This is a genomic window from Pseudomonas sp. ICMP 561, assembly GCF_002699985.1.
Taxonomy (GTDB): Bacteria; Pseudomonadota; Gammaproteobacteria; order Pseudomonadales; family Pseudomonadaceae; genus Aquipseudomonas; species Aquipseudomonas quasicaspiana.
In genome coordinates this window covers 57,672-173,014 of sequence record NZ_LKBT01000004.1, presented here as the reverse complement: position 1 = coordinate 173,014, position 115,343 = coordinate 57,672, and the positions used below count along the sequence as shown (strand labels likewise).

103 protein-coding genes, 1 tRNA gene and 1 pseudogene (2 of these 105 cut by a window edge) are annotated in these 115,343 nt (G+C 57.6%); 56 read left to right on the top strand and 49 right to left on the bottom strand.

Translation table 11 applies throughout. From position 1 onward, the window contains the following. Positions 1-262, top strand: partial view of an alanine transaminase gene (alaC, locus tag AO242_RS05350; RefSeq protein WP_099267956.1) — the end only. 959 nt of this gene lie to the left of the window's left edge; the window shows 262 of its 1,221 coding nt (coding positions 960-1,221); the start codon falls outside the window, past its left edge; the stop codon is at positions 260-262. Positions 263-316: 54 nt separating this feature from the next. Here alaC and AO242_RS05345 read toward each other — a convergent pair whose 3' ends face one another. Beyond that, the gene (locus tag AO242_RS05345; RefSeq protein WP_141562185.1) at positions 317-532 is read right to left on the bottom strand and encodes a hypothetical protein; all 216 of its coding nucleotides are present in this window, start codon (positions 530-532) and stop codon (positions 317-319) included. Positions 533-1,094: 562 nt separating this feature from the next. Here AO242_RS05345 and glyA point away from each other — a divergent pair. The 8 genes from glyA (at position 1,095) to AO242_RS05305 (ending at position 10,925) form a co-directional block, all read left to right on the top strand. Further along, complete coding sequence (gene glyA, locus AO242_RS05340) at positions 1,095-2,348, top strand: serine hydroxymethyltransferase (RefSeq protein ID WP_099267954.1); 1,254 nt, start codon at positions 1,095-1,097, stop codon at positions 2,346-2,348. Between the two features lie 17 nt (positions 2,349-2,365). After that, positions 2,366-3,616: a sarcosine oxidase subunit beta gene (locus tag AO242_RS05335; protein ID WP_027898961.1), complete on the top strand. Its 1,251-nt coding sequence runs from the start codon at positions 2,366-2,368 to the stop codon at positions 3,614-3,616. A 16-nt stretch (positions 3,617-3,632) separates the two neighbouring features. Further along, positions 3,633-3,956: a sarcosine oxidase subunit delta gene (locus AO242_RS05330; RefSeq protein ID WP_027898962.1), complete on the top strand. Its 324-nt coding sequence runs from the start codon at positions 3,633-3,635 to the stop codon at positions 3,954-3,956. After that, positions 3,953-6,970: a sarcosine oxidase subunit alpha gene (locus AO242_RS05325; protein ID WP_099267953.1), complete on the top strand. Its 3,018-nt coding sequence runs from the start codon at positions 3,953-3,955 to the stop codon at positions 6,968-6,970. The genes AO242_RS05330 and AO242_RS05325 overlap by 4 nt, the downstream gene beginning before the upstream one ends. A gap of 125 nt (positions 6,971-7,095) precedes the next feature. After that, positions 7,096-7,728: a sarcosine oxidase subunit gamma gene (locus AO242_RS05320; RefSeq protein WP_027898964.1), complete on the top strand. Its 633-nt coding sequence runs from the start codon at positions 7,096-7,098 to the stop codon at positions 7,726-7,728. A 150-nt stretch (positions 7,729-7,878) separates the two neighbouring features. Then, positions 7,879-8,736 (top strand): formyltetrahydrofolate deformylase, encoded by an 858-nt coding sequence (gene purU, locus AO242_RS05315; RefSeq protein ID WP_027898965.1) that lies wholly within the window; start codon positions 7,879-7,881, stop codon positions 8,734-8,736. Positions 8,737-8,931: 195 nt separating this feature from the next. Next, on the top strand, positions 8,932-10,131 hold the full coding sequence (gene fdhA / locus AO242_RS05310; protein WP_095092539.1) for a formaldehyde dehydrogenase, glutathione-independent: 1,200 nt from the start codon (positions 8,932-8,934) through the stop codon (positions 10,129-10,131). 224 nt (positions 10,132-10,355) lie between these two features. Then, positions 10,356-10,925 (top strand): DUF2780 domain-containing protein, encoded by a 570-nt coding sequence (locus AO242_RS05305; RefSeq protein WP_099267952.1) that lies wholly within the window; start codon positions 10,356-10,358, stop codon positions 10,923-10,925. 15 nt (positions 10,926-10,940) lie between these two features. Here the strand turns inward: AO242_RS05305 and AO242_RS05300 are convergent, their stop codons facing one another. Continuing rightward, entirely contained in the window at positions 10,941-11,834 is an 894-nt protein-coding gene (locus AO242_RS05300; protein WP_099267951.1) for an acyltransferase, read from the bottom strand. 260 nt (positions 11,835-12,094) lie between these two features. On the opposite strand from AO242_RS05300, the gene rloA2 reads away from it, so the two are divergent. Beyond that, the gene (rloA2, locus tag AO242_RS05295) at positions 12,095-12,595 is read left to right on the top strand and encodes a retropepsin-like aspartic peptidase RloA2 (protein ID WP_095092544.1); all 501 of its coding nucleotides are present in this window, start codon (positions 12,095-12,097) and stop codon (positions 12,593-12,595) included. A 276-nt stretch (positions 12,596-12,871) separates the two neighbouring features. Here rloA2 and mdoH read toward each other — a convergent pair whose 3' ends face one another. From mdoH to pip, 4 genes are all read right to left on the bottom strand, one after another. After that, positions 12,872-15,451, bottom strand: a complete 2,580-nt coding sequence (mdoH, locus tag AO242_RS05290; protein WP_099267950.1) for a glucans biosynthesis glucosyltransferase MdoH — start codon at positions 15,449-15,451, stop codon at positions 12,872-12,874. Then, positions 15,444-17,363: a glucan biosynthesis protein G gene (locus tag AO242_RS05285; RefSeq protein ID WP_176560572.1), complete on the bottom strand. Its 1,920-nt coding sequence runs from the start codon at positions 17,361-17,363 to the stop codon at positions 15,444-15,446. Before AO242_RS05285 ends, mdoH begins: the two co-directional genes overlap by 8 nt. A gap of 258 nt (positions 17,364-17,621) precedes the next feature. Next, positions 17,622-18,059 (bottom strand): D-aminoacyl-tRNA deacylase, encoded by a 438-nt coding sequence (gene dtd, locus AO242_RS05280; protein ID WP_099267991.1) that lies wholly within the window; start codon positions 18,057-18,059, stop codon positions 17,622-17,624. Positions 18,060-18,232: 173 nt separating this feature from the next. Further along, positions 18,233-19,204: a prolyl aminopeptidase gene (pip, locus tag AO242_RS05275; protein ID WP_099267949.1), complete on the bottom strand. Its 972-nt coding sequence runs from the start codon at positions 19,202-19,204 to the stop codon at positions 18,233-18,235. Between the two features lie 287 nt (positions 19,205-19,491). On the opposite strand from pip, the gene AO242_RS05270 reads away from it, so the two are divergent. The 5 genes from AO242_RS05270 (at position 19,492) to AO242_RS05250 (ending at position 24,573) form a co-directional block, all read left to right on the top strand. Next, positions 19,492-21,942 (top strand): glycogen/starch/alpha-glucan phosphorylase, encoded by a 2,451-nt coding sequence (locus AO242_RS05270; RefSeq protein WP_099267948.1) that lies wholly within the window; start codon positions 19,492-19,494, stop codon positions 21,940-21,942. Between the two features lie 362 nt (positions 21,943-22,304). Beyond that, positions 22,305-23,315, top strand: coding sequence for a class 1 fructose-bisphosphatase (locus AO242_RS05265; protein WP_027902274.1), 1,011 nt, complete (start codon positions 22,305-22,307; stop codon positions 23,313-23,315). Positions 23,316-23,383: 68 nt separating this feature from the next. Further along, positions 23,384-23,482 carry a DUF924 family protein gene (locus tag AO242_RS05260; RefSeq protein WP_099267947.1) on the top strand — a complete coding sequence of 33 codons (99 nt, stop codon included), beginning with the start codon at positions 23,384-23,386 and terminating at the stop codon, positions 23,480-23,482. Between the two features lie 263 nt (positions 23,483-23,745). Continuing rightward, entirely contained in the window at positions 23,746-24,000 is a 255-nt protein-coding gene (gene bamE, locus AO242_RS05255; RefSeq protein WP_099267946.1) for an outer membrane protein assembly factor BamE domain-containing protein, read from the top strand. Between the two features lie 3 nt (positions 24,001-24,003). After that, positions 24,004-24,573 (top strand): lipocalin family protein, encoded by a 570-nt coding sequence (locus AO242_RS05250; protein WP_099267945.1) that lies wholly within the window; start codon positions 24,004-24,006, stop codon positions 24,571-24,573. 216 nt (positions 24,574-24,789) lie between these two features. Here AO242_RS05250 and AO242_RS05245 read toward each other — a convergent pair whose 3' ends face one another. Further along, positions 24,790-26,154 carry a formimidoylglutamate deiminase gene (locus AO242_RS05245; protein ID WP_099267944.1) on the bottom strand — a complete coding sequence of 455 codons (1,365 nt, stop codon included), beginning with the start codon at positions 26,152-26,154 and terminating at the stop codon, positions 24,790-24,792. Between the two features lie 223 nt (positions 26,155-26,377). Between AO242_RS05245 and hutC the strand changes: the two genes are divergently transcribed. The 14 genes from hutC to hutG all read left to right on the top strand — a co-directional run bounded on the left by hutC (position 26,378) and on the right by hutG (position 41,805). Beyond that, positions 26,378-27,088 (top strand): histidine utilization repressor, encoded by a 711-nt coding sequence (gene hutC, locus AO242_RS05240; protein ID WP_176560573.1) that lies wholly within the window; start codon positions 26,378-26,380, stop codon positions 27,086-27,088. Continuing rightward, positions 27,085-27,678: a HutD/Ves family protein gene (locus AO242_RS05235; protein WP_099267943.1), complete on the top strand. Its 594-nt coding sequence runs from the start codon at positions 27,085-27,087 to the stop codon at positions 27,676-27,678. The genes hutC and AO242_RS05235 overlap by 4 nt, the downstream gene beginning before the upstream one ends. 144 nt (positions 27,679-27,822) lie before the next feature. Then, complete coding sequence (nhaA, locus tag AO242_RS05230) at positions 27,823-29,001, top strand: Na+/H+ antiporter NhaA (RefSeq protein ID WP_099267942.1); 1,179 nt, start codon at positions 27,823-27,825, stop codon at positions 28,999-29,001. Between the two features lie 104 nt (positions 29,002-29,105). Beyond that, a complete protein-coding gene (locus AO242_RS05225) occupies positions 29,106-29,639 on the top strand; it encodes a DUF3455 domain-containing protein (RefSeq protein WP_027898144.1) in 534 nt (177 codons plus the stop codon). A 93-nt stretch (positions 29,640-29,732) separates the two neighbouring features. Then, the gene (locus tag AO242_RS05220; protein WP_099267941.1) at positions 29,733-30,296 is read left to right on the top strand and encodes a sigma-70 family RNA polymerase sigma factor; all 564 of its coding nucleotides are present in this window, start codon (positions 29,733-29,735) and stop codon (positions 30,294-30,296) included. Next, positions 30,293-31,018, top strand: a complete 726-nt coding sequence (locus AO242_RS05215; RefSeq protein ID WP_099267940.1) for an anti-sigma factor — start codon at positions 30,293-30,295, stop codon at positions 31,016-31,018. Before AO242_RS05220 ends, AO242_RS05215 begins: the two co-directional genes overlap by 4 nt. Before the next feature lie 411 nt (positions 31,019-31,429). Continuing rightward, positions 31,430-33,115, top strand: coding sequence for a urocanate hydratase (gene hutU, locus AO242_RS05210; protein ID WP_099267939.1), 1,686 nt, complete (start codon positions 31,430-31,432; stop codon positions 33,113-33,115). Between the two features lie 222 nt (positions 33,116-33,337). Continuing rightward, positions 33,338-34,306 (top strand): ABC transporter substrate-binding protein, encoded by a 969-nt coding sequence (locus AO242_RS05205; protein WP_099267938.1) that lies wholly within the window; start codon positions 33,338-33,340, stop codon positions 34,304-34,306. A gap of 136 nt (positions 34,307-34,442) precedes the next feature. Beyond that, entirely contained in the window at positions 34,443-35,294 is an 852-nt protein-coding gene (locus AO242_RS05200) for an ABC transporter permease (protein ID WP_027898503.1), read from the top strand. Further along, positions 35,291-36,121 carry a quaternary amine ABC transporter ATP-binding protein gene (locus tag AO242_RS05195; protein WP_099267937.1) on the top strand — a complete coding sequence of 277 codons (831 nt, stop codon included), beginning with the start codon at positions 35,291-35,293 and terminating at the stop codon, positions 36,119-36,121. Before AO242_RS05200 ends, AO242_RS05195 begins: the two co-directional genes overlap by 4 nt. Before the next feature lie 12 nt (positions 36,122-36,133). Beyond that, the gene (gene hutH, locus AO242_RS05190; RefSeq protein WP_099267936.1) at positions 36,134-37,762 is read left to right on the top strand and encodes a histidine ammonia-lyase; all 1,629 of its coding nucleotides are present in this window, start codon (positions 36,134-36,136) and stop codon (positions 37,760-37,762) included. Between the two features lie 441 nt (positions 37,763-38,203). Next, the gene (locus AO242_RS05185; RefSeq protein ID WP_099267935.1) at positions 38,204-39,589 is read left to right on the top strand and encodes an amino acid permease; all 1,386 of its coding nucleotides are present in this window, start codon (positions 38,204-38,206) and stop codon (positions 39,587-39,589) included. A gap of 15 nt (positions 39,590-39,604) precedes the next feature. Beyond that, on the top strand, positions 39,605-40,813 hold the full coding sequence (gene hutI / locus AO242_RS05180; protein WP_099267934.1) for an imidazolonepropionase: 1,209 nt from the start codon (positions 39,605-39,607) through the stop codon (positions 40,811-40,813). 188 nt (positions 40,814-41,001) lie between these two features. After that, positions 41,002-41,805, top strand: coding sequence for an N-formylglutamate deformylase (hutG, locus tag AO242_RS05175; RefSeq protein ID WP_099267933.1), 804 nt, complete (start codon positions 41,002-41,004; stop codon positions 41,803-41,805). A gap of 427 nt (positions 41,806-42,232) precedes the next feature. Here the strand turns inward: hutG and AO242_RS05170 are convergent, their stop codons facing one another. Next, entirely contained in the window at positions 42,233-44,518 is a 2,286-nt protein-coding gene (locus tag AO242_RS05170) for a heavy metal translocating P-type ATPase (RefSeq protein ID WP_099267932.1), read from the bottom strand. Positions 44,519-44,601: 83 nt separating this feature from the next. On the opposite strand from AO242_RS05170, the gene cadR reads away from it, so the two are divergent. Further along, on the top strand, positions 44,602-45,048 hold the full coding sequence (gene cadR, locus AO242_RS05165) for a Cd(II)/Pb(II)-responsive transcriptional regulator (protein ID WP_027898508.1): 447 nt from the start codon (positions 44,602-44,604) through the stop codon (positions 45,046-45,048). 137 nt (positions 45,049-45,185) lie between these two features. Here cadR and AO242_RS05160 read toward each other — a convergent pair whose 3' ends face one another. Next, entirely contained in the window at positions 45,186-46,157 is a 972-nt protein-coding gene (locus tag AO242_RS05160) for a thymidylate synthase (RefSeq protein ID WP_027898509.1), read from the bottom strand. Between the two features lie 52 nt (positions 46,158-46,209). Next, complete coding sequence (gene lgt, locus AO242_RS05155; RefSeq protein ID WP_027898510.1) at positions 46,210-47,022, bottom strand: prolipoprotein diacylglyceryl transferase; 813 nt, start codon at positions 47,020-47,022, stop codon at positions 46,210-46,212. A gap of 203 nt (positions 47,023-47,225) precedes the next feature. On the opposite strand from lgt, the gene AO242_RS05150 reads away from it, so the two are divergent. Continuing rightward, positions 47,226-47,972 carry an NRDE family protein gene (locus tag AO242_RS05150; RefSeq protein ID WP_099267931.1) on the top strand — a complete coding sequence of 249 codons (747 nt, stop codon included), beginning with the start codon at positions 47,226-47,228 and terminating at the stop codon, positions 47,970-47,972. A 316-nt stretch (positions 47,973-48,288) separates the two neighbouring features. Beyond that, positions 48,289-48,381 (top strand): annotated as a pseudogene (locus AO242_RS30370) (NRDE family protein); the annotation flags it as partial. 106 nt (positions 48,382-48,487) lie between these two features. On the opposite strand, the gene ptsP reads toward AO242_RS30370, so the two are convergent. Beyond that, on the bottom strand, positions 48,488-50,767 hold the full coding sequence (gene ptsP / locus AO242_RS05135; protein ID WP_027898511.1) for a phosphoenolpyruvate--protein phosphotransferase: 2,280 nt from the start codon (positions 50,765-50,767) through the stop codon (positions 48,488-48,490). Positions 50,768-50,788: 21 nt separating this feature from the next. Further along, entirely contained in the window at positions 50,789-51,268 is a 480-nt protein-coding gene (locus AO242_RS05130; RefSeq protein WP_027898512.1) for an RNA pyrophosphohydrolase, read from the bottom strand. Positions 51,269-51,410: 142 nt separating this feature from the next. Here AO242_RS05130 and AO242_RS05125 point away from each other — a divergent pair, with 142 nt between their 5' ends. Further along, positions 51,411-52,067 (top strand): HAD family hydrolase, encoded by a 657-nt coding sequence (locus AO242_RS05125; RefSeq protein WP_099267930.1) that lies wholly within the window; start codon positions 51,411-51,413, stop codon positions 52,065-52,067. Positions 52,068-52,192: 125 nt separating this feature from the next. Here AO242_RS05125 and AO242_RS05120 read toward each other — a convergent pair whose 3' ends face one another. Together AO242_RS05120 and ilvA are read right to left on the bottom strand one after the other, a co-directional pair. Next, positions 52,193-52,621 carry a DUF2269 family protein gene (locus AO242_RS05120; protein ID WP_099267929.1) on the bottom strand — a complete coding sequence of 143 codons (429 nt, stop codon included), beginning with the start codon at positions 52,619-52,621 and terminating at the stop codon, positions 52,193-52,195. A gap of 115 nt (positions 52,622-52,736) precedes the next feature. Further along, positions 52,737-54,251: a threonine ammonia-lyase, biosynthetic gene (ilvA, locus tag AO242_RS05115; RefSeq protein WP_099267928.1), complete on the bottom strand. Its 1,515-nt coding sequence runs from the start codon at positions 54,249-54,251 to the stop codon at positions 52,737-52,739. 232 nt (positions 54,252-54,483) lie between these two features. On the opposite strand from ilvA, the gene rpiA reads away from it, so the two are divergent. Continuing rightward, entirely contained in the window at positions 54,484-55,155 is a 672-nt protein-coding gene (gene rpiA, locus AO242_RS05110) for a ribose-5-phosphate isomerase RpiA (RefSeq protein ID WP_099267927.1), read from the top strand. Between the two features lie 126 nt (positions 55,156-55,281). Here the strand turns inward: rpiA and AO242_RS05105 are convergent, their stop codons facing one another. From AO242_RS05105 to AO242_RS05090, 4 genes are all read right to left on the bottom strand, one after another. Beyond that, the gene (locus AO242_RS05105; protein ID WP_099267926.1) at positions 55,282-56,184 is read right to left on the bottom strand and encodes an SdiA-regulated domain-containing protein; all 903 of its coding nucleotides are present in this window, start codon (positions 56,182-56,184) and stop codon (positions 55,282-55,284) included. 300 nt (positions 56,185-56,484) lie between these two features. Further along, positions 56,485-57,405 (bottom strand): SdiA-regulated domain-containing protein, encoded by a 921-nt coding sequence (locus tag AO242_RS05100; protein WP_099267925.1) that lies wholly within the window; start codon positions 57,403-57,405, stop codon positions 56,485-56,487. Positions 57,406-57,579: 174 nt separating this feature from the next. Continuing rightward, entirely contained in the window at positions 57,580-58,245 is a 666-nt protein-coding gene (locus AO242_RS05095) for a fumarylacetoacetate hydrolase family protein (protein WP_099267924.1), read from the bottom strand. A gap of 52 nt (positions 58,246-58,297) precedes the next feature. Further along, on the bottom strand, positions 58,298-59,692 hold the full coding sequence (locus AO242_RS05090) for an FAD-binding oxidoreductase (protein ID WP_099267923.1): 1,395 nt from the start codon (positions 59,690-59,692) through the stop codon (positions 58,298-58,300). Positions 59,693-59,861: 169 nt separating this feature from the next. On the opposite strand from AO242_RS05090, the gene serA reads away from it, so the two are divergent. Then, on the top strand, positions 59,862-61,091 hold the full coding sequence (gene serA, locus AO242_RS05085; protein WP_099267922.1) for a phosphoglycerate dehydrogenase: 1,230 nt from the start codon (positions 59,862-59,864) through the stop codon (positions 61,089-61,091). A 199-nt stretch (positions 61,092-61,290) separates the two neighbouring features. On the opposite strand, the gene AO242_RS05080 is transcribed toward serA, so the two are convergent. Both AO242_RS05080 and AO242_RS05070 read right to left on the bottom strand, forming a co-directional pair. Beyond that, positions 61,291-61,728, bottom strand: coding sequence for a DUF4399 domain-containing protein (locus tag AO242_RS05080; RefSeq protein WP_099267921.1), 438 nt, complete (start codon positions 61,726-61,728; stop codon positions 61,291-61,293). Between the two features lie 421 nt (positions 61,729-62,149). Continuing rightward, positions 62,150-62,773, bottom strand: a complete 624-nt coding sequence (locus AO242_RS05070) for a 2OG-Fe(II) oxygenase (RefSeq protein ID WP_099267920.1) — start codon at positions 62,771-62,773, stop codon at positions 62,150-62,152. 149 nt (positions 62,774-62,922) lie between these two features. On the opposite strand from AO242_RS05070, the gene AO242_RS05065 reads away from it, so the two are divergent. After that, positions 62,923-63,675 (top strand): DUF2059 domain-containing protein, encoded by a 753-nt coding sequence (locus AO242_RS05065; RefSeq protein WP_099267919.1) that lies wholly within the window; start codon positions 62,923-62,925, stop codon positions 63,673-63,675. A 59-nt stretch (positions 63,676-63,734) separates the two neighbouring features. Here AO242_RS05065 and AO242_RS05060 read toward each other — a convergent pair whose 3' ends face one another. Beyond that, positions 63,735-64,676 carry an alpha/beta hydrolase gene (locus tag AO242_RS05060; protein ID WP_099267918.1) on the bottom strand — a complete coding sequence of 314 codons (942 nt, stop codon included), beginning with the start codon at positions 64,674-64,676 and terminating at the stop codon, positions 63,735-63,737. A 194-nt stretch (positions 64,677-64,870) separates the two neighbouring features. Here AO242_RS05060 and AO242_RS05055 point away from each other — a divergent pair, with 194 nt between their 5' ends. Next, a complete protein-coding gene (locus AO242_RS05055) occupies positions 64,871-67,258 on the top strand; it encodes a penicillin acylase family protein (RefSeq protein WP_099267917.1) in 2,388 nt (795 codons plus the stop codon). A gap of 278 nt (positions 67,259-67,536) precedes the next feature. Here the strand turns inward: AO242_RS05055 and AO242_RS05050 are convergent, their stop codons facing one another. From AO242_RS05050 to AO242_RS05015, 8 genes are all read right to left on the bottom strand, one after another. Continuing rightward, positions 67,537-68,421, bottom strand: a complete 885-nt coding sequence (locus AO242_RS05050) for an ABC transporter permease subunit (protein WP_099267916.1) — start codon at positions 68,419-68,421, stop codon at positions 67,537-67,539. Continuing rightward, entirely contained in the window at positions 68,418-69,338 is a 921-nt protein-coding gene (locus tag AO242_RS05045; RefSeq protein ID WP_099267915.1) for an ABC transporter permease subunit, read from the bottom strand. Before AO242_RS05045 ends, AO242_RS05050 begins: the two co-directional genes overlap by 4 nt. Then, complete coding sequence (gene potA / locus AO242_RS05040; protein ID WP_099267914.1) at positions 69,335-70,477, bottom strand: polyamine ABC transporter ATP-binding protein; 1,143 nt, start codon at positions 70,475-70,477, stop codon at positions 69,335-69,337. The genes AO242_RS05045 and potA overlap by 4 nt, the downstream gene beginning before the upstream one ends. Positions 70,478-70,532: 55 nt before the next feature. After that, positions 70,533-71,627 carry a polyamine ABC transporter substrate-binding protein gene (locus tag AO242_RS05035; RefSeq protein ID WP_099267913.1) on the bottom strand — a complete coding sequence of 365 codons (1,095 nt, stop codon included), beginning with the start codon at positions 71,625-71,627 and terminating at the stop codon, positions 70,533-70,535. Between the two features lie 309 nt (positions 71,628-71,936). Further along, positions 71,937-73,034 (bottom strand): polyamine ABC transporter substrate-binding protein, encoded by a 1,098-nt coding sequence (locus AO242_RS05030; RefSeq protein ID WP_099267912.1) that lies wholly within the window; start codon positions 73,032-73,034, stop codon positions 71,937-71,939. 179 nt (positions 73,035-73,213) lie between these two features. Beyond that, a complete protein-coding gene (locus tag AO242_RS05025) occupies positions 73,214-74,578 on the bottom strand; it encodes an aspartate aminotransferase family protein (protein WP_099267911.1) in 1,365 nt (454 codons plus the stop codon). 146 nt (positions 74,579-74,724) lie between these two features. Next, positions 74,725-76,083 (bottom strand): glutamine synthetase family protein, encoded by a 1,359-nt coding sequence (locus AO242_RS05020; protein ID WP_095092632.1) that lies wholly within the window; start codon positions 76,081-76,083, stop codon positions 74,725-74,727. Positions 76,084-76,117: 34 nt separating this feature from the next. Further along, positions 76,118-76,894: a gamma-glutamyl-gamma-aminobutyrate hydrolase family protein gene (locus tag AO242_RS05015; RefSeq protein ID WP_099267910.1), complete on the bottom strand. Its 777-nt coding sequence runs from the start codon at positions 76,892-76,894 to the stop codon at positions 76,118-76,120. Positions 76,895-77,169: 275 nt separating this feature from the next. On the opposite strand from AO242_RS05015, the gene AO242_RS05010 reads away from it, so the two are divergent. Together AO242_RS05010 and AO242_RS05005 are read left to right on the top strand one after the other, a co-directional pair. Then, positions 77,170-78,546, top strand: a complete 1,377-nt coding sequence (locus AO242_RS05010) for a glutamine synthetase family protein (RefSeq protein ID WP_099267909.1) — start codon at positions 77,170-77,172, stop codon at positions 78,544-78,546. Positions 78,547-78,810: 264 nt separating this feature from the next. Further along, on the top strand, positions 78,811-79,455 hold the full coding sequence (locus AO242_RS05005) for a TetR/AcrR family transcriptional regulator (protein WP_099267908.1): 645 nt from the start codon (positions 78,811-78,813) through the stop codon (positions 79,453-79,455). Positions 79,456-79,458: 3 nt separating this feature from the next. On the opposite strand, the gene AO242_RS05000 is transcribed toward AO242_RS05005, so the two are convergent. Further along, the gene (locus tag AO242_RS05000; RefSeq protein WP_099267907.1) at positions 79,459-80,346 is read right to left on the bottom strand and encodes a LysR family transcriptional regulator; all 888 of its coding nucleotides are present in this window, start codon (positions 80,344-80,346) and stop codon (positions 79,459-79,461) included. A gap of 392 nt (positions 80,347-80,738) precedes the next feature. On the opposite strand from AO242_RS05000, the gene AO242_RS04995 reads away from it, so the two are divergent. Beyond that, positions 80,739-81,584: an alpha/beta fold hydrolase gene (locus tag AO242_RS04995; RefSeq protein WP_099267906.1), complete on the top strand. Its 846-nt coding sequence runs from the start codon at positions 80,739-80,741 to the stop codon at positions 81,582-81,584. Positions 81,585-81,840: 256 nt separating this feature from the next. Here the strand turns inward: AO242_RS04995 and AO242_RS04990 are convergent, their stop codons facing one another. The 7 genes from AO242_RS04990 to AO242_RS04960 form a co-directional block, all read right to left on the bottom strand. Beyond that, complete coding sequence (locus tag AO242_RS04990; RefSeq protein ID WP_020291765.1) at positions 81,841-82,056, bottom strand: TOBE domain-containing protein; 216 nt, start codon at positions 82,054-82,056, stop codon at positions 81,841-81,843. A gap of 38 nt (positions 82,057-82,094) precedes the next feature. Next, the gene (gene ssuB / locus AO242_RS04985; RefSeq protein WP_027902266.1) at positions 82,095-82,910 is read right to left on the bottom strand and encodes an aliphatic sulfonates ABC transporter ATP-binding protein; all 816 of its coding nucleotides are present in this window, start codon (positions 82,908-82,910) and stop codon (positions 82,095-82,097) included. After that, positions 82,907-83,704 (bottom strand): aliphatic sulfonate ABC transporter permease SsuC, encoded by a 798-nt coding sequence (gene ssuC / locus AO242_RS04980; protein WP_027902267.1) that lies wholly within the window; start codon positions 83,702-83,704, stop codon positions 82,907-82,909. Before ssuC ends, ssuB begins: the two co-directional genes overlap by 4 nt. A 27-nt stretch (positions 83,705-83,731) precedes the next feature. Next, positions 83,732-84,697, bottom strand: a complete 966-nt coding sequence (locus AO242_RS04975) for a sulfonate ABC transporter substrate-binding protein (protein WP_027902268.1) — start codon at positions 84,695-84,697, stop codon at positions 83,732-83,734. 357 nt (positions 84,698-85,054) lie between these two features. Next, positions 85,055-85,693 (bottom strand): peroxiredoxin, encoded by a 639-nt coding sequence (locus AO242_RS04970; RefSeq protein WP_027898934.1) that lies wholly within the window; start codon positions 85,691-85,693, stop codon positions 85,055-85,057. 167 nt (positions 85,694-85,860) lie between these two features. Beyond that, positions 85,861-87,234, bottom strand: a complete 1,374-nt coding sequence (locus AO242_RS04965; RefSeq protein WP_099267905.1) for an OprD family outer membrane porin — start codon at positions 87,232-87,234, stop codon at positions 85,861-85,863. 896 nt (positions 87,235-88,130) lie between these two features. Further along, positions 88,131-88,571, bottom strand: coding sequence for a hypothetical protein (locus tag AO242_RS04960; RefSeq protein ID WP_099267904.1), 441 nt, complete (start codon positions 88,569-88,571; stop codon positions 88,131-88,133). On the opposite strand from AO242_RS04960, the gene trmL reads away from it, so the two are divergent. Next, a complete protein-coding gene (gene trmL / locus AO242_RS04955) occupies positions 88,570-89,025 on the top strand; it encodes a tRNA (uridine(34)/cytosine(34)/5-carboxymethylaminomethyluridine(34)-2'-O)-methyltransferase TrmL (protein WP_027898931.1) in 456 nt (151 codons plus the stop codon). The genes AO242_RS04960 and trmL overlap by 2 nt on opposite strands. 179 nt (positions 89,026-89,204) lie before the next feature. Here the strand turns inward: trmL and secB are convergent, their stop codons facing one another. The 3 genes from secB to AO242_RS04940 are packed head-to-tail and all read right to left on the bottom strand — an operon-like array spanning position 89,205 to position 90,406. Continuing rightward, the gene (gene secB, locus AO242_RS04950; protein WP_027898930.1) at positions 89,205-89,693 is read right to left on the bottom strand and encodes a protein-export chaperone SecB; all 489 of its coding nucleotides are present in this window, start codon (positions 89,691-89,693) and stop codon (positions 89,205-89,207) included. Between the two features lie 49 nt (positions 89,694-89,742). Continuing rightward, entirely contained in the window at positions 89,743-89,991 is a 249-nt protein-coding gene (gene grxC, locus AO242_RS04945; protein WP_027898929.1) for a glutaredoxin 3, read from the bottom strand. Position 89,992: 1 nt separating this feature from the next. Further along, complete coding sequence (locus tag AO242_RS04940) at positions 89,993-90,406, bottom strand: rhodanese-like domain-containing protein (protein ID WP_027898928.1); 414 nt, start codon at positions 90,404-90,406, stop codon at positions 89,993-89,995. A gap of 206 nt (positions 90,407-90,612) precedes the next feature. Between AO242_RS04940 and gpmI the strand changes: the two genes are divergently transcribed. From gpmI to AO242_RS04920, 4 genes are all read left to right on the top strand, one after another. Further along, entirely contained in the window at positions 90,613-92,145 is a 1,533-nt protein-coding gene (gene gpmI / locus AO242_RS04935; RefSeq protein ID WP_027898927.1) for a 2,3-bisphosphoglycerate-independent phosphoglycerate mutase, read from the top strand. A 143-nt stretch (positions 92,146-92,288) separates the two neighbouring features. Next, complete coding sequence (locus AO242_RS04930) at positions 92,289-93,611, top strand: murein hydrolase activator EnvC family protein (RefSeq protein ID WP_099267903.1); 1,323 nt, start codon at positions 92,289-92,291, stop codon at positions 93,609-93,611. A 30-nt stretch (positions 93,612-93,641) separates the two neighbouring features. Next, entirely contained in the window at positions 93,642-94,964 is a 1,323-nt protein-coding gene (locus tag AO242_RS04925) for a S41 family peptidase (protein WP_099267902.1), read from the top strand. A gap of 3 nt (positions 94,965-94,967) precedes the next feature. After that, positions 94,968-95,759 (top strand): divergent polysaccharide deacetylase family protein, encoded by a 792-nt coding sequence (locus tag AO242_RS04920; RefSeq protein WP_099267901.1) that lies wholly within the window; start codon positions 94,968-94,970, stop codon positions 95,757-95,759. A 165-nt stretch (positions 95,760-95,924) separates the two neighbouring features. On the opposite strand, the gene AO242_RS04915 is transcribed toward AO242_RS04920, so the two are convergent. Further along, a complete protein-coding gene (locus tag AO242_RS04915; RefSeq protein WP_099267900.1) occupies positions 95,925-96,701 on the bottom strand; it encodes a substrate-binding periplasmic protein in 777 nt (258 codons plus the stop codon). Between the two features lie 209 nt (positions 96,702-96,910). Between AO242_RS04915 and AO242_RS04910 the strand changes: the two genes are divergently transcribed. After that, positions 96,911-98,419: a trypsin-like serine peptidase gene (locus AO242_RS04910; protein ID WP_176560571.1), complete on the top strand. Its 1,509-nt coding sequence runs from the start codon at positions 96,911-96,913 to the stop codon at positions 98,417-98,419. Between the two features lie 285 nt (positions 98,420-98,704). Here the strand turns inward: AO242_RS04910 and hisF are convergent, their stop codons facing one another. The 6 genes from hisF to AO242_RS04875 all read right to left on the bottom strand — a co-directional run bounded on the left by hisF (position 98,705) and on the right by AO242_RS04875 (position 103,874). Beyond that, positions 98,705-99,475, bottom strand: coding sequence for an imidazole glycerol phosphate synthase subunit HisF (gene hisF, locus AO242_RS04905; RefSeq protein ID WP_099267898.1), 771 nt, complete (start codon positions 99,473-99,475; stop codon positions 98,705-98,707). Positions 99,476-99,606: 131 nt separating this feature from the next. Beyond that, positions 99,607-100,344 (bottom strand): 1-(5-phosphoribosyl)-5-[(5-phosphoribosylamino)methylideneamino]imidazole-4-carboxamide isomerase, encoded by a 738-nt coding sequence (gene hisA, locus AO242_RS04900; protein WP_027898921.1) that lies wholly within the window; start codon positions 100,342-100,344, stop codon positions 99,607-99,609. A 106-nt stretch (positions 100,345-100,450) separates the two neighbouring features. Continuing rightward, on the bottom strand, positions 100,451-100,711 hold the full coding sequence (locus tag AO242_RS04895; protein ID WP_099267897.1) for a DUF2164 domain-containing protein: 261 nt from the start codon (positions 100,709-100,711) through the stop codon (positions 100,451-100,453). A gap of 5 nt (positions 100,712-100,716) precedes the next feature. Continuing rightward, positions 100,717-101,355, bottom strand: a complete 639-nt coding sequence (hisH, locus tag AO242_RS04890) for an imidazole glycerol phosphate synthase subunit HisH (RefSeq protein WP_027898919.1) — start codon at positions 101,353-101,355, stop codon at positions 100,717-100,719. Next, positions 101,355-101,948, bottom strand: coding sequence for an imidazoleglycerol-phosphate dehydratase HisB (gene hisB, locus AO242_RS04885; RefSeq protein ID WP_027898918.1), 594 nt, complete (start codon positions 101,946-101,948; stop codon positions 101,355-101,357). Before hisB ends, hisH begins: the two co-directional genes overlap by 1 nt. 264 nt (positions 101,949-102,212) lie before the next feature. Next, entirely contained in the window at positions 102,213-103,874 is a 1,662-nt protein-coding gene (locus AO242_RS04875) for an OFA family MFS transporter (protein ID WP_027901316.1), read from the bottom strand. A 255-nt stretch (positions 103,875-104,129) separates the two neighbouring features. On the opposite strand from AO242_RS04875, the gene AO242_RS04870 reads away from it, so the two are divergent. From AO242_RS04870 to AO242_RS29265, 10 genes are all read left to right on the top strand, one after another. Further along, on the top strand, positions 104,130-104,528 hold the full coding sequence (locus AO242_RS04870; protein WP_099267896.1) for an acetyl-CoA sensor PanZ family protein: 399 nt from the start codon (positions 104,130-104,132) through the stop codon (positions 104,526-104,528). A gap of 108 nt (positions 104,529-104,636) precedes the next feature. Next, positions 104,637-106,856: an AsmA family protein gene (locus AO242_RS04865; protein ID WP_099267895.1), complete on the top strand. Its 2,220-nt coding sequence runs from the start codon at positions 104,637-104,639 to the stop codon at positions 106,854-106,856. A gap of 217 nt (positions 106,857-107,073) precedes the next feature. After that, positions 107,074-108,141 carry an A/G-specific adenine glycosylase gene (mutY, locus tag AO242_RS04860; RefSeq protein WP_099267894.1) on the top strand — a complete coding sequence of 356 codons (1,068 nt, stop codon included), beginning with the start codon at positions 107,074-107,076 and terminating at the stop codon, positions 108,139-108,141. Further along, positions 108,138-108,410, top strand: coding sequence for an oxidative damage protection protein (locus AO242_RS04855; protein WP_027901312.1), 273 nt, complete (start codon positions 108,138-108,140; stop codon positions 108,408-108,410). The genes mutY and AO242_RS04855 overlap by 4 nt, the downstream gene beginning before the upstream one ends. Before the next feature lie 101 nt (positions 108,411-108,511). Beyond that, a tRNA-Phe gene (locus AO242_RS04850) sits at positions 108,512-108,587 on the top strand. A 203-nt stretch (positions 108,588-108,790) separates the two neighbouring features. Then, entirely contained in the window at positions 108,791-109,285 is a 495-nt protein-coding gene (locus tag AO242_RS04845) for a hypothetical protein (RefSeq protein WP_099267893.1), read from the top strand. A 63-nt stretch (positions 109,286-109,348) separates the two neighbouring features. Then, positions 109,349-110,089, top strand: coding sequence for a DUF1828 domain-containing protein (locus AO242_RS04840; RefSeq protein WP_176560570.1), 741 nt, complete (start codon positions 109,349-109,351; stop codon positions 110,087-110,089). 255 nt (positions 110,090-110,344) lie between these two features. Then, positions 110,345-110,827, top strand: coding sequence for a hypothetical protein (locus tag AO242_RS04835; protein ID WP_099267891.1), 483 nt, complete (start codon positions 110,345-110,347; stop codon positions 110,825-110,827). Positions 110,828-111,051: 224 nt separating this feature from the next. Next, positions 111,052-112,584: an amidase gene (locus AO242_RS04830; RefSeq protein ID WP_099267890.1), complete on the top strand. Its 1,533-nt coding sequence runs from the start codon at positions 111,052-111,054 to the stop codon at positions 112,582-112,584. A gap of 596 nt (positions 112,585-113,180) precedes the next feature. Next, the gene (locus AO242_RS29265; protein ID WP_141562184.1) at positions 113,181-113,558 is read left to right on the top strand and encodes a hypothetical protein; all 378 of its coding nucleotides are present in this window, start codon (positions 113,181-113,183) and stop codon (positions 113,556-113,558) included. A gap of 49 nt (positions 113,559-113,607) precedes the next feature. On the opposite strand, the gene AO242_RS04825 is transcribed toward AO242_RS29265, so the two are convergent. Together AO242_RS04825 and fba are read right to left on the bottom strand one after the other, a co-directional pair. Then, positions 113,608-114,135, bottom strand: coding sequence for a hypothetical protein (locus AO242_RS04825; RefSeq protein WP_099267889.1), 528 nt, complete (start codon positions 114,133-114,135; stop codon positions 113,608-113,610). A gap of 227 nt (positions 114,136-114,362) precedes the next feature. Then, positions 114,363-115,343, bottom strand: partial view of a class II fructose-bisphosphate aldolase gene (fba, locus tag AO242_RS04820; protein ID WP_027901305.1) — the 3' portion only. The gene runs 84 nt beyond the window's last position; 981 of the gene's 1,065 nt are visible here — the last part of the coding sequence; its start codon lies off the right edge, out of view — the gene reads right to left on this strand; the stop codon is at positions 114,363-114,365.

The window sequence follows — 115,343 nt, the reverse complement described above, 5'->3', positions numbered from 1 at the left end:
GGTCGAGAATCCAAAAGCGTCTATGTACGTCTGGGCCAAAATTCCACCCGCCTACGCCCACCTTGGTTCACTGGAATTCGCCAAGAAGCTGCTCGCCGAAGCCAAGGTCTGTGTTTCGCCGGGTGTCGGTTTTGGTGAGTACGGCGATGATCACGTGCGCTTCGCGCTGATCGAGAATCAGGACCGGATTCGCCAGGCCGTGCGTGGCATTCGCGGGATGTTCCGGGCGGATGGGCAGTTGCCGGGCAAAGTTGTGGTCTGATTGCGACATGAAGCAAAACATCCCCCTGCAAGAGGGGGATGTTGACGCGTGACCTCAATCAGCGTGCGCAAGACCAATTGTGATTCTCATAAAGCCATCACTTTGCTCGAACTCTCGATAGCTAATCACATATCGAGTAGTGCTTCCGACAGTGGCAAGATAATCGCCCTTGTTGATGTATTTGAGCGCTTCCTGGCTCGGGATATTTTCCAGTACCAGAAACGACTTCCCGTCTTTTTTCTGGATTTCAACGTTCTTACCCATTGTCATGACCTCATATTCCTTCACGATGGCGGGCACATAACTTCTGCCCAAAATCAAGAGACCTCATGACCGAAACCAACTCCTTGACGAAGCGATCTTACCGCTGAGACTAGCCTCGGCGTAACTGTCAGAAATGACAGTGGCGACTGGCCGCATCTGTTGGATATGTATGGGCAAAGCTCTGGTCTGATTGCGACATTAGCGGCACAAAATCCCCCGGCATCCCCGGGGGATTTTTTTGAAACACTGATCCTGTAGGAGTGAGCTTGCTCGCGATCGGCTGCGCAGCAGTCGTAAATCAGTGTTCATATTTGCACTGACACACAGCAACCAGCCGTCCTATGACCGCTCCGCGGTCAATCGCGAGCAAGCTCACTCCTACAGTTGGGCGACCTCATCCTGCTATTTCTGACTCCTTGCTATCGCATGTCGTAAACGCACCTTTGCGTGGCGCGCGCAGGCATTTGGCGTCTTTGGTCCGGCCCTAGTATCGCTGTCAAAGGGCCCTGCTTAGATGCTGTGGCTCTACCGATAAGTCAGGCGCTACGCCGCCGCTGGGAGAACCGCGATGTTCAGCAAGAATGACCAAATCCAAGGCTATGACGATGCACTGCTGGCCGCGATGAATGCCGAAGAGCAGCGTCAGGAAGATCACATCGAGCTGATCGCCTCGGAGAACTACACCAGCCAGCGCGTGATGGAAGCCCAGGGCAGCGGCCTGACCAACAAATACGCCGAAGGGTATCCGGGCAAGCGCTACTACGGCGGCTGCGAGCATGTGGATAAAGTTGAAGTGCTCGCCATCGAGCGCGCCAAGCAACTGTTCGGCGCTGATTACGCAAACGTGCAGCCGCACTCCGGCAGCTCGGCCAACGCCGCGGTTTATCTGGCACTACTGCAAGCAGGCGACACCGTGCTGGGCATGAGCCTGGCCCACGGAGGTCACTTGACCCACGGCGCCAAAGTCAGCTTCTCCGGGAAGCTCTACAACGCGGTGCAGTACGGCATCGACACCAACACCGGCCTGATCGATTACGACGAAGTCGAACGCATCGCCGTCGAGTCCAAGCCAAAAATGATCATCGCCGGTTTCTCGGCTTATTCGAAAACCCTCGACTTTCCGCGCTTCCGGGCCATCGCTGACAAGGTCGGCGCTTACCTGTTTGTCGACATGGCTCACGTTGCCGGGCTGGTCGCGGCCGGTCTGTACCCGAACCCGCTGCCGTACGCCGACGTTGTAACCACCACCACTCACAAAACCCTGCGCGGTCCACGTGGCGGTTTGATCCTGGCCAAGGCCAACGAAGAGATCGAGAAAAAGCTCAACTCGGCGGTATTCCCAGGCGGCCAGGGCGGCCCGTTGATGCACGTGATCGCCGCCAAGGCCGTGTGCTTCAAAGAAGCGGCGGAGCCAGGCTTCGTCGCGTATCAACAACAAGTCATCGATAACGCTCAGGCCATGGCGCAGGTGTTCATCGACCGTGGCTACGACGTGGTCTCCGGTGGCACCGATAACCATTTGTTCCTGGTCAGCCTGATCCGTCAGGGCCTGACCGGCAAAGACGCCGATGCTGCTTTGGGTCGTGCGCACATCACCGTCAACAAGAACTCGGTGCCTAACGACCCGCAATCACCGTTCGTGACCTCGGGTCTGCGTATCGGCACCCCGGCGGTCACCACTCGCGGCTTCAAAGTTACCCAATGCATCACGCTGGCCGGCTGGATCTGCGACATCCTCGACAACCTCGGTGATGCCGACGTCGAGGCCAATGTCGCCAGCCAGGTTGCAGCCCTGTGTTCCGATTTCCCGGTTTATAGCTGAGTCAGGAGTAGTTATTCATGCAGCATTACTCAGGCTTCGGCCTTCTCAAACACTCCCTCAGCCACCACGAAAACTGGCAGCGCATGTGGCGCACGCCAACCCCGAAAAAAGTCTATGACGTGGTAATTGTTGGTGGCGGCGGACACGGTCTGGCGACGGCTTACTATCTGGCCAAGGAGCACGGCATCACTAATGTGGCCGTGGTCGAGAAAGGCTGGTTGGGCGGCGGCAACACCGCACGTAACACGACTATCGTACGCTCCAACTATCTGTGGGATGAGTCAGCGCATCTCTACGAACACGCCATGAAACTGTGGGAAGGCCTGTCTCAGGACCTGAACTACAACGTGATGTTCTCCCAGCGCGGCGTATACAACCTGTGCCACACCCTGCAGGACATTCGCGACTCAGAGCGTCGGGTCAGCGCCAACCGTCTCAATGGCGTGGACGGTGAACTGCTCAATGGCAAACAGGTAGCGGAAGAAATCCCGTACCTGGACTGCTCGAAAAACACACGCTACCCAATCATCGGCGCCACCGTGCAACGTCGCGGCGGCGTGGCACGTCACGATGCCGTCGCCTGGGGTTATGCCCGTGCCGCCGATGCGTTAGGCGTGGATTTGATTCAGCAAACCGAGGTCATCGGTTTCCGCAAGGAAAACGGCGTATGCATCGGCGTGGAAACCAACAAAGGTTTCATCGGTGCCAAGCGCGTCGGTGTAGTAACAGCCGGTAACTCGGGACACATGGCGAAACTGGCAGGCTTCCGTCTGCCCGTTGAATCCCACCCACTGCAAGCGCTGGTGTCGGAGCCAATCAAGCCGATTATCGACAGCGTGATCATGTCCAACGCCGTACACGGCTATATCAGCCAGTCCGACAAGGGTGACCTGGTGATCGGTGCCGGTATTGACGGCTATAACGGCTACGGCCAGCGCGGTTCATACCCGGTGATCGAACACACGATTCAGGCCATCGTCGAGATGTTCCCGGTGTTATCCCGCGTGCGCATGAACCGTCAGTGGGGCGGCATCGTCGACACCACGCCGGACGCTTGCCCGATCATCTCCAAAACGCCCGTCCCGAACATGTTCTTCAACTGCGGTTGGGGCACGGGTGGTTTCAAGGCCACCCCTGGCTCGGGCAACGTATTCGCAGCAAGTCTGGCTAAAGGTGAAATGCATCCATTGGCCAAACCTTTCTCCATCGACCGTTTCCACAACGGTGCGTTGATCGACGAACACGGCGCAGCGGCTGTCGCCCACTAACAGGAGAGTCTTCCTTATGTTGCATATCTTCTGTCCTCACTGTGGCGAACTGCGCTCCGAAGAGGAATTTCATGCGTCAGGTCAGGCACACATACCGCGTCCACTGGACCCGGCAGCCTGCACCGACGAGCAATGGGGCGACTACATGTTCTTCCGCGATAACCCGCGCGGGCTGCATCACGAACTGTGGATCCACGCCGCCGGTTGCCGTCAGTACTTCAACGCCACCCGCGACACCGTGACTTACGAAATTCTCGAAACCTACCCGATTGGCGCTAAACCGCAGTTCAGCAACCCTGCGTTTGAGAAGACAGCCAGCGGCGAGGGAGACCAGGTATGAGCCAGACCAACCGACTGCCCAACGGCGGCCGCATCGACCGCAGCAAAGTCCTGAACTTCAACTTCAACGGTCAGACCTATCAGGGCTTTGAGGGCGACACGCTCGCCGCAGCCCTGCTGGCCAACGGCGTTGATGTGATAGGCCGCAGCTTCAAGTATTCCCGCCCTCGCGGCATCTTCGCGGCAGGTTCTGAAGAGCCGAACGCGGTACTGCAGATTGGCGCTACCGAAGCGACGCAGATCCCGAACGTGCGCGCCACGCAACAGGCACTTTATTCGGGCCTGGTCGCGACCAGCACCAACGGCTGGCCGAACGTGAACAATGACGTGATGGGGATTCTCGGCAAAGTCGGCGGCAAGCTGATGCCGCCGGGTTTCTACTACAAAACCTTCATGTACCCGCAATCGTTCTGGATGACTTACGAGAAGTACATTCGTAAGGCCGCCGGCCTCGGTCGTTCACCGACTGAAAACGACCCGGACACTTACGACGCCATGAACCAGCACTGCGATGTGTTGATCGTCGGTGGTGGCCCAGCAGGCCTCGCCGCTGCTCTGGCGGCCGCTCGCAGCGGTGCCCGGGTGATTCTGGCCGATGAGCAGGAAGAGTTCGGCGGCAGTCTGCTGGACAGCCGCGAAAGCCTGGATGGCAAACCGGCTGCTGAATGGGTCGCCACCGTTATTGCCGAGCTGAAAAGCCTGAAAACCGTAGTGCTGCTGCCTCGCGCCACCGTCAACGGCTACCACGACCATAACTTCCTGACCATTCACGAGCGTCTCACCGACCATCTCGGCGACCGCGCACCTATCGGCCAGGTCCGTCAGCGCATGCATCGGGTTCGTGCCAAGCGTGTCGTGCTGGCCACCGGTACTCACGAACGCCCACTGGTTTACGGCAACAACGATGTGCCGGGCAACATGCTGGCCGGTGCGGTTTCCACGTATGTACGTCGTTATGGCGTAGCGCCGGGCAAAAAACTGGTGCTGTCCACCAACAACGATCACGCCTACCGCGTTGCTTTGGATTGGCTCGACGCCAGCCTGCAAGTGGTGGCGATTGCCGATGCGCGTCATAACCCACGCGGCGCACTGGTTGAAGAAGCGCGCGCCAAAGGCATTCGGATTCTGACCGGCAGTGCCGTGATCGAAGCCCGTGGCAGCAAGCACGTCACCGCCGCTCGTGTGGCGGCCATTGATGTAAGGGCACATCGCGTAACAAGCCCCGGCGAATGGCTCGAATGCGATCTGGTCGCCAGCTCCGGCGGCTACAGCCCTATCGTCCACCTCGCCTCGCACCTGGGCGGCAAGCCGGTCTGGCGTGAAGACATTCTTGGTTTCGTACCGGGCGAAGCACCGCAAAAGCGTGTGTGCGTCGGTGGCGTGAATGGCGTTTATGCATTGGGCGACACTTTGGCCGACGGCTTCGAGGGCGGCGTGCGCGCAGCGAGCGAAGCCGGTTTCAAAGTGGTCGAAGGCGTTCTGCCGAAAGCCCTGAGCCGCGCTGAAGAGCCGACGCTGGCGCTGTTCCAGGTGCCGCATGACAAACCGACTGCCCGTGCGCCGAAGCAATTCGTCGACCTGCAGAACGACGTCACTGCGGCGGCTATCGAGCTGGCGACCCGTGAAGGCTTCGAGTCGGTGGAACACGTCAAACGCTACACCGCACTGGGTTTCGGCACCGATCAAGGCAAACTGGGTAACGTCAACGGCCTGGCCATCGCAGCACGTTCGCTGAACGTGACCATCCCGGAAATGGGCACCACCATGTTCCGCCCGAACTACACGCCCGTGACCTTCGGCGCAGTAGCCGGTCGTCACTGTGGGCATATCTTCGAGCCGGTACGTTTCACCGCCCTGCACGCCTGGCACGTGAAGAACGGTGCCGAATTCGAAGACGTCGGTCAGTGGAAACGTCCGTGGTACTTCCCGAAAGCCGGCGAAGACATTCATGCAGCCGTGGCTCGCGAATGCAAAGCCGTACGTGAAAGCGTTGGCCTGCTGGACGCTTCGACACTCGGCAAGATCGACATTCAGGGTCCGGATGCGCGCGAGTTCCTCAACCGCATCTACACCAACGCCTGGACCAAGCTCGATGTGGGCAAGGCGCGTTACGGCCTGATGTGCAAGGAAGACGGCATGGTCTTCGACGACGGGGTTACCGCCTGTGTCGCCGACAACCACTTCATCATGACCACCACCACAGGCGGCGCGGCGCGCGTGCTGCAATGGCTGGAGATCTACCAGCAGACTGAATGGCCTGATCTGAAGGTGTACTTCACTTCCGTGACCGACCACTACGCGACCCTGACCTTGTCCGGCCCGAACAGCCGCAAGCTGCTCAGCGAAGTGACTGACATCGATCTGGACCGTGAGGCGTTCCCGTTCATGACCTGGAAAGAAGGTCTGGTCGGCGGCGTTCCGGCACGGGTGTTCCGTATCTCGTTCACCGGTGAACTGTCTTACGAGGTCAACATCCAGGCTGACTACGCCATGGGCGTGCTGGAAAAAATCATCGAAGCCGGCAAGCAGTACAACCTCACGCCATACGGCACCGAGACCATGCACGTACTGCGCGCCGAGAAGGGTTTCATCATCGTCGGTCAGGATACCGATGGCTCGATGACTCCGGACGACCTGAACATGGGCTGGTGTGTCGGCCGCACCAAACCGTTCTCGTGGATCGGCCAGCGCGGTATGAATCGCGAAGACTGTGTGCGTGAGCAACGTAAACAACTGGTCGGCCTCAAGCCGGTTGATCCGAACAAATGGCTGCCCGAAGGTGCGCAACTGGTGTTCGACCCGAAACAGTCGATTCCGATGACCATGGTCGGTCACGTGACCTCCAGCTATGCGGCTAACTCGTTGGGTTATTCGTTTGCCATGGGCGTGGTCAAAGGCGGCCTGAAACGCATGGGTGAACGGGTGTTCTCGCCGCAGGCGGATGGCAGCGTGATCGAAGCCGAAATTGTGTCCTCGGTGTTCTTCGATCCGAAGGGTGAGCAGCAGAACGTTTGATGGCATTCAACCGGCTCGCGGCTAAAGCCGCTCCTACGGGGGATTACCTACCGTCGTAGGAGCGGCTTTAGCCGCGAGGCGGCTGGCAGCGCCACCGAAAAACAGAATTCAGAAACAGGTGCTCTATGACCACAGCCAACGTTTACCAGCAGCGGCCAACGACCGGCGAGAAAGCCGAGTCACCGCTGTTTCACGCCGACCTGAATAGCCTGGTCGGTAAAGGTCGCGCCAACCCTGGCGTGACTTTGCGCGAGAAGAAATTACTCGGTCACTTGACCATTCGCGGCGATGCTCACGATCCTGCTTTTGCCGCAGGCGTGCACAAAGCCCTGGGCATGGAGTTGCCGGGCGCACTGGCCTTGGTGATCAGTGGCGACAGCTCGATCCAGTGGCTCGGCCCTGATGAATGGCTGCTGATCGTACCGACCGGTGAAGAGTTTGCGGTGGAGCAAAAACTACGCGCTGAACTGACCGGCCTGCACATCGCGATCGTTAACGTCAGCGGCGGTCAGTCCATCCTCGAATTGAGCGGCCCGAAAGTCCGTGAAGTGCTGATGAAATCCACCAGCTACGACGTGCATCCGGACAACTTCCCGGTGGGTAAAGCCGTCGGTACCGTGTTCGCCAAGTCCCAACTGGTAATCCGCCGCACCGGCGAGGAAACCTGGGAACTGCTGATCCGTCGTAGCTTCGCCGATTACTGGTGGATGTGGTTGCAGGATGCGAGTGCCGAGTACGGCCTGACCATTCAGGCCTGAACCCACTGCCACTCCCTGTAGGAGCGCGCTTGTCCGCGATAAAGTCGGAACGACTTTCAGACAATGGTCATTCACCATTTTCACGACTGCTTCGCAGCCGATCGCGGGCAAGCGCGCTCCTACAGATCAAAAAACACCAGGAGTTGATTAATGAGCCGCGCCCCCGACACATGGATTCTGACTGCCGACTGCCCCAGCGTGCTGGGCACGGTGGACGCGGTGACCCGCTATTTGTTCGAGCAGGGCTGCTACGTCACCGAGCACCATTCCTTTGACGATCGCCTGTCCGGCCGCTTCTTCATTCGGGTGGAGTTCCGTCAGCCAGACGGTTTTGACGAACAAGGTTTCCGCGCAGGTCTGACTGAACGCGGCGAAGCCTTTGGCATGATCTTCGAGCTGACCGCGCCGAACTATCGGCCAAAAGTAGTGATCATGGTCTCAAAAGCCGATCACTGCCTGAACGACCTGCTCTACCGTCAGCGCATCAACCAGTTGTCCATGGACGTGGTCGCGGTGGTGTCCAACCATCCGGATCTGGAGCCGCTGGCGCGCTGGCATGAAATTCCGTACTACCATTTCCCCCTGGACCCGAACGACAAGCCCGCTCAGGAAAGCAAAGTCTGGCAGGTGATCGAAGAGTCAGGTGCCGAGCTGGTGATTCTTGCCCGCTACATGCAGGTGCTGTCCCCGGACTTGTGCCGCAAGCTGGACGGCAAGGCGATCAACATTCATCACTCGCTGCTGCCCGGTTTCAAAGGTGCCAAGCCGTACCATCAGGCTTACAACAAGGGCGTGAAACTGGTGGGTGCCACCGCGCATTACATCAACAACGATCTGGACGAAGGCCCGATCATTGCCCAAGGGGTAGAAGTGGTCGATCACAGTCATTACCCCGAAGACCTGATTGCCAAAGGTCGCGATATCGAAGGCCTGACGCTGGCCCGGGCTGTGGGTTATCACATTGAGCGCCGTGTGTTTCTTAACGCTAACAGGACGGTGGTCCTGTAAACACGAGCATGGTAGGAGCGAACTTGTTCGCGAGGCGATGCAACTAGAACACCGCGTCGCCTACATCGCCAACAAGTTGCCTCCTACCGGGCATCAGTATCCCGGCAGGCACCCAGAGCAATCAGTGCGTTGCTGAAGTACCCAACAAAAGCAGCGCATTTCCCCGCGACATAACAACAAAATCGAGGTGAAAGAATGGCTGACAATCGTGGTGTGGTGTATCTCGGCGCTGGCAAGGTCGAAGTACAGAAAATCGACTATCCCAAAATGCAGGACCCGCGTGGGCGCAAGATCGAACACGGCGTCATCCTGCGGGTGGTTTCCACCAATATCTGTGGCTCGGACCAACACATGGTTCGCGGCCGTACCACCGCACAAACCGGTCTGGTACTCGGCCACGAAATCACCGGCGAAGTGATCGAAAAAGGTACTGGTGTCGAAAATCTGAAAATCGGTGATCTGGTGTCGGTGCCCTTCAACGTGGCCTGCGGGTTGTGCCGATCCTGCAAGGAGCAACACACCGGCGTGTGCCTGACCGTCAATCCGGCTCGCCCGGGTGGTGCATACGGTTACGTCGACATGGGCGACTGGACCGGCGGCCAGGCGGAATACGTGCTGGTGCCGTATGCCGACTTCAACCTGCTCAAGCTGCCGGATCGCGATCGCGCCATGGAAAAAATCCGTGACCTGACCTGCCTCTCCGACATCCTGCCCACCGGTTATCACGGCGCAGTCACAGCTGGGGTAGGCCCGGGGAGTACCGTGTACATCGCTGGTGCAGGCCCCGTCGGTCTGGCAGCGGCGGCATCGGCTCGCCTGTTGGGCGCGGCAGTGGTGATTATCGGCGACGTGAACCCTGCTCGTCTGGTTCACGCCAAGGCTCAGGGTTTTGAAATTGCCGACCTGTCCCTCGATACCCCTCTGCACGAGCAGATCGCCGCGCTGTTGGGCGAGCCTGAAGTGGACTGCGCCGTTGACGCGGTAGGCTTTGAAGCCCGCGGGCATGGCCATGCGGGTGTGCAGCATGAGGCACCGGCAACCGTACTCAACTCGTTGATGGGCGTAGTGCGCGTAGCGGGCAAGATCGGTATTCCCGGTCTCTACGTCACTGAAGATCCGGGTGCCGTCGATGCCGCCGCGAAAATGGGCAGCCTGAGCATTCGTTTCGGTTTGGGCTGGGCCAAATCCCACAGCTTCCACACGGGCCAGACGCCAGTCATGAAGTACAACCGCCAGTTGATGCAGGCCATCATGTGGGATCGCATCAAAATCGCTGACATTGTTGGAGTGGAGGTCATCAGCCTCGACGACGCGCCACGCGGTTATGGCGAGTTCGATGCCGGTGTGCCGAAGAAGTTTGTGATTGATCCGCATAAGTTGTTCAGCGCGGCATAAGTCGCACTTTATCACTCTGAAACTGCGTCGCCCCCATCGCGGGCAAGCCTCGCTCCCACAGGAAAATGCGATCCACTGTGGGAGCGAGGCTTGCCCGCGATGGGGGCGACGCAGGCTCGCTTTAACTCACGAGACGAACGCAAGGAACATTGCCAACCCGCCCAAGGTCAAACACGTGTTTCTACCGGCAGCTGCCGGACTTTTCGTTTGAGGGGTTTGTTGCAATGAAGATTTCACGCGGTATAGCACTGGCAACCTTGATGGCCGTTGCGACTGGCCCAGTGTTCGCTTTCAATCTGAATGACGCGGCCAACGCCGTTTCCAACGCCACCAACGGCAATCAGAAAGCCACCGCAGCACCTGAAGCAGCAGGCCTGCTCAATCTGTTGGGCTCCAACCTTAATGTCACCCCCGAGCAAGCCGTCGGCGGCACGGGCGCATTATTAGGTCTGGCAAAGAACAAACTCGCCGGTAACGACTACAGCCAATTGAGCAAATCGGTTCCGGGCCTCGATCAACTTGCTGGCAACAGTGCATTGAGCAGCCTTGGCAGCCTGAATGGCTTGGGAGGTCTGTTGGGTAATTCGGGCAACAGCGCTGAAAGCTCGGTGCTGAACAGCGCGTTGGGCAACGTTCAAAGCATGGGCGATGTGAACAAGGCGTTCAGTGCCCTGGGCATGGACAGTTCAATGGTCAGCCAGTTTGTACCGCTGATTCTGCAATACCTGGGTCAACAAGGTGCTGGCGGTTCTGCGCTGAAAAGCCTGGGCAGCGTGTGGGGCGCAGGCAGCTGATTCAGCGCTGATCCGTCAATCCCGGGACGCATCGCCACGCAAGGTGGCGATGCGTGCATTCTTTTCCTGCCACAGCTGATTCACCCAGCCCTGCACTTTCTCGCGAAACAGCGGATCGTTCTCGTAATCGCCCTGCCATAACGCAGGGTCCAGTTCGCGAGTCTGGATGTCGATGATCACCCTTGGAACATCACCGCAGAGCAGATTCCAGAACCCCGGAATGCGCTCGCCCGGATACACCACCGTCACGTCCAGAATCGCATCCAGCTTTTCACCCATGGCCGCCAACACGAACGCCACGCCGCCCGCCTTGGGTTTGAGCAGGTGTGAATAGGGCGAGTTCTGTTCTGCATGTTTGGCTGCTGTGAAGCGGGTCCCTTCCAGGTAGTTGACCACGGTCACTGGCTGATTTTTGTACAGCTCGCAGGCCTGACGAGTGATTTCCAGATCATGCCCCTTGAGCTCGGGATGCTTGGCCAGAAAGGCCTTGCTGTAGCGCTTCATGAACGGGTAATCCAGCGCCCACCAGGCCAGCCCCAGCAGCGGCACCCAGATCAGTTCTTTCTTCAGGAAGAATTTGAAAAAGGGCGTGCGGCGGTTCAACGCCTGAATCAGGGCGGGGATATCGACCCATGACTGGTGATTGCTGATCACCAGATAAGAAGTGTCGCTGCGCAAACCTTCGTCGCCACGGATTTCCCACCGGGTTGGAATGCACAGCGAGAAGATCAGCTTGTCGACTTCAGCCCAGGTTTCGGCAATCCATACCACCGCTTGCGAGCAACTCTCGCGTAACTGACCGCTGAACGTCAGCTTGAGCAGGCCGAAGATCAGTAACGGACCGATCATGACCAGCGTGTTAAGCAACAACAGCAATGTGACAAAACAGCCAGTGAGCAGGCGACGCATACGGATCTCTGGAGGACTACAAGGGCCGCCATGATAAAGAGCAACAGCGCCTGCGCCAAATCCGCTTGTCGCGGACAAATGTTTCACAAGGTTACGGGTAAGCTCTGGCCTGCGAACGATGTGTGATCGCGATGTCTAAAATCGCGAATGAATGACCTGTAGGAGCTGCCGAAGGCTGCGAAAATATTTACCTCATGGACCAATTCGCAGCCTTCGGCAGCTCCTACAGAACCGCGTAACCCAAAAAAGGTATCTACCCAGTGAAATCAACTCTGGCGCTATTGTCCCTGTTGGCATTGCCTGTCATGGCTGCCGAGCCGACGCTGTATGGTCGCTACGAAAACATCAAGGTCGCGGAAATCGGTGAAACCTTCAAAGCCAAGATGGACACCGGCGCGTTGACCGCGTCGCTGTCGGCCAAGGATATCGAGTTGTTCAAGCGCGATGGCGATGACTGGGTGCGCTTCCGCCTGGCGACCAAAGACGCCAGCAACAAGGTGTATGAACACAAGGTTTCCCGAATCAGCAAAATCAAGAGCCGCGCAGAAGGCGACGACGAGGACGAAGACCTCGACCCAACCAAACGCCCGGTTGTGGACCTTGAGCTGTGCCTGGGCAACGTGAAACGCACCGTCGAGGTGAACCTGGTAGACCGCAGCCACTTCAACTATCCGCTGTTGATCGGTGCCAAGGCCTTGCGCGAGTTCGGCGCGGCGGTGAACCCGGCGCGACGTTATACGGCGGACAAGCCGGATTGTTGATCAACAAGGTATGACGCGACCTCCTGCAGGAGTCGCCCGGTGTTCCTGACACCATGTTGCCGCGCAGCCAACGTGGGACCTGTAGGAGTGAGCTTGCTCGCGATTTCGGTCTATCAGTCGGTGAATATATTGCCTGTGCTGACGTAATCGCGAGCAAGCTCACTCCTACAGAGTCACGCGGTTGCTGCGAAGATGCAGCAGCTCCCACAGGGATATTTCCAGCCCAACAAAAAACGGCGCCCTTGCGGGGCGCCGTTTTTGTTTAACTGCCTTGAATCAGGCGTGAACCAGCGTCGGCTCAGATGCGCGCACTACCGGCTGCAAAGGCAGCAACGGTGCATGCGGGTCGGCAGCAACAGACTCACGCCATGCATCCAGCCATTCAGGGTGGTTTTCAGTCCAGACCTGCTCATGCAGGCGGCCCAAGGCCACAGGGTCGCTGAGCAGCATCAAGCGGTCTTGATTGCTGAGTTTCTCCGGCCCGACTGCCAACGCGTGACGTACACGCTCCATCCGTACGAACTCGATAGGCTCGGCGATCCGGTGACGTGAGGTCGCCAGGGCGCAGGCCAGCGCGTTCTGTTGCGGATCGACCACGGCGCGGATGAAGCCTTGCTTCAGTGCGTGCCAGCGGTTCTCGTGGGTGTACAGATCGGTCGAGACCAGTTCTTGCGGCGGCGTGTGCTCTTCAGGAATCAGGAAGAACTTCTCGTCGCGTGCCTTGAGGCCTAGACCGGTACGGCTGGAAATCACCGAGACCGGAATCGACAGCATCAACGAACCCACGATTGGCGCCAGCCACCACAGGAAGCTTGGGTTCAACCAAGCGACCAGCAGCGCCCAGCACGCACCCAACAGGGTTTGCGGACCATGACGCTTGACCGCTTCAAGCCACGGCGTGGAGTCGTCGTCACGTTGTGGCGAGTTCCAGGTCGCAGCCCAGCCAAGGAAGGCAGCCAGCACGAAGCGGGTGTGGAACAGCATGCGCACCGGAGCCAGCAGCACCGAGAACAGCATTTCCATCAGCATCGACAGCGTGACTTTGATCTTGCCGCCGTAACCGACTGCGCCTTTGGCCCAGATCAGAATGATGCTGAGCAGTTTCGGCAGGAACAACAGCACGATGGTCGTCGAGAACAGCGCAACGGCTTTTTCCGGGTGCCATTGTGGCCACAGCGGATAGAGCTGACGCGGCTCAAGGAAGTAGGTCGGCTCCATCAGCGTGTTCACTGCCAGCAAGGCTGTGGACAACACCAGGAAGAAGAACCACAACGGCGCAGACAGATAAGACATAACGCCCGTCAGGAACACCGCACGGTGAACCGGGTGCATGCCTTTTACCAGGAACAGCCTGAAGTTCATCAGGTTGCCGTGGCACCAGCGACGGTCACGCTTGAGTTCGTCCAGCAGGTTTGGCGGGAGCTCTTCGTAACTGCCCGGCAGGTCGTAGGCAATCCACACGCCCCACCCAGCACGACGCATCAAAGCGGCTTCAACGAAGTCGTGAGACAGGATCGCACCGGCAAAAGCGCCTTTACCTGGCAACGGCGCGAGGGCGCAGTGCTCGATAAACGGCTTCATGCGGATGATCGCGTTGTGGCCCCAGTAGTGGGATTCACCCAACTGCCAGAAGTGCAGACCGGCCGTGAACAATGGACCGTACACGCGAGTCGCAAACTGCTGCATGCGCGCATAAAGAGTGTCCATGCCCGACGCCCGTGGCGCGGTCTGGATGATACCGGCGTCCGGCGTGGCTTCCATCAAGCGCACCAGACTGGTCAGGCATTCACCGCTCATGACGCTGTCGGCGTCGAGCACGACCATGTAACGGTATTCACCGCCCCAGCGACGGCAGAAGTCGTCGAGGTTGCCGCTTTTGCGTTTCACGCGACGGCGGCGACGGCGATAGAAAATCTTGCCGAAACCTTTGGTCTCGCGGCACACGTCCAGCCAGGCCTGCTGCTCTGCCACGCAGATATCAGTCTCGTTGCTGTCGCTGAGCACGAAGAAGTCGAAGCGATCGAGGTCACCGGTTGCTGCAACCGACTCGAAAGTCGCTCGCAGACCAGCAAACACACGGGGCACGTCTTCGTTGCAGATCGGCATGACCAACGCGGTACGAGCACCCTTTTCAATCGGCTCATTACCCGCACTGGCACCGGAGATGCGGTACTTGTCGCGGCCGGTCAGCAGCTCCAAAAAGCCCATCAAGGCGGTCCAGAAACCGGCTGATACCCAACAGAACAGAATCCCGAAAAGCAGCAGGATGCTGGTCTGCAAGGCATACGGCAGCACCTGCCACATGGTCTGTACAAACGTCTGGTGAGTGATTTCGTCCAGCGAAACCAGCGACCAGCCTTGGTACGGCAGAATGCCTTTCATGTACCAGCCAGCAACGATCGTCTGGCCAAGCATCAGGATCAGCAGGATATAACGGCGGATAGAACCCACTGTACGCCAGCGCGCCTTCGGCAGATCACGCTCGACCTTTGGCTCGACCGGGTTACTGCGACCGGTCATGCGACGCCACATGCGCACCAGAATATTGGTACGCCATGGCTCCGGCACGACTTTGGTCCGACGAATCGGCGGTGTGGCCTTGAGGCACACACGACCGTTGGCGTCGAGGGTCAGCATCTCGGCCTCTTCCAAAGCCTCGGCGGTAGTCAGCGTCAGTCGGCGACCCACCGAAGCCTGAGCGGCTTCGGCAGAGTCGGTGACTGGCTGAGCAGACAAACGCTCATGCAACTCGGCGAACGAGGTGCAGCCAGCCAGTTCGGCTCGCTGCTCATCGCTCATCGGGAGGTGTGCCAAGTACTCGCTGAGTGACACTGGCACCGGTACGGAATTACTCATCGGCTGGCAACTGGTAGCTCCAGGTCTCGGTCATGACTTGCAGCGTCTTGGCCGGTTCTGGATTGGTGGGTGCAGCTTCGGCTTCAGGCTGCTGGGTCTCTTTACCGTCTTTGTCTTTCGCGACATCAGCCTTGGCTACGTCTGCCTTGGCAGCATCAGCTGGCTTGGCGGCGTCCGCTGGCTTGCTTGCATCGGCTTTGGCATCAGCAGGCTTGGCTGCATCAGCCTTGGCTACGTCGGCTTTCGGATCCTTGGCGGCGTCTGCAGCGGCTTCTTTCTTCGCAGCCTCTTTAGCAGGCGCAGCTTTCTTCTCGTCACCGATGTGAGCCTTGTCAGCAACCAGTACCGCAGGTTCCTTGCCTGGCTCGGCCGGGATCTCACGCAGCAGGTAGGCCTGCATCTCGATCGGCTTGTTGGTGTCCTTGACCTTGACCCGCAACGTCAGGCGATAGCCCTTGGTCACCGGGTTGTAGCGAAGGTTGTTTTCCACCAGCTCGGTATTGGTGTCAGTGGTCACCTGGCTACGAATAGTCTTGTCTTCAGGCATCGACGCGAGGATCGGACCCACGAAGTCGACCTGGAACGCAACGCTGCCGTCCAGCTGACGAATCAGGTTGGACTGACGGATGTCACCAGCGGAACGCAGGGTCTGCTTGACCCAGCCCAGATCAGGCGAGTGAATGGCTTTCTCGTCCATGGTCCAGTGGATGCGATAGTTGAAATCAACAGGCTGGCCCGGTGCTGGCAGGGTTTCCGGCTTCCAGAACGCAACGATGTTGTCGTTGGTTTCATCGGCGGTCGGAATTTCTACCAGGTCGACGGTGCCTTTGCCCCAATCACCTTTAGGCTCGATCCATGCGCTCGGACGCTTGTCATAGCGGTCGTCCAGGTCTTCGTAGTTAGCGAAGTCGCGACCACGTTGCAGCAGACCAAAACCGCGCGGGTTCTCTACCGAGAAGCTGCTGACGGCCAAGTGCTTAGGATTGGTCAGTGGACGCCACAGCCATTGGCCGTTGGCTGCCTGAATCGACAGACCGTTGGAGTCATGCAGCTCGCGGCGATAGTTCTGCACGCGCGAAGGCTGGTTGGCACCAAACAGGTACATGCTCGTCAGCGGAGCAACGCCCAGCTTGGAGACCTTGTCACGCAGGTACATGCGCGACTGGACATCGACCAGCGTATTGGTGCCCGGACGCAGAGTCAGCTTGTAGGCACCGGTTGCGCGCGGGGAGTCGAGCAGCGCGAAGATCACCAGGTGGTTGTCATCGGTGGCTGGCTTCTCGATCCAGAACTCGGTGAAACGCGGGAACTCTTCGCCGGAAGGCATCGCGGTATCGATCGCCATGCCACGAGCAGACAGGCCGTAAACCTGACCTTTACCGATGACGCGGAAGTAGCTCGCGCCCAGCATGGTCATGATTTCGTCTTGCTTGTCGTCTTTGTTGATCGGGTACAAAACACGGAAACCGGCATAGCCGAGATTCTCGGTCGACTTGGGATCGAACTTCACATCGCCAAAATCGAAACGACTGGCGTCGTACTTGATCTCTTCAACGGTGGTCGCAGTGACTTCGTTGATTTTGACCGGGGTGTCGAAGTGCATACCCTGGTGATAGAACGAGACTTTGAACGGCGTTCTGTCGCCAGCCCATTCGGCACGATCCTCACGGAAACGGATTTTCTGATAGTCCGCGAACTTCATGTCGCGGAACTCGGCGGGCAGATTGCTGCGCGGGGCTTCGTATTTTTTGTCGGCCAGTTCTTTCGCTCTGCTCGCTACGTCATCAAGACTAAACGCCCACAGTTGAGTGGCGCTGAATAGTGAGATCAGGGCTGAACTTGCCAATAGCGCGCTACGCAACCGCTTGCCAGGTGTCTTTACCGCATTACAGGGACTAACAATCACGAGCAACCCTCGCCGAAAACAGATGAAGAAACCAACGGCCAGCTATTAATTGCCGGGTTGGCGAGCACTGTTCCGACTCCAAAAGAACCTAATGATTCCCCAAACGGTGTCGAACCAGCCTCTGACCTTGCCAAACGGTGCCACAAACACACATACCCGGACGGCGCGATTATCTAGTAGCGCGTGCCACAACGCACCATGTCCGATGAAGTATTTATTGCTTTAGAGCCTAATAATTTCGGGGTTATACATCAAATTAGTCCTTTAACCCTCAAGCATAAAAGTCACAGGGCCATCATTTACCAGATGAACTTGCATATCTGCACCAAACTGGCCCGATTCCACCACCTCGTGCGAGCTTTTAGCCTGGTTCAACAAATACTCGAACAACTCGGCTCCAAGGGCCGGCGGGGCTGCTTTTGAGAAGCTCGGCCGCATGCCGCTTTTGGTATAAGCTGCGAGAGTGAACTGCGATACCAGCAGCAAACCACCTTCGACATCGCGCAACGACAGGTTCATCTTGCCGTCAGCATCGCTGAACACCCGGTAATTGAGCAGCTTATGTAGCAGCTTGTCGGCACTGGCCTGCGTGTCTTGAGGCTCGACACCCACAAGAACCATTAAACCCTGATCGATAGAGCCAACAATCTGCCCTTCAACTTCAACTCGTGCGCTGCTGACGCGTTGTAGCAAGCCTTTCATGCCTTGACCCTGAATAAATTTCGCTACCTGACACCGCGGCATGCCGCTACCAACACTCCCGTAGGACCGGCTTCAGCCGGGAGGGCGATAGTGATGACACAAAATATTCAGCTGATGTACCGGCCTCCTCCCGGCTAAAGCCGGTCCTACGGGGAAGCCGTCAAACGTCGAACTCAAGCCTCTTCAGGCGGCAAATCCAGCAACCGGGCGGCGACCTGTGCAGCGGCGCGGACCAAGGCATCAGTGATACCTGGCTCCGAGGCAGCATGCCCCGCGTCACGAATCACCTGCAGCTCGCTGTTCGGCCAGGCCTGGTGCAATTCCCAGGCATTATCCAGCGGGCAGATGACGTCATAACGACCGTGCACGATGATCCCCGGCAAATGGGCGATTTTCGGCATGTCGCGTATTAGCTGGTTTTCTTCGAGGAAAGAATTATTGGTGAAGTAATGGCACTCGATGCGGGCAATCGACAATGCGCGCTGAGGCTCGGAGAAGCGATCAACCACTTGCGGGTTCGGGCGCAGCGTCGCGGCGCGGCCTTCCCATGTGGACCAGGCTTTCGCAGCGTGCATCTGAGCGATCTGGTCGGTGCCGGTCAGGCGCTTGTGGAACGCGGTCAACAGATCATTGCGCTCGTCCAGCGGGATCGGGGCCACGTAATCCTGCCAGTAATCCGGAAACATGCGGCTGGCACCGGCCTGATAGAACCACTCGATCTCTTGCGGACGCGCCAGAAAAATACCGCGCAGGATCAGAGCATGGACGCGGTCCGGGTGAGTCTGGGCATACGCCAGGGACAAGGTCGAACCCCAGGACCCACCAAACAGCACCCACTTATCGATGCCCAGATGCTCGCGAATCCGCTCAAGATCGGAAACCAGATCCCAGGTCGTGTTGTTTTCCAGGCTTGCATGAGGCGTCGAGCGACCACAGCCACGTTGATCGAACGTAATGATGCGATACAGATTGGGATCGAAATAGCGACGGCTTTGCGCATCGCAACCCGCGCCTGGGCCGCCATGAATGAACACCACCGGCAGACCTTCCGGTGACCCGCTTTCATCGACATACAAAACGTGCGGTGCCTCTACAGCCAGATCATGCCGGGCGTAAGGTTTGATCTGCGGATACAAGGTCTGCATAGGTGCTCCGTGAGTGCGATTCGGGTTCTTCTATTTTTTTGCCTTGAGGCATCATAAACCCGAAACGAGGAATGTTCATGCTGTCACTCGCAGCTCTTGCCGAGAGTGGAACGATCAATGCAAGCGGTTTGCCAATTGCCTGAACCGGCGAACCAGAGCGACATGTTTCTGTCGTAACGTGGGTCATGCCCTGAGTAATTTAGGAAATTTCAGGAAAGTTTTGCAGACTCGCCCTACAGTCAAAGAAATCTCATCCTTTATTCGTCTGACTACTTGAGGTCGTATCGATGTCTCAGGAACCACTCGTTCGTGACGCTGAAGTGGCTGCTTTCCGCGCCGCTGTTCTCGCCAAACTCACCTATTCGGTGGGCAAGGACCCTGACCATGCGTTTGAGCATGACTGGTTCGAAGCTGTTGCACTCGCTGCTCGTGACCACATGGTTGAGCACTGGATGGACCACACCCGGAAGATTTATCGCCAGGTTCAGAAGCGGGTTTATTACCTTTCACTGGAATTTCTTATCGGGCGTCTGCTGTACGACAGCCTGAGCAACCTCGGCCTGCTGGAAGTCGCCCGTGAGGCGATGACCGAACTGGGTGTGGACATCGAGCGCATCAAGTTGCTTGAGCCCGACGCAGCGCTGGGTAACGGCGGCTTGGGTCGTCTGGCTGCCTGTTTCATGGAAAGCATGTCGACGCTGGGCATCGCGGGTCACGGTTACGGGATTCGTTATGAGCACGGCCTTTTCCGCCAGGCCATCGTCGACGGCTGGCAGCAGGAACAGACCGAGAACTGGCTGGATTTCGGTAACCCATGGGAATTCGAACGCCCGGAAGTGGTGTACCCCATCGGCTTCGGCGGCAGTGTAGATACGCTGACCAATGAAGACGGCGAACAGCGTCAGGTCTGGCGTCCGTCGGAAACCGTTCGGGCCATTGCGTACGATACCCCGGTAGTGGGATGGCGCGGCAAAAGCGTGAACACCCTGCGTCTATGGCGCGCCCGCGCAGTAGGCGATTTGCACCTGGAGCGCTTCAACGCCGGTGACCACTTTGGTGCAGTGGCCGAGGTGGTGCGCGCCGAAAGTATCTCTCGCGTGCTTTACCCGAACGATGCCACCGAGGCGGGCCAGGAATTACGTCTGCGCCAGGAATACTTCTTCGTCTCCGCATCGCTGCAGGATTTGCTGCGCCGCCATCTGAACATGCATGCCACGTTGATGGATCTGCCCGAACACGCGGCTATCCAGATGAACGACACGCACCCGTCCATTGCCGTGGCCGAGCTGATGCGTCAGTTGATCGACAACCATGGCATCGCGTGGGACGCGGCCTGGAAGATCACCGTGGGCACCCTCGCCTACACCAACCACACCTTGCTGCCAGAAGCACTGGAAACCTGGTCGGTCGGTCTGATGGAGCGGATGCTGCCGCGCCACATGCAGATCATCTACATCATCAACGCCCAGCACATCGACACTTTGCGCGCCAAAGGCATTCACGACTTTGACGTGCTGCGTGCGGTATCGCTGATCGAAGAAGAAAACGGTCGTCGGGTGCGCATGGGCAACCTGGCTTTCCTTGGCTCTCACAGTATTAACGGCGTCTCCGCGCTGCATACCCAACTGATGCGCAAGACGGTTTTTGCCGAACTGCACAAACTGTATCCAGAGCGGATCAACAACAAAACCAACGGCATCACCTTCCGCCGCTGGCTGTTCCAGGCCAACCCCAAACTTACCCAGATGCTCACAGAGTCGCTGGGCGAAGACGTACTGGATAACGCTGAAACGCGTCTGATCGAACTGGAGCCGTTCGCCGAAAAGAGCTCGTTCCGCAAGCAATTCGCTGATCAGCGCCTGCACAGCAAGCGTGCACTGGCGGCGATCATCAAAGAGCGCCTGGGGATCGTGGTCAATCCGGCTGCGATGTTCGATGTGCAAGTCAAACGGATTCACGAATACAAGCGTCAGCTGTTGAACCTGTTCCACACTGTCGCCTTGTATCAGGCCATCCGTGCTCAGCCGGGCACCGATTGGGTGCCACGCGTGAAGATCTTCGCGGGCAAGGCGGCAGCGAGTTACCACTCGGCCAAGCTGATCATCAAGCTGACCAACGACATCGCTCGTACCGTCAACAGCGACCCTACCGTCCGCGGTTTGCTCAAGGTCGTGTTCATGCCCAACTACAACGTCAGCCTGGCCGAAAGCATCATCCCGGCAGCCGACCTGTCGGAGCAGATTTCTACTGCAGGTCTGGAAGCGTCGGGCACCAGCAACATGAAATTCGGCCTCAACGGTGCGCTGACCATCGGCACACTGGACGGTGCCAACGTGGAGATGAGCGAACAGGTAGGTCTGGAGCATATGTTCATCTTCGGCATGACCTCTCGGGAAGTAGAAGCCCACAAGCAAGTAGGCGACTTCAGCGCTTACGCGGCAGCGGCGGCATCGGGTCGACTCAACGACGTCCTGCAAGCCATTCGGGGCGGGGTGTTTTCGCCGGATGATCCTAACCGCTACGCAGGCCTGATTGATCAACTGCTGGCCTATGACCGCTTTCTGGTCTGTGCCGACTTTGATTCCTACTGGGAAGCCCAGTCCCGGGTCGAAGCCCACTGGCACGACTCGAAAGAGTGGTGGCGCTCCGCGGTACTCAACACGGCCCGCATGGGATGGTTCTCGTCGGACCGGACAATCCGGGAATACGCGGGGGATATCTGGAAGGCGCTGGATTGATGTACAAATCTGACCTCTGACGCCCTCGCGGCTAAAGCCGCTCCTACGGACCGCGAATAACCGTAGGACTGGCTTTAGCCGGGAGGACGTCGGGGCATTCTCAGAGTTTTCCTCGTCAGGAATACTGCTCTCCCGGCTAAAGCCGGTCCTACAAGATGAAAAGCAAGTTTATAGAATGTCCCACAGGGGATCGCGCTTCACTCTGCGACCACCTCGTTTCAGCCACCGTTTCAGCATTTTCCGCCTAAGCTCCGCCCACCCGTGAACTCAATGGGTGTTAACCCAGTCTTATGGGCAGTATTACGTCTCGACTCGCGTTAAACTGCGCGGGTTTTTTATTCCCCCTATTCTCGGAGCTATCCATGTCCCGCGTTACCCTGAGTCGCTATTTGATTGAGCAGACCCGCAGCAACAACACTCCTGCCGATCTGCGCTTCCTGATCGAAGTGGTGGCGCGAGCGTGCAAGGAAATCAGCCACGCCGTTTCCAAAGGCGCACTGGGCGGCGTGCTCGGCAGCATGGGCACTGAAAACGTTCAGGGCGAAGTGCAGAAGAAGCTCGACGTGATCTCCAACGAAATCCTGCTCGAAGCCAACGAATGGGGCGGTCACCTGGCGGGCATGGCGTCCGAAGAAATGGACAACGCTTACCAGATCCCGGGCAAATACCCGAAAGGCGCCTACCTGTTGGTTTTCGACCCACTGGACGGCTCTTCGAACATCGACATCAACGCTCCGGTCGGCACTATCTTCTCCGTACTGCGTTGCCCGAACGAATACCTGAGCCAGAACGAGCCTCTGAACGAGAAGGCTTTCCTGCAACCAGGTACTCAGCAAGTCGCCGCCGGCTATGCCATCTATGGCCCACAGACCATGCTGGTGCTGACCCTGGGCGACGGCGTTAAAGGCTTCACCCTGGACCGCGAAATGGGCAGTTTCGTACTGACCCACGAAGACATCAAGATCCCGACCTCCACTCAGGAATTCGCGATTAACATGTCCAACCAGCGTCACTGGGAAGCTCCGGTACAACGCTACGTTGACGAACTGCTGGCCGGCGAAGACGGTCCGTTGAAAAAGAACTACAACATGCGCTGGGTTGCCGCAATGGTCGGCGATGTACACCGCATCCTGACCCGTGGTGGTCTGTTCATGTACCCACGTGACAGCCGCGAGCCTTCCAAGCCGGGCAAACTGCGCTTGATGTACGAAGCCAACCCGATGTCGTTCCTGGTGGAACAGGCTGGCGGCGCGTCCACTGACGGTCATCAGCGCATCCTCGACATCCAGCCGGATGGCCTGCACCAGCGTGTTGCTGTGTTCCTGGGCTCGAAAGAAGAAGTTGAGCGCGCGACCTCGTACCACAAGGCCTGACTCTCATGACTGCCCCTTGGCTCCCACTGCTGGAATAGTGATTCGGCTCTGCCGGATCACCCTCCGAAGTGGCAAAGCCAAGGGCAATCATCATCCGCTTGGGGTGCTTCCCGCACCGCAACGAAATTCTCGGCATTGCGTCAACGCCTGAAGAAATCGAATTCTGAAAGAGCGGGCTCCAGGTTTTAAGCATATTTGTTGGAGCGAGGCTTGCCCGCGAACCCCTGGCCACACTAGTACGGATATACCGCGTTATCTTTCTTCGCGGGCAAGCCTCGCTCCAACAATGTCCGGTCCCTTGGATGAAATGGATTTACCACGCAACGGAACCAGATCCCGCTTTTCTCTTCTAAGCTTTCGGTATTACGCCAGCAACCTGCCCATCGACCGTTTGCTGCGGCGTTACCCCTTCCGTTCAGGAGCTTCATCCATGTCTCTGCGCTCTCTAGCGTTGTTGTCGTTTTGCGTGCTGCTGGCCGCATGTAGCAAGGTTAATCAGGAAAATTACTCGAAACTGTCTGCAGGCATGCCCAAGGCGGAAGTTGAACAACTGCTGGGCAGCCCGACTGAATGCTCCGGCGCGCTGGGTATGTCCAGTTGCACGTGGGGCGATCAGACCAGTTTCATCAGCGTGCAGTATGCCGCCGACAAGGTTGTGCTTTTCTCGGGTCAGGGCTTGAAATAACAGATGATCAAATTACTTGTGCGTTTTAGTCTGGTGCTAATGGCCAGCTTTCTCGCAATCGGTTTCGCGCACTCTGCTGAAAACCTCGAGCCTAAAACGGTTGGCAATGTCGACCTCAAGCAATATCAGGGCACCTGGTACGAAATTGCCCGCTTGCCGATGTTCTTCCAGCGCAAGTGCGCACAATCCGAAGCGCATTACGCCCTCAAGGATGATGGCAACGTTGGCGTGACCAACCGCTGCCGGACGATCGAAGGCGAGTGGCAGGAAGCAACAGGCACGGCGACACCGCAAGTGCCGGGTAAAACCGACAAGTTGTGGGTGGAGTTTGATAACTGGTTTTCCCGCTTGCTGCCCGGCGTAGCCAAAGGCGACTACTGGGTGCTCTACATCGGTGACGGTTACAAGACCGCTGTCGTGGGCAACCCGGACCGCAAATACCTGTGGCTGCTGTCACGCACGCCAACGATATCGAAGGACGTGAAAGAGCATCTGCTCAGCCAGGCCCAACAGCAGGGGTACGACACCACCAAGCTGGTTTGGCGGGTTGAAGACTCGAAGATCGGGAAGTAGACGCACGGCACAGACAAGACCCTTTGGGGAATTTTATGGTGCCTGCAACCCCGTAGGACCGGCTTTAGCCGGGAGATCGGTATTTATGGCGAAGGAAGTTTGGTGAATGCTCCGACGCCCTCCCGGCTAAAGCCAGTCCTACGGTATTGCGCATGACCTGTGGGAACGCTTTTCAATTCAGAGGAATGCGTTTTGCTCGATGGAAGTGAAGAGTATTCACCCCAACAACTCCCGCAGCACCTGCGCAAACTCCCGATTGCTCTGCTCTTCCCCGGCATGACGCCCTTCGCGTACCACCCACTTGCCGTTGACCATCACGTCGCGAATCTGCCGATCGCTGCCTGCGAATAACCAACGGTTAAGAATCCCGTCGCCGGACGCCGTAGCGATGTACGGATCATTACCGTCCAGCACCAGCCAGTCCGCCCGCAGCCCCACTTCCAGCCGGCCAATCGGTTGCCCCAACGCCTGAGCCCCGCCGACCAGCGCTGCATCAAACAACGTTCTGCCGACCATCGGCTGATCGCTGCGATACAAGCGATTGCGACGTTGATCCCGCAGCCGCTGACCGTATTCCAGCCAGCGCAACTCTTCGACGACGCTCAACGAGACATGGCTGTCTGAACCGATTCCCCAGCGCCCGCCTTGAGCGATGTAGTCCACCGCCGGAAAAATCCCGTCGCCCAGATTCGCCTCGGTGGTCAGGCACAACCCCGCGACCGCCCCGCTTTGCGCCATGAGCGCCACTTCATCAGGTTGCACATGAGTGGCGTGCACCAGACACCAGCGCTCATCCACCGGGGCGTTTTCGTACAGCCATTGCACTGGCCGACGGCCGCTCCAGCTCATGCAGTCGTCGACTTCCTTTTGCTGCTCGGCGATGTGAATGTGCACCGGACAATGCGGGTCGCTAGCGGCCAGCACAGTGCTGATCTGCTCAGGCGTTACCGCACGCAGCGAGTGAAAACAAAGGCCCAATTGCTGCGCTGACTGCTCACGCAGTACAGCTTGCAAACGGACCTGCAAATCAAGGTAGCTGTCAGTGCTGTGGATAAACCGTCGCTGACCCTCGTTAGGCGCTTGCCCGCCAAAACCGGAGTGACTGTAGAGCACTGGCAACAGCGTCAGTCCTATTCCGGCAGAACTCGCCGCCTGACTGATTTGCAGCGCCAGTTCCGCCGGGTCTGCGTAAGGCTTGCCGGAGGTGTCTTGATGCACGTAATGAAATTCGGCAACCGAGGTAAAACCGCCCTTGAGCATTTCGATGTACAACTGACGGGCAATGACACCCAATTGCTGTGGGCTAATCTTTCCAACCAGGCGGTACATCAAATCCCGCCAGGTCCAGAAGCTGTCATTGGGGTTGCCTGCGACTTCCGCCAGCCCGGCCATCGCCCGCTGGAATGCGTGAGAATGCAGATTCGGCATGCCTGGCAGTAGCGGCCCTTTGAGCGACTCCGCACCTGAAGCATCAGCCTCCGTGGCGATATGAGTGATCACGCCAGCGGCGCTGACCTCAATGCGAACATTATTGGCCCAGCCATCAGGCAACAATGCACGCTCGGCAAAGAAGGCGGACATAGCTTTGCATCCCTCGAAAAGTGATTTGTATATACATATACAGACGTTTGCACGCTCGGTAAACTCCGGCAAGCTTGTCGCCGAACAGGTTAATGGGTAGCGTAAACACACGTTATTAATGTCCAGGCGCTGCAAGATCAGCGCCGACCTGCACCTGAATTACCTTCGAAAAGGATTGCCCTCAGTGCCGACTCCGCCTGCCACTTCTCCATTGGCTGCCCAAATGGGCGACAGTCCGGCCCCGCTGTACGCCCGCGTCAAGCAGATGATCGCCCAGCAGATCCAGTGCGGAAACTGGCCGCCGCATCACCGCGTGCCGTCGGAAAGCGAGTTGGTGACCCAACTGGGCTTCAGCCGCATGACCATCAACCGTGCCCTGCGTGAAATGACCGCCGAAGGCCTGTTGGTGCGTATGCAAGGCGTTGGTACTTTCGTCGCCGAGCCCAAGAGTCAGTCGGCACTGTTTGAAGTCCACAATATCGCGGATGAAATCGCAGCGCGGGGTCATCGTCACACCTGCAAGGTCATCCTCCTGAAAGAAGAAGCTGCTGGCTCCGAACGGGCCCTGGCGCTGGACATGCGCGAAGGTCAGCGGGTGTTCCATTCGTTGATCGTGCATCTGGAAAACGATCTGCCGGTGCAAATCGAAGATCGCTACGTCAATGCGTTGGTCGCGCCGGACTACTTGAGTCAGGACTTCACCCAGCAAACGCCCTACGCTTATCTTTCGCAAGTCGCGCCATTGACCGAAGGCGAGCATGTGGTTGAGGCCATTCTGGCCGAGCCTGATGAGTGCGAGCTGTTGCAGATCAGCCCGGGTGAACCTTGCCTCTTGATCCGCCGCCGCACGTGGTCCGGCCGCCAGCCAGTGACCGCCGCGCGCCTGATCCACCCCGGTTCCCGTCATCGCCTGGAAGGACGTTTCAGCAAATGAGCCAACTGACTGTTTTGCGCGCCGCTGACTACCCGCGCATGCCCTGGAAAAACGGCGGCGGCAGCACTGAAGAAGTGACCCGGGATGCGGGCGAAGGGCTGGAAGGTTTCGGCTGGCGTCTGTCGATTGCCGATATCGAGCAGTCCGGCGGCTTTTCCCTGTTTCCTGGCTATCAACGCATCATCACAGTGCTGCAAGGCGCGGGCATGACGCTGGATATCGACGGCAAAACGACCGAGCCACTGCTGCCCGGCGATCCCTTCGCATTCAGCGGCGACAGCCAGGTCAGTTGCACATTGCTTGAGGGTGCGATTCGCGATTTCAACCTGATCTACTCGCCGGACCGTTATCGGGTCAGTTTGCAGTGGGTCGATGTACTCAAACCGCAACGCCTGTTCAGTTCGGCGTCTACGCTGTTGCTGTTCAGCGCCGCAGAGCAGATGGCCGCGAACCTGGCCGAGCATCCGCCGCAGTTGCTGGAAAAGCATGATTGCCTGCAGCTGGATAACGCGGCAGGTGAATTGCTGGAAGTGGTGCTGTACGCCCCGCGCGCCAGCCGGTGTTGTTTGATTGAGCTAACTAAAATCTAAACTTAACGCGTCCCTGTAGGAGTGAGCTTGCTCGCGATTGCGGTATGTCAGCCGCCACCGAATCGCCTGATCTAATGCAATCGCGAGCAAGCTCACTCCTACAGATTGAACGCCAGCGCTACTCCAAGGACGCCCCCACCGCCAATGACTGCCGATAACACCAAAAAAGAAACCCCAAGAGCCATCGCCATTCTCGCCAGCTTTCTGGCCTCGGAATCGGCTGGCGGCATTGTCTTGATGGGTGCGGCGCTGGCTGCACTGATCGTCGCCAACTCAGGCCTGTCCGCTGGCTATTTCGCAGCACTGCACAGCGTGTGGCTGGGGCTGTCCGTGGAGTTGTGGATCAACGACGGACTGATGGCGATCTTCTTCCTGATGGTCGGCCTGGAAATCAAACGTGAAGTCCTCGCGGGCGGCCTGGCCACCTGGGGCCAACGCGCCCTGCCCGGCTTTGCGGCAGCCGGCGGCATGCTGGTGCCAGCGCTGATCTACATCGCAGTCAATTGGGGGAACCAGGAAACCATGAGCGGCTGGGCGATCCCCGCTGCTACCGACATTGCATTCGCGCTGGGCGTGCTGTCACTGCTAGGCAAACGCGTGCCCACTTCCCTGAAAGTCTTTCTCGCCGCGCTGGCGATCCTCGACGATCTGGGCGCCGTCACCATCATCGCCTTCTTCTACAGCAGCGGCCTGAACATGCCGATGCTACTCGCCTCATTCGCCACACTCGCCGTTCTGATCGTAATGAATCGCCTGCGCGTGCGTCGCCTGTCGCCGTACTTGCTGCTGGGTGCGGCTCTGTGGTTCTTCGTTCTGCAATCGGGCGTTCACGCGACGTTGGCCGGTGTCGCTCTGGCGCTGTGTATTCCGCTGGGCAAGCCTGAAGAGGAGTCCCGCTCGCCACTGCTGTTCCTCGAAGAGAAGCTGCATTACTGGGTAGCGTTCGCCATCGTGCCTATATTCGGCTTTGCCAATGCAGGGGTGTCGTTGTCGGGGATTTCCCTGCAAAACCTGATCGATCCCGTGCCACTGGGTGTTGCCCTGGGCTTGTTCGTCGGCAAGCAGATTGGTGTGTTCCTTGCCGCCGTTTTGGCCATCCGCGCCGGTCTGGCAACGCTTCCCGAAGGCAGCAACTGGGTGCAGTTGTATGGCGTAGCAATCCTCTGCGGCATCGGTTTCACCATGAGTTTGTTTATCGGCAACCTCGCATTCCCAGGCTCTGCGCACCTGATCGACGAAGTGAAGGTCGGCGTATTGATGGGCTCAGGGTTGGCGGCAATCGCTGGCGTGATCCTGCTGCGCAGCCGAATCAGCAAGGGCTGAAAATTTATTTTCAAATCGCTGCATCCAGATGGGTTTCTCGCGGGTAGTACAGATAAGCAGCCGGTTTGGCTGTTAAGCGAAAACCCAAAACTGGAGATGTCTGCATGAACGCAAAACGCTTGCTCTGCCTGACTGGTGCTGCACTGGCTTTCACTTGCCTGGCGCCCTCTGCCTTCGCTCAAAGCAACCTGCCGGAAACCGTGCGGGTTCCAGATGGCTTCAAAGTCAGCATGGAAACCACCGGTGTCGGCGAGATCACTTACGAGTGCCGCGCCAAAGCCAATGCTGCCGAAGGCATGGAATGGGCATTCGTGGGTCCTAAAGCCGTGCTCAATGATCGCAGCGGCAAGCAAGTCGGCACTTACTACGGCCCGCCAGCCACCTGGGAAGCCAAAGACGGTTCGAAAGTGACCGGTACTCAGCTCGCCGTGGCCCCATCCAGCGCTGGCAACCTGCCGTACCAGTTGGTCAAAGCCAACCCGGCTGAAGGCAAAGGCGCAATGACCGGCGTTGCTTACATTCAGCGTACCGCGCTCAAAGGCGGCGTAGCGCCAGCCAAAGCCTGTGCCGAGAGCAACAAGGGCGCGAAGGAAATCGTTAAGTATCAAGCCGACTATATCTTCTGGTCTGCCAAGTAATTAGCGCGAGCCTGCGCAGGAACTGGTCTATGCTCCTGCGCGGGTGCTCCGATTCAAATCGGAGTGGAAGTTCTCTGTAAACGGCGTATTGAATTGTCCTCCCACGAATCCCTGTTTGATTACGAAGCAGCACTGGATGCCTGCGCCCGTGGCGACCGGCAGGCGCTTGAGCGGCTGTATGCTCAGGAGAGCCCTCGTTTGCTCGGTGTGGCGCAACGTTTGGTACGCGACAGCGCGCTGGCTCAGGACATCGTGCACGACGCCTTCATCAAGGTCTGGACCGGGGCAGCAAGCTTCGACAAGACCCGAGGCTCGGCCCGTGGCTGGATATTCAGCATCACCCGGCATCTGGCCTTGAACGCCATTCGTAACAATGCCCGCGAGGTGCAGAGCGACGATGAAGACGAACATGGCGAAGCCCAGGCGACGCTGGAAGGCTGGAACGAAACGGTGGACAGTTTTGACTGGCGGGTGAATCCGGGGCGGATCGAATTCTGCCTGGAGCAGCTTGAACCGGTGCGTCGCAACTGCGTGTTCCACGCTTACGTGGACGGCTATTCACATCAAGAGATTGCACAAAAAATCGGCGCGCCTCTCGGCACTGTAAAAGCCTGGATCAAGCGCAGCCTGAATGCATTACGGGAGTGCATCGGATGAGCAACAGCTCGGGCACTGAAACCCAAAAACCGCTTAATGAGTTAGCGGGCGAATATGTACTGGGCACTTTGTCTGCCCAGGAACGAATTGAAGTAGAACGTCGACTGCCCAGCGAGCCAGCCTTGCGGGCCGCGGTCGATGGGTGGGAAGAACGTCTGCTGCCGCTGACAGACATGGTGCAACCGCAAAACCCGCCAGCGCATCTGTGGGCGAGGATCGAGCGCAGCCTGGATGATCTGCTTGCACCACAGAAAACCTCAAAACGCGACGTACAAAGCTGGTGGAACAACCTGTCGATCTGGCGCGGCCTGGCCGGTGCCGGCCTTGCGGCGTCGCTGGTGTTGGGCATGACCTTGCTCACTCAATCACGCACGACTCCATCGCCGTCTTATCTGGTGGTGCTGGTCGCGCCGCAGGATAAAGCACCGGGCTGGGTGGTTCAAACCAGTAATTCACAAGACATCCAGCTCATCCCTCTGAGCGTTACCGAAGTACCTGCCGACAAGGCACTGGAGTTCTGGACCAAGGGCGACGACTGGCAAGGTCCCGTGTCTCTGGGATTGGTCAAGCCGGGGCAAACCCTGCAAGTGCCCCTGGATAAACTGCCGCCGTTGCAGCCCAACCAACTGTTCGAGCTAACGCTGGAACAGGCCACCGGCTCGCCGATCGGCAAGCCAACCGGTCCGATCCAGTTCATCGGTCGTGCCGTTAAGGTGATCTGACCCAAACCGCGCACCACTTTGTTACCGAGCGCCCCAAGACGAAGCAAGTCGTAACGGATTCCGTCGGCTTGGTCTTCGGGCGTATCAACTCAGTTCCTGACTGCTGATCCTTCTGGGTTACTGTCACCCACCTCGTTTCCCGCTTGCATACCCGCTCTGCTCCGCCTTCCGTACATGAATATAACCATATGATTTTAAACATTTTTCTGTAGGAGTGAGCTTGCTCGCGATATCGTCAGATCAGCCGCTAATATATCGACGGACCTGACGCTATCGCGAGCAAGCTCACTCCTACAGGTTCGTGGTTTCCGTGGCAGTGCGGCGTATTTCCAATGTTGGTATTTCAATTGCATATGCTTGTACATACAAGTAAAGCCAAGTGCATTGAACTGATCGCTGAGGACTTCTTTCGTGACCGAGAATACCCAACACTGGACCCGCTACCGTGACGTCGAAGTTCGCGCTGCTCGCGGTACCACGCTGACCGCCAAGAGCTGGATGACCGAAGCGCCGTTGCGCATGCTGATGAACAACCTCGACCCGGAAGTTGCCGAGAACCCTAAAGAACTGGTGGTTTACGGCGGCATCGGCCGTGCAGCACGCAACTGGGAGTGCTACGACAAGATCGTCGAAAGCCTGACCAACCTGAATGATGACGAAACACTGCTGGTTCAGTCCGGCAAACCGGTCGGCGTGTTCAAGACTCACAGCAACGCGCCTCGGGTGTTGATCGCCAACTCCAACCTGGTGCCGCATTGGGCGAGCTGGGAGCACTTCAACGAACTGGATGCTAAAGGTCTGGCCATGTACGGCCAGATGACTGCAGGCAGCTGGATCTACATCGGCAGCCAGGGCATCGTCCAAGGCACTTACGAAACCTTCGTCGAAGCCGGTCGCCAGCATTACAACGGCAGCCTCAAAGGCAAGTGGGTCCTGACTGCAGGCCTGGGCGGCATGGGTGGCGCGCAACCACTGGCTGCCGGTATGGCCGGTGCCAGTTCCTTGAACATTGAATGCCAGCAAAGCCGCATCGATTTCCGCCTCAAGACGCGTTACGTCGATGAACAGGCCGTTGATCTCGACGACGCCCTGGCGCGCATCGCCAAATACACCGCTGAAGGCAAAGCAATCTCCATCGCCTTGTGCGGCAACGCCGCTGAAATCCTGCCGGAAATGGTTCGTCGCGGTGTACGCCCGGACATGGTCACCGACCAGACCAGCGCCCACGACCCACTCAACGGTTACCTGCCAAAGGGCTGGACCTGGGACGAATACCGCGCTCGCTCTTTGACCGAACCGGCAGCAGTGGTCAAAGCCGCCAAGCAGTCCATGGCTGAACACGTCGAGGCGATGCTGGCCTTCCAGAAGATGGGGATTCCTACGTTCGACTACGGCAACAACATCCGTCAGATGGCCAAGGAAGAAGGCGTAGCCAATGCGTTCGACTTCCCGGGTTTTGTACCGGCCTACATTCGTCCGTTGTTCTGCCGCGGCGTAGGGCCTTTCCGCTGGGCCGCGCTGTCGGGCGATCCGGAAGACATCTACAAAACCGACGCCAAGGTCAAAGAACTGATCCCGGACGACGCGCACCTGCACAACTGGCTGAACATGGCCCGCGAGCGCATTGCTTTTCAGGGACTGCCAGCGCGTATCTGCTGGGTAGGCCTGGGTCAGCGCGCCAAACTCGGTCTGGCGTTCAACGAAATGGTCCGCAGCGGCGAGTTGTCGGCACCGGTTGTGATCGGCCGTGACCACCTGGATTCCGGCTCGGTCTCCAGCCCGAACCGCGAAACAGAATCCATGCAGGACGGCTCCGATGCTGTGTCCGACTGGCCACTGCTGAACGCCCTGCTCAATACCGCCAGCGGCGCGACCTGGGTTTCGCTGCACCACGGCGGCGGTGTCGGTATGGGCTTCTCGCAGCACTCGGGCATGGTGATCGTGTGCGACGGTACAGACGAAGCAGCCGAACGCATCGCCCGCGTCCTGCACAACGACCCGGCGACCGGCGTGATGCGCCATGCGGATGCGGGTTATCAGATCGCGATTGACTGCGCGAATGAGAAGGGCTTGAACCTGCCGATGGTGGGGAGCTGAAGCAAACGCATACCCGTAGGACCGGCTTTAGCCGGGAGGCTTTATTCCAGATACTGAAATTCAGCGGGTCTAAGGGCCCCCTCCCGGCTAAAGCCGGTCCTACGGTTTTATCTTATGCCTTAGTGAACTGACCACCCCAAAGGACCGTCAAGTGTCCTGCAATCAGGCTTCTGGCCTTTTGATCTGGAAACTGCCACATCCATTCGCGAGGAGCGTCACGCAATGAAAACCAAGAAGGCACTGCTGTCCACGTTGATTTCACTGGGTTTGCTCACCGGCGCTGGCGCGAGTCAGGCAGCGGGTTGGTGTGAATCCGGCAAGCCGGTGAAGTTCGCCGGTCTGAACTGGGAAAGCGCAATGTTGCTGACCGACGTGTTGCAGGTAGTCCTGAACAAGGGTTATGGCTGTGAAGTCGACAGCCTGCCGGGCAATTCCATCACCATGGAAAACGCCCTGAGCACCAACGATATTCAGGTGTTTGCCGAAGAGTGGGTCGGCCGTAGCGAAGTGTGGAACAAGGCTGAAAAGGCCGGGAAAGTCGTCGGTGTCGGCAGCCCGGTCAAAGGCGCTGTCGAAGGCTGGTACGTGCCACGCTATGTGATCGAAGGCGACGCCAAGCGCAAGCTGGAAGCCAAGGCCCCGGACCTGAAATCCATCAGCGATCTGGCCAAATACTCGACGTTGTTCAAAGACGCTGAAGAACCTGCCAAAGGCCGTTTCTACAACTGCCCGGCTGGCTGGACCTGCGAGCTGGAAAACAGCGAAATGCTGAAAAGCTACGGCCTGGAAGACAAGTACACCAACTTCCGTCCTGGCACTGGCCCGGCACTGGATGCGGCGATTTTGTCCAGCTACAAACGTGGCGAGCCGATCCTGACTTACTACTGGTCGCCGACGCCTTTGATGGGTCAAGTAGACATGGTGCGCCTGGAAGAGAAGGATGGCGTTAACAAGACCATCGAGATCAAGGTCGGCCTGTCCAAGACCTTCCACGAGCAGGCGCCTGAGTTGGTGTCGGTCATGGAAAAGGTCAACATCCCGATCGATCTGCTCAACCAGAACCTGGCCCGCATGACCAAGGACCGTATCGAATCGCCGAAACTGGCGAAGATCTTCCTCAAGGAACACCCTGAAGTCTGGCATGCCTGGGTGAGTGAAGAAGCGGCTAAAAAGGTGGATGCTTCGTTGTAATGGCAAGTGTTCAGTAGGAGCGCGCTTGCCCGCGATGACGGATGTACATTCGATACACCTGTATCGCCAACAAGAAATATCGCGGGCAAGCGCGCTCCTACAGGAGTGATGAATCCACCTGATCGAGAACCCTTTTATGTTCCCCGAAAGCTTCACATTCTCCATCGCCAATCTGGTCAACGACTGGGTTGATGCGCTGGTGACCAATTACGGCGATGTGTTCCGACAGATCTCCGACACGCTGTTGTGGGCCATCGTCAACCTGGAAGGCCTGCTGCGCATGGCGCCGTGGTGGTTGATGCTGGCCATCGTCGGCGGCATTGCCTGGCACGCCACACGCAAGATTACGACCACGGCCGTCATAGTCGGCCTGCTGTTTCTGGTCGGTGCCGTCGGGCTGTGGGACAAGCTGATGCAGACCCTGGCGCTGATGCTGGTCGCCACGTTGATTTCGGTGATCATCGGCATTCCGCTGGGCATCCTCTCGGCACGCAGCAACCGTCTGCGCTCGGTGCTGATGCCGTTGCTGGACATCATGCAGACCATGCCCAGCTTCGTTTACCTGATCCCGGTATTGATGCTGTTCGGCCTGGGCAAGGTCCCGGCGATTTTCGCCACCGTGATCTACGCCGCGCCGCCGCTGATTCGCCTCACCGATCTGGGCATTCGTCAGGTGGACGGCGAAGTCATGGAAGCAATCAATGCGTTCGGTGCGAACCGCTGGCAGCAATTGTTCGGCGTGCAACTGCCGCTGGCGCTGCCGAGCATCATGGCCGGGATCAACCAGACCACGATGATGGCCCTGTCGATGGTGGTTATCGCCTCGATGATCGGCGCTCGCGGCCTTGGCGAAGACGTGTTGGTGGGCATTCAGACCCTGAACGTCGGACGCGGACTGGAAGCCGGGCTGGCGATTGTGATTCTCGCAGTGGTCATCGACCGCATCACCCAGGCATACGGCCGACCACGGCATGAGGCAAACAAATGAGCAATCAAGAGCCCAATAAAATCGTGGTCCGCAACGTCTTCAAGATCTTCGGCAACCGTCCCAAAGACGCGCTGGAAATGGTCAGACAGAACAACAGCAAGGATGAAGTCCTGGCAAAAACCGGCTGCGTGGTCGGCGTGAATGACTTGTCGCTGTCCATCGGCAGCGGTGAGATTTTCGTGATCATGGGCCTGTCCGGCTCGGGCAAGTCTACGCTGGTGCGCCACTTCAACCGACTGATCGACCCCACCAGCGGTGAAATCCTGGTCGATGGCGAAGACATCCTGCAGTACGACATGGAAGCCTTGCGCCAATTTCGTCGCAAGAAAATCAGCATGGTGTTCCAGAGCTTTGGCCTGCTGCCGCACAAGACCGTTGAGGACAACGTCGCCTACGGCCTGAAAGTTCGCGGCGAGAGCAAAGAGTATTGCATCGAACGCGCCCGGCACTGGATCAGTACCGTGGGCCTGCAGGGCTACGAAAACAAATACCCGCATCAGCTTTCCGGGGGCATGCGTCAACGGGTGGGGCTGGCCCGGGCATTGGCGGCAGACACTGACATCATCTTGATGGACGAAGCGTTCAGCGCGCTCGATCCGTTGATTCGCGCGGAAATGCAGGACCAGTTACTGGAGCTGCAAAGCAGCCTGAAGAAGACCATCGTGTTCATCACCCATGACCTCGACGAAGCCGTGCGCATCGGTAATCGCATCGCGATTCTCAAGGACGGGCAGTTGATTCAGGTGGGCACTCCGAAAGAAATCCTCTACTCCCCCGCCGACGAATACGTTGATCGTTTCGTGCAGCGGCGCGCAGTGACTGTGTAAGGAAGTGTGCAGATGTCGCCCGTCGAACAAGTGGTGATTGGTGAAGGTCAGGTCCGTTGGCAGGACGTGGTTGCGGTCGCTCGCCGGGGCGCGCAACTGGCGCTCTCGGCCAGCGCCTGGGCGCGGATCGACAACGCTCAGGCCATTGTCGAGCGCATCGTCGCCAGCGGCGAGCGTGCTTATGGCGTGAACACCGGGCTGGGCGCGCTGTGTAATATTTCACTGCAAGGCGAACAACTGAGCCAGCTGTCGCGCAATACCCTGCTGAGCCACGCGTGTGGCGTCGGTGTAGCGCTGTCAGACGAGCAAACCCGGTCGATCATCTGCGCGGCGATCATCAATTACAGCCAGGGCAAATCCGGGCTGCACCGGCAAGTCGTCGAGGCGCTGCTGAACCTGCTCAACCGCAACATCACACCGTACGTGCCGTCCCAGGGCTCAGTGGGTTATCTGACCCACATGGCGCACATCGGCATTGCCTTGCTGGGCGTGGGCGATGTGAGTTATCGCGGCCATGTCATTCCAGCGCAGCAAGCGCTGGATGCCGAGGGCTTAAGCCCGGTCATACTCGGTGCGAAAGACGGATTGTGCCTGGTCAACGGCACGCCGTGCATGACTGGCCTGAGCTGTCTGGCAATTGCCGATGCGCAACGCCTGACACAGTGGGCGGACGTAATCGGTGCAATGAGTTTTGAAGCGCTTGGCGGCCAGATCAATGCCTTCGATGCCGAGATCATCGCGCTCAAGCCGCATCCGGGCATGCAAATCGTAGGCAGCAACCTGCGTGGTTTGCTGGATGGCAGTGAAGTGGTGGTCAACAGCCGTGGCATACGGACTCAGGACGCGCTGAGCGTTCGCTCGATCCCGCAAGTGCATGGCGCGACCCGCGATCAGTTGGTACACGCAACCCGGCAGATTGAAATCGAGCTGAACTCGGCGACAGACAACCCGCTGGTGCTCGGCACACCTGAGTCGTACCGCGTGGTATCGCAAGCCAACCCGCACGGTCAGTCTGTCGCCATGGCGGCAGATCTGCTGGCGATTGCTGTCGCTGAACTGGGCTCGATTGCCGAGCGACGTCTGGATCGCCTGATCAACCCGACCATCAGTAACTTGCCAGCGTTTCTGGTCAGTCAGCCGGGGGTCAACTCGGGAATGATGATCGTTCAATACGTCGCGGCGTCGTTGTGCGCAGAAAACCGCCAACTGGCGCAACCGGCAGTGACGGATAACTTCGTGACCTCGGGTTTGCAGGAAGACCACTTGAGCATGGGCACCAACGCCGCGCTGAAGCTGCACAAGGTGCTGGATAACACCACGCAGATCCTCGCCATCGAGTATCTGCTCGCCGCTCAGGCCTTTGAGTTTTTGAAGCTCCAGCGCTTTGGCGTCGGTACCGATGCCGCCTGGCGGGTGCTGCGCGAAGCAGTCCCGCCTTACGACGAAGACCGCTGGCTGGCCCCGGATATTGCCAGCAGCGCCAAGGTGCTCAGGAGTGAGGCGCTGCTGGAAAGAGTGTTTCGCCAGTGCCGGTCGCTCACTATCGATTCAGCCAGGAGAAGCTCAGCCTGCGGCCTGTTGGAACGAGGCTTGCCCGCGAAGAACGATGACGCGCTATTCCTGACCTCACGAGGCGACTGATTCGCGGGCAAGCCTCGCTCCAACAGAAGACCCCTTGTGGGAGCAGAGCTTGCTCGCGATACATGAGACGCAGTCAGACGACACACCGCGTTATCGTTTATCGCGAGTAAGGTGGAGCGCCACCCCGGCTGCTCCAACATGAGATCGCGTTCTCCTGTGGGAGCCGGGCTTGCCCGCGAAGAACGATGACTCGATATTCCTGACGAAACAGATGCGGCAAATGTGATGACGTCCTCGCGGCTAAAGCCAATCCTACGGAGGCGTGTCGTCCGTAGGAGCGGCTTTAGCCGCGAGGGGTCACAAACGTATAGACATCCATGACACCGGATGTCAGCCAGGCGACACCCGACAGGCCAATGATTTGGCCGACGCGAACCAGCAGGTATCCTTGCGCGCCTGAGTACCTGGCAGTTCGCTGGAAAGAAACCGGATTGGATTGAAATGACGTCACAGCAAGGTTTGAAACGCGGGCTTTCAGCCCGGCACATTCGCTTCATGGCACTGGGATCAGCCATTGGCACCGGCCTGTTCTACGGCTCGGCTTCGGCGATCCAGATGGCAGGCCCGGCCGTTTTGCTGGCTTACCTGATCGGTGGCGCAGCCGTTTTCATGGTCATGCGCGCCTTGGGTGAAATGGCCGTGCACAACCCGGTGTCCGGCTCGTTCGGTGAATACGCCAGCACCTACCTGGGGCCCATGGCGGGCTTCGTGCTCGGCTGGACCTATGCCTTTGAGATGATCATTGTCTGCATCGCTGACGTCACCGCGTTCGGGATCTACATGGGCTTCTGGTTCCCGGAAGTCCCTCGCTGGATCTGGGTGCTGGGCATCGTCTTCCTGATCGGCGCGCTGAACCTGTGCAACGTCAAAGTCTTCGGCGAGACCGAGTTCTGGCTTTCACTGCTCAAAGTCGGCGCCATTGTCGCAATGATCGTCGCCGGGCTTGGCCTGTTGCTGTTCGGCGTCAACCTGTCAGGCAGTGGCGAGACGGTTTCCAGCATCAGCAATCTGTGGACCCATGGCGGCTTCATGCCCAATGGCATCGGCGGTTTGATCGCCTGCTTTGCGGTGGTGATGTTCGCGTTCGGCGGCATCGAAATCATCGGTATCACAGCGGGCGAAGCCAAAGACCCGCAACGCACTATCCCCCAGGCCATCAACTCGGTGCCGCTGCGTATTCTGCTGTTCTACGTCCTGACGTTGTTCGTGCTGATGTCCCTGTTTCCGTGGTCGCAGATCACCAAGGCCAACAGCCCGTTCGTGCAGATCTTCTCCAGCCTCGGCCTGCCATGGGCGGCTGCGCTGCTTAACGTGGTGGTGATTTCCGCTGCGGTGTCGGCGATCAACAGCGACGTGTTCGGCGCCGGTCGCATCATGTATGGCCTGGCGCAACAGGGTCAGGCACCGGCGGCGTTCTCACAACTGTCTAAACAAGGCGTGCCATGGATGACCGTGCTGGTGATGGGTGTCGCGCTGCTGATCGGCGTTCTGCTGAACTACCTGATCCCGGAAAACGTGTTCATGGTCATCGCCTCGATTGCGACCTTCGCCACCGTGTGGGTCTGGTTGATGATCCTGCTGACCCAGGTCGCCATGCGCCGCAAGATGAGCCGCGAAGAAGCGGCGCAGCTGCAATTCCCGGTTCCGTTCTGGCCCTACGCCCCCGCTGCGGCCATCGCCTTCATGCTGTTTATATTCGGCGTGCTGGGCTATTTCCCGGACAACCGTATCGCGCTGATCGTTGGCGCAGGCTGGGTTGTGCTGTTGATCGCGGCCTACTTCATATGGGTCAAACGCTCTGAACATTCGCCTCCCACCCATCGGTAACCCAGGAGACTGGACATGAAAACGCTCTGGAAACACTGTCACGTAGCGAGCATGGCTCACGGCAAATACTCGATTATCGAGGATGCAGCCATCGTGACGTCTGGAGCGTTGATCGAGTGGATCGGGCCTCAATCGGCTCTTGTTGAAACAGCTTACGACAGTGTCATCGACTTGAACGGCGCGTGGGTCACGCCGGGGCTGATCGACTGCCACACTCACACGGTGTTCGGCGGCAACCGCAGCGGTGAGTTTGAACAGCGTCAGCAAGGCGTGAGTTATGCCGAAATCGCCGCTGCCGGTGGCGGCATTGCCAGTACCGTGCGCGCGACTCGCGCTGCCAGTGAGGACGAGTTGTACACCAGCGCCGAGCGTCGTCTGCGGCATTTGCTCAGGGATGGCGTGACCACGGTGGAAATGAAGTCCGGTTACGGCCTGGATCTGGCCACCGAGCGCAAACTGCTGCGGGTCATCCGCCAACTGGGCAACACGCTGCCCGTGACGGTGCGCAGCACCTGTCTGGCCGCCCACGCGCTGCCCCCGGAATACGCCGACCGCGCTGACGACTACATCAATCACATCTGCAGCGAAATGCTGCCTGCATTGGCCGAGGAAGGTTTGGTCGATGCGGTAGATGCGTTTTGTGAGTACCTGGCGTTCTCTCCGGCGCAAGTCGAGCAGGTTTTCATCACCGCCGGGCAATTGGGCTTGCCGGTGAAACTGCATGCCGAGCAGCTTTCGCCGTTGGCGGGCTCAAGTCTGGCGGCGCGTTACAAGGCGTTGTCGGCGGATCATCTGGAGTTCATGACAGAGGCTGATGCCATTGCCATGGGCGCGGCTGGAACCGTCGCAGTGCTGCTGCCGGGGGCTTATTACTTTCTGCGCGAGACTCAATTGCCGCCGATGGATGCGCTGCGCAAACATGGGGTCGATATCGCGATTGCCACCGACCTCAACCCCGGCACTTCGCCCGCGCTGTCGCTGCGCTTGATGCTGAACATGGCGTGCACGCTGTTCCGCATGACACCCGAAGAAGCCCTGGCCGGGGTTACGATCAATGCAGCAAAAGCACTGGGCCTTGGCGAAACCCATGGCTCGCTGGAAGTCGGCAAAGTCGCCGACTTCGTCGCCTGGAACATTGAGCGCCCTGCTGATCTGGCGTACTGGCTGGGTGGAGACCTGGATAAACGCATCGTCCGCCATGGTGTTGAATCCCTGAACATGTAGCCGGGTTTTCTGTTGGAGCGAGGCTTGCCCGCGAAAAAAGATTACGCAGTTAGCCTGATACACCTAGTCGGCTGCTTCGCGGGCAAGCCTCGCTCCAACAGATCCCGGGTGCCGCGCGACAAAGCGGTGTCAGAGACACAGGGGCGACGCCTACATAATCAGGTTCATATTTGTAACAGGAGAGATTCATGGACAGCGTTCTGAAGTTTTCCCGCGGTCGTGTGCCGCTGTTGATCAGCATGCCCCACGCAGGGTTGCGCCTGACGCCTGCAGTCGAGGCGGGTCTGGTGGATGAAGCCCTGAGCCTGCCAGACACCGACTGGCACATCCCGCAGCTCTACAATTTCGCCGCAGAACTGGGTGCCAGTACCTTGGCCGCGGAGTATTCGCGCTTTGTGATCGACCTGAATCGTCCCTCGGATGACAAACCGCTGTACGCCGGGGCGACCACCGGGTTGTTCCCCTCGATCCTGTTCGACGGTGTGCCGCTGTTCAAGGACGGTCTGGCACCGAGCGCCGAAGAGCGGGCGACTTATATGGAGCAGATCTGGACGCCGTATCACCAGACGCTTGAGCAGGAGCTGGCGCGCCTTAGGGACGAGTTCGGCTATGCCCTGTTGTTTGATGCCCACTCGATTCGCGGACACATCCCACATCTATTCGAAGGCCGCTTACCGGACTTCAACCTGGGTACCTTCAACGGCGCCAGCTGCGATCAAGAGTTAGCCAAGCGTCTGGAAGCCACCTGCGCTAGAGCCGGAGATTACAGCCACGTACTGAACGGCCGCTTCAAAGGCGGCCACATCACCCGCCACTACGGCGACCCGGCCAATAACATCCACGCCGTGCAACTGGAACTGGTGCAGGCGACCTACATGGACGAGTTCGTTCCCTTCCGCTACCGCCCGGATCTGGCTGAGCCGACGCGGGTGGTGTTGAGGCAACTGGTTGAAGGGATGATTGAGTGGGGTCAGGAAAAATTTGGCAGGTAACCGGTAGGAGCGAACTTGTTCGCGAGACGGTCCGCCTGACACACCGCCTCGCCAACAAGTTGCCTCCTACCGTAACGCGGCGGCCAACCTTGGCATCTTCAGGATCATCCACCATCCGGTACGAGCGAACTTGTTCGCGAGACGATCCGCCTGACACACCGCCTCGCCAACAAGTTGCCTCCTACCGTGACGCGGCGGCCAACCTTGGCATCTTCAGGATCATCCACCATCCGGTACGAGCGAACTTGTTCGCGAGACGATCCGCCTGACACACCGCCTCGCCAACAAGTTGCCTCCTACCGTGACGCGGCGGCCAACCTTGGTATCCGCAGGATCATCCACCATCCGGTAGGAGCGAACTTGTTCGCGAGACGATATTCCTGAGTAGCCTGTCAGACGTCTCGCGAACAAGTTCGCTCCTACCTCATTACTTCTTCAACAACCGCAACCCGTTGAACACCACCAACAAACTCACGCCCATATCCGCGAACACCGCCATCCACATCGTGGCCATGCCGGCAAAGGTCATCGCCAGGAAGATCGCTTTGATAAACAGAGCGAGAAAGATGTTCTGCTTGAGCACCGCCGAAGTCTTGCGCGACAGTTGAATAAACGCCGGGATCTTGCGCAGATCGTCGTCCATCAAGGCGACATCCGCCGTTTCGATCGCAGTGTCCGTCCCGGCTGCCGCCATGGCGAAACCAATCTCGGAACGCGCCAGCGCAGGGGCGTCGTTGATGCCGTCGCCCACCATGCCAACTCGATGCCCTTTGGCATACAGCGCTTCGATAGCCTCCAGCTTGTCGCTTGGCATCAGGTTGCCCTGAGCCGAATCGATACCCACCTGCGCAGCAATCGCCTTGGCGGTGTGCGGGTTGTCGCCGGTCAGCATCAGGGTTTTGACGCCCAGTTCATGCAGCTGCTGGATCGCTTCGCGGCTGCTCTCCTTGACGGTATCGGCTACCGCAAACAGCGCCAGCGGGCCAGATTTGTCCAACAGCAGCACAACGCTTTTGCCCTGCTGCTCCAACGCATCAAGCTGCGCTTCCAACTGGGGTGAGCAAAGGCTCAGCTCTTCCACCAGGCGATGGTTGCCCAAATGATAAAGCTCGCCGTTGATCTCGCCACGCACACCGCGCCCAGCCAGCGCTTCGAACGCAGTGACTTCATGGGCACCAACGTCCTGCCCGGCCGCCTTGGCAATAGCTTGGGAAACCGGGTGATCAGAGCGCCCTGCCAGACTCGCCGCCACACCGGCAACCAGATCCGCAGCGGCTGACTCCAGCAAGACAAAATCGGTCTGTACCGGCTTGCCATGGGTGATCGTGCCAGTCTTGTCCAAGGCCAGGTAATCGAGCTTGTGGCCCATTTCCAGGTACACACCGCCCTTGATCAGGATACCTCTGCGCGCCGCAGCCGCCAGCCCGCTGACAATGGTCACCGGCGTGGAGATCACTAGTGCACAAGGGCAAGCCACCACCAGCAGGACCAGCGCACGGTAGATCCAGTCGAACCATACCGCGCCCATGAACAGCGGCGGAATGATCGCTACGCCCAGCGCGAAGATGAACACCGCCGGGGTGTAGATGCGCGAGAAGCTGTCAACGAAACGCTGAGTAGGCGCCCGAGAACCCTGAGCCGCCTCCACCGCATGAATGATCCGCGCCAGCGTCGAGTTATTTGCCGCCGCAGTAACGCGATACTCCAGCGAGCCGGACTGGTTTATGGTCCCGGCAAAGACTTTGTCGCCGATAGTTTTCTCAATCGGCAGGCTTTCACCGGTAATTGGTGCCTGATCAATCGTCGAGTTACCGGCAACCACCTCACCGTCCAATGCGACGCGCTCACCCGGTTTAACCCGGACGATGGCGCCCAATTCGATGTTTTTCGCTTCCAGCTCCAGCCACTGACCATCCGCCTGCTTCACGGTGGCCAGTTCCGGCGTGAGCTGCATCAAGCCGCTGATGGCATTGCGAGCACGGTCCAGCGATTTGGCTTCAATCAGCTCGGCGACGGTGAACAGGAACATCACCATCGCCGCTTCTGGCCATTGCCCGATCAACACTGCGCCCGTTACGGCAATACTCATCAAAGCGTTGATGTTCAGGTTGAGGTTCTTGAGCGCGATCCAGCCTTTTTTGTAGGTACCCAAACCGCCACTGAGGATGGAAACCAGAGCCACAATTGCCACGACCCAATCCGACGCGAATGAACCGAAGTGGATGACTTCAGCGGCCAGCGCGGTGACGCCGGACAGCGCCAGCGGCCACCAGGATTTTTTCACCACCGGAGCCGGCGTTGACTCTACGCCCTCTTCAATCGGTTCGGCCTGCATGCCCAACGAGGCGATAGCGTCCCGAATCGGGTCGGTGGACGGCAGTTCGTGCCAAACGCCGAGCATGCGATTGATCAGGTTGAATTCAAGTTTCTGCACGCCCGCCAGCTTGCCCAGCTTGTTCTGGATGAGGGTTTGCTCCGTAGGGCAATCCATTTGCTCGATACGGAATGTGCTCAGTTGCGCGCCGGATGCAGGGGCGTCCGTGAATGAAACCACCGCAGGCGCTGCCTTCGACGAACAGCAGCTGTCGTGACCTTTTTCGACCTTGCCGTGATCATGCTGCGAATGGTCGTGGCTTTTATGATCGTGGCCTTCATGGCCATGCTTTTCGTGATCGTGATCGTGCTTGTCGTGAACAGGGGTCAACTGGCTCATGGTCCGGTCCTTTATCGTGCTTGTTGCCAAGTGAACACCCTGTAGCCACTATAGGGTCAAGCACTGAAACAGGATCGACGACGATGAAGATTGGCGAGCTGGCAAAATTGACTGACGCGCAGGTGGAAACCATCCGTTATTACGAGCGCGAGGGCCTGCTTCCGGCACCTGCGCGTAGCGATGGCAACTATCGGCTGTACACCCAGGCACACGTGGAGCGACTGACCTTCATCCGCAATTGCCGCAGCCTCGACATGACCCTTGAGGAAATCCGCAGCCTGCTGCACCTGCGCGACAGTCCGCAAGATCAGTGCGTGAGTGTTAATGCGCTGATTGATGAGCATATCCAGCACGTCAACGACCGCATCGCCAGCCTGCAAGCCCTGCAGACACAGCTACTGGACTTGCGCCAACGCTGCAGCGACGGCGCACCGGATCATTGCGGGATTCTGGATCGACTGGAAGTCAGCGGCAGCGTGGTGACCGCTGATGTGGAGCACTCCCATGTGGGCAGGAGTCATGGGCATTGAGGCGATCGCGAGGCCTCGCGCATTCTCTGTGGGAGCAGAGCTTGCTCGCGATGCAGATTACTCGGTATGTCTGATACACCGAGGCGCCTGAATCGCGGGCAAGCCCGGCTCCCACATAAAAGCATCAATGCAACGCCTTAAACCGCCATCGGCGCGGTCATCGCCGGGTGATGCTCGTAACCTTCCAGCGAGAAGTCTGAAGGCTCGATCTGCTCCAACCACTCCGGCTGATACACACCAGTCTTGGCAAACTCCGGCACGCGGTCGGAAATCACCAGTTTCGGCATCGGATACGGCTCACGAGTGAGCTGTTCATTGAGCATGTCCAGATGGTTTTCGTAGACATGGGCATCGCCGATGAAATACGTGAACCAGCGCGGCGTGTAGCCCGTCAGACGGCCGATCAGGCTGAGTAGCGCAGCACCCTCGGTCAGGTTGAACGGCGTGCCGAGCCCAAGATCGTTGGAGCGGATGTACAGCGTCAGGGAGATTTCTTTGGTCTCCTGATTCGGGTGGAACTGATACAGCAGGTGGCAAGGCGGTAAAGCCATTTCATCCAGCTGCGCGCAGTTCCAGCCGTGGAACAGAATGCGGCGGCTGCCCGGATCCTTGATGATGGTGTCGACACACTGGCGAATCTGATCAATGGCCTTGTACAGGACCACGTAAGGCTGACCGTCTTCCTCGGACTGAGCGATCTGCTGATAGCCCTGGCTGATCGCCAGTTCGATGGCTTTCGGATTACTCAGGTCAATGCGCTTGTAGGCAGGCCACTTGCGCCATTGCACGCCGTAGATTTCGCCCAGATCGTCTTCGCCCTTGCGGAACGGGTTGTCCAGCCATTGGGCGTTCTCGTTGGCGTTCTGATCCCAGACTTTGCAACCCAGTTCACGAAACTCCGCGGCGTTGTTCACGCCGCGCAGGAAGCCGACCATTTCGCCAATCGCCGACTTGAAGGCCATTCGCCGGGTGGTAATCGCCGGGAAGCCTTCCTTGAGGTCATAACGCAGCATCGCGCCGGGAAAACTAATGGTTTTCACACCGGTGCGGTTGGCCTGCAACGTGCCGTTCTTGATGACGTGGGCGACCAGATCCAGATATTGCTTCATAAATTACCTGCTTCGGTGAATCCGCCGGGCTGCAACGCCCGACGTTTCGGTGTTAGACCGCCGCGTTCTTGCCAGCGGGAGCGCGGTTGTACGCCAGCCAGATCAGCACTGCACCGGCGATGATCATTGGCAGGCTGAGGATCTGCCCCATGGTGACCCAGCCCCACGCCAGGTAGCCCAGTTGCGCATCGGGCATCCGTACGAATTCGACCAGGAACCGGAACAGTCCGTAAAACAGCGCGAACATGCCGGAAATGGCCATCGTCGGACGGGGCTTGCGAGAAAACAGCCAGAGAATGATGAACAGCGCGACGCCTTCGAGCGCGAACTGATAAAGCTGCGAAGGATGACGCGGCAATTGCGCCGGATCGCTGAATGGCGGGAAGACCATTGCCCACGGCAAATCGGTCGGCTTGCCCCACAGCTCGGCATTGATAAAGTTACCGATACGGCCGGCACCCAACCCAATCGGCACCATGGGCGCGACGAAATCCATGAGTTCGAAGAACGACTTGCCATTGCGGCGGCCGAACCACCACGCCGCGATCATCACGCCGACGAAACCGCCGTGGAACGCCATGCCGCCCTTCCAGACTTCGAAGATCAACAGTGGATTGGCGATGTACGCGGGCAGATCATAGAACAGCACATAACCCAGCCGCCCACCGACGATCACGCCCATGGCCAGCCAGAAAATCATGTCGGAGAGCTTTTCCTTGGTCCAGGTTGGATCAAAGCTGTTCAAGCGCCGCGATGCCAGCAGCCACGCGCCGCCGATACCGACCAGGTACATCAAACCGTACCAGTGTATTTGCAGCGGGCCGATAGCCACCGCCACCGGGTCAATCTGCGGGTAAGGCAGCATTGCAACTCCTTAAATGGGAACGCTCTCGCGAGCACTTAACCAGACACACTAAAGCAGGAAACATAAACCCGCGCTGAACAGCTATTTGGCCGGGCATGACGAAAAGAGACCGGCATGTTACCGGAGCAACGCCCGGCGCTCTAGCGGCGTGCGATGGATGCAAACCTCATGTGTGAGTAAAGTGGCTCAAAAAGGAGTACTGCATGTGTCTGATCGCTTTCGCCTGGCGCCCTTCTCACACACAGCCGCTGATCGTCGCGGCTAATCGTGACGAGTTCTATGCGCGCCCGACCCAGCCCCTCGCACAGTGGGCGGACGCACAGCAGGTCTACGCCGGGCGGGACCTTGAAGCAGGCGGGACCTGGCTTGGTATCACCGCAGACGGGCGCTTTGCAGCGCTGACCAATATTCGCAACCCGAGCTTGCCACTGGGCCAGCGCTCGCGCGGCGAACTGGTTGCTCAGTTTTTGACCAGTGATATTTCGATTGAAGATTATCTCGTAGAGGTAGCGAACAGAGCGACCGAATACGGCGGTTTCAATCTGCTGGTGGGCGACCGTCAGCAGTTGTACTACCTCAACGGCTCAAACCCTGAACCGCGTCGGCTCGATGAGGGTGTTTATGGTCTCTCCAACGCAGGACTGGATACGCCTTGGCCAAAGGTCAAGAAAGCCAGAGCTGCACTGAGCACCCAACTGGATGATCCGAATCCACTGGCACTCATGGCCTTATTAAGCGACCCGACCACCGCCCCAACCACTGAACTGCCTGATACGGGCGTCAGTCTGGAGACCGAAAAGCTGCTGTCGAGCCTGTTCATCGCCAGCCCAAACTACGGCACTCGGGCCAGCACCGTGCTGATCGTCAATGCTGACGGCAGCCAACACTTCATCGAACACAGCTTTGGGCCGTATGGCGGGAGATTGGGTGAGGTGGAGTTGAGGGTTTAATTCAGCCCTTCAATTGGAATGCGATCTCTTGTGGGAGATTCTATGTTCACCTGCAATTCCGTAGGACCGGCTTTAGCCGGGAGGGCGGTATTTCTACCGAAGGATATTCAGCGAATGTCCCGACGTCCTCCCGGCTAAAGCGGAACGCCGCCCGGCCGGTCCTACGGAATAGCGCAGTCTATGTGGGAGCTGGGCTTGCCCGCGATACAGATCACTCGATATGCCTGATACACCGAGGTGCCTGAGTCGCATGCAAGCCCAGCTCCTACAGGTGAAAGCATTTCAAGCCAAGAACTGATGCATCACTGCTCAGCGCCTGATCGTCAATGCTGACGGCAGCCAGCACCTCATAGAACACAGTTTTGGGCCATACGGCGGGAGACTGGGTGAGGTGGAGCTAACCGTTTGATGCCTGTTGGAGCGAGGCTTGCCCGCGAATCAAACACCTCGGTTTGCCAGGCCTACCGTGTCATCGTTCTTCGCGGGCAAGCCACGCTCCAACAAATTGACCGCGATTAATGCCCTTTCACAGACCCCGGATTGATCATCCGTGACAGCCCCAGGTTTTTCAGCGCCAGTTGCAGGGAACTGCTGATCACTTGCGGATTATCGTTGGTCATCAGTTGCGCCAGTATCTCCTTGGCTTTGCTCAGATGGATCTGACGTAGCATCCACTTCACTTTCGGCAGGTTGGTGGAGTTCATCGACAGGCTGTCGAAGCCCATCGCCATCAACAACACCGCAGCAGCAGGATCACCGGCCATTTCGCCACAGATGCTCACCGGCTTGCCTTCGGCATGTGCATCGCGCACCACGTTCTGCAAAGCCTGAAGCACTGCGGGGTGCAGGTAATCGTAGAGATCGGCCACCCGTGGATTGTTGCGGTCCACGGCCAGCAGATATTGAGTCAGGTCGTTGGAGCCCACCGACAGAAAGTCCACCTGACGCGCCAGATCGCGGGTCTGATACACAGCAGCAGGTACTTCGATCATCACGCCTACAGGCGGCATCGGCACATCGGTACCTTCGTCGCGTACCTCGCCCCAAGCCCGGTGAATCAAGTGCAGCGCCTCTTCCACCTCGTGCGTGCTGGATATCATCGGCAGCAGAATCCGCAGGTTGTTCAAGCCTTCACTGGCCTTGAGCATGGCACGGGTCTGCACCAGGAAGATTTCCGGGTGGTCGAGGGTGACGCGAATACCGCGCCAGCCCAGAAACGGGTTCTCTTCTTTGATCGGGAAGTAAGACAGCGCTTTGTCACCACCGATATCCAGGCTACGCATGGTGACCGGCAGCGGGTGGAAGGCTGCCAGTTGCTCGCGATAAATCGCCAGTTGCTCTTTTTCGCTCGGAAAGCGCTGTTGAATCATGAAAGGTACTTCGGTGCGATACAGCCCCACACCTTCAGCACCACGCTGTTGCGCGCGAGCCACGTCAGCCAGCAAGCCGGTGTTGACCCACAGCGGCATACGATGGCCGTCCAGCGTTACGCAAGGCAGCTCGCGCAGCGCGTCCAGGCCTTGGGACAGCTGACGCTCTTCTTCAACGACCTTGGCGAACTGCTTGCGCATGGCATCGCTGGGGTTGGTGAAGACTTCACCGTGGTAGCCGTCGACGATCAGTTCGATGCCGTCGACCTTGGAATAAGGCAGATCGACCACGCCCATGACCGTGGGAATACCCATGGCTCGGGCGAGGATCGCTACGTGGGAGTTGCCGGAGCCGAGTACCGAAATCAGACCCGCCAGCTTGCCTTCCGGAACTTCGCCCAGCATGGCAGCCGTCAGCTCTTCACTGACAAGGATCGTGTTGTCCGGATACACCAGCGTCTGTTGCCGCGCCTCTTGCAAGTACGCGAGCAAGCGACGGCCCAGGTCTTTGACATCCGAGGCCCGCTCGCGCAGATAGGCGTCGTCCATCAATTCGAAACGTTTGACGTGCTCGTTGACCACCGAGCGCAATGCGCCCTGCGCCCACTGGCCAGTCTTGATGACATTGGTCACTTCGCTGCCCAGCGAGGCGTCGTCGAGCATCATCAGGTAAACATCAAACAAGGCGCGCTCTTCAGGGCGCAGCTGGTTGGCAAGCTTGGCAGACAATGCGCGCATGTCGCTGCGCACGCCCTCAAGGGCGGTCTGGAACAGGGCAAGCTCGGCTTTGATGTCTGTAACGGTTTTGTCCGGGACGACTTCGAGGTCCGCAGGTGGCAGCATGACCACCGCAAAGCCCACAGCCGCCCCGGGAGAGCCGGCGACGCCGACGAACTTGGCTTCCTGGATACCTTTGCCCTGACGACCCAGACCGCGGATCGAGCCAGTGGCTTCAGCGTGGGCGATAACACCAGCGAGTTGCGCGCTCATGGTCACGAGGAAGGCTTCTTCGCCCTCGTCGAACTGGCGGCGCTCCTTTTGCTGAATAACCAGTACACCCACCACACGACGATGGTGAATGATCGGCGCACCGAGGAAAGACGCATAACGTTCCTCGCCGGTTTCAGCAAAGTAACGATAACGGGGGTGATCAGCGGCGTTTTCGAGGTTCAGCGGTTCTTCACGGGTACCCACGAGGCCAACCAGACCTTCGTTCGGCGCCATGCTGACTTTGCCGATGGAGCGCTTGTTCAGGCCCTCGGTAGCCATCAGCACAAAGCGGTTGCTTTCGGGGTCGAGCAAATAGACCGAGCAGACTTGGCTGCCCATGGCCTCTTTGACGCGTAACACAATAATCCCCAACGCCGCCTTGAGATCCTTGGCGGAGTTAACTTCCTGGACGATCTTGCGCAGCGTATTGAGCATGGCTCGGGGTCGAACTCCGTGTCAGTCGCGCGACAAAAGGCGCGGGGCAAGCTCTTTGAGTGCGCGTCGATACACCTCGCGCTTGAATGTCACCACCTGACCCAGCGGATACCAATAGCTGACCCATCGCCAGCCATCGAACTCCGGTTTCCCGGTCAAATCCATCCGCACCCGCTGCTCGTTGGAGACCAGGCGCAGGAGAAACCATTTTTGCTTCTGGCCGATACACAGCGGTTGGCTGTGCGTCCTGACCAGACGTTGCGGCAAACGATAGCGCAACCAACCCCGAGTACAGGCAAGAATCTGCACATCCTCAGGTTCAAGCCCGACTTCTTCGTTCAACTCACGATAAAGCGCGTCTTCCGGCGTCTCCTGAGGGTTGATACCACCCTGTGGAAACTGCCAGGCATCTTGGTTGATTCGCCGAGCCCATAGGACCTGGCCGGAGTCGTTTGTCAGAATTATCCCGACATTAGGACGGAAACCATCGGGGTCGATCACGGCAACAACCTCGCAAACGCATGTCACCGCATTGTTCCACAAAGCCGATCAAAGCAGCAACGAGGCTTAGCAGGTTATGTGAAGAGTTGTGAAAACCTCGTATTCTGGTGCTCTTTTTTCAGCAATTTCAGCGAGTAACCGCATGCGCCTGGCTTTATTCGACCTCGACAACACGCTTCTGGGTGGCGACAGCGACCACGCCTGGGGTGATTACCTGTGCGAACGCGGCATTCTTGACGCCGCGACCTACAAAACCCGCAACGACGAGTTCTATCAGGATTACCTGGCCGGGACCTTGAACCTGACCGACTACCTGAACTTCTCACTGGAAATCCTCGGCAGCACCGAGATGGCCCAGCTAGACGCGTGGCATCGGGATTTCATGCGTGATTGCATCGAACCGATCATTCTTCCCAAGGCGCTGGAACTGATCGCCAAACATCGCGAGGCAGGCGACAAACTGGTTGTCATTACCGCGACTAATCGCTTCGTTACCGGACCAATCGTTGAGCGTCTGGGTATCGAGACACTGCTGGCAACCGAATGCGAAATGGTCGACGGTCGCTACACCGGACGCACCACCGATGTGCCGTGCTTCCGCGAAGGCAAAGTGACACGTCTGAACCGTTGGCTGGAAGAAAACCAATTCAGCCTGGAAAACAGCTATTTCTACAGCGACTCGCTCAACGACCTGCCGCTGCTGGAAAAGGTTGCCAACCCGGTAGCCGTAGACCCGGACCCGAAATTGCGTGCCGAGGCTGAAGGCCGCGGTTGGCCGGTGATTACGCTGCGCGATTGATCTCAGATGCGCACCACCGTAGGACCGGCTTTAGCCGGGAGGGCGGCATTTCAGGCTTAATAGATGTGTCGACTGCACTGGCCCTCTCCCGGCTAAAGCCGGTCCTACGGGCAATCATTTGATCCCTAAACCGGCTTCGCACCCATCAATCCGGCAATGGCGATGAAACAGACGACCGCAACAATCGCCAGCGCCAGGGTGAACTTTAACCCCCCTCTGGCTGGATCAATTCGGAGCTTGTTAAGGCGCACCACCAGCCATAGCCAGCTCAAAGCGCCGAAGGTGTAAAGCACGCTGCTGCCCAGCACCCAGGTTTGCCCCAGCGGCCAGCCAACAAGGTGTGCCAGCCACCAGCCGGTGATCGGCATGGTCAGCAAACAAAGCCCCATCAGAATCCACGCAAACAAGCGCGGACGCAGCAACAAGCGGGTGTGGTTGGTGGTAAACCCTGCCCTGCGGCCTTTGATCAGCCAGATGGTCAAACCGAGGGCGCTGAGCAGAAATAGCACCGTCGCCGAGATGTGCAGGGTTTTCAGGGCGGTGAGGTGATCCATTTTCTATTCGCTCCGTTGTTGAATCGGTAGGAGCGAACTTGTTCGCGAGACGATGGACCTGTGTACGCAGGCTTGTCCTCTCGCGAACAAGTTCGCTCCTACCGGGATCATTGTATTAGCCCAGAAATAACTTATACGCCGGGTTCTTGCTCTCATCCCAATACGGATAGCCAATCTCGGCCAGCGCCGCCGGTACCAGGTGCCGTTCCTCCTCTGGCACCACCAGCCCAGCGACCACACGGCCATCCGCCGCGCCATGGTTGCGGTAATGGAACATCGAAATCGTCCACTGCCCGCCCAGCTTGTTGAGGAAGTTGAACAGCGCGCCCGGGCGTTCCGGGAATTCGAAGCGGAACACCACTTCGTCGCTGACCCGCTCGGCATGACCACCGACCATATGCCGAATGTGCAGCTTCGCCAGTTCGTTGTCGGTCAGGTCAATCACCGGGAAACCCTGTTCGGTGAGGCTGGTAATCAGATCTTTACGTGGGTCGGTATAGGGATGCGTCTGCACACCGACGAAAATGTGCGCCTCGCGGTCTGTGTGATAACGGTAGTTGAATTCGGTGATCTGGCGCTTGCCGATGGCCTCGCAGAACGCCTTGAAGCTGCCCGGTTGCTCGGGAATGGTCACGGCGATGATGGCTTCGCGGCCTTCACCCAGCTCGGCGCGCTCGGCTACATGACGCAAACGGTCGAAATTGACGTTGGCACCTGAGTCGATGGCGACGAATGTCTGGCCGCTGACGGCTTCCTGCTCGACATACTTTTTGATCCCGGCCACCGCCAGGGCCCCTGACGGCTCGGTGATCGAGCGGGTGTCGTCGTAAATATCCTTGATCGCCGCGCAGATTTCATCGGTGCTGACCGTGATCACTTCGTCGACGTAATGCCGGCAGATGTCGAAGGTGTACTCACCAATTTGCGCCACAGCCACGCCGTCCGCAAACAGACCGACCTGCTGCAGCACAACGCGCTCGCCGTACGCCATGGCTTGTTGCAGGCAGTTTGAATCATCCGGCTCGACCCCGACGACCTTGATCTCCGGCCGCAGGTATTTCACGTAGGCCGCGATACCGGCGATCAACCCACCGCCGCCCACCGGGACGAAAATCGCGTCTAGCGGCCCTTGATGCTGGCGCAGAATCTCCATGGCCACGGTGCCTTGCCCGGCAATCGTGTCGGGGTCGTCATAGGGATGGATGTAAACGAAGCCCATTTCTTCGACGAGTTTCAGCGAATGAGCCAGTGCTTCAGGGAAGGAATCGCCGTGCAGTACCACTTTGCCGCCCCGGGAACGCACGCCTTCGACTTTGATTTCAGGCGTGGTCTTGGGCATCACGATAGTCGCTTCAACGCCCAGGGTTTTCGCCGCCAGTGCCAGACCTTGCGCGTGGTTGCCTGCCGACGCTGTCACTACGCCCCGCGCCAGTTCTTCCGGGCTTAGCTGCGCCAGCTTGTTGTACGCGCCACGAATCTTGAACGAGAACACCGGCTGCAAGTCTTCGCGCTTGAGCAGAACCTGATTGCCGAGCCGCTCGGACAGCTGACGAGCGCCCTGCAACGGGGTTTCCACGGCGACATCGTAGACGCGGGAGGTGAGGATTTTTTTGACGTACTGTTCAAGCATCACGGCGACATCACTGGCGAAAGGGCAAGGACGGGAAGTCTAACCCGCGCTCCGATGCGCGACCACACGAATCACGGGGCTTTGGCGCTGGCATGTCGCTATAATGCGCGCCCTTTTACACATTACCGGTAGGAGCGAACTTGTTCGCGAGACGTCGTGCCTGTGTACGCAGACCTGGCCCCTCGCGAACAAGTTCGCTCCTACCGGACCATTCGGCATCCGTGGAGCCCGCATGAACCAGGATCAACTCAAACAAGCCGTGGCGCAGGCCGCCGTGGACTTCATCCTTCCGAAACTGGACGACAAAAGCATCGTCGGCGTCGGTACCGGCTCCACTGCCAACTGCTTCATTGATGCATTGGCCCAGCACAAAGGCGCCTTCGACGGCGCGGTTGCAAGCTCCGAAGCCACTGCTGCACGCCTCAAGGGCCACGGCATTCCGGTTTACGAGCTCAACACCGTCAGCGATCTGGAGTTCTATATCGATGGCGCCGATGAAAGCGATGAGTACCTGAACCTGATCAAAGGCGGCGGCGCGGCGTTGACCCGCGAGAAGATCGTTGCGGCCGTAGCCAAAACGTTCATCTGCATCGCCGACGCCAGCAAGCTGGTGCCCGTGCTGGGCGCGTTCCCGCTCCCCGTTGAAGTGATCCCGATGGCGCGCAGCCACGTGGCCCGCCAACTGGTGAAACTGGGCGGCGACCCGGTTTATCGCGAAGGTGTGCTGACCGATAACGGCAACATTATTCTTGATGTGCACAACATGAACATCACCAATCCTGCCGAACTGGAAAGCCAGATCAATGCCATCGTTGGCGTCGTGACCAACGGCCTGTTTGCTGCGCGCCCTGCAGACTTGCTGCTGCTGGGGACGAGTGAAGGGGTCAAGACGCTGACGCGTTGATTGCCACAGCACCTCGCGGCTAAAGCCGCTCCTACGACTATGCGAGGTCCGTAGGAGCGGCTTTAGCCGCGAGTGGCATACGCCGGGACGATGTCGCAGAAGACAACCTCCCGGCTAAGGCCGGTCCTACGGCTTTTTGAACACATAAAACAGATTCGGCTCGCTCACCAGGTACAGCGTACCTTCGTCATCCATGGCGATGCCCTCGGCCTGGGGTACTGTTTTGCCAAGGCCCATTGAGCCCTTGCTCAACGAAACGTTACCCACCGCACGGCCTTTGGTATCGAGCTCAACGATTTGTCGGGACTCATCCGACAGCGCGAGTAAATGCCCGCTGCGCTCGTCGAACTGCAGGCTGGAAATGTCCCGCACAAAAATCTCTGCATTACGCCGGGAGTCGGAAGACACCTCTACATTGGGCGTTTCGACATTGGCGTACGGGAAGCCACGCACCTCGATTATCTGGACCGGTCGACGCTCCTTGGCGACAAAAAGGCGCTGGCCTTTCGTGTCATACGCCAAGCCTTCGTAGCCGTTGTTATTACCTGAGCCGATACCCAGTGTCAGTTGCTCGGCATCTTTGGCGTCCAGAAAAGTGGTTTCATCATCGACGTGGATCTTGATCAGGCGCTGCTTGCGCTCATCGCTAATGACATAAACGCCAGGGCTGATGTATTCGACCGCCTCCGAGTCACCGAACCCTGTCAGGGGAATGCGGCGCAGCGTTCTACCATCCAGGCTTAATTCAACCAATTGGGCGTCTTTGTTAGTCACCGTGAACAGGCTTTTACGATCTGGATCGTAGCTCAGCGCCGATGCATCCGAATCAAGGCCTGCAATGGGTTGAGCCTCTATGACGACTTTATAGCCCCCCAGGCCGATAGCCTGAGCGTCCTCGCCCTGCCACAAAATCCTCCAGTTGAAGGATGCACGCTCAACGACGCGATATTCACGACCCGCAAAAAACGCCAATACAGTGAGAAGAATGACCAGAGGTATGAGGATTTTTCGGGAGAGAAGCAGGCGCATTCAGGTTGCTCGAGGTTCAGGCGGATAGCATGGATACCATGCGAATATGAATTGAAGCTTAATGGCGCAGAGCCATCAAGCCAATCCCTGTAGGGGATTCCCCGTCCTCCAGCCCCCCGCGCTGTCGCGCAGCAAACAGAGGACCCTGTAGGAGTGAGCTTGCTCGCGATTCGATTTCTTGGTCGACGAATTTATCGCATGAACTGACGCTATCGCGAGCAAGCTCACTCCTACAGGGGCCTTGCTTGCTCAGCCACAGCGTGGTCTCGGAGCCACCGAGGCTTCTAAAAATACTGCGAATCACTTCTTCTTAAACGAATAAAACAAGTTCGGCTCACTGACGATGTAAAGGTTACCGTCGTCATCAAACGCGACACCTTCAGCGCGCGGAATAGTGTCTTTCAAACCGTTGAACCCACCCAGCAAAGTCATAAAGCTGACCTGTTGGCCGTTTTCATCCAGTTCCAGCAGCATGTGCGAGTCCGCGGACAGGGCCAGGGTGTGCCCGGTGCGGGGCTCAACGGTCAACGAGGAGAGATTGCGCATATCCAGAGACTTGCTCTCGACCTTTTGCTTCTCACCTTTCAAGACGTCGCTACCATCGCTTTCCCAGGTGAAAATCGCAGCGGGGCGCTCTTCCCCCAGCAGCAATTGCTGGCGACGCGGATCCCAGGCAGTGCCCTCGAACGCTTTATTCTGATTATCGGAAGGACCGAGGTCATATTCCCGAAAATCAGCGATGTTCAGGGTGGTGGTTTCCGGCGTGACCTTGACGATAGTCAGGTGATGCTGGCGCTCATCGCTGATAGCCATGAAGCCATTCTCCATCACCGCAACCGCCTCAGGATTACTCCACCCCACCAGCGGGATCTTGCGCAGCACATCACCTTTGAGGGTCAATTCAACCAGAAACGGATGCTTGCCCATGACCGCAAAGAGTGTTTTGGTCACCGGGTTATAAGACACATCCGACGCTTCATCGTCCTCCATGCCAGGAAGCGGTTTGGCGTCGATGTCGACGACGTAGTCAGGCAGCCAGACACTGGCTTTGCGATCGGCAAGACTCTGAAAGCGCTCACCCAGCCACAGCCGACCACGATCATCCCAATGCATTACATGGGCAACGACGCCGCCAATCACCACAACCAGCAACAGCCAGACGTACCAGCGCGGGCGAGGTAAGCGACGTGACATTTTGGTCGATGATGAAGGGGTGGTCATGAGCGTTCCCGAGTATGGATAACATCCAGTGGCACAGTGCCCCAAGCGGGGAGCTGGAGGCCGGATTATCCAGATCAATTGTGAAAAAAACGCCAATTGTTCAATTCAGGCGGTAAAAAACGTAAAAACCGCCTGCGATGCGCATCGCAGACGGTTTTTAGTAACACGTGAAACTCAGCGAACGCTGCTTTCGAAAGGCTTCTGCCCTACCAGTTCCAGTACCAGCTCATCGCCAGCCAACAGCGGACCAACGCCTGCCGGAGTGCCTGTCATGATCACGTCACCGGCCTGCAGCGAGAAGCAGGCTGCCATGTGCTGAATCACCGGCACGATAGGGTTGAGCATGTCGCGGCTGTTACCGTCCTGGCGGACTTCGCCATTGATGGTCAGACGAATGCCGATGTCGGTCAGGTCAGAGAAGGTTTCAGCCGGAACGAACGGAGCGATAACAGCGGCACCGTCGAAAGACTTGGCTTCTTCCCATGGATAACCCTTATCGCGCAGCTTGGTTTGCAGGTCACGAAGGGTCAGGTCCAGGCCGGGAGCAAAACCGGAAATCGCGTCCAGCACTTCTTCGCGGGTCGGGTTCTTGGTCAACGGCTTGCCGATCAGCACGACAATTTCAGCTTCGTAGTGCACTGCGCCACGATCGGCCGGGATGGTGAAACCACCTTCCAGTGCAACAACGGCGCTGCCTGGCTTGATGAACAGCAGTGGCTCGGTAGGGACGGCGTTGTTCAGTTCCTTGGCGTGCTCGGCGTAGTTGCGACCTACGCAAACCGCCTTGCCCATAGGAAAGTGGATACTCGTTCCGTCGACATACTTATGCTGATAGCTCATGGCGGCTCCTTGGTCTCGTTGTGGTCACGCCACTATAAATAGTGACGGCCAATTAAACAGCGAAGATTTTTCCGGGGTTCATTATGCCGTTCGGATCGAATGCCGCCTTGATGGCTTTCATGTATTCGATTTCCACCGGCGAGCGGCTGTACGTCAGGTAATCACGCTTGGTCATGCCTACACCATGCTCGGCGGAAATCGAGCCGTTGTATTTCTGCACGGTTTCGAACACCCATTTGTTGACCCTGGCGCACTTGACGAAGAACTCTTCCTTGTCGAGGGCCTCAGGCTTGAGGATGTTCAGGTGCAGGTTGCCATCGCCGATATGGCCGTACCAGAGCACCTCGAAATCGGGGTAGTGCTCGGCAACGATCGCATCGATTTCACCCAGGAACGCCGGCACTTTCGAAACAGTCACCGAGATGTCGTTCTTGTAGGGCGTGAAGTGGGAAATGGTTTCGGAGATGTATTCGCGCAGCTTCCACAGGTTTTTCAGTTGCTGCTCGCTCTGGCTCATCACGCCATCCAGCACCCAGCCCTGCTCGACACAATGCTCGAACGTCGCCAATGCTTCATTGGCCAGATCTTCGGTGGTGGCCTCAAATTCCAGCAACACATAGAACGGGCAAGGCGTATCGAAGGGCGACGGCACGTCACCGCGCGCCATGACGCGAGCGAACGACTTGTCAGAGAAGAATTCGAACGCCGTCAGGTCCAGCTTGCCGTGAAAGGCGTGCAGCACCGGCATGATCGAGTTGAAATCGGTAGTGCCCAGCACCATCGCCGTCAGGTTCTTGGGCGCGCGATCAAGGCGCATGGTGGCTTCGACGACAAAGCCCAGCGTGCCTTCAGCCCCGATGAACAACTGGCGCATGTCGTAGCCGGTCGCGTTCTTGATCAGGTCCTTGTTCAACTCAAGGATGTCGCCCTTGCCGGTCACCACTTTCAGGCCCGCGACCCAATTGCGGGTCATGCCGTAGCGAATAACCTTGATCCCGCCAGCATTGGTGCCGATATTGCCGCCGATCTGGCTGGAGCCCGACGATGCAAAATCCACCGGGTAGTAAAGGCCGTTTTCTTCCGCCAGGTTCTGCAGTTGCCGGGTGATGACGCCCGGCTGGACGCGAGCTGTGCGCTCGGTGACGTTCAGTTCCAACACCTGATTCATGTAATCGAACGAAACCACCACTTCGCCATTGGCCGCGACCGCTGCCGCAGACAGCCCGGTTCTGCCGCCAGACGGGACCAGCGCGACCTTGTGTTCATTGGCCCACAGGACGACTGCCTGAACCTGCTCGATGGTCTTGGGAAAGACGATGGCAACGGGCGCAGCTGTGAATTGTTTGGTCCAGTCCTTGCCGTACGTCTCAAGGGATGCGGCATCGGTCAGCACTTTTCCAGGCTCAACCAGGGTCTTCAGTTCATCTACCAGCGCAGAATGGATCATCGACAGAACTCTCGAACAATTCATGGTCATCCTGAGAACGCTTCACGTCCAGGAATGGGGTTTCGCGGGGTGCATATGCTAGCATACGCCCCCCGCCAATCGAGCTGACGGCCCGATTCGCGACCGCTTCACTTACTGCCAAATTTCTCCGGGACACAGGTTAAAGCAGATGAGCAAGACTTCCCTCGACAAGAGCAAGATCAAGTTCCTTCTTCTCGAAGGCGTCCATCAATCCGCTGTGGATGTCCTCAAGGCAGCCGGTTATACCAGCATCGAGTACCACACCAAGTCTCTGCCGGAAGCCGAACTGAAAGAAAAGATCGCCGACGCTCACTTCATCGGCATCCGGTCTCGCACCCAGCTGACTGAAGAAATGTTCGATCACGCGAAGAAACTGGTCGCGGTCGGCTGCTTCTGCATCGGTACCAATCAGGTTGATCTGGACGCGGCCCGCGAGCGCGGTATTGCAGTGTTCAACGCGCCGTACTCCAACACTCGCTCGGTCGCCGAACTGGTGCTGGCCGAAGCGATCCTGCTGCTGCGCGGCATCCCGGAGAAGAATGCATCCTGCCACCGTGGCGGCTGGATCAAAAGCGCTGCCAACTCTTTCGAGATCCGTGGCAAGAAACTGGGCATCGTCGGCTACGGTTCGATCGGCACTCAGTTGTCTGTACTGGCTGAGAGCCTCGGCATGCAGGTGTTCTTCTTCGACCCGCTGACCAAGCTGCCACTGGGTAATGCCACTCAGGTACCAAGCCTGAATGAGCTGCTGGGCATGGCCGACATCGTGTCTCTGCACGTGCCTGAACTGCCGTCCACCCAAATGATGATTGGCGAGAAAGAAGTCCGCGCCATGAAAAAGGGCGCCATTCTGATCAACGCCGCTCGCGGCACGGTCGTGGACCTCGACGCACTGGCTGACGCGATCAAGGACAAGCACCTGATCGGTGCGGCTATCGACGTGTTCCCGGTTGAGCCTCGCTCCAACGACGACATCTTCGAAAGCCCGCTGCGCGGCCTGGACAATGTGATCCTGACCCCGCACATCGGTGGTTCCACCGCCGAAGCTCAGGCCAACATCGGTCTGGAAGTGGCTGAGAAGCTGGTCAAGTACAGCGACAACGGTACGTCGGTATCTTCGGTCAACTTCCCTGAAGTGGCCCTGCCTGCTCACCCTGGCAAGCACCGCCTGCTGCACATTCACGAGAACATCCCGGGCGTGCTGATGGAGATCAACAAGGTCTTCGCCGAAAACGGTATCAACATCTCCGGTCAGTTCCTGCAGACCAACGAGAAAGTCGGTTACGTGGTTATCGATGTCGATGCCGAGTATTCCGATCTGGCCCAGGAAAAGCTGCAACACATCAAAGGCACGATCCGTAGCCGCGTGTTGTTCTAAGCGGTTCTGGCTCAACAAAAAGGAGACCTTCGGGTCTCCTTTTTTTGTGGTCGGTATTTCACCCGGCCAACGCGCTGCCGAAAATGGTCGTAGGACCGGCTTCAGCCGGGAGGGCATCCTTCCAGACAAAGGATATATATCAATTACGCCCCCCTCCCGGCTGAAGCCGGTCCTACGGTGATGGATGGTGCCAGGTCAATCAGCGCACATTCACCCTGATCACCTTCGACTCAACCGAAGGATTCAGCGGAATGTGGCTCTTGTCGCCTACCAGCAACTGCAGGGTGTGAGGGCCAGGCGGCAGGGTGACTTCGGTTTCAGTCTGGCCTTTACCGAAATGACGGATGTTGTCAGTCATCGGCAGCGGTGCATTCAGGTCTGGCTGGTCTTTGACGTCGATCAGCAAGTGGTGGTGGCCAGTTTCGGGAATGTCTACGCCAGCAGGCGCAACGCCCATGCCCTTGAGGCCAAACTGGACCTTGAACGTGCCCGGCACTGTCTCTCCGTCTTTAGGCGAAATGATGTACACCTCGGCCCCGGCAGGTGATGGCGTGCGCGGTACGTCGGCAGCACTGGCCATCAACGTCGCCCCGAACAGCAGGCCTGCGAAAGCAGTTTTTGCAAAAAGGGTTTTCATGGGTTCTCCAGTCAGGCAGTGAGCCCTTGAATGGCATCCCTGTAACCATAGCGCGGCACTGGCTTAACGTTCTGGAGAAGCAGGCTTTATGACAAAAATTTCATGCAGACATCGTTTTTGTAGGAGCGAGGCTTGCCCGCGAAGAACGATAACGCAGCAGGGCTGACGTACCGCGTTGTCTGATTCGCGGGCAAGCCTCGCTCCAACAGGCCCATGTTTGCCGCGAGACAGCGCAGTGACATGGACACCGGCGCAGCTCCTATCAAACAAAATACAACCACCTGATTTGGACGCCTTTTACTGTAGGAGTGAGCTTGCTCGCGATTGCGTCAGTTCAGTCGGAAAATTCGTCCACCAAGAAACCGAATCGCGAGCAAGCTCACTCCTACAGGTCCAATCTTTGCTGCTACAGAGAGGCGCTTCAAAACACCCCATCCCCACGCCGCCGAAACCAGCCAGTCAATGAAAGTCGATCACGGCTGGCTGGCATCACCTCATGAGGGATATCGCCAGACATGAATACCACAAGGCAGCCACCGGTTGGCTGCACGTCGTATTCCACGCCGTCATCGAGGAACATGCGCAATTGCCCGCCATGCTCAGGCAGCCAGGCGTTGTTCAGATAGACCACCGCTGAGACCATACGCCGGTCGTCGTCGCGAAAGCGATCCACATGCTTGAGATAGAACGCCCCTGGCGGATACAGAGCGAAATGGCTCTCGAAGTCTTCCAGCCCCAGAAACAAACCGCGATTCAGCGCCTGACGCAGGCTGTCCATCAATCCCAGATAACGATCACAAGGCTCAGACTGCCCGGCCTCAAGCCACTGGATATGATCGCCACGAATCCCTTCGCGAATCTCTTGAAATGGCCCGCGTCCGACAGCAGCAGGCGCGAGTTCACCTTCGGCGGCACGCGTGCGGCACTCGTCGGCCAGCTCCAGCGTCAGGCTTTCAGGCAGGAAAATATTTTGCTGCGACCAGCCGCGGGCAGCGAGGTCGTCGACGATTCGAAGCAGCAGCGGATGATCAGAGGCGATTTGCATGGCGCATAGTATCCAGCCGCCCGGGAATCGGGAAGTGTCCGCACTCGACTGACCACTAAGTGAATGAAATTTCACCGGGGCGACCAACTCATAACTCGACAAAGCCCCGTAACCACCGGGACAATAGCGACCTGCCGACAGGAGTCCCTATGCGCCGTTTGTTTGTTGTGTTGTTGATGTTCTGCACGATGCCCGCCTGGGCAGACAGCTATGACCAGTTGTACAAGGTCGCCGGCTGGCCAGAACAGCGTGCGCATTTCAACGACGCCCTCAAAGCTGCGCAACAACGCTATCGCAACAGCCTGCCACCTGCGGTATTTCAAGCGTTGGTGAACAACAGCAATCAGCGTTTCGCCCCTCAAGCCATGGATCAACGCGCCGAACAGCGCCTGCGCGAAAGTCTGCGCAACCCGGACCCTGCGCTGCAATTCTTCCAGTCTCCGCTGGGGCGCAAGATCGTCAACGCCGAATTGACCGCGACACGTCCCGACCAGTTGGCAAAAAATGCCAAAGGCCTGCCACAGATTCAGGCCGACGCCACCCGCCAGCTGCTGATCGGTCACCTCGCCCAGGCGCTACCCGCCAAGCAGGCAGGTGCTGAAGTCAGTCTGGCGATTGCCGGTGTGGCCGCCGACAGCCTGAGTCAGATGATTCCCGGATTGCTGGGCGGCGGTCAGGCTCAGGGCATGCTCGACGGTCAGCGCGAACGTCTAATGGCGCAGATCGAGGCAGACATGAACAACACCTTGCTCTACGTCTACCGCGACCTCTCCGATCCGGAACTGGAAGAGTTTTCCACTTTTGCTGAATCCGCCGACGGCAAGGCTTACTACCAGGCCGCGCTGGCGGCGATACGTGCAGGGCTGGCCGTTGGGCAAAGCTCGTCGAGCCTGGCACCTTAAAAACCCCGTTTTTTTCAGCCTGCCGATGACAAGACCCGCAGCTCTGTCGCGGAATAACATCAGCCCATCTGGCGGTCCAGAAACGCGAAATAAAGTGCGCGAATCTCAGGCGTTTCGTTCGCCAGATGATGGCGTGCATTGTCGATCATCAGCACTTTTGGCTCGGCAAATTTTTCGTTCAGCACCTTAAGGTTATGACGCCAGTCAACGGTCATGTCGGCGTCACCCTGGATAATGATCGGGCTGCGTGGGCTTGAAGGGGCGGACTCTATACGCTTGATCCAGCGCGCCAGTGCGCCGACCCAGGCAGTCGGCAAGCGACGTGGTTGCAAGGGGTCTGCCAACAGAAATGGTAGAAACGCCGGGGCGTTGGAGTTTTCGGTGAAGCGCCGGGCGATACCCGTGACGAAGGGATTGAGCAGGTGATAACTCAGCTTTGACCAACCCCACGCCCGAGGCCTGACCAACGGCGCAAGCAGAATGACCTGACCTTGAGCTGGACTCTCAACGCCATGATCAAGCAGATGGTCGATCAGAATCGCAGCCCCCGTGCTTTGCCCGCAAAGGTGCCAGGGCGCAGGCAACTGCAATCCGCTGGCCTCCTCGAACAAGCGTTGCAGGACGGCCTGATACTCGGCGAAGTCATTGATGCTGGCCCGCGGACCGCTGGACAGGCCGTGCCCCGGCAAATCACACGAGATCACTGCAAAACCCTTGCTCAGCGCCCATTCGATCACATGCCGAAACAAGCCCATGTGGTCATAAAACCCATGCATGAAAAACAAAGTGGCCACGGGGCTATCCGGGATCCAGACCTGCCCGACAACCTCATAACCACCCACATCCATTCTGCCCAGCCAGGTGCGCAGTGGACGCTCCAGACCCAACCTGTCCAGCACGTAAAATTGCTGGTACGCCAAACCCTCGGCAGACAGCGGCTGGGCAGCGCTCAGCGGTTGCAGACTGTTGCGCAGGGCATCGGGGTCGAACGTGGCAGACATGGGTTTTCCGGAAGGACGATAAACAGTGCACGGATATTCAGCTGTATCCCCGAACATCGCAAGCCGGACTCGGCCAAACACCTGCAAATGGCTCTCACAGGATTGCATTCAAATGTGAATCGATACGTCTAGCCATCCAACATGCCTTCCAATATGCCTACAATCGCGACTTGTCGCCTTATCTGAGAAGCCGGATGAAACGCAGCCTGTCTATCCTTGTATTCATCATCGCCCTCGTCATTGGCGCGAGCGCATGGTATCTGCACAGCAAGCAACCACAGCGTGACGGCGAGCTATCCCTCGCTCACCTCCAGGCGCCAGTCAGCGTGCGTTATGACGAGCGCGGCGTGCCGCATATTCGCGCCGAGAACGAAGCTGATCTGTATCGCGCACTGGGTTATGTGCAGGCTCAGGACCGACTGTTCCAGATGGAAATGATGCGTCGCCTGGCCCGGGGCGAACTGGCTGAAGTGCTGGGCCCAAAACTGGTCGCGACGGACAAGCTATTCCGCAGCCTGCGTATTCGTGAGCACGCCGACGACTATGTCGCCCGCCACGACAAGAACACACCGACCTGGAAAGCGCTGCAAGCCTACCTTGACGGCATCAACCAGTATCAGGACAGCCACGCCAAACCGCTGGAGTTCGACCTGCTGGGCATCCCCAAACGACCGTTCACCGCCGAAGACACCCTGAGCGTCGGCGGTTACATGGCCTACAGCTTTGCCGCAGCCTTTCGTACCGAGCCTTTGCTGACCTATGTGCGTGACGAACTGGGTGCCGACTACCTGAAAGTCTTCGACCTCGACTGGCAGCCACAGGGCGTTCTTGATCAGCCAGCCAGGCTTTCAAGCAGCGACTGGAAAAGCCTCAATCAGCTCGCTTACCTGAGCAGTCAGGCGCTTGAACAAGCGGGTTTACCTCAGTTCGAAGGCAGTAATGCATGGGCCGTTTCCGGCACCAGAACCAAAAGCGGCAAACCATTACTGGCGGGCGATCCGCACATCCGTTTCTCGGTGCCAGCGGTGTGGTACGAAGCGCACCTGTCCGCGCCGGGCTTTGAGCTGTACGGCCATCATCAGGCGCTCAACCCTTTCGCGTCCCTGGGCAACAACATGGACTTCGGCTGGAGCCTGACCATGTTCCAGAACGATGACCTGGACCTGATCGCCGAGAAGACCAATCCGGAAAATCCCAATCAAGTCTGGTATCACGGGCGGTGGGTCGACATGACCACCACCGAACAACAGATTGCGGTCAAAGGCGAAGCACCGGTCACGCTGACGCTGCGCAGGTCGCCTCACGGCCCTATCGTCAACGACGTAATGGGCGTCACCGCGAGCACCACGCCGGTTGCCATGTGGTGGTCATTCCTGGAGTCGGAGAACCCGATTCTGGAAGGCTTCTACGAAGTAAACCGCGCCGATACGCTGGATAAAATGCGCGCCGCGGCAGAGAAAATTCAGGCACCGGGACTGAACATCGTCTGGGCCAATGCCAAAGGCGATATCGGCTGGTGGGCCGCGGCTCAGTTGCCGATCCGTCCGGAAGGGGTCAACCCGAACTACATTCTCGATGGCAGCACTGAGCAAGCCGACAAGCTGGGCTTTTACCCCTTCAGCGCCAACCCTCAGGAAGAAAACCCCGCGCGCGGCTACATCGTATCGGCCAACTTCCAGCCACTTTCGCCCACCGGCATGCAAATCCCTGGTTACTACAACCTGGCTGATCGCGGCCAACAGCTGAACCGACAGCTGAGTGATGCCTCGGTGAAATGGGATCTGGACAACAGCAAAGCGCTGCAACTGGGCACGAAAACTGATTATGCCAATCGGGTTTTACAGCCTTTGCTTCCGGTCCTCCGCGAAGTAGTCAGTGACCCGGAAGAGAAAGCGCTGGTAGAACGACTGGCCAACTGGAAAGGCGACTATGGGGTTGATTCGGTGGGCGCCACGCTGTTTAACCAGTTCCTCTTCGACCTGAGCGAAGAGGTCTTCCACGATGAGCTGGGCGATGGTCTCTTCGAAACGCTGCTATCAACGAGGGTGATTGATGCTGTCCTGCCCCGCGTAGCCGCCGACGCCAGTTCGCCGTGGTGGAACAATCGTAATTCGCCGTTCGAAGAGAACCGCGCCAACACCGTCAAAGTCGCCTGGCACGCCACGGTGTCGCACTTGAAATCCACGTATGGGCTTAACGCGGACGAATGGCGTTGGGGCAAAGCACACACCCTGACCCACGCCCATCCGCTGGGCACGCAAAAGCCGCTGGATACGCTATTAAACGTCGGCCCGTTCGCGGCGCCAGGCACTCATGAAGTGCCGAACAATCTTTCGTCACGCATCGGACCTGCCCCTTGGCCAGTGACGTACGGCCCCTCAACCCGCCGCCTGATCGACTTCGCCGACCCGGCCCACGCACTCGGCATCAACCCCGTCGGGCAGAGCGGCGTGCTGTTCGACAAGCATTATTCGGATCAGGCACAGACCTACATCAACGGCGAATACGTGCCGCAGCATCTGAGCGAAGAGGATGTGGCGAAGAATGCCCAAGGCAGCTTGAGGTTGATGCCGGGTGGCTGATGCCCCACCCGGTAGGAGCGAACTTGTTCGCGAGGCGATGATCCTGCCTCAACAGTTAAACCGCCTCGCGAACAAGTTCGCTCCTACCGGAATTTACCTGACGCTTTAAACCGGCACAGACCTACATCAACGGCGAGTGCGTGCCGCAGCATTTAATTGAAGAGGATGCCAAGTGGCTGATGCCCCCGGCCCGGTAGGAGCGAACTTGTTCGCGAGGCGATTAGCCTGCCTAAACAGTTACACCGCTTCGCGAACAAGTTCGCTCCTACCGAGACGCTTTAAACCGGCGCAGCCGCGCGGCGTGGGTCGGGTTGTTTGTAGCTATCAGCCGCGCTTTCTTCGATGGCTTGCTGGATGGCTTTCTTGCGCTGTAGCTCGGCACGGCGGCTGAAGAACCAGACAAGGAAGGTCGCGCACGAAACGGCCAGCAGAATCAGGCTCGCGACGGCGTTGATTTCCGGCTTAACACCCAGGCGTACAGCGGAGAAGACTTCCATCGGCAAGGTCGTTGAACCCGGACCAGAGACAAAGCTCGCCAGAACCAGATCGTCCAGCGAAAGCGCAAAAGACATCATGGCCCCCGCCGCCAGCGAAGGCGCGATCATCGGGATGGTGATCAGGAAGAACACCTTCCAGGGCCGCGCACCAAGATCCATGGCAGCTTCTTCGATGGACAGGTCCAGCTCACGCAACCGTGCCGAAACCACCACGGCCACATAAGCCGCGCAGAACGTGGTGTGAGCGATCCAGATGGTGACGATGCCACGCTCTTGCGGCCAGCCGATCAACTGGGCCATGGCCACGAACAGCAGTAACAACGACAGACCGGTAATCACTTCAGGCATGACCAGCGGCGCTGTCACCAGCCCACCGAAAAACGTGCGGCCCTTGAAGCGCGTGATGCGGGTCAACACGAACGCTGCCATGGTACCCAGCGCTACCGCTGCAATCGCCGTGTAGGTGGCGATTTCCAGAGAGCGCATCACCGAGCCCATCAGTTGCGAGTTATCCAGCAGCCCGACATACCAGTGCACCGACCAGCCACCCCAGACCGTGACCAGTTTGGAGGCGTTGAACGAGTAGATGACCAGAATCACCATCGGTGCATAGATGAACAGCAGCCCAAGGACCAGCATCATGTTCGAGAATCGAAAGCCTCTCATGCCCTGCCCTCCAGCTCTTTGGCCTGACTGCGGTTGAACAGAATGATCGGCACGATCAGGATCAACAGCATGATCACCGCCAACGCCGAAGCCACCGGCCAGTCGCGGTTGTTGAAGAACTCTTGCCACAACACGCGGCCAATCATCAGGGTTTCCGGCCCACCCAGAAGCTCAGGAATAACAAATTCACCAACCACCGGAATGAACACCAGCATGCAACCCGCAATGACGCCGTTCTTGGACAGCGGCACGGTGATCTTCCAGAAGCTGTTGAAGGTGCTGGAACCCAGATCCGACGCCGCCTCAAGCAGGCTCATATCGTGTTTAACCAGGTTGGCGTACAGCGGCAGGATCATGAACGGCAGGTACGAATACCCCACGCCGATATAGACGGCCAGATTGGTATTGAGGATCTGCAACGGCTCGTCGATGAGGCCCAGCCACATCAGAAACGCATTGAGCAGCCCGTTATTGCTGAGGATGCCCATCCACGCGTACACCCGGATCAGAATCGCGGTCCAGGTCGGCATCATGATCAACAGCAACAGCACGGTTTGCAGTTCCTTGCGTGCGGTCGCAATGGCATAGGCCATCGGGAAGCCGATCAACAAGCACAGCAAGGTGCTGAAGAACGCCATTTTCAGCGAGCCCAGATACGCCGAAATGTACAGGTCATCGCCTGTCAGCAACGCGTAGTTGGCGAAGTTGAGGATGACCTCGAACTTCTGCTCGGCGTAGCTGAAGATTTCGGTGTAGGGCGGAATCGCCACGTCGGCTTCGGCAAAACTGATCTTGATGACGATCAGAAACGGCAGAGCAAAGAAAAGAAACAGCCAGAGGAACGGCGCTCCAATGACGAGCTGCCGGCCGTTGGGGGTTATCCGCCCCAGAGCACGCTTGATTTTGCGTATCTTCATGAGCGCAATACCACGCCGCTGTCGTCTTCCCACCAGACAAACACTTCATCGCCCCAGGTCGGTCGTGTGCCTTGGCGCTCGGCGTTGGCAACGAACGACTGCACCAGCTTGCCGCACGGCAGTTGCACGTAGAACACCGAATGGCCGCCCAGATACGCGATGTCGTGGACTTTGCCGCGCGACCAGTTGTATTCGAAGCTCGGCCGCTCTGTGGTGACCAGCAGTTTCTCCGGACGCAACGCGTAGGTGATGTGCTTGTCTTCCACCGAGGTCGTCACGCCGTGACCCACGTAGATATTGCGCTCCAGCTCGGGGCTGCGAATCAGGGCATGACCTTCCATGTCCTCGATCACTTCGCCTTCGAACAGGTTGACGTTACCAATGAATTCGCAGACCAGACGGCTGGTCGGGGTTTCGTAGATATCGATTGGGCTGCCGATTTGCGCGATCCAGCCCAGGTGCATGATCGCGATGCGCTCAGCCATGGTCATGGCTTCTTCCTGGTCGTGGGTCACCATCACGCAGGTCACGCCGACCCGCTCGATGATCTCCACCAGTTCCAGCTGCATCTGCGAGCGTAGTTTCTTGTCCAGCGCACCCATCGGCTCGTCGAGCAACAACAGCTTGGGTTTCTTCGCCAGAGACCGAGCCAGCGCCACCCGCTGACGTTGACCGCCAGACAACTGATGAGGCTTGCGACGCGCGTACTGGGTCATCTGCACCAGCTTGAGCATTTCAGCGACGCGCTCGGTGATTTCGGCTTTGGGCAGCTTGTCCTGCTGCAGGCCGAACGCGATGTTCTGCTCCACCGTCATGTGCGGAAACAGCGCGTAGGACTGGAACATCATGTTGATCGGACGCTCGTACGGCGGCATGTCGGTGATATCGACGCCATCGAGGAAGATCCGCCCTTCTGTTGGCCGCTCGAAACCGGCCAGCATGCGCAGCAGCGTTGACTTGCCGGAGCCGGAGCCACCCAGCAAGGCGAAAATCTCGCCCTTGTTGATTTGCAGGGACACGTCGTCCACGGCAATCGTCTCATCGAATTTCTTCGTGACCCGATCGATTTTGACCAGCACCTGCTTGGGTTGCTGATCGCCTTCGAGTGATTTCTTGTAGGCGCCGGAGGCAACTGCCATGGGTGAAACTCCCAACTGGTTTGCAGCCCGGTCTGCATGACCGGGCGCGAGGTCTTTATTTACCGGATTTGATTCGGGTCCAGCTACGCGTCATGACGCGCTGAATCTTCGGCGGCAACTCGGAATTGACGTACAGGCGCTCCTGCACTTCCTTGGACGGATAGACCGCCTCATCTGCGCGAATGTCCTTGTCCATGAATTCGTCGGAAGCCGGGTTCGGGTTGGCGTAACCCACTTCGTCACTCACTTGCGCGATGACTTTAGGCTCGAGCATGTAGTTGATGAATGCGTGGGCCTGCTTGGTATTTTTCGAGTCCGCAGGGATCGCCAGCATGTCGAACCACAGGTTGCCGCCCTCTTTCGGGATGCTGTAGGCGATGTTCACGCCCTTGCCTGCTTCCTCTGCCCGGGACTTGGCCTGGAACACATCGCCCGAGAAACCGGCCGCTACGCAGATATCGCCATTGGCCAGATCGGTGATGTATTTAGAGGAGTGGAAGTAGGTCACGTAAGGACGAATCTCCATCAGCTTGGCTTCGGCCTTTTTATAGTCGGCCTCGTTCGTGCTGTTGGGATTCAAGCCCAGATAATTGAGCATCGCCGGGAGCATTTCATCGGCAGAGTCGAGCATGGCTACGCCACAGCTCTGCAGCTTCTTGATGTTTTCAGGTTCGAACAGCACCGACCAGGAGTCGATCTTGTCGACACCCAACACCGCTTTGACCTTCTCGACGTTGTAACCGATGCCGTTGGTGCCCCACAGATACGGCACGGCGTACTGGTTACCCGGGTCGTTTTTCTCCAGACGCTTGAGCAGCGCCGGGTCGAGATTCTTGTAGTTCGGCAGCTGGCTCTTGTCGAGCTTCTGGAACGCGCCTGCTTTGATCTGCTTGCCGAGGAAGTGGTTGGACGGCACAACAACGTCATAGCCCGTGCGGCCCGCAAGCAGCTTGGCTTCCAGGGTTTCATTGGAGTCGAACACGTCGTACATCGGCTTGATGCCGGTGGTTTTTTGGAAGTCTTCGAGGGTGGTTTTGCCGATGTAATCGGACCAGTTATAAATATGCACGGTGGGTGCGGCGTGCGCTGCGACGGTAGCTGTCAGGGTGGCGGCGGCGAGCATGGATTTGGCAAATAAAGAAATAGACACGTGAACAATCCTTTTTGAGGTGGGGTCTGGTGCCCGTGTCGGAGAGTTGAGCAGATCAGGTCGGAAAAATCCGGGGGCGCAACTTACCGTTGTTGACCGCGTATCGCAAAAAAACTTTATGTGACAGCCGTTTGGCTTGAACCCGTAGGACCGGCTTTACCCGGGAGAGCGGCATTCCTGACGCTAAATATGCAGCGCATGTAATTCCCCTCTCCCGGCTAAAGCCAGTCCTACAGGTATCCTGTATGCCGCAGGACAGCGCGGTGCCAGAACACCACGCCATCCCAACAGGGTTTCCATCAACCGGGATTATTTACCCGACTTAATCTTGGTCCAGCTGCGGGTCATGATCCGCTGGGTGGCGGCTGGCAAGTCAGCGATGGCGTAAAGCTTGGCAAGCACATCAGCAGGTGGGTAAACACCCGGGTCGCTGGTGATGTCTTTATCGACCAGGGCCGTTGCCGCCGAGTTACCGTTCGGGAAGCGCACTTCGTTGGTGATCTCGGCCATGATTTCCGGCTGCAGCAGGAAGTTCATGAACTTGTAGGCACCGTCGACGTTTTCCGCGTCTTTAGGGATTGCCACCATGTCGTAAAAGCTGCCAGCACCTTCTTTCGGAATGTTGTAGCTGACTTTCACCTTGCCACCGGCTTCTTCAGCACGGGATTTGGCCTGATAGATATCGCCCGAGTAACCCACGGCTACGCAGATGTTGCCGTTGGCCAGGTCGGAGATGTACTTGGAGGAGTGGAAGTAACCAATCGAAGGGCGAATTTTCAGGAACAGCGCTTCGGCTTCAGCCAGCTGTTTCTTGTCCTGGCTGTCGGTTGGATAACCGAGGTAGTGCAGGGCAATCGGCAGCATTTCGGTTGGCGAATCGAGGAAGCTGATGCCACAGGATTTCAGCTTGGCGGCGTTCTCTGGTTTGAACAGCAAGTCCCAGGAATTGACCGGAGCGTCGGCACCCAGTGCAGCTTTGACTTTGTCCGGGTTGATGCCGATACCGATCGAACCCCACATGTATGGGAAGGCGTGCTTGTTATCCGGGTCGCTGACCGACACGGCTTTGAGCAGGTCGGTGTTCAGGTTTTTGTAGTTGGACAGCTTGGACTTGTCCAGCGGCTGATAAACCCCGGCTTTGATCTGCTTGGCAAGGAAGTTGTTCGACGGCACGACGATGTCGTAACCGGACTTGCCGGCAAGCAATTTGGCTTCCAGGGTTTCGTTGCTGTCGAACACGTCGTAGACGACTTTGATGCCCGACTCTTTTTCGAATTTGGAGATGGTGTCCTTGGCGATGTAATCGGACCAGTTGTACACGTGCAGCACTTTATCGTCGGCCTGCGCAGCGGCGGCCACGACACCCATGAGGGACAAAGCGAGGAGGGTCTTGCCAAATTTCTTCATGTGTACAACTCCAGTGTTATTAGGTAGCGGCTTCTAGCCATTAGTCTGGCAATTTCGTGACCCGAGTGACAAGTCTGATGCACCGGTAGGAGCGAACTTGTTCGCGAAGCGTTCAGACCAAGACCCATCAGCGCCTGACAAATCGCTTCGCCAACAAGTTGCCTGCTACCGATTCGCGCCTAACCTTGCAGCTCAGCCAACGTCAGATCCAGGCACTTGCGGGCCTTCTCGACCAACTCATCAATTTCCGCAAAGCTGATCACCAACGGTGGCGCGATTATCATGGTGTCGCCTACAGCCCGCATAATCAGGCCATTGTTGAAGCAGAAGGTTCGACAAATCATGCCAGCCCCTTTGCCGGTGTAACGCTCGCGGGTTGTCTTGTCCTTGACCAGCTCAATAGCCCCCAAAAGGCCCACACCACGGACCTCACCTACCAGCGGATGATCGCTCAGCTCACGCAGACGTTTCTGCAAGTATGGTGCCGTTTCCGCATTGACGCGTTCGACGATTTTCTCTTCGCGCAGGATGCGAATATTCTCCAGCGCTACAGCCGCTGCGACCGGATGGCCGGAGTAGGTAAAGCCGTGATTGAAGTCGCCGCCTTCGTTGAGCACAGCCACCACTTCGTCACGCACGATCAGCCCGCCCATAGGGATGTAACCCGAAGTCAGGCCTTTGGCGATGGTCATCATGTCCGGCTTGAGGCCGTAGAAGTCGCTACCAAACCACTCACCCGTACGGCCAAACCCACAGATCACTTCGTCGGCGACGAACAGGATGTCGTACTTGTCGAGGATCTCTTTGATCTTCGGCCAGTAGCTGTCAGGCGGCACGATAACCCCGCCCGCGCCCTGAATTGGCTCGGCAATAAACGCACCGACGTTGTCCACACCCAGTTCGAGAATTTTCTTCTCCAGTTGCTCGGCAGCCCAGATACCGAACTCGTCCGGCGTCATGTCACCGCCTTCACCGAACCAGTACGGCTGCGGGATGTGCACGATGCCCGGGATCGGCAAGTCGCCCTGCTCGTGCATGTAGGTCATGCCACCCAGGCTAGCGCCCGCCACCGTAGAGCCGTGATAACCATTGACCCGGCTGATGATGGTTTTCTTGTTCGGCTGGCCTTTGATTGCCCAATAGTGGCGAACCATGCGCAACATGGTGTCGTTGCCTTCCGAGCCGGAACCGGTGAAGAACACATGGTTCATGCCCTCAGGGGCGATTTCGGAGATGACTTTGGCCAACTCCAGCACCGGCGGGTGAGCAGTCATGAAGAACAGGTTGTAGTACGGCAGCTCGCGCATCTGTTTAGCAGCAGCATCGGCCAGTTCTTCGCGGCCATAACCGATGGCGACACACCACAGGCCGGACATGCCATCGAGGATCTTGTTGCCCTCGCTGTCCCACAGATAAACCCCGCTGGAACGGGTGATGATCCGAGGGCCAACCTCTTTGAGTTGCTTGTAATCGCTGAACGGGGCCAGGTGATGCTCACTGCTCAAGGCCTGCCATTCAAGGGTTTGCGGGTTCCTGGAACTCATTACACAACTCCATATGCTTTTAGCGCGCGACGTTCAACGCCATGCCGCGTAGGACCGGCTTCAGCCGGGAGGACGCCGGTGAATCCAATATATTTTCCGGATCAGGCGGCCCCTTCCCGGCTAAAGCCGGTCCTACGGGGCTGACATCAAACCGCAAACAACAGGAACTCGCGTTCCCACGAACTGATCACGCGTTTGAAATTTTCGTGCTCCGCACGTTTGACCGCGACGTAGCCCTTGATGAATTTCTCACCCAGGTATTTCTCGACGGTCTTGCTGTTTTCCATACGCTCCAGTGCATCTTCAATGGTCAGCGGCAGACGCAGATTGCGCCGCTCGTAACCACGGCCGACGACCGGAGCACTTGGGTTGATGTGTTCAACCATGCCAATAAAGCCACACAGCAGACTCGCGGCAATCGCCAGATAAGGGTTGGCGTCGGCACCGGGCAAGCGGTTCTCCACACGACGGTTCTGTGGACCCGCATCCGGAACACGCAAGCCAACCGTACGATTTTCTTCGCCCCACTCAACGTTTACCGGTGCCGAAGTATCGGGCAGGAAGCGACGGAACGAGTTGACGTTGGGCGCGAACAGCGGCAACAGCTCGGGAATCAGCTTCTGCAAGCCGCCGATGTGCTGCAGGAACAGCTCGCTCATGGTCCCGTCTTCATTGGAGAAGATGTTCTTGCCGGTCTTGATGTCGATGATGCTCTGGTGCAAATGCATGGCGCTGCCAGGCTCGCCCGTCATCGGCTTGGCCATAAACGTCGCTGCGACATCGTGCTTGAGGGCCGCTTCGCGCATGGTGCGCTTGAACACCAGAATCTGATCGGCCAGCGACAAGGCGTCACCGTGACGGAAATTGATTTCCATCTGCGCCGTGCCGTCTTCATGGATCAGCGTATCCAGGTCAAGGTTCTGCAGCTCGCACCAGTCGTAGACATCTTCGAACAGCGGATCGAACTCGTTGGCTGCTTCGATGGAGAACGACTGACGACCCGTCTCAGGACGCCCGGAGCGCCCGACTGGCGGCTGCAACGGGTAGTCGGGGTCATCGCTGCGTTTGGTCAGGTAAAACTCCATCTCCGGCGCAACAATGGGCTGCCAGCCTTGATCCGTGTAGAGCTTGAGGACTTTCTTCAAGACGTTACGCGGCGACAGCTCAATGGGGTTGCCCTGCTTGTCGTAGGTGTCATGGATGACCTGCGCGGTGGGCTCGATGGCCCAGGGCACTACATAAACCGCGTTGGCATCCGGACGGCAGAACATGTCGATGTCTGCCGGGTCGAGCAATTCGTAATAGATGTCGTCTTCGACGTAGTCACCGGTCACCGTCTGCAGCAATACGCTCTCCGGCAAGCGCATGCCCTTTTCGGCAATGAATTTGTTGGTGGGAGAAATCTTGCCGCGAGTGATCCCGGTCAGGTCGGCAATCATGCATTCGACTTCGGTGATCTTGTGTTCTTTCAACCAATCGGTGAGCTGGTCGAGGTTGGTACTCATAAATACCTCAGGTGGTCAGAGTCCTGATCGCGAATCAGGCGTTATTTGACGCATCGGCGTCGCGTTGTAGTGCTCGTTTACGGCAGGCATCGCCAAACGCCTGGAAGATGACAAGGTAATCAGGGTTCGCTGTAACTTGCCACTCGGGATGCCATTGCACGCCCAGCGCAAAGCCTGGACTGTCCTGGACCGAGACGGCCTCGATCAAGCCATCGGGCGCGAGGACCTCAACCCGCAGATCAGGTGCCAGACGCTCGATACCTTGTCCATGAATCGAATTGACGCGGATTTCACTCGCCAACCCCAATGCATCCAGTACACCACCCTGCTGAACGCGCATGGAATGACTCGGCGCGTACTGGACTTCTACCGGTTCATTGTCGGGTTCACGATGATCCATGAAGCCTTCAGTTTCATGGACGCGCTGATGCAGGCTGCCACCAAACGCCACATTCATTTCCTGAAAACCGCGGCAAATGCCTAAAACCGGAACACCGGCTGCCACGGCAGCACGAATAAGCGGTAAGGTGGTGCGGTCGCGTTCGGGATCATGAGCAGTACCCGGCGCACTGGCTGGGCCACTATAGTGGTAGGGTTCGACATTGGAAGGCGAACCGGTAAACAGCAGTCCATCGAGACTGGAAAGAATGTCGGCGGTGTCCAGCAAGGGGCCAAGTGAAGGCAGAATCAACGGCATGCCCCTGGCAGCCACTGCTATCGCGCGGACATACTTGTCGCCAGAAACATGATAAGCATGATGACCGATCTGCTTGGTGCAGGCGGTGACGCCGATCAAGGGCAGGCGTGACATGGGACCCCCGTGTTGTTGCTGTTCTGGGTTGCAATCGAGCTTAGCCTTGTTCGTTTTTTTACACAACAGTCCTCTGGAAATCGAACAGGCACCGTGAAAGCCCCGTAATCCGTAGCCTTCCGCTGTTAAATACTTGCCCTGAATTGCGGCAAAAACGGCCTTTTTGCGCCCTTTCGGGGCAAGGGAAGGCTCTATTGACTTCATCATGGCTTTCGGATTGACTGAAACCCGTAAAGCTCGATGATTGATATTTTTAACAACAAAGGTGTTGCATCATGTCGGTACCCCCGCGTGCCGTTCAGCTTAACGAAGCGAACGCGTTCCTTAAGGAACATCCTGAGGTTCTGTACGTTGACCTTCTGATTGCAGATATGAATGGTGTGGTGCGCGGCAAGCGCATTGAACGCACCAGCCTCCATAAGGTTTACGAGAAGGGCATTAACCTGCCTGCCTCTTTATTTGCCCTGGATATCAATGGCTCGACGGTAGAAAGTACCGGCCTGGGTCTGGATATCGGTGATGCTGACCGAATCTGCTATCCAATCCCTGACACGCTGTGCAATGAGCCTTGGCAAAAGCGCCCTACCGCGCAATTGCTGATGACCATGCACGAACTTGAAGGTGACCCGTTTTTCGCTGACCCGCGCGAAGTGCTGCGCCAGGTCGTGACCAAGTTCGACGAAATGGGCCTGACGATTTGCGCCGCTTTCGAGCTGGAGTTCTACCTGATCGATCAGGAGAACGTAAACGGCCGTCCGCAACCACCCCGCTCCCCGATTTCCGGCAAACGCCCGCACTCGACACAGGTCTACCTGATCGACGACCTCGACGAATACGTCGACTGCCTCCAGGACATTCTGGAAGGTGCCAAGGAGCAAGGGATTCCTGCTGACGCCATCGTCAAGGAAAGTGCTCCGGCCCAGTTTGAAGTCAACCTGCATCACGTTGCCGACCCGATCAAAGCGTGCGACTACGCGGTATTGCTCAAGCGCCTGATCAAGAACATCGCCTACGACCATGAGATGGACACCACCTTCATGGCCAAGCCTTACCCGGGCCAGGCAGGTAACGGCTTGCATGTACACATCTCGATCCTGGATCGCGATGGCAAGAATATCTTCACCAGCGAGGATCCCGAGCAGAACGCCGCGTTACGTCATGCCATCGGCGGTGTGCTCGAGACCCTACCGGCACAGATGGCGTTCCTTTGCCCGAACGTCAATTCGTATCGCCGGTTTGGTGCTCAGTTCTATGTGCCCAACTCCCCGAGCTGGGGCCTGGATAACCGTACCGTGGCCGTACGCGTACCAACCGGCACTGCTGACGCGGTACGTATCGAGCACCGTGTTGCGGGTGCCGACGCCAACCCTTATCTGTTGATGGCTTCTGTTCTGGCGGGCGTGCATCACGGCCTGACCAACAAGATCGAACCAGGCGCGCCGGTATCGGGCAACTCTTACGAGCAGAACGAACAAAGCCTGCCTAACAACCTGCGCGACGCATTGCGCGAGCTGGACGACAGTGAAGTGATGGCCAAGTACATCGATCCTAAATACATCGATATCTTCGTCGCCTGTAAGGAAAGTGAGCTGGAAGAGTTTGAACACTCCATCTCCGACCTTGAGTACAACTGGTACCTGCATACCGTTTAACGACTGGTGTGAACAGTAAAAACGCCGCATAACCGAGAGGTTGTTCGGCGTTTTTTTGTGTGGAACGCAGATCTCCGTAGGACCGGCTTTAGCCGGGAGGGCGTCATTCCAGTCAAGAGAAATGCAGCGAATGTACCAATGCTCTCCCGGCTAAAGCCGGTCCTACGGGGTTTGCGTAAACCCTGTGGGAGCGAATTCATTCGCGAAAGCATTGGATCCATCACCGCTGTACAATCTCCGCAGCCCCGCCCACGAGATCGCCACATGACCCGCCCCGTCACCTCCCGCAAACCCCGCGCAGCCAGTCAGGCCCGGATCGACTCGATCCTCGATGCCGCACGCGAGTTGCTGGCAGCTGAAGGTGTCGCAAGCCTGTCGATCTACAGCGTGGCCGAACGGGCACAGATTCCGCCGTCATCCGTTTACCACTTTTTTGCCAGTGTTCCCGCCCTGCTGGAAGCACTGACGGCTGATATCCACGCCGCGTTTCGCGCCAGCCTGCAAGCACCCATCGAACACAACTCGCTCACGAGCTGGCGTGATCTGTCACGCATAGTCGAACAGCGCATGCTGGACATCTACAACGCCGATGCGGCTGCTCGTCAGTTAATCCTCGCCCAGCATGGCCTGACCGAAATCACTCAGGCGGATCGTCAGCACGACATCGAACTGGGGCACTTGATGCTCGAGGTCTTTGAGCGACACTTCGCGCTGCCGGTATTACCGGGCGATGTTGACGTGTTCGCCCTGGCCATGGAGCTGGGCGACCGGGTGTACGCGCGCTCCATGCAACTGCATGACGAAATCACCCCACGCATGGCGGAGGAAGGGATGCGGGTGTTTGATGCGTATATCGGGCTGTATTTACCGCCCTGCCTGCCGAAAAGAGAGCAGCCCCTGACGGCTTGATTTTCACGCAGGAATGGGCGACTCGTCCCGGACACGCGTCAACGTCTGAGCCAGCATCTGCTGCAATGCCTGTAATACCGGATCGTGCTTGCGCTGGCTAAAACGCAACACGTTAGCCACTTCTGGCAACGGCATACTGCGCTCGAACAAATGATTGATCTCGACGCGTTTGTCGACATTGCCCGCCGTCACCAACCCGATGCCCAAGCCTGCCGATATGGCCGACAACACGCCCTCAGTCGAGGGGCACTGCACCGCCACCTTGCAGCGAATGCCTGCTACCTGAAGACGATCCTGCGCCAGATTGCCGTAGAAACATCCTGCCCCGTAAGTCACGAGAGAAACCGTCGTGTCAGGGCTGTGTTCCCAACCGGCAGGCACGCACCAGTTCAGCCGCTCACTCCACAGCAAGTGATCCTCAGTACTCAACCCGTGAGCGAAATCCTGATGCAAGGCCAGATCCAGCGTGCCGTTGATCAACGACTCGCGCAGCGCCTGACTCTGCTCGACGACGACACGAACGTCGACATTGCCGTGCTGCCTGGAGAACTTCGCCAATATCGGTGACAGCTGGGCGAGCGAAGCCTGCTCGGTTACGCCCAGTCGAACGGTGCCTTCAAGAGTCGATGGCGCAAACAGCGCCAGCGCTTCGTCGTGGGAGTTGAGGATGCGCCGCGCATGAATCAGCAGCTCGGCACCGTCGCTGGTCGCAACCAGACGTTGGCCTTCACGACAAATCAGCGGACGTCCGAGCTGCTTCTCCAATCGCTTGATCTTCCAGCTGACCGCCGACTGAGTGAGGTTCAGACTTTCGGCTGCGCGGGTCACACTGCCCAGCTCGACAATGCTGCGCAGGGCCCGGAGAACGTCGATGGGGAGGCGTTGGTTCACAATTTACCCCTGTAAACGAATTCGTCGTAGGAGCGGCTTTAGCCGCGAGAAGGCCAGTAAATTCGCCATATGCCCTTCGCCTGAAATGCCGCTCTCCCGGCTAAAGCGGAACGCCGCCCGGCCGGCCCTACGGAATAGCGCGGTCCATATGGGAGCAGAGCTTGCTCGCGATACGGGCGATGCGGTGTTGCATCTAGACCAGGGTGTCTTTATCGCGGGCAAGCCCGGCTCCCACAGAAGATTGCGATCAATATGAGCTGGGAGCTTGCTCCATTCCGAATGCAAACATGCGCATGACAAAAATCGAATTCCAGCAGCATAAGTTGTCATTGGCGTCATGAAAACCCCTTCGATACGCTGAATCCATCATCAACGCCTCGGAGACCACGCTCATGAACAATCCACGGCTCAATCAACAGGTGATCATCGACGGGCGACGTATCGCCACTGGCTGCCACGGCGAAGGGCTGCCGGTTGTCCTGCTGCACGGCACGCCTGCGCACTCGATCATCTGGCGCAACGTTGTGCCCGAACTGGTAGCTGCCGGGCTGAAAGTGCACCTGTTCGATCTGCTGGGTTTCGGCGCGTCGGAGTTTCCGCAAAACCAGGACACGTCGGTAGCGGCCCAACGGATCCTGTTGGAACAGTTGCTGGATCATTGGGAGCTGGAGCGCACGCATGTGATCGCCCACGACATTGGTGGAGGCGTTGCGCTTCGGCTGGCGATCGAAGCACCGCAACGCTTCTTGTCCCTGACCATTGCCGATATCGTCAGCTATGACTCGTGGCCATCTGCAAGCTGGCAGCACATCCGCGCGCACTACGCAGAACATGCCGCAATGAACGCAGACGAGCATCGGCAATTAATGATCCGCCAACTGCGTATGGCGGTTTTCAATAAGAGCATCATGGAAGGCGAGTTGCTTGAGGCTTACCTGGCACCGATCACCGGCCTCATCGGCCAGCAAGGCTTTTACAAGAATCAGGTCGCGCATTACGACTCGCGCTACACGGAAGACTTCGCGCAACGCCTGCCCGAGCTGAACATTCCGGTGCAGATCCTTTGGGGTGCCGAAGATGAATGGCAGCCATCAAGTTACGCCCACCGCTTGCACGGCGACATTCCCGGCTCGACGTTGCAGCTCATCGACAATGCGGGTCATTTTCTGATGGAAGATCAACCGCTGATGTTCGCCGAGAAGGCCAGTGCGTTTATCCACAAACACAATCTCCTGTAGCAGCTCGTGGACTATCATCAATAACCATCTGAGTTTTAGACGATTTTCTGTAGGAGTGAGCTTGCTCGCGATAGCGTCAGGTCAGATGACATCTTCTTAACAGATCTAACGCTATCGCGAGCAAGCTCACTCCTACAGACTCCTTTTTAGCAGGGCGACAGCGCTGTCTGCATGAAGGGAGGGCTCCTACAGCCATGCGCTCCAACAAAAAACCCCGGAGGGCATTCACCTTCCGGGGTTGTTTTTTGCGCATCGGTCACAGCTTGGCGATGGAAACCTCGGTGGATTTCACGAACGCGATAACTTCACTGCCTACCACCAGCTCCAGCTCTTTTACAGAGCGGGTGGTGATGACGGAAGTCACGATACCCGAAGCAGTCTGCACGTCGATTTCCGACAGTACGTCGCCTTCGACGATTTCCTTGATGGTGCCTTTGAACTGGTTACGAACGTTGATGGCTTTAATAGTCATGATGATCTTCCTGTGTGGGTTTGATGGCTAACGGTCGGTTAATTGGCCCAACGCAGTTGCGTAGGCAGCGGTGAAACGGGATCAGGTTCAGGAGGCGAGCCAGGCAACGACAGCACTCGCTCGAGCACTTGCGCTTCAAGGTTGGCCAGACGATGCGAGCCGCGGGCACGTGGGCGCGGCAGATCAACCAGCAAGTCCAGGCCGATACGCCCTTCCTCGATAAGAATCACGCGATCAGCAATCGCAACGGCTTCGCTGACGTCATGGGTTACCAGCAGCACGGTGAAGCCATGTTTGCGCCAGAGGTTTTCAATCAGTTGCTGCATTTCGATACGGGTCAGGGCATCCAGCGCCCCCAGTGGCTCATCGAGCAATAGCAGGCGTGGTTGGTGAATCAGCGCACGAGCCAGAGCCACACGTTGCTTCTGCCCGCCGGACAATGCCGCTGGCCATTCCTCGGCTCGTTCGGCCAGGCCCACCGCCTCAAGAGCTTCCAGTGCTTTACCGCGCCAGTCTCCGCTGAGACCGAGGCCGACGTTGTCGATGATCTTCTTCCAGGGCAATAGACGCGCTTCCTGGAACATGAGGCGCGTGTCTTCACGGGCGTCAGCCAATGCACCAGAACCCGCCAACAGTTGCCCGGCAGTAGGCTTGTCGAGCCCGGCCAGCAAACGCAGCAGCGTACTTTTGCCACAACCGCTGCGGCCGACCACGGCAACGAACTGCCCGGCCGGAATGTGCAGATCGATGTTCTTCAACACTTCACGGCTGCCGAACGCTTTCTTCAGCTGTTGAACCGCCAGAGGGATGCCGCGCAGCAGATGCGCGGGCTGTTGCTGTTTCAAGCTGCTCATGCGGCACCGCCTTTAGTCACTTGATAGGCCGGGTGCCAGCGCAGGCAAACGCGCTCCAGACCACGCGCAGCCAGGTCGGCCAGCTTGCCCAATATTGCGTACAGCACGATGGCCAGTACCACGACGTCGGTTTGCAGGAATTCCCGGGCGTTCATTGCCAAGTAGCCAATACCGGAGCTGGCAGAAATGGTTTCAGCGACGATCAGCGTCAACCACATAAAGCCCAATGCGAAGCGCACGCCGACCAGAATCGAAGGCATCGCCCCTGGCAGAATCACATGCCAGAACAGACCGAAGCCGGACAAACCATAGCTGCGGGACATCTCGACCAGCGCGGGATCAATGTTGCGAATCCCGTGATAAGTATTCAGGTAAATCGGGAACAAGGTGCCCAGTGCGACCAGAAAAACCTTGGCGGTTTCGTCGATGCCGAACCACAGAATCACCAGCGGGATCAGCGCCAGATGAGGGATGTTACGGATCATCTGTACCGAGCTGTCCAGCAGGCGTTCGCCCCATTTCGACAGGCCGGTGATAAAACCCAGTGCCAGGCCAATGCCGCCACCGATGGCGAAGCCGACGCCTGCGCGCCAGCCGCTGATTGCCAGATGGGTCCAGATTTCACCACTGGAAACCAGATTGACGCCCGCCTCTATGACCGCGCTCGGCGCAGGCAGAATGCGGGTGGACAGCCAGCCAGCGCTGACCGACAGCTGCCAGATAGCCAGCAGCAGAATCGGCAGAGCCCAAGGCGCGAGGCGCTGGATTGTTCGTTGCGAAGCACTAGTGCTCATGGAGTTGTCTCCTCAGGGTCCGACTGATTACGGCGCTTTCGCGACAGCGGCGGGCGGCGTCCAGACCACATCCGCAATGTTCAGCGGCTTTGGAATCAACTTGAGCTGATAAAACGTATCAGCGATTTTTTGCTGCGAGGCGACCACTTGCGGCGTCAGGAACAGCGCCCCGTAGCCTTGCCGTTTGACCGACGTCAGGGTGATATCCGCAGGCAGACCGAGCAGAGGAGCAACCTGTTTGGTCACCTCTTCGGGGTGAGCTTTGGACCACTCCCCTACCGCGCGAACCTCTTCAATCAGCGCCTGAACGACTTTCGGGTTTTTCTGAGCATAAGGCTTGGTCGCCAGATAGAACTGGTGGTTATCTACAATCCCGGTGCCGTCACGCAGGGTTTTCGCTTGCAGTTGCTGCTCGGCAGCTGACTGGTAGGGATCCCAGATAACCCAGGCATCAACGCTGCCACGCTCGAATGCCGCGCGGGCATCGGCTGGCGGCAGGAACACAGTCTGGATATCGGTGTATTTCAGGCCCGCATCTTCAAGGGCTTTGACCAACAGGTAATGCACGTTGGAGCCTTTGTTGAGGACGACTTTCTTGCCTTTGAGCTCTTTGACAGAAGTGATCGGTGAGTCCTTGGGTACCAGAATCGCTTCGCTGGTCGGCGCGGGCGGCTCATAAGCGACATACACCAGATCAGCGCCCGCGGCCTGGGCAAATACCGGCGGCGTTTCGCCCGTCACACCAAAATCAATGGAGCCGACGTTCAGACCTTCAAGCAGCTGAGGGCCACCGGGAAACTCGGTCCATTGCACTTGCACGCCTTGCTCGGCCAGACGCTTCTCCAGCGTGCCTTTGGCCTTGAGCAGCACCAGCGTGCCGTATTTCTGATAACCGATACGCAAGGTCTCGGCCTGAGCCTGGGTGACAGCGCCGAAGGCGACCGCTGCGGCAAACAGAGCGACCAAACCTTGACGCAAAATAGCTGTGCGCATGGCGCGCTCCTTTGCTAATTCAGTGGCACCTGCTGGCCCGTTGGCGGACGAGTAAGGTGTGAGGGTTTTGTTGAATTGCACTGACCATATCAGTGATTTTTTATATCCATAAATCTTATTTTTTCATTTGGTTATTCTTTAAATGCATATGAAAATATTACAGTCTCTTCAGATTCCGTAGGACCGGCTTCAGCCGGGAGGACATTATTCAAGGCTCAGGAAATATCGAGCTCATACCAACCTCCTCCCGGCTAAAGCCGGTCCTACGGGAACGGTTTTATTGCGCCATAAAAAAGGGCCGACGAATCGGCCCGTATGCGCTATCAAGAGCAACCCCATCTGTCGTGGAAGGGTGATTCAGCGATTAGGCTGTGGCGTCAGACGCAGGTACGGTTTGACGGCTCTATAGCCTTTTGGAAAGCGCTGCTTGATCTCGTCTTCATCCTTGAGCGAAGGCACGATCACCACGTCATCACCGTCGACCCAGTTAGCGGGCGTGGCGACTTTGTGGTTGTCGGTGAGTTGCAAGGAGTCGATGACCCGCAGAATCTCGTTGAAGTTACGCCCGGTGCTGGCCGGATAAGTGATGGTCAGCCGGACCTTTTTGTTCGGATCGATCACGAACAGAGAGCGTACGGTCAGGGTTTCACTGGCGTTCGGGTGGATCAGGTCGTACAGCTCGGACACCTTGCGATCTGCGTCCGCGAGGATCGGGAAGTTGACGGTAGTGTTCTGGGTTTCGTTGATGTCGTCGATCCACTTGATGTGGGAGTCGACCGGGTCAACCGAGAGCGCAATAGCCTTCACGCCGCGTTTGGCAAACTCGTCCTTGAGCTTGGCGGTGAAGCCCAATTCGGTGGTGCAGACCGGTGTGAAGTCAGCGGGGTGGGAAAACAACACGCCCCAGCTGTTACCCAGCCATTCGTGAAACCGGATACGACCTTCGCTGGAATCCTGTTCAAAATCAGGGGCGATATCGCCAAGTCGCAAGCTCATGGATGTGGCTCCTTGTTGTGATGTTTGCTAATTCATTGAAGCCACTTTGCGCCCCTTCGTTAGAAATTAAAAAGAATAGATAACGCTTTGAATATAGCGTTTGGAGATATCAAATTTCAGGCAAAAAGAACCCCGCCGAAGCGGGGTTCCTTTTCAACTGACCAGGCTTATTTGAAAGCGTAGGTGTAGTTGAAGATCAAACGAGTTTGATCGGTATCGGTTGCGCCGTTCAGACCAGCATCGGCACGGTACGAACCATGACGCAGCGTAGTACCGAAGCCTTTCAATGGACCGCTCTGGATCACGTAGTCAACGCGCATATCGCGTTCCCACTGAGAGTAGTCGTTGTTGCGGGTAGCATTGGTGTTGCCACGAATGTCATCGCCATGCAGGTAAGCGATTGCGGCTTTCAGGCCCGGAACGCCTACACGTGCGAAGTCGTAGGAGTACTGACCGAAGGTAGTGTTGGTACCAGCACGGTTAAAGCCATCGACCATGGAGTCAGTGAAGAGGTAGAAGCTCGAACCACCGTTACCTTCGTTGCGACCGCGGTCATTGGTAAGGCTACCCTGGTTCAGGAAGACCATACCGCCGTCATCACCGACTTGCTGGTGACCGACCATCAACGCGTGACCACCCAAGGCGTAGGTGAACATTGCGGACCAAGTGCTGTTGTCAACCTGGCCAGCATTTTTGGCGTAACCGCTGTTGTTGTTGAAGCGATAACCAGCGGTAGCGTCGTCGTTCTTGCCGTCAGCACTGCTGTTGAAGTAGCGGAGGTCTGTCTTGAAGGACTGATCTTCACCCAGTGGCAACACGTGCACCAGACCCAGGAAGTGCTGTTTGTAGAAGTCTTCCAGGTTGGCGAAGTAGTACTGCAAAGTCAGGTCTTTAGTGACTTTCCAATCAGCGCCCGCGAAACGGAAGTGATCGCTTTCTTCAGTTGCGCCGTTAACGGACAACCCTGTCCAGTTGCTCGACGCACGGCCAATGGTCTTGTCCAGTTGGCCAGCGGTGAAGGTAACACCTTCCAGCTCTTTAGAAGTTACGATGCCGCCTTGAAAGGCAGATGGCAGCAAACGACCATCGTTCGAAACGAGAATTGGCAGGTTCGGTGCCAACGCGTTACCCAGACGAAGTTCGGTTTTCGAGAAGCGAGCCTTGGCGTTACCGCCAATACGAGTCCACTCGTCAACGGATTTAGCAGTAGCGTTACCGTCTTTGGTTGCAAAGTCTTCACTAGGAGTGATAGCACCGTTAACGCCGTGATGACCGCGACCACCGTCAAGGTGAATACCAACCAATGCCTGCAAGTCCAGACCAAAGCCAACAGTGCCCTGGGTGAAACCGGACAGGTAGTCGAATTTCAAACCAGTTGCTGTTTCTTCGGTACGGTTGCCAGTGCCTTCACGTGGGTCGCTGTTGAAATACAGAGTACGCGAACTAACGGACGCTTTGCTGTCTTCAATAAAACCTGCTGCACCGGCCTGCTGAGCCATAACGCCGAAGGCTACAGCCATGGCCAGAGTGGACTTCTTCATGAATCGCTCCTCGTGAATCTTAATTTTTTATAATTTCTGGTGCCGAGGCCCTGGGACGCTCTGACCCAAAAATTTACGGTTAGCGCTAAACCCGACCGAAGCCAATGGTTAATCAGCGCCTCAAGACCAATGACCCACCGGTCACGGTGGTCGCAGGGTAGTGAACATTTAACAAATCGAAAAAGAATTATTACTGAGCTTTTAAGACCTGTCGGTTATATGTCACATACCATGTCGGATCCATCCGTCATTGAGTGTATCGAGCTGTTTCACTAATTCCTAAATAATATTTCACTGCCGTTCGTCAGATCATTCTTACTGGTCGAACGGAAAGCAAAAAGCGACCGGCCTGCTCCTTGGAATCAGCCCACCCAAAACAGCTCAACAAACACTCAAAACCCCGCATTCATTGAGGCGCAGAGGTTACATCACCGATTGTTACAGTTGTCATCACCCGGACGCAGCCCCGTAAAATTTGTTCTGAGAAAAGTTTGAAACGGCCGTTTCAGGACCATCTGTCGGCCGATTTTGGGGCTGCGGGAGGGCACCTGACAGCGAGCGCGGCGAACAAAATCGGGAAATTGTTGTCGTGCGGCGTAATTGGGAAACGTTAAAACCGTGCATCCAACGCCAGGCTTGCACCATAACGAAGCGGTTTTCGAGCTCGGCAAAACTCAGGCCCATCCCGACACGGCAGCCTGATTGGACGCTGAACACACATTTGATAAGTGAATGAAACACTCGATAAGCCCGAAAACACGGGCTTGGGGGGCACGAAACAGGACAGGCAAATATTTTTGAAAGCAGAAATTTCAAAACTGGCACGACGCCTGCAATAGGTTACGTATCACCAGTTTTGGGGACCTTGGTACAGGCAGGCCGGGGATTCCCCTCTTTTATTCCTCTCGGAGACTGACCTCCAGTCTCCAGCGCCCGTCCAGCTCCGCACCGCGCAAGTCGCCGTGCAGAGGACGGGCCGCCAGCAGAGTCAGCAGCAAATCCTTCTTGTCCCGCTCCAGCTTCCAGCGCACATCCTTTCCGTTGACCTTCAGTTGCCCTCTCCACGGCTGACCTTTGGCCGCAAAGCGCATGGCGAACGTTCCGTCCTGGTGCTCAGGCACAACCTCAGGTTCACGGTTGAACCACAAGGCAAGCCCGGTCGGCTGTTCCTCTATCTGCAGCAGTTCCAGCGGAGTCGGCTCGGTAAGACGCCCGATCATCAAGCCGACCAAAAGCCCGACAATTGCCAGCGAACCCAGAACCTTTGGCCATAGCTTCGGCCGCGGGTCCTCTTCAGGGGTAGAATGCTCCCCATTCTTCAGCTCGGAGCCGTGCATGTTTCACGTCATCCTTTTTCAACCAGAAATTCCGCCGAATACCGGCAATGTCATCAGGCTGTGCGCCAATACCGGCAGCACCCTGCATTTGATCGAGCCCTTGGGCTTCGAACTGGATGACAAACGCCTGCGCCGCGCCGGGCTCGATTATCACGAGTTCGCCACTTTGCAGACCCATCCCGACCTCGCCAGTTGCCTGGAAAGCATCGGTCATCCGCGGCTGTTTGCTTTTACCACAAAAGGCTCTCGCCCCTTCCACGACGCCAGCTTTCAGGAAGGTGACGCTTTCCTGTTCGGCCCGGAAAGCCGTGGCCTGCCTGCTGAAGTTCTGGATGCCCTGCCCTCCGATCAGCGACTGCGCTTGCCGATGCGTGAGGGTTGTCGGAGCCTGAATCTGTCCAACACCGTTGCCGTGGCAGTGTATGAAGGCTGGCGGCAGTTGGGATTCAAGTAGACGTGGTCTTTCCCTGTGGGAGCGAATTCATTCGCGAAGGCGGGTGTGTCAGTCACCATCATCGGAGCCTGACTCACCGCTTTCGCGAATGAATTCGCTCCCACAGGTCATATTCCAACGCCTTCATAACCCACAAAAAAGCGCCTCAAAAGGCGCTTTTTTGGGTCCAGCTAAAACACTTACTGAACAGTAGGTGTTTCGCCAGCAGCTTGCATGCGTTGCAGCTCTTGCGCGTACAGGGCATCGAAGTTCACCGGGGACAGCATAAGCGCCGGGAACGAACCACGGACGACCAGGCTGTCGATTGTTTCGCGAGCATACGGGAACAGAATGTTCGGGCAGAAAGCACCCAGCGTATGGCTCATCGAACCTTGATCAAGGCCTTTGATCAGGAAGATACCGGCTTGCTGGACTTCAACGATGAAAGCCACTTCGTCACCGTTGTTGACGGTTACCGACAAAGTCAGCACCACTTCGTAGAAATCACCTTCCAGCGGCTTCTGACGAGTGTTCAGGTCGAGGCTGACGGTAGGCGTCCATTCCTGACGGAAGATTGCAGGGCTTTTTGGCGCTTCGAACGACAGGTCGCGAACGTAGATACGCTGCAGCGAGAATTGCGGAGCATCTTCTTCGTTGGTAGCGGTGCCGTTTGTCGGTTGATCAGTCATCTCGGGTCCTTTTAACGTTTAAGTTCTGGAAAGAGGGTTGGAATCAGGCTCAGAGCAGCTCATCAAGCTTGCCGGCGCGCTCCAGGGCGAAAAGATCGTCGCATCCACCTACATGGGTCGTACCGATCCATATCTGCGGAACAGAGGTACGGCCGGATTTTTTCACCATTTCGGCGCGAACTTGCGGCTTGCCATCGACTCTGATCTCTTCGAAAGCCACATGCTTGTTCTGCAACAATTGCTTGGCGCGAGTGCAGTAAGGGCAATAATCGCTGGAATAGACGATGACTTCAGCCATTTCACTTCACCAAAGGCAGATTATCTGCGCGCCAGGTGGATACGCCGCCGGACAGCTTGGCTGCCGTAAAGCCGGATTTGAGCAGCTCGCGTGCGACGGAGCCAGCCTGCTGGCCCATTGCGTCGACGATGATAAGAGTCTTGGCCTTGTGCTTTTCCAGCTCGCTGGTGCGGGTCAGGACCTTATCGTTCGGGAAGTTCAGGGCACCTACGATGTGGCCTGTGGCGAAATCCTTGGGGGAGCGGATATCGATGATCACGGCCTGATCCTTGTTGACCAGCGCGGTCAGTTCACCTGTGCTCAGGCTGCGGCCGCCCTTGCTCAATTCGTAGGCGATCAGCATCCCCAGCAAAATGATGAAAGCGCCAGTGATCAAATAGTGGTTGGTAGCAAAAGCAAGCAGGTGCTGAAGCATCAGTAGGTTCCAGGGCGTTAAAATGTCGGCCAGTATACACAGCAGCCAAGGTCGGCCAAAGCCCGTCAGACAATGAGGTCGATCAAGCCCATACGACATCGCGCCAGAACCGATAACTCCGGTATCGCGGCTCGCAATTGCAGATCAACAGCCCCTAAAATGCCGATCTGTTCTTCAACTTACTTTTTCAGCCACGAGTGGGATCTATGACTACCACGCCAAAACCTTTGGTCCTGATCATTCTGGACGGCTTCGGACACAGCGAGAGCCATGAGGGCAACGCCATTCTGGCAGCCAAAATGCCGGTCATGGACCGCCTGTACAAGTCGATGCCTAACGGCCTGATCTCGGGTTCGGGCATGGATGTCGGTCTACCGGACGGTCAGATGGGCAACTCCGAAGTCGGCCACATGAACCTGGGTGCCGGGCGCGTGGTTTATCAGGATTTCACTCGAGTCACCAAAGCCATTCGCGATGGCGAGTTCTTCCAGAACCCGACTATCTGTAGCGCAGTGGATAAAGCCGTTGGTGCAGGCAAGGCCGTACACATTCTCGGCCTGCTGTCGGACGGTGGCGTTCACAGCCATCAGGATCATCTGGTGGCCATGGCAGAACTGGCCGCCCAGCGCGGCGCAGAAAAAATCTACCTGCACGCCTTCCTCGACGGTCGCGATACGCCACCGCGCAGCGCGCAGAAATCCCTCGAACTGCTGGACTCCACTTTTGCCCGCCTGGGCAAAGGCCGGATCGCCAGCATCATTGGTCGTTACTTCGCCATGGACCGCGATAATCGTTGGGACCGGGTATCAGCGGCCTACAACCTGATTGTTGATGGTGCATCGGAATTCAACGCCGCCAGCAGCGTGGCAGGCCTCGAAGCGGCCTATGAGCGCGGCGAAAACGATGAGTTCGTCAAAGCCACCAGCATTGGTGACAAGGTCACAGTGGAAGACGGCGACGCCGTGGTGTTCATGAACTTCCGTGCCGACCGTGCCCGGGAAATCACCCGTGTATTCGTCGAAGACGATTTCAAGGACTTCGAGCGCGCCCGCCAGCCGAAGGTCAACTATGTGATGTTGACCCAATACGCAGCCAGCATCCCTGCGCCGTCCGCGTTTGCAGCAGGCAGCCTGAAAAACGTGTTGGGTGAATACCTGGCCGCCAACGGCAAGACCCAACTGCGCATCGCGGAAACCGAAAAATACGCGCATGTGACCTTCTTCTTCTCGGGCGGCCGCGAGGAAGAGTTCCCGGGCGAAGAGCGCATCCTGATCCCGTCGCCGAAAGTCGCGACCTACGATCTGCAGCCTGAAATGAGCGCGCCGGAAGTCACCGACAAAATCGTCGATGCCATCGAGCACCAGCGTTATGACGTGATTATCGTCAACTACGCCAACGGCGACATGGTGGGCCACAGCGGCATCATGGAAGCAGCAATCAAGGCCGTTGAATGCCTGGACGTCTGCGTCGGGCGCATCACCGAGGCGCTGGAAAAAGTCGGCGGCGAAGCCTTGCTGACGGCTGACCACGGCAACGTCGAGCAAATGACCGATGACCACACCGGCCAGGCGCACACCGCGCACACGTCCGAACCCGTGCCTTTCGTTTATATAGGCAAGCGCAATCTGAAAGTGCGCGAAGGCGGAGTACTGGCCGATGTCGCGCCAACCATGCTGAAACTCATGGGCCTGGAAAAACCGGAAGAAATGACCGGCCATTCGATCCTTGTTGACGCGTAAAAACGCTCCACACCGGCATGTCGCTTAGCCACATGCCGGTTTTTTATCGGTCAGGCCTCATACGAGGCGTTTTTTTTGCATCGTGTGGCGGGCATACTAAGCCTGACACTTTTTTTCACAATTCCTCGGTATCGCCCACCCTCATGCTTCGCGCCTTGATCACCCTTGCTTTGATCTGCCTGCTCAATCCGGCGTTTGCCGACGATCAGCGGGCGCTCACCCAGAAACAGATTGACGCTGCGCGTCAGGATGTCACCGAGCTGCAAAAAGCGCTGGGCGACTTGCAGAAAGAGAAAGCCGGTGTCCAGAAGGACCTGCGTGGCACTGAAACCGAAATGGGTAAGCTGGAAAAGCAGGTCGAGGTCCTGCAAAAGGAACTAAAAAAGACCGAAGCCGAGCTCAATCGGCTGAACCAGGAAAAAAGCAAACTCCAGAGCGCACGCGTTGAGCAACAACGGCTGATCGCCATTCAGGCCCGGGCGGCGTATCAAAGTGGTCGTCAGGAATACTTGAAGCTGCTGCTCAACCAACAACATCCGGAAAAATTCGCCCGGACGCTGACCTACTACGATTACATGAGCCAGGCGCGCCTGACTCAGCTGCGCACTTTTAATGAAACACTGCGCCAGCTCGCAGGCGTCGAAAAAGATATCGACCTGCAACAGGCACAACTGCTGGTGCAGAAGAGTTCGCTGGAAACCCAGCACGAAGAACTCGACAAGGTTCGTCAGGAACGCCAGACGGCATTGGCAAAGCTAAATCAGGACTACAAGTCGCGGGATCAGAAGCTTCAGGCACGGCAGCAGGAACAAGCTGAACTGGGCAAGGTTCTGAAAACCATTGAGGAAACCCTGGCACGTCAGGCCAAAGAGGCTGAAGAAGCCAGACAGAGAGCGTTGGTCGCTGAGCGTGAGGCTGAAGAAAAACGTCAGCGCGAAGCCCAGGCACAAGCCAACAGCAGTAGCAAAAGCAGCAGCCGAACCGACAGCGATGATGCACCAAAACGTCCGGCCAAAGCCCCAGGCGCCATGGTTTCCAGTGCTGGCGCTTCATACGGCGGAGCTTTCTCTGCAGTCAAAGGCAAACTTCCCTGGCCCGTTGATGGTCGATTACTGGCACGCTTCGGTGAAGCCCGCGGTGATGACGCTCGTTCCACCTGGGACGGCGTAATGATCAGCGCTTCGGCGGGTAGTCAGGTTCATGCTGTGCACGGCGGTCGGGTGGTCTTCGCAGACTGGTTGCGCGGCGCCGGGCTTCTGGTCATTCTCGACCATGGCAACGGTTATTTGAGTCTGTATGGCCACAATCAGACATTGCTCAAAGCCGCCGGGGACATTGTTAAAGCCGGTGAAGCCATCTCTACTGTTGGCAACAGTGGTGGACAGGACACACCGGCGTTGTATTTCGCTATTCGTCAGCAGGGTCGCCCTAGTGATCCGGCCCAATGGTGCCGCACTCAAGGATAAGTCGGTTCCACCTTCAGGAGTTCGTTAGACATGCCGTATCTGTCCCGCCTCACCTCGCTGGCCCTGGCTATTGCCGTCGTTATCGGCGCTCCACTGGCTCAGGCTGCAGAAGTCAAAGCTGCGCCAGCCACTGCACCGGCTGCTGCGAACACCGCCAAAGCGCCTTTGCCGCTCGATGAGCTGCGCACCTTTGCCGAGGTCATGGACCGGGTCAAAGCCGCTTATGTCGAACCGGTGGACGACAAGACGCTGCTGGAGAATGCCATCAAGGGCATGCTCAGCAATCTCGACCCGCATTCGGCCTACCTCGGTCCGGAAGACTTCCAGGAACTGCAGGAAAGCACCAGCGGCGAGTTCGGCGGACTGGGCATCGAGGTCGGCGTCGAAGATGGCTTCGTGAAAGTCGTCTCCCCTATCGACGATACCCCGGCGTCCAAGGCGGGCATCGAGGCCGGTGACCTGATCGTCAAGATCAACGGTGCACCGACGCAAGGTCAGACCATGCAGGAAGCGGTCGACAAAATGCGCGGCAAGATTGGCGAGAAGATCACCCTGACACTGGTTCGCGATGGCGGTAACCCGTTCGACGTGACGCTTGCCCGTGCGACGATTCAGGTCAAGAGCGTCAAGGCGCAGATGCTGGAGAACGGTTACGGCTACATCCGCATAACCCAGTTCCAGGTCAAGACCGGTGACGAAGTCGGCAAAGCGCTGGCCAAATTCCGCAAAGACAATGGCAAGAAAATGAGCGGGTTGATTCTTGACCTGCGTAACAACCCTGGCGGCGTGCTGCAGTCGGCCGTTGAAGTGGCTGACCACTTCCTGACCAAGGGCCTGATCGTTTACACCAAGGGCCGTATTGCCAATTCCGAACTGCGCTTCTCGGCTGATCCGGCCGATGCCAGTGAAGGCGTACCGCTGGTGGTGCTGATCAACGGCGGCAGTGCTTCAGCGTCGGAAATCGTCGCTGGTGCCTTGCAGGACCAGAAACGCGGCATCCTGATGGGCACTGACAGCTTCGGTAAAGGTTCGGTGCAAACCGTGCTGCCACTGAATAATGACCGCGCCTTGAAGATCACTACGGCGCTGTATTACACGCCTAACGGTCGCTCGATTCAGGCGCAGGGCATCAATCCGGATATCGTGGTGCGTCGCGCCAAGGTCACCAACGAAGCTGACGGTGAAGCGTACAAGGAAGCCGACCTGTTCGGTCACTTGGGCAACGGCAATGGCGGCGCGGACAAACCAACGGTCAAAGGCGCTGCCGCCAAGGCTCGCCCGCAGGACGATGACTTCCAGCTCAGCCAGGCGCTGAGCCTGCTCAAGGGCCTGAGTATCACGCGCGGCAACTAAACGATGCGTGTGCTCCTGTCTCGTTGGCTGCTGGCCGCATTTTGCGTAATTACTGGCGTTGCTCACGCAGCGCCAGCGACGCAGGCCAGCAAACCTCAGCCTGCTTTCCTGACACTGATCATTGATGACCTGGGCCAGAATCCGGCCCGGGATCAACGCGTGCTTGCCCTCCCCGGTCCCGTGACGCTGGCGATCATGCCGGATACCCCTCATGCCACCGAGTTCGCCCGTCAGGGGCATCGTGCTGGCAAGATCGTCATTCTGCACATGCCCATGGACCCGGCAACCGGTCCCTATGCGTGGCATCCCGAACTTCCCCTCGCCGAACTGGAAAGCAGGCTGAACGCTGCGCTGCTCAAAGTCCCCTATGCCGCCGGGATCAATAACCACATGGGCAGCCGCATGACCGCCGAACCGGTCGCCATGGGATGGTTGATGGCCGAGCTGCAGCGCCGTCACCTGTTATTCGTCGACAGCCGCACCAGCGCGAAAACCGTGGCGGCGGCCGAGGCGCAAAAAATAGGATTGGCCAGCGTGTCCCGGGATGTCTTTCTCGATGATGAGCGCACGCCTGAGGCCATTACCCGGCAACTGAAAATAGCTATTGAGCTGGCCCGCAAACAGGGCTCGGCGGTGATGATCGGTCATCCTTACCCGGTGACGCTCGACGTGCTGGAGCGCGAACTGCCGCGCCTCAAAGCGCAGGGCATCGAGTGGATCGACTTGCGCCAGATGATCAGCGTGCGGGGTAATCAGGCGACGGCTGCGCATGGCAAAAACGGGATTTACCGGTAAAAACCGGGATCGTTAAAACGGTAGGAGCGAACTTGTTCGCGAAGCGATCTGTCAGGCAGCCCCTTATCGCGACTTGGCGGCGGCGGGGCTTAAAACCGTGCCATCGTTCTTCGCGAGCAAGCTCGGCTCCTACAATTGACCGCGCTCCCACATTAAAAATGCGTGTTACCGGTACTGGGACAAAATCTTGTCCACAACCCCTTCCGCTCTTAGCTGGTCCAGCGACGCCTGCAATTTGTTCACCACTTCGTCGGGCGTCGCCTTGTTGAGCGCCAAATACAGATCAGCGTGATTGAACCGCAGCACGGTCTTGAGGCCGGTGACGCCTTCTATTCTGGCCAGATAAGGTCCGGTCGGATCGCCTGCCGCCCACAGGTCTATCTGCCCGTTGACCAGTTTTTTGGCATTGTCCTGATCGCGCAGCAACAGGATCGGGTTCAGCCCTTGGGCCAGCAGTCGCTCACCAATGGCGTCACCTTTATAAGCACCAATTCGGTAACCCTTGGCCTGCTCCAGGCTGGTCAGTTTGATAGGGCTATCGGCACGGGCGAGCAGGATCCAGTCGTAGGAACCCACTGGTCCGACCCACTTGAACAGCTTTTCCCGCTCAGGCAAACGCGCTGTAGAAAACACCGCGTAGCCTGGCTTTTCCAGGGCCAGCTTGTAGATACGCTCCCAGGGGAACCGTAACGTCATGCTGTAGCTGATCCCTGCACGCTTGAACGTCTCGCGCACCACTTGCGCAGCGATGCCTTCAATGTTGCTTTCCTGAGCGAAGTTTTTGCCGTCGATTGCCATGTTGTAAGGCGGCAGATTTTCGGTCATCAGCACAATGGAGTCGCGTCCCGGTGCCTCAATGGCGTCATCGGCCAGTGCAGCCTCAGTGGCGCTAAAAACCAGAGCGCTGAAGGCCGTTAGGGCAATAAAACGAGATTTGAACATTGGCGCTCTCCATACGCTGACGGCAGACAGAGTGCAGCGCTCAAAAGCGCTTGTCCAGCACACATGGCGTATTGCCAACAGAGTGGCGCAAACAGATAAAAAAGATTTTCGATAATTATTTACTCCCGCGAGGGGGGAGGCTTCTGACTACCTGCCGGACAGAACTTCACCGCGAAATGAATCGCCGTGAACAACCGCAAAGGTCTGTCATGAATATCCAGATAACCGGCATCACAATCGCCGCCCTGCTCGCTTTCGCCCTAGCACCTGTCGTGCATTCGAAAGATTATGGCAACGGACGCGAAAACCTCGCTCCCTCACTGCTGCTGGAAAACAGCAACGGCCAGAACGATCACTGGAAAGGCATAGGCCGCCTGATCATTAACGCTAGCCATCCAGACTCGCACTGCACGGCGAGTCTGATCGACACGAGGGATCGCGACACCGGCACGTCAGGCCCCGCTTATGTTTTAACCAGCGCCCACTGCGTTTCGTTTGACAGTCTGAACGTGGTAGCCCATCAAGCCAGCGACGGTCACATCGACTTCAACTACTTTCACGACACTGCCAACGATCAACGGCGTTACGCGCTAAAGCAGGTCGTCTGGAGCCGCCTGCGCGGGCTGGACATGGCGATCGTCGAACTTGATGCCAGCCTGCAGACGTTGATGGACAACGGTATCCAACCATTGCAGTTGAAGACATCGACACCTGTAATAGCCGATGAGTTATTGATCGTTGGCGCACCGACTCAATACCCGGAAACAGGCTTGCGGCTATCAACCTGCCGCCACGTATCCATCGAAACGCTGATCGAACAACCGGCTATCCATCGAGGCTTCTATAAAGATAACTGCCAGGGCATAAGGCCTGGAAGCTCAGGCAGCCCATTGCTCGACCGCCATTCGAATGAAGTATTGGGAATTGTCTCTACCAGCACGGCGACCTCTTTGCCTGAAAACCGCTGCATGGAAGACGCGCCCTGCGAGCTGAAAAATGGTCGGCCGCATTGGTCCGCAAGCACTAATTACGCCAGCCCGACTGCTCACCTGCAGCACTGCTTCGCTCAAGGTCTATTCAGAGCCAGCGCCGCTGGATGTGATTTGATGCCAAGCGTCACCTTTAGCCAGAAACGGCCAACGGTGGATTATTACCAGCGGGTGAAATTCGATGCAGACGGCAGCGCGATGCTGCCCACCTGGCAATTCGCATTCAGCCTCGACCAACCACTCTTCCGCTACAAAGCCGTGCGCGACCCACAACTCTGTGAAAGCCCGAACCATTACAGCGACGTAATGAGCGCAGAAGACGCACAGATCAATGACCCTGTAGGCACAGAGCCAGGCATCTATCTGCTGTGTATCGTTGGCGTCGACTCTGCCGAACAGTCGCCCACAGGAGCCATGATGAAAAGCCCGCTGGTAATCGCGACAGAAATTGCTGAGCCCGGCCCGACAAGAGCGCCGCAATTCGATATCACAAGGCAGAACAACGGAGATCACAGCATTCAGTGGCACTTTTCTAACCCGACCTTGAGCGCTTATGAATACAAGGCTGGAGCAGAATCAGAGACAGACTGTGATGAACCGGAAGGTTACGCGATCACCTTCGATGACGTGCAAATTGGTGCAAGCGAACTGCCAGTGAAACTGTGCACCAAGGCATTTGATATGTCGGGGCAACGCTCAGCGCCAAGGATAGATTTGTTGGGCGCTTGAGTATGCAACGCTAAGTAACAGCTCTGCTGCCCTGACACTGCATATCACACTGCAAGCGGAGAACTTGTGGGAGCGGTGCTTGCGCCCTCATCGCGGGCAAGCACCGCACACAGAACCCACGCAGTCCCGTAGGACCGGCTTTAGCCGGGAGAAAGTCGGGATGTTCACTAAATTTTCTTTGGCGGCATACCGCTCTCCCGGCTAAAGCCGGTCCTACAAGATCAAGAGCATGCTTGCAGGCAAACATAAAATCTCCCCACAGGTTCTACGCGGTGTCCTGAGACCTCAGCGAACCACGATGCCGCGCTTGGCCATGTAGGCCTTGGCTTCCGGCACGGTGTATTCACCGAAGTGGAAGATACTCGCCGCCAATACCGCGCTGGCGTGGCCTTCAATCACACCGTCAGCCAGATGCTGAAGGTTGCCAACGCCGCCCGAGGCAATGACCGGAATCCCCAGCGCGTCACTGATTGCGCGGGTTACGCCCAGATCGAAGCCGTTCTTCATGCCGTCCTGGTCCATGCTGGTCAGCAGAATCTCACCGGCACCGAGATCCTCCATCTTCTTGGCCCACAGCACAGCGTCCAGACCTGTCGGCTTGCGACCGCCGTGGGTGAAGATTTCCCAGCGCGGGGTTTCACCCGGCAGCGAGACCTTCTTGGCGTCGATAGCGACAACGATGCATTGCGATCCGAAATGCTGAGCGGCTTCGGCAACGAACTCCGGGTTGAACACGGCAGCAGTGTTGATCGACACCTTGTCGGCACCGGCATTAAGCAGGTTGCGGATGTCCTGCACGGTACGCACGCCACCGCCCACGGTCAGCGGGATAAACACCTGGCTGGCCATGCGTTCGACGGTATGAAGGGTGGTATCGCGGCCATCGACACTGGCGGTGATGTCCAGAAAGGTGATTTCGTCGGCGCCCTGCTCATCGTACAGACGCGCAATTTCAACCGGATCGCCAGCGTCACGGATGTTTTCGAACTTGACGCCCTTGACCACACGACCGTTGTCGACGTCCAGGCAAGGGATGATGCGTTTGGCCAGGGCCATTAGGTTATCTCCGATTTCTGTCCTGCCGGGATCCCGGTAGGAGCGAACTTGTTCGCGAGGCGTTCCGTCAGACTCCATAGATGCTGAATGGCCCGACCTCTCGCGAACAAGTTCGCTCCTACCGAAATGGCTTAGCGCTGGTAGCTATCACACAACGCCTGAGCTTCAGCCACATCCAGCGTACCTTCGTAAATCGCACGGCCTGTGATTGCGCCGATGATTCCCGGAGCCTTGGCATCCAGCAATGCGCGGATGTCGCCCAGGTTATGGATACCACCGGAAGCAATGACCGGTATCCGCGTCGCAGCAGCCAGCGCAGCCGTGAACGGGATATTGCAGCCCTGCATCATGCCGTCTTTGGCGATGTCGGTGTAAACGATGGCAGAGACACCGTCAGCTTCGAAACGCTTGGCCAGATCAATGACCTGCACAGTGCTGACTTCAGCCCAGCCATCAGTCGCCACAAAGCCGTCTTTGGCATCAAGACCGACAATCACTTTGCCAGGGAATGCGCGACAGGCTTCAGCGACAAACTCGGGTTCTTTGACGGCCTTGGTACCGATGATCACGTAGCTAACGCCCGCTTTCACGTAGTGCTCGATGGTCTCCAGCGAGCGAATACCGCCACCGATCTGAATCGGCAGGGTCGGATAACGCTTGGCAATGGCAGTAACCACGTCGCCGTTGACCGGCTGACCTTCGAACGCGCCGTTCAGGTCAACCAGATGCAGACGACGGCAACCGCCCTCGACCCATTTGGCAGCCATGGCAACCGGGTCGTCGGAGAACACAGTGGAGTCTTCCATACGGCCCTGGCGCAGACGCACACAGGCACCGTCTTTGAGATCGATAGCGGGGATGATCAGCATGCTTTTTCCTTCGTCAAAAGAGCCACAAGCTGCAAGCCATAGGCTGCAAGCATGCGTACCCGACAATTCTTGCAGCTTGAGGCTCGTCGCTTGAAGCTGCTTCTATTCAATTCTTCTCGAGCGCCCACAAATCGCTTTCGATGCTCTCGAACCTCTCTTTGAGGTGCTGCTGAACATCGAAAATCGCTCGATTGTAATAATGCGGGGCAATCTCGCTGGTAAAGAACTCAAGCACCTCGGCGACTTCGAATGACCCAAGTTCCAGTTCGAAGCGCTGAGAGAACAGCCGCTTGAGCTTGTCGATGGCCTGCTGCTCGTGCTCGGGGCTGAGCGTCAGGATCGGCGGCTTGCTTTTACCCTTGGCCATAACGATTACCAGCGACCGTCCCACGCGGCGAAGTTCTGCAGCAACTGCAGGCCATGGGTATGGCTCTTCTCCGGGTGAAACTGCACAGCAAAGCGCGAACCGTCAGCCAGCGCTGCGGCGAAGTCGACGCCGTAGTGGCCGCGACCGACAACCTGACGCTGATTGGCCGCGTCGATGTAGAAGCTGTGCACGAAGTAGAAACGCGCCATGTCCGGAATGCTGTGCCACAGCGGGTGATCCACTGCCTGCGCAACTTCGTTCCAGCCCATGTGCGGCACTTTTAGGTGCGCGCCGTCTTCATGCAGATCCTTGCCGAAGAACTTCACCTGGCCAGGGAACATGCCGATGCAATCCACGCCGCCATTCTCTTCACTGCTGTCGAGCAACGCCTGCATGCCAACGCAAATACCGAGAAACGGCCGATCCTGGCTGACTTCACGCACCAGCGAATCGAAGCCCAGCCGACGGATTTCAGCCATGCAGTCACGAATCGCGCCGACACCGGGGAATACCACGCGGTCGGCTTCACGAATCACATTGGCGTCGCTGGTGATGTGCACCCGGCCAGCGCCAACATGTTCAAGCGCCTTGGCGACCGAGTGCAGGTTGCCCATGCCGTAATCGATGACTGCGACTGTCTGCATCAGAGCACACCCTTGGTCGAAGGCATTTGCCCGGCCATACGATCATCCAGCTCAACCGCCATGCGCAGTGCACGACCGAAGGCCTTGAAGACGGTTTCAATCTGGTGGTGAGTGTTGGTGCCACGCAGGTTGTCGATGTGCAGCGTCACATTGGCGTGGTTGACGAAGCCCTGGAAAAACTCCTGGAACAGGTCCACATCAAAGCCGCCCACAACAGCGCGGGTATACGGCACATGCATTTGCAGGCCCGGACGCCCCGAGAAGTCGATCACTACACGCGACAACGCTTCATCCAGCGGCACGTAGGCATGGCCATAACGACGGATGCCTTTCTTGTCGCCGATAGCTTTGCTGAAAGCCTGACCCAGAGTGATACCGACATCTTCCACCGTATGGTGATCGTCGATCTCAAGGTCGCCTTTGCAGTTGATATCCAGATCGATCAGCCCGTGACGGGCGATCTGGTCGAGCATGTGCTCAAGAAAAGGCACGCCGATATCGAATCGGGCCTTTCCGGTGCCATCCAGGTTGATCGAAGCGTTGATCTGGGTTTCCAGAGTATTACGCTCGACGTACGCCTTACGTTCGGCCATCACCAGCTCCGCAAAATCATTGGGCGAAAAAGGCGAGCATTATAGGCCCAGAACCGGCTGGCATGAAGCAAACAGAAGAAGGGAAAGAGAGAAGACGACGAATTACGGTTCGCCGAGGTGAATAAACGGGCAAATCACACCCCTGTTGGAGCGAGGCTTGCCCGCGAAGAACGATAACGGGATCGATCTGACGTACCGAGGCGACCGATTCGCGGGCAAGCCTCGCTCCAACAAATACCGGAACGAGGATGCCCTTAAGCCAGATTAGTGGAACAACACCGCAGTCTTCTGCAGAGTGATCCAGACGCCCCACGCCAGCGGGATGCCTACAGCCAGCCAGGCGGCGATAGCCAGTGGCTTGCTGCCCGGATCGGCTTTCCACTCAAGAACAGTGGTGTGATCCGCGCCTTTGTCCATACCGTAGGATTGCTCGACAGCCAGTTCTTCATCAGTCATGAAGTACTTGTCGGCCACCGGACGAACCAGCAGGTTGCAGATGAAGCCCAGCACCAGCAGGCCAGCCAGAATGTACAAGGTCATATCGTAAGCATCGGCACGGGCAACGCCGTGGCTCAGCTGATATTCACGCAGGTAGTTGACCAGAACCGGACCGAGGATGCCCGCCGCAGCCCAGGCAGTCAGCAGACGACCGTGGATGGCGCCAACCATTTGCGTACCGAACAGGTCAGCCAGGTAAGCCGGAACCGTCGCGAAACCACCGCCGTACATCGACAGGATCACGCAGAACGCGGCGACGAACAGTGCAACGCTGCCCATGTGGCTCAGGCTTGGCACCAGTGCGTAGAGCAGGAAGCCCAGAGCGAAGAACACGAAGTAAGTGTTTTTACGACCCAGGTAGTCCGAGAACGAAGCCCAGAAGAAGCGACCACCGATGTTGAACAGACTCAACAGACCGGTGAAGCCCGCAGCGATGGCAGCGATCTGGCCCAACTGAACAGCATCAAGCTGGTTGAACGCCAGGTCGAGGCCCAGCAGTTTACCGGCGAACACTTCCTGCAGCAGCGGCGAAGCCATGCCGAGAATACCGATACCTGCCGAAACGTTGAGGCACAGCACCAGCCATACCAGACGGAATTGCGGCGTTTTCCAGGCCACACTTACGTGTACATGACGGTTGGTGATCATCGCGTTGCTGGCTTTCTTGACCGGTGCGGTCCAGCCTTCTGGTTTCCAGCCGGTTGGCGGAACACGGTAGGACAATGCGCCACCGATCATGAAGATGAAGTAGATCACCGCCATCACCACGAAGCTCTGCCAAACGCCCACGCCTTCAGGCGAAGCGAAATGGTTCATCAACGCTGCGGCCAGTGGAGCACCTACCATCGCGCCGCCACCGAAGCCCATGATCGCCATGCCGGTAGCCATACCGCGCTTGTCCGGGAACCACTTGATCAGGGTCGAAACCGGCGAGATATAGCCCAGCCCGAGACCGATACCGCCGATCACCCCGGAGCCGACCCACATCAGCCATATCTGGTGGGTATAAATCCCTAACGCAGATATCAGCAGACCACCACACCAGCACAATGCCGATACAACACCGGCCTTACGCGGGCCTGCGTGTTCCAGCCAGCCACCCCAGATGGCAGCCGAACAGCCCAGGAAGATGAAGAACAGGGTGTAGATCCAGCCCAGCATGGAGATGGGCCAGTCGCAGGCAGACGAGAAAATCTGTGCGAAGAAGCTCATGTCAGGTGCACAGGCTACTGGAGCCTTGATGCCAACTGCCTTGGACAACGGCAGCCAGAACACGGAGAAGCCATACGCCATGCCGATGCACAGGTGGATAGCCAATGCCGCAGGTGGTACGAGCCAGCGGTTGAAACCCGGCTTGGCGATGATGCGCTCTTTGGACAAGAACGCAGGCTGTGCGGGTGAACCGCCCAACGCAGTGCTTGTACTCATTGTTATATCCCCAGAAAAGATGCTCACAAGGTGTCGACGTTCCACCCACAGCCTCCGTGCACGCAGGCAACGACCGTTTTATCGGCAGAGTTCCCGAATACGTGACAAATAGACGCACCGGATTAACGAACGGCGCGAGATTATCACCTGTCAATTAAAAAAAGGCGTTTTGACATCACTTTTTTTGACGCCAGCGCTTTGCCTCTTGTATTTAGGGCACAATCGCCGGTGCCGCCCGTCGCCAGAGGACATTTCATGCCTATCGTCGTTGAGTTTCTCCAGTCGGCCACCTATCAGGATCAAGCGGATTTGCAGAAGATTTACCGGGACGCACCCTCCTGGTTGTTCACGCCTTTTGCTGACGCGGTGCAACTGATCGAAAGCTGTCTTGAGGAAAATGCGCTCGTCGTTGCTCGCTTCAATGACCGGCTGGTGGCTGCCGCCCGACTGAAACGTCACGAGGTGACCTGGGAGCTGTCGCACTTATGCGTGCGTAGCCCGACGCGCCGGAGAGGTTTTGCCGAACAACTGATCAGCGAGGTGCAAAAGTCGGCCCGACAGTCCGGCTGCGAGCTACGCTTGCTGGCAACCGCCGAACCTCCCGAAGTCCAGGCTCTGGCGGCCAAACTTCAGATGTCGCTTGTGCTCTATTAGCCGAAAAAGCTGAACAGGGTAGCGCTTGAGGCATCCAAAGCCCTGCACCTGCGTCAGGAGGTTATACTCGCGGGCAAATTTTAAACGTTCGAATACAAGGACTCGCCCATGAAAGCGTTCGGCAAAATCCTGGGACTTTTTGTTCTCGGGCTGTTGCTGATCATCGTGGCTCTCGGCTTTGCCCTGACCCATCTGTTTGATCCCAACGACTATAAAGACGAGATTCGCCAACTGGCCCGTGACAAGGCGCACGTTGAACTGACACTCAACGGTGATATCGGCTGGAGCCTGTTCCCCTGGCTCGGCCTTGAGCTGCACGAAGCCAGCGTCGCGACCTTGAACAACCCGACCAAGCCCTTTGCCGATTTGCAGATGCTGGGCCTGTCCGTTCGTGTACTGCCGCTGTTGCGTCGCGAGGTGCAGATGAGCGACGTCCGCGTTGAAGGCTTGAATCTGAGCCTGAGCCGTGACGAAAACGGCCATGGTAACTGGGAAGACATTGGTAAACCGGCCACCTCCGATGTAGCCGCGACCACTCCCCCAGTCGATGGTGAACAAGCTCCGGCAGCCAAACCGGACAAGCCTTCCCAGCCGATCAAACTTGATATCGACAGCCTCACCGTGAACAACGCCCGGGTGGATTACGTCGATGCGAGCAAAGGTCAGTCGTTCACTGCCGAAAGCATCCAGCTCAGCACCGGCGCGGTGCATGAAGGCGCTGACATTCCGATCAAACTGACCGCATTCCTTGGCACCACTCAACCCGTGATGCGCGCCAAGACCGAACTGGTTGGTCAACTGCGTCTGGATCGCGCCCTCAAGCGCTACCAGTTTGGCGACATGCGTTTGTCCGGCGAAGCATCGGGCGAGCCATTGCAGGGCAAGACGGTAACTTTCGCTGCACAAGGCCAGCTCTTGGTTGATCTGGCGGCAAACGTCGCTGAATGGACCAACATGAAGTTGTCCGCCAACCAGCTGCGCGCTCTCGGCGAGTTCCGCGCCCGCGACCTGGACAAAACACCGCAAGTCAGCGGCGCAGTGTCCGTTGCACCGTTTGACCTGCGGACGTTCCTCGACAGCGTTGGCCAGCCACTCCCGGCCATGGCAGAAGGCAGCCTGAGCCAGGTGGGCATGATCACCCGCATCAGCGGCACGCCGAACAGCGTGGCACTTGAAGAGCTGAACCTGAAAGTTGACGACAGCACCTTCACGGGTCGTGTCGCTATTGAAGACTTCGCCAAACAGGCCCTGCGCCTGCAACTCAAGAACGACACCTTCAACGCTGATCGCTATCGTCCCGCGGAAAGCGAAGAGAAAAAAGGCGCGAGCGCGGCACGCAAGTCTGAAGTACAGAACAGCGAAGCTGCTGCCGTTGCTGGCGCGGGCACTACGCCGCTGCCTGACCAGCCGACAAAAGCCGCCTGGAGCACCGCCAAACTGCTTCCTCTGGAGCGTATGCGTAAGCTTGATGTAGACGCCGACATCAGCTTCGGAGCTCTTACTGTCGAGAAGCTGCAAATCCAGAATGCCATATTGAAAACCCAGGCCCTGAATGGCGAGGTCAAGGTCGACAGCCTGCGCGGCGATCTCTACGGCGGCAACTTCGAGGTCAAGGGCAATCTTGATGTGCGCCCGGACCTGCCGCTGCTGAGCCTGCAGACGCGAGTCGACAAGGTCCCGGTCGAACGTTTCCTGCAAAGCCAGGATCAAAATCCGCCCGTCAGAGGCTTGCTGACCCTCAACAGTAATCTGACTGGCAAAGGCAACAGCGAAAAAGCCCTGATCGACAGCCTGAACGGTACGGCCAGTTTCATGCTCACCAACGGCGTGCTGGTTAACGCTAACCTTGAGCAACAGCTTTGCCAGGGCATCTCGATACTGAACCGCAAAACACTTAGCGGTGAACCTCGCGGCAAAGACACGCCTTTCAAGCAGCTCAACGGCAATCTGGTGTTCCGCAACGGCGTGGCCAACAACCCCGACCTAAAGGTCCAGATTCCGGGCCTGACCGTCAACGGCAATGGCGATGTGGACCTGCGCGTGTTGGGCATGAACTACCGCGTCGGCATCATCATCGAAGGCGACAAAACCGAAATGCCCGACCCGGCCTGCGAAGTGAACCCTCGCTACGTCGGAATCGAGTGGCCCGTGCAGTGTCGCGGACCGCTGGAACTGGGCGCCAAGGCTTGCCGTCTCGACAAGGAAGGCCTGGGCCAGATCGCCGCGAAAATGGCGGGTGACAAGATCGGCGAGAAGATCGAAGAAAAACTCGGCGACAAAGTCAGCCCGGAATTGAAAGACGCCCTCCGCGGACTTTTCAAACGTTGAGTCACAACCTGCATGAATTCGCGCGGTGTCCCTGACATCCAAGAACCGTAGGACCGGCTTTAGCCGGGAGAGCATTGTTCCTGACGAAGGATATGTTGTGAATGATGCGCCGCTCTCCCGGCTGAAGCCGGTCCTACGGAATTTCGTCTACGGTGTCCGGGACAAAGTGGCAGTTCCACTAGACATTACCTCCACATAATTTCTCATCGGATCAGCAATGCAACCCGAGCAATTTTCCAGCGCTGTGCTTGATTGGTACGACCGCCACGGGCGACACAACCTGCCCTGGCAGCAAGGCATCACGCCGTATCGGGTATGGGTGTCGGAAATCATGCTGCAGCAAACCCAGGTCAGCACCGTCCTGAATTACTTCGACCGTTTCATGGATGCGCTGCCAACCGTGCAGGCATTGGCCGAAGCGCCCGAAGACGAAGTGCTGCATCTGTGGACCGGTCTGGGCTACTACACCCGGGCACGCAACCTGCAGAAAACCGCAAAGATAGTGGTTGCCGATCACGACGGCGAATTCCCGCGTGACGTGGAAAAACTGATCCTGCTGCCCGGCATCGGCCTGTCCACTGCCGGGGCCATTGCCAGCCTGAGCATGGGCCTGCGCGCGCCGATCCTCGACGGCAACGTCAAACGCGTTCTGGCGCGTTTTACAGCGCAAGAGGGTTATCCGGGCGAACCGAAGGTCGCAAAACAGCTGTGGGCCACCGCAGAGCGCTTCACGCCACAGGCAAGGGTGAACAACTACACCCAGGCAATGATGGATCTCGGCGCCACGTTATGCACTCGCAGTAAACCGAGCTGCCTGCTGTGCCCGCTGGAATCAGGTTGCGAAGCGCATTTGCTGGGTCTGGAAACTCGCTACCCCATCCCCAAGCCGCGCAAGGAAGTTCCGCAAAAGCGCACACTCATGCCAATGCTTGCCAACCGCGACGGCGCGATTCTGCTTTATCGCCGCCCGTCTACAGGGCTGTGGGGTGGTTTGTGGAGCCTGCCGGAGCTGGATGACTTCGACGACCTTCAGCATCTGGCAGTGCAACACTCGCTGGAGCTGGGCCAACATCAGGAGCTCCCAGGGCTGGTCCATACTTTCAGCCACTTCCAGTTGAGCATCGAACCGTGGCTTGTCAGGGTCGAGGAGTCAGCTCATCACGTGGCCGAGGCCGACTGGCTCTGGTATAACCTCGCCACCCCGCCGCGCCTGGGCCTTGCCGCCCCGGTGAAGAAGCTGCTGAAACGCGCAGCCGACGTATTGAACGCAGGAGAGTCGTCATGACCCGCACCGTAATGTGCCGTAAGTACAAAGAAGAACTGCCTGGCCTGGAACGCGCCCCTTACCCAGGCGCCAAAGGTGAAGACATCTTCAACCACGTCTCACAGAAAGCCTGGGCCGACTGGCAGAAACACCAGACCCTGCTGATCAACGAAAAGCGTCTGAACATGATGAATGCCGAAGATCGCAAATTCCTCCAGACCCAGATGGACAAGTTCCTGTCCGGCGAAGAATACGCGCAGGCCGAAGGCTACGTTCCCCCCGAGAAATAAAGCGTTTCAAGCAGTGCGGGTCGTAAGCGACGGTAATAATTCAGATTTTTTTAAAAACATGCTTGACGACCCCCTGAAAAACACGTCTAATGCGCCCCGTTGCCCAGATAGCTCAGTCGGTAGAGCAGGGGATTGAAAATCCCCGTGTCGGCGGTTCGATTCCGTCTCTGGGCACCACTAATTGATTTCAGGTGGTGCCAGCATCACCTGAAAAATAAAGAAACCCGCCTAGTGCGGGTTTTTTTATGGCTGCGGTTTGCTGCCTGTAAATCGTAAAGCCTCACTCCTGCTCCCCCCTGCCTCTTCCCCTCAAGCCCTCCTCACCCTATCGGGAAAAGCCACACGCCAGAAACGGAATGGACTGACAGCAAAATCCGGTCGTGCTCCGTATTCTGCTGGCCAGATTCATCGTCGCGCAATTCACCAAGCGAGGATCAAGCTGCAACCAACTATCGATATCGGTCCAGAGCATCAAAGAAATGGATGACATTGAGCTAATCAGGCTGCGCAAATCCTATGCAGGCGAGCTTTCATTTGAGGGGAAGGAGACCAACCTTGCCTTCAAGGTAATAGCGTTCCGCCCGGTCGATGAAGAGGGGTTGAGCATTCCGGGCCTGACCGTTGAAATCCACTTGCGAGTGGGCCTGACTGCGGACCGGTGCAAATATACGTTCACACTGTTCCGGCTGAGCAGGCAGAAAAAGCGGCGCATCTACCAATTGGAAGTCGTGCCAAAAGCAAAGCGATCACACAATGGGCCGCCACGGCTGTTTGGCCCGCACGAGCACCTTGGAGAATCCAGAATCCTGCCTGTACAAAGCGATATGGACTGCACAAACTACGTCGGATGGCTGGAGTTTTTTGCACTAGAGTGAATCTCGCATTGGACGCGACGATGCCCTTCCCATTTGGTGACGATAATGGAATGTAACTGGCTGATGAATAATCTGGGTTTTGAATGCAGGTCTGTTCAGGGACGGCATCACGGATCTGTGCTCGAGGTCGACACGTCATTCTCATTCTCAGATGGTGAGCCGGTTGCCTTCTACGTAATTGAGCACGGCAATGCGCTGGTGCTTAGTGACAACGGCGACACGCTTGCGCACCTGACGGGGGTTGGCCTTGCTGTCGGCGACAAGCGTCGCTGGGCATCAATTCGTAACCGACTCGAGCTTTTCGAGATGGGTATCAGTGACGACGGAGAGATCAAGGCGTCCGGCCCCAAGGATGATGCATCCAGGCTTATAGCTCGCTACCTTGAGGGCATTCTTTCTGTCATTAGCTATGAGAGGGAGTCGCTCTGCGCACCGGTTGACACCAATACCTTCATTGACGAAGTCGCGATGCTGTTACGCCTATGGAAACCGAACGCGAAGCTAACGCTAAATCCCAAGGCTCGAGGCATGTCCCAACGCGAACATCACTTTGATTTCCAACTCGACAACTTACTGGTCGATGCCATCAACCCGAACGCTAACGCCACAGGCGGCGTGATGCGCAAAGCCGGCGATGTCATCAGCAGCCCATACTCCGGCGGTCAGGATCTATTGGTCATAATTGACGACCGGATTGACAGGGCGCTAGCCACTACGGAATGTGGAATCGTTTCGTCGCTAGTGAAAGCTGTTTTGTTTACTGACCTTGAGAAAAGAGGCCCCTCCTCAGAGGCGCAGCACTAAAGACCGGACTAGCAAGCTCCCGCTCAATAAAAGCGGCTGACGCACCTCGCGACGAGGTAACACGCCTTCAACCGGATAGCTTCAGTCGATACCCCCGACGTGCTGTGGTCGCTCTTTAGGGGAATGAACGTCAGCACCTCCAGCACCGAGCCTCTCTGCGTGCGGGTGCTGTAAAAAACACAGACCTTGGTGATTCACACAGTTCTGCGCTTCAATAGCGGCCTGTCATCACTCGCCGCAACAGGACTCATGCTCATGGCTTCGCCAGATAAACAGCAAAAACGCGCCCAACGGGCGAAAGCCAAAGCCAAGCAGAACCGCTCGCAAAAGCCGGGCAAAAAAGTCGTGCACCCGATCTTTGCATCGCCGTTGGTTGACCAGCCTTTTGATGACGTTGAAATCGACCTGAGCACGTTCGACTTCAAGGACATCGTGGAAAACGGCTTTGACCCGGCCGACTTCGACGACCTGTTCCAGACCATGAAGCAAGCGCAGTCCATCAGCCAATTGGCAATGTGCGCCGTGTTCCTGCAATACCCGGTTCTCGCGCTGGTCATTGCCGAGGAGGACGAAGAGCAAGCCACTGACTTCATGATGGGTCTGCTGATCACCTACCGCGCCCTTTTCCACGATGAAGACGAAGATGCCGCCATCGAATGGATCGGCAGCCCTGCCTTCCAGGCTGATTACAACGAAGCGTCGCGGTTGTTGATGGTGCGAGACCAGAAGGCTTCGTGATACCCCGCCGCCTCGTAGGAGCGGCTTTAGCCGCGAGCAGCATCCACCTCCAATAATGGATGTAGCGTTGCAGACGAAGTCCTCCCGGCTAAAGCCGGTCCTACGAAGCAGTGCAGCACTAGCCCATGCCAAAACAGCAATAAAACATTCGAAAACTTGAAATTGTGGCAAGCCTCGGTCTGCTCTAGATTCGAGGCAACAATCACTGTTGCCAGGTATCTCGAATGCCCCGTCCTGATGAGCTTGTGGAAAAAACCGCCGTTGAGTTGCGCCGCCTGATTGGCAGCAAGCAGATTTCCCCTGTGGAATTGATGGACGCGTGCATCGAGCGCATCGAGCGGGTCAACCCTTACGTCAATGCGGTCACCGCCACATGCTTTGATCAAGCCCGGCAACAGGCTCGTGATGCGGAGCAGGCGGTGCTTTCGGGTCAACCCTTGGGTTTGCTGCATGGCTTGCCCATCGGCATCAAAGATCTGGAAGCCACTGCAGGACTGTTGACCACCTACGGGTCACCTCTCTATTGCAATAACGTCCCGGCCAAAGACAACACGCTGGTTGCGAGACTGCGTGCGGCCGGAGCCATTGTCACCGGTAAGACCAACGTGCCGGAAATGGGCGCAGGTGCCAACACCCGTAATGACGTATGGGGCGCCACAGGCAATCCGTTCAACCCTGAACTCAATGCAGGAGGCTCATCCGGTGGCTCGGCTGCTGCACTGGCCACCGACATGCTGCCGTTGTGCAGTGGTTCGGACACGGGCGGCTCATTGCGCATCCCCGCAGCGAAATGCGGAGTAGTGGGCCTACGCCCCTCTCCAGGCCTCGTACCCAGCGAGCGCCGTCTGTTGGGCTGGACGCCCATCTCGGTCGTTGGCCCTATGGGACGCACCGTGGCTGACACCCTGCTGCAACTGCAAGCCACGGCCGGTTTCCACGTTAGCGAACCGCTGAGCTACGAGGTCGATAAAAACCTCTTCAGCGCGCTGCCAGACGTTGACCTTGGCACCTTGCGTGTCGGTTACACCGAAGACTTCGGCTGCTGCGACGTGGATGACGATATTCGTCAGGTGTTCCGCCGCAAAATCGACGCTTTGCGACCGTTGTTTCGCAGTTGCGATGAAGTGCAGATGGAGCTTGGTGAAACGGATCGTTGCTTCGATGTTTTAAGGGCTGAAAGTTTTGTCGCAGGCACTCGCGACGCATATCTGCGAGATCCGAACTCCCTGGGCGAAAACCCGCGCGCCAACTACGAAATGGGCATGCGCATGACCCTGGAAGACTGCGCTTGGGCCGCCACGGAACAGACCAGAATCTATCGCCGCTTCCAGGCGCTGTTCGAGGACTACGACCTGATCCTGTCGCCCACCACGCCTGTGTCGCCCTTCCCTTGGCAAGACCTTTACCTGAAGAGCATCAATGGCAAAGAGCTGGCGAATTATTACCGCTGGCTGGCCCTGACCTATGTCGTCACGCTGGCGACCAACCCCGCCCTGTCGCTGCCCTGTGGCGTTGACCACAAAGGCATGCCATTCGGCCTGCAAGTAGTGGGCGCATTCCGCGCTGACGCCTATCTGCTGGCGTGTGGAGAACAGATCGAGCGGGCGACCGAGAGCAACCCGGAGCTGCAGCGCCCCAAACCGGACATCAACCAGTTGGTACAGAGCCGGATTGACCTGAAATCCATCGTCACGGCGCCGCCGCTGGCTTCGGGAGAGAGAGGGACAGTGAGCACAACCGAGGCGTCATCGGTTTAAACATTGAACCTGTAGCTGACGAAGGCTGCGATGGCGTTGTATCAGGAGAAATGCTTCGCAGCCTTCGGCAGCTCCTACAAAAAATGCATTTCAACCCATTGATTTGCATTTTGCTGAATGAGCTTGCTCGCGGTAGCGTCAATTCAGGCGATAAATTCGTCGACCAAGGAACCAAATCACGAGCTACGGCTGACTGCCAGCACAATTCCCGTGGGAGCGAATTCATTCGCGAAGGGGCTGGGACATCCGCAGCCTCTGTGCCACCTGAAATATAGCTTCCCCGAATAAATTCGGTCCTACCAGTCCTTCGCTGTACCAAACAAATAAGTCACGACTAATGTCAGCCTGCAAAGGCCACTTTCGCGTGCGCACTATCCTTTCGGATAAACTTTCAGTTTAAGGGTTGATTTTCTAATCAGAAAAAGATTACGTGCAGTCACACCTCAAAAACGGAAAAGAATAAATACATATAAGAAACATCCTACAAATAACGCTTCACATCAAAGAACCTTCCTACCTGCGGAATAAATTTCCCGCGCGGATTCGTTCGATTTCAATAACACAGCATTAACTAACTTATATTAAACGAGAAAATCATGAAAAAGACATTATTGGCATCCCTTATCATTCTGGCACTGGCGTCACAAGCTGAAGCTGCGTGCCTGACTATCAGCAATCCTTACTCGGGTTTTATCCCTGCAAATGACACCATAGTTTTCTATGGACCGGTCACAATCTCTAACGGACCGACCTGCCGTTCGGTTTTGATCGTATCCAGGGTTCGATCCGCAAATGGAGGTTTTGCCCCGGTGATGCGAATTGAAAAACTGGAGAATGGACAGTGGCGACCAATCGCTGAATCTTCCGGTGGATATATCTCGCAGGTAACGACCGCGGGCACCTTCAGGGTTAAACATCAGAACCATCATGAAACCCCTTGGGCCTACAGCGGCAGCATAGCCATAACACGATAACTGCCTGTCAATGCGCCGTCGCTCAGGCAAAGGCGCATTGATCTGCAGATCATGCTTGCTCATTTATTGAGGGGAGTTTATGTGCAGTTTTCACGAAATAGGAGAGTGCGGCGACTATATGATTCGCATTGGCAATGCCACTCAAAATTCGACCATACGCCTTGTCGCCCTTCAGCCCTTCTGTGGCAGCAAAGTCAATTTGCCCCTGGAGCTTCTCGTAGACCAAAGGGATTGCATTGAACTTGACATCCAGGTTACGAGATCTTCCGTCAAATCCTGAATCCTCATTCCCTTCAGCCAGAAAAAAATAAGCGCTTACATCGTTAAAGCCCAACTTATTGAGGCCCGCACACAAACTACTCAGCTCTCGTGTACTGATTGAAGTCATGTCCAGCCCCTCGAGAAGCGACTTTAGACCGTCGAGATCCACAATCCCGACATTCTTCATGATTTCTCGCGCCGCCTCGTCATCATTTACCGTGTATTCGTTTTCTACCATCTCTGGTTGTTTTATTTTGAATACATATTCCATTGGCACATAGGTGATTGAACCCGCACCGCTGATATTAATAGCCATCTTCATTTCCTTTTTGAGACAGATCAATATCTATATCGGCAAAAGAATGAAGCAGGCGCAGTTATGTATCAGCCAATCTAAATGCCGGACTGGCCAAAGATGTAACTTAAGTTTCCTGGCAGCGTTAAAACACTCACACTCCCATCGACAAGGAAACGACCTCCTAAACGCCCCCACAAAAAAGCCCGCATTGCTGCGGGCTTTTTCATTGCTCAATCAACCATCACTCAGTTGATCTTGGCATCCAGTTCGCCGCGAGCATAGCGCTCGAACATCGCGTCCAGAGACACTGGCTTGATCTTCGATGCGTTGCCAGCAGTACCGAACGCTTCGTAGCGAGCGATACACACGTCACGCATGGCCGTTACAGTCTTGGCCAGGTACTTACGTGGGTCGAACTCGCCCGGGTTCTTGGCCATAAACTCACGGATAGCACCGGTGGAGGCCAGACGCAGGTCGGTGTCGATGTTGACCTTGCGCACGCCGTGCTTGATGCCTTCAACGATCTCTTCGACTGGTACGCCGTAGGTTTCTTTGATCTCGCCGCCGTACTGGTTGATGATTTTCAACCACTCTTGCGGGACCGAAGACGAACCGTGCATCACAAGGTGAGTGTTCGGGATGCGCTTGTGGATTTCCTTGATGCGATCAATCGCCAGGATGTCACCGGTAGGCGGCTTGGTGAACTTGTAAGCGCCGTGGCTGGTGCCGATGGCGATAGCCAGTGCATCAACCTGGGTTTTCTTGACGAAGTCAGCGGCTTCTTCCGGATCGGTCAGCATCTGGCTGTGATCGAGCATGCCTTCAGCGCCAACGCCGTCTTCTTCGCCAGCCATACCGGTTTCCAGCGAGCCCAGAACACCCAGTTCACCTTCAACCGAAACGCCACAGGCGTGAGCAAAAGCAACCACGCGACGGGTCACTTCAACGTTATACTCGTAGGTGGTCGGCGTTTTGCCGTCCACGCCCAGCGAGCCGTCCATCATCACCGAGCTGAAGCCCAGCTGAATCGAACGCTGGCAGATATCAGGGCTGGTGCCGTGATCCTGGTGCATGACCACCGGGATATGCGGGAACTCTTCAACCGCGGCCAGAATCAGGTGACGCAGGAACGGCGCGCCAGCGTATTTACGGGCGCCGGCCGAGGCCTGAACGATCACCGGGGAATCGGTCTTGTCGGCCGCTTCCATAATGGCGCGCATTTGTTC

What these genes read in the sequence shown, in the direction of transcription:
- purU (WP_027898965.1), top strand. Translation starts at nt 7,879, where the DNA reads ATGAGCCGCGCCCCCGACACATGGATTCTGACTGCCGACTGCCCCAGC.
- glyA (WP_099267954.1), top strand. Translation starts at nt 1,095, where the DNA reads ATGTTCAGCAAGAATGACCAAATCCAAGGCTATGACGATGCACTGCTG.
- AO242_RS04895 (WP_099267897.1), bottom strand. Translation starts at nt 100,711, where the DNA reads ATGGCCAAGGGTAAAAGCAAGCCGCCGATCCTGACGCTCAGCCCCGAG.
- AO242_RS05200 (WP_027898503.1), top strand. Translation starts at nt 34,443, where the DNA reads ATGTTCCCCGAAAGCTTCACATTCTCCATCGCCAATCTGGTCAACGAC.
- ssuB (WP_027902266.1), bottom strand. Translation starts at nt 82,910, where the DNA reads ATGAGCAGCTTGAAACAGCAACAGCCCGCGCATCTGCTGCGCGGCATC.
- hisA (WP_027898921.1), bottom strand. Translation starts at nt 100,344, where the DNA reads ATGCTGATCATCCCCGCTATCGATCTCAAAGACGGTGCCTGTGTGCGT.
- AO242_RS05050 (WP_099267916.1), bottom strand. Translation starts at nt 68,421, where the DNA reads ATGAGAGGCTTTCGATTCTCGAACATGATGCTGGTCCTTGGGCTGCTG.
- hutH (WP_099267936.1), top strand. Translation starts at nt 36,134, where the DNA reads ATGTCGCCCGTCGAACAAGTGGTGATTGGTGAAGGTCAGGTCCGTTGG.
- AO242_RS05265 (WP_027902274.1), top strand. Translation starts at nt 22,305, where the DNA reads ATGTCCCGCGTTACCCTGAGTCGCTATTTGATTGAGCAGACCCGCAGC.
- AO242_RS05020 (WP_095092632.1), bottom strand. Translation starts at nt 76,083, where the DNA reads ATGAGTACCAACCTCGACCAGCTCACCGATTGGTTGAAAGAACACAAG.
- AO242_RS04830 (WP_099267890.1), top strand. Translation starts at nt 111,052, where the DNA reads ATGCCCCGTCCTGATGAGCTTGTGGAAAAAACCGCCGTTGAGTTGCGC.
- serA (WP_099267922.1), top strand. Translation starts at nt 59,862, where the DNA reads ATGAGCAAGACTTCCCTCGACAAGAGCAAGATCAAGTTCCTTCTTCTC.
- AO242_RS05205 (WP_099267938.1), top strand. Translation starts at nt 33,338, where the DNA reads ATGAAAACCAAGAAGGCACTGCTGTCCACGTTGATTTCACTGGGTTTG.
- lgt (WP_027898510.1), bottom strand. Translation starts at nt 47,022, where the DNA reads ATGCTGCCTTACCCGCAGATTGACCCGGTGGCGGTGGCTATCGGCCCG.
- AO242_RS05005 (WP_099267908.1), top strand. Translation starts at nt 78,811, where the DNA reads ATGACCCGCCCCGTCACCTCCCGCAAACCCCGCGCAGCCAGTCAGGCC.
- AO242_RS04995 (WP_099267906.1), top strand. Translation starts at nt 80,739, where the DNA reads ATGAACAATCCACGGCTCAATCAACAGGTGATCATCGACGGGCGACGT.
- AO242_RS04940 (WP_027898928.1), bottom strand. Translation starts at nt 90,406, where the DNA reads ATGCTTCAGCACCTGCTTGCTTTTGCTACCAACCACTATTTGATCACT.
- AO242_RS04970 (WP_027898934.1), bottom strand. Translation starts at nt 85,693, where the DNA reads ATGAGCTTGCGACTTGGCGATATCGCCCCTGATTTTGAACAGGATTCC.
- AO242_RS04925 (WP_099267902.1), top strand. Translation starts at nt 93,642, where the DNA reads ATGCCGTATCTGTCCCGCCTCACCTCGCTGGCCCTGGCTATTGCCGTC.
- bamE (WP_099267946.1), top strand. Translation starts at nt 23,746, where the DNA reads ATGTCTCTGCGCTCTCTAGCGTTGTTGTCGTTTTGCGTGCTGCTGGCC.
- AO242_RS05170 (WP_099267932.1), bottom strand. Translation starts at nt 44,518, where the DNA reads ATGAGCCAGTTGACCCCTGTTCACGACAAGCACGATCACGATCACGAA.
- hisF (WP_099267898.1), bottom strand. Translation starts at nt 99,475, where the DNA reads ATGGCCCTGGCCAAACGCATCATCCCTTGCCTGGACGTCGACAACGGT.
- hisH (WP_027898919.1), bottom strand. Translation starts at nt 101,355, where the DNA reads ATGCAGACAGTCGCAGTCATCGATTACGGCATGGGCAACCTGCACTCG.
- AO242_RS05125 (WP_099267930.1), top strand. Translation starts at nt 51,411, where the DNA reads ATGCGCCTGGCTTTATTCGACCTCGACAACACGCTTCTGGGTGGCGAC.
- hisB (WP_027898918.1), bottom strand. Translation starts at nt 101,948, where the DNA reads ATGGCCGAACGTAAGGCGTACGTCGAGCGTAATACTCTGGAAACCCAG.
- AO242_RS29265 (WP_141562184.1), top strand. Translation starts at nt 113,181, where the DNA reads ATGAAAAAGACATTATTGGCATCCCTTATCATTCTGGCACTGGCGTCA.
- rpiA (WP_099267927.1), top strand. Translation starts at nt 54,484, where the DNA reads ATGAACCAGGATCAACTCAAACAAGCCGTGGCGCAGGCCGCCGTGGAC.
- AO242_RS05055 (WP_099267917.1), top strand. Translation starts at nt 64,871, where the DNA reads ATGAAACGCAGCCTGTCTATCCTTGTATTCATCATCGCCCTCGTCATT.
- secB (WP_027898930.1), bottom strand. Translation starts at nt 89,693, where the DNA reads ATGACTGATCAACCGACAAACGGCACCGCTACCAACGAAGAAGATGCT.
- trmL (WP_027898931.1), top strand. Translation starts at nt 88,570, where the DNA reads ATGTTTCACGTCATCCTTTTTCAACCAGAAATTCCGCCGAATACCGGC.
- ptsP (WP_027898511.1), bottom strand. Translation starts at nt 50,767, where the DNA reads ATGCTCAATACGCTGCGCAAGATCGTCCAGGAAGTTAACTCCGCCAAG.
- AO242_RS05100 (WP_099267925.1), bottom strand. Translation starts at nt 57,405, where the DNA reads ATGACCACCCCTTCATCATCGACCAAAATGTCACGTCGCTTACCTCGC.
- AO242_RS05300 (WP_099267951.1), bottom strand. Translation starts at nt 11,834, where the DNA reads ATGCGTCGCCTGCTCACTGGCTGTTTTGTCACATTGCTGTTGTTGCTT.
- AO242_RS05330 (WP_027898962.1), top strand. Translation starts at nt 3,633, where the DNA reads ATGTTGCATATCTTCTGTCCTCACTGTGGCGAACTGCGCTCCGAAGAG.
- fdhA (WP_095092539.1), top strand. Translation starts at nt 8,932, where the DNA reads ATGGCTGACAATCGTGGTGTGGTGTATCTCGGCGCTGGCAAGGTCGAA.
- AO242_RS04855 (WP_027901312.1), top strand. Translation starts at nt 108,138, where the DNA reads ATGACCCGCACCGTAATGTGCCGTAAGTACAAAGAAGAACTGCCTGGC.
- AO242_RS04875 (WP_027901316.1), bottom strand. Translation starts at nt 103,874, where the DNA reads ATGAGTACAAGCACTGCGTTGGGCGGTTCACCCGCACAGCCTGCGTTC.
- AO242_RS05015 (WP_099267910.1), bottom strand. Translation starts at nt 76,894, where the DNA reads ATGTCACGCCTGCCCTTGATCGGCGTCACCGCCTGCACCAAGCAGATC.
- AO242_RS05305 (WP_099267952.1), top strand. Translation starts at nt 10,356, where the DNA reads ATGAAGATTTCACGCGGTATAGCACTGGCAACCTTGATGGCCGTTGCG.
- AO242_RS05150 (WP_099267931.1), top strand. Translation starts at nt 47,226, where the DNA reads ATGTGTCTGATCGCTTTCGCCTGGCGCCCTTCTCACACACAGCCGCTG.
- AO242_RS05225 (WP_027898144.1), top strand. Translation starts at nt 29,106, where the DNA reads ATGAACGCAAAACGCTTGCTCTGCCTGACTGGTGCTGCACTGGCTTTC.
- AO242_RS05025 (WP_099267911.1), bottom strand. Translation starts at nt 74,578, where the DNA reads ATGAGTTCCAGGAACCCGCAAACCCTTGAATGGCAGGCCTTGAGCAGT.
- gpmI (WP_027898927.1), top strand. Translation starts at nt 90,613, where the DNA reads ATGACTACCACGCCAAAACCTTTGGTCCTGATCATTCTGGACGGCTTC.
- nhaA (WP_099267942.1), top strand. Translation starts at nt 27,823, where the DNA reads ATGACTGCCGATAACACCAAAAAAGAAACCCCAAGAGCCATCGCCATT.
- AO242_RS04915 (WP_099267900.1), bottom strand. Translation starts at nt 96,701, where the DNA reads ATGTTCAAATCTCGTTTTATTGCCCTAACGGCCTTCAGCGCTCTGGTT.
- AO242_RS05270 (WP_099267948.1), top strand. Translation starts at nt 19,492, where the DNA reads ATGTCTCAGGAACCACTCGTTCGTGACGCTGAAGTGGCTGCTTTCCGC.
- pip (WP_099267949.1), bottom strand. Translation starts at nt 19,204, where the DNA reads ATGCAGACCTTGTATCCGCAGATCAAACCTTACGCCCGGCATGATCTG.
- AO242_RS04990 (WP_020291765.1), bottom strand. Translation starts at nt 82,056, where the DNA reads ATGACTATTAAAGCCATCAACGTTCGTAACCAGTTCAAAGGCACCATC.
- AO242_RS05080 (WP_099267921.1), bottom strand. Translation starts at nt 61,728, where the DNA reads ATGAAAACCCTTTTTGCAAAAACTGCTTTCGCAGGCCTGCTGTTCGGG.
- AO242_RS04840 (WP_176560570.1), top strand. Translation starts at nt 109,349, where the DNA reads ATGAATAATCTGGGTTTTGAATGCAGGTCTGTTCAGGGACGGCATCAC.
- AO242_RS05030 (WP_099267912.1), bottom strand. Translation starts at nt 73,034, where the DNA reads ATGAAGAAATTTGGCAAGACCCTCCTCGCTTTGTCCCTCATGGGTGTC.
- AO242_RS05095 (WP_099267924.1), bottom strand. Translation starts at nt 58,245, where the DNA reads ATGAGCTATCAGCATAAGTATGTCGACGGAACGAGTATCCACTTTCCT.
- AO242_RS05105 (WP_099267926.1), bottom strand. Translation starts at nt 56,184, where the DNA reads ATGCGCCTGCTTCTCTCCCGAAAAATCCTCATACCTCTGGTCATTCTT.
- AO242_RS05060 (WP_099267918.1), bottom strand. Translation starts at nt 64,676, where the DNA reads ATGTCTGCCACGTTCGACCCCGATGCCCTGCGCAACAGTCTGCAACCG.
- AO242_RS04930 (WP_099267903.1), top strand. Translation starts at nt 92,289, where the DNA reads ATGCTTCGCGCCTTGATCACCCTTGCTTTGATCTGCCTGCTCAATCCG.
- AO242_RS04870 (WP_099267896.1), top strand. Translation starts at nt 104,130, where the DNA reads ATGCCTATCGTCGTTGAGTTTCTCCAGTCGGCCACCTATCAGGATCAA.
- AO242_RS04865 (WP_099267895.1), top strand. Translation starts at nt 104,637, where the DNA reads ATGAAAGCGTTCGGCAAAATCCTGGGACTTTTTGTTCTCGGGCTGTTG.
- grxC (WP_027898929.1), bottom strand. Translation starts at nt 89,991, where the DNA reads ATGGCTGAAGTCATCGTCTATTCCAGCGATTATTGCCCTTACTGCACT.
- AO242_RS04975 (WP_027902268.1), bottom strand. Translation starts at nt 84,697, where the DNA reads ATGCGCACAGCTATTTTGCGTCAAGGTTTGGTCGCTCTGTTTGCCGCA.
- ssuC (WP_027902267.1), bottom strand. Translation starts at nt 83,704, where the DNA reads ATGAGCACTAGTGCTTCGCAACGAACAATCCAGCGCCTCGCGCCTTGG.
- mutY (WP_099267894.1), top strand. Translation starts at nt 107,074, where the DNA reads ATGCAACCCGAGCAATTTTCCAGCGCTGTGCTTGATTGGTACGACCGC.
- AO242_RS04965 (WP_099267905.1), bottom strand. Translation starts at nt 87,234, where the DNA reads ATGAAGAAGTCCACTCTGGCCATGGCTGTAGCCTTCGGCGTTATGGCT.
- AO242_RS05010 (WP_099267909.1), top strand. Translation starts at nt 77,170, where the DNA reads ATGTCGGTACCCCCGCGTGCCGTTCAGCTTAACGAAGCGAACGCGTTC.
- cadR (WP_027898508.1), top strand. Translation starts at nt 44,602, where the DNA reads ATGAAGATTGGCGAGCTGGCAAAATTGACTGACGCGCAGGTGGAAACC.
- AO242_RS05045 (WP_099267915.1), bottom strand. Translation starts at nt 69,338, where the DNA reads ATGAAGATACGCAAAATCAAGCGTGCTCTGGGGCGGATAACCCCCAAC.
- hutI (WP_099267934.1), top strand. Translation starts at nt 39,605, where the DNA reads ATGAAAACGCTCTGGAAACACTGTCACGTAGCGAGCATGGCTCACGGC.
- AO242_RS05335 (WP_027898961.1), top strand. Translation starts at nt 2,366, where the DNA reads ATGCAGCATTACTCAGGCTTCGGCCTTCTCAAACACTCCCTCAGCCAC.
- hutC (WP_176560573.1), top strand. Translation starts at nt 26,378, where the DNA reads ATGGGCGACAGTCCGGCCCCGCTGTACGCCCGCGTCAAGCAGATGATC.
- AO242_RS05195 (WP_099267937.1), top strand. Translation starts at nt 35,291, where the DNA reads ATGAGCAATCAAGAGCCCAATAAAATCGTGGTCCGCAACGTCTTCAAG.
- AO242_RS05215 (WP_099267940.1), top strand. Translation starts at nt 30,293, where the DNA reads ATGAGCAACAGCTCGGGCACTGAAACCCAAAAACCGCTTAATGAGTTA.
- AO242_RS05245 (WP_099267944.1), bottom strand. Translation starts at nt 26,154, where the DNA reads ATGTCCGCCTTCTTTGCCGAGCGTGCATTGTTGCCTGATGGCTGGGCC.
- AO242_RS05250 (WP_099267945.1), top strand. Translation starts at nt 24,004, where the DNA reads ATGATCAAATTACTTGTGCGTTTTAGTCTGGTGCTAATGGCCAGCTTT.
- AO242_RS05090 (WP_099267923.1), bottom strand. Translation starts at nt 59,692, where the DNA reads ATGATCCATTCTGCGCTGGTAGATGAACTGAAGACCCTGGTTGAGCCT.
- AO242_RS05325 (WP_099267953.1), top strand. Translation starts at nt 3,953, where the DNA reads ATGAGCCAGACCAACCGACTGCCCAACGGCGGCCGCATCGACCGCAGC.
- dtd (WP_099267991.1), bottom strand. Translation starts at nt 18,059, where the DNA reads ATGAAAGGCTTGCTACAACGCGTCAGCAGCGCACGAGTTGAAGTTGAA.
- AO242_RS05070 (WP_099267920.1), bottom strand. Translation starts at nt 62,773, where the DNA reads ATGCAAATCGCCTCTGATCATCCGCTGCTGCTTCGAATCGTCGACGAC.
- AO242_RS05160 (WP_027898509.1), bottom strand. Translation starts at nt 46,157, where the DNA reads ATGAAGCAATATCTGGATCTGGTCGCCCACGTCATCAAGAACGGCACG.
- AO242_RS05065 (WP_099267919.1), top strand. Translation starts at nt 62,923, where the DNA reads ATGCGCCGTTTGTTTGTTGTGTTGTTGATGTTCTGCACGATGCCCGCC.
- AO242_RS04825 (WP_099267889.1), bottom strand. Translation starts at nt 114,135, where the DNA reads ATGGCTATTAATATCAGCGGTGCGGGTTCAATCACCTATGTGCCAATG.
- AO242_RS05345 (WP_141562185.1), bottom strand. Translation starts at nt 532, where the DNA reads ATGACAATGGGTAAGAACGTTGAAATCCAGAAAAAAGACGGGAAGTCG.
- AO242_RS05185 (WP_099267935.1), top strand. Translation starts at nt 38,204, where the DNA reads ATGACGTCACAGCAAGGTTTGAAACGCGGGCTTTCAGCCCGGCACATT.
- AO242_RS05320 (WP_027898964.1), top strand. Translation starts at nt 7,096, where the DNA reads ATGACCACAGCCAACGTTTACCAGCAGCGGCCAACGACCGGCGAGAAA.
- AO242_RS04910 (WP_176560571.1), top strand. Translation starts at nt 96,911, where the DNA reads ATGAATATCCAGATAACCGGCATCACAATCGCCGCCCTGCTCGCTTTC.
- AO242_RS04920 (WP_099267901.1), top strand. Translation starts at nt 94,968, where the DNA reads ATGCGTGTGCTCCTGTCTCGTTGGCTGCTGGCCGCATTTTGCGTAATT.
- mdoH (WP_099267950.1), bottom strand. Translation starts at nt 15,451, where the DNA reads ATGAGTAATTCCGTACCGGTGCCAGTGTCACTCAGCGAGTACTTGGCA.
- AO242_RS05235 (WP_099267943.1), top strand. Translation starts at nt 27,085, where the DNA reads ATGAGCCAACTGACTGTTTTGCGCGCCGCTGACTACCCGCGCATGCCC.
- potA (WP_099267914.1), bottom strand. Translation starts at nt 70,477, where the DNA reads ATGGCAGTTGCCTCCGGCGCCTACAAGAAATCACTCGAAGGCGATCAG.
- AO242_RS05120 (WP_099267929.1), bottom strand. Translation starts at nt 52,621, where the DNA reads ATGGATCACCTCACCGCCCTGAAAACCCTGCACATCTCGGCGACGGTG.
- AO242_RS04835 (WP_099267891.1), top strand. Translation starts at nt 110,345, where the DNA reads ATGGCTTCGCCAGATAAACAGCAAAAACGCGCCCAACGGGCGAAAGCC.
- AO242_RS04960 (WP_099267904.1), bottom strand. Translation starts at nt 88,571, where the DNA reads ATGCACGGCTCCGAGCTGAAGAATGGGGAGCATTCTACCCCTGAAGAG.
- ilvA (WP_099267928.1), bottom strand. Translation starts at nt 54,251, where the DNA reads ATGCTTGAACAGTACGTCAAAAAAATCCTCACCTCCCGCGTCTACGAT.
- hutG (WP_099267933.1), top strand. Translation starts at nt 41,002, where the DNA reads ATGGACAGCGTTCTGAAGTTTTCCCGCGGTCGTGTGCCGCTGTTGATC.